This window comes from Komagataeibacter saccharivorans (genome assembly GCF_003207825.1).
Taxonomy (GTDB): Bacteria; Pseudomonadota; Alphaproteobacteria; order Acetobacterales; family Acetobacteraceae; genus Komagataeibacter; species Komagataeibacter saccharivorans.
Genome location: NZ_NKTY01000002.1, coordinates 1 through 115,343 on the forward strand (window position 1 = coordinate 1; position 115,343 = coordinate 115,343).

Annotated in this window: 106 protein-coding genes, 2 tRNA genes and 1 pseudogene; 36 read left to right on the forward strand and 73 right to left on the reverse strand. The window is 63.3% G+C overall.

What is annotated here, in order from left to right; genetic code table 11:
- Positions 1–295, forward strand: a 295-nt coding sequence (locus tag CFR79_RS01800) for an EAL domain-containing protein (protein ID WP_146220111.1), incomplete at its 5' end; no start/stop codon positions are given.
- A 48-nt stretch (positions 296–343) separates the two neighbouring features.
- Positions 344–2,071 carry a putative bifunctional diguanylate cyclase/phosphodiesterase gene (locus CFR79_RS01805; RefSeq protein WP_110546762.1) on the forward strand — a complete coding sequence of 576 codons (1,728 nt, stop codon included), beginning with the start codon at positions 344–346 and terminating at the stop codon, positions 2,069–2,071.
- A gap of 76 nt (positions 2,072–2,147) precedes the next feature.
- On the opposite strand, the gene lpdA is transcribed toward CFR79_RS01805, so the two are convergent.
- The 4 genes from lpdA to zapE all read right to left on the reverse strand — a co-directional run bounded on the left by lpdA (position 2,148) and on the right by zapE (position 9,749).
- Complete coding sequence (gene lpdA, locus CFR79_RS01810; protein WP_110546763.1) at positions 2,148–3,884, reverse strand: dihydrolipoyl dehydrogenase; 1,737 nt, start codon at positions 3,882–3,884, stop codon at positions 2,148–2,150.
- A 71-nt stretch (positions 3,885–3,955) separates the two neighbouring features.
- Entirely contained in the window at positions 3,956–5,206 is a 1,251-nt protein-coding gene (gene odhB, locus CFR79_RS01815; RefSeq protein WP_102325080.1) for a 2-oxoglutarate dehydrogenase complex dihydrolipoyllysine-residue succinyltransferase, read from the reverse strand.
- 120 nt (positions 5,207–5,326) lie between these two features.
- The gene (locus CFR79_RS01820) at positions 5,327–8,200 is read right to left on the reverse strand and encodes a 2-oxoglutarate dehydrogenase E1 component (RefSeq protein ID WP_110546764.1); all 2,874 of its coding nucleotides are present in this window, start codon (positions 8,198–8,200) and stop codon (positions 5,327–5,329) included.
- A gap of 346 nt (positions 8,201–8,546) precedes the next feature.
- Positions 8,547–9,749 (reverse strand): cell division protein ZapE, encoded by a 1,203-nt coding sequence (gene zapE / locus CFR79_RS01825; protein ID WP_110546765.1) that lies wholly within the window; start codon positions 9,747–9,749, stop codon positions 8,547–8,549.
- 120 nt (positions 9,750–9,869) lie between these two features.
- On the opposite strand from zapE, the gene CFR79_RS01830 reads away from it, so the two are divergent.
- The 4 genes from CFR79_RS01830 to CFR79_RS01845 all read left to right on the forward strand — a co-directional run bounded on the left by CFR79_RS01830 (position 9,870) and on the right by CFR79_RS01845 (position 12,019).
- Positions 9,870–10,208 (forward strand): carboxymuconolactone decarboxylase family protein, encoded by a 339-nt coding sequence (locus tag CFR79_RS01830; RefSeq protein WP_102325077.1) that lies wholly within the window; start codon positions 9,870–9,872, stop codon positions 10,206–10,208.
- An 81-nt stretch (positions 10,209–10,289) separates the two neighbouring features.
- Positions 10,290–10,934, forward strand: coding sequence for a 2OG-Fe(II) oxygenase family protein (locus tag CFR79_RS01835; protein ID WP_110546863.1), 645 nt, complete (start codon positions 10,290–10,292; stop codon positions 10,932–10,934).
- 113 nt (positions 10,935–11,047) lie between these two features.
- Positions 11,048–11,395, forward strand: a complete 348-nt coding sequence (locus CFR79_RS01840; RefSeq protein ID WP_102325076.1) for a hypothetical protein — start codon at positions 11,048–11,050, stop codon at positions 11,393–11,395.
- A gap of 63 nt (positions 11,396–11,458) precedes the next feature.
- Positions 11,459–12,019 (forward strand): Spy/CpxP family protein refolding chaperone, encoded by a 561-nt coding sequence (locus tag CFR79_RS01845; RefSeq protein ID WP_110546766.1) that lies wholly within the window; start codon positions 11,459–11,461, stop codon positions 12,017–12,019.
- Between the two features lie 121 nt (positions 12,020–12,140).
- Here CFR79_RS01845 and zwf read toward each other — a convergent pair whose 3' ends face one another.
- A complete protein-coding gene (zwf, locus tag CFR79_RS01850) occupies positions 12,141–13,691 on the reverse strand; it encodes a glucose-6-phosphate dehydrogenase (protein WP_258373363.1) in 1,551 nt (516 codons plus the stop codon).
- A 281-nt stretch (positions 13,692–13,972) separates the two neighbouring features.
- Between zwf and CFR79_RS01855 the strand changes: the two genes are divergently transcribed.
- From CFR79_RS01855 to CFR79_RS01880, 6 genes are all read left to right on the forward strand, one after another.
- Positions 13,973–14,992 (forward strand): aspartate-semialdehyde dehydrogenase, encoded by a 1,020-nt coding sequence (locus CFR79_RS01855; protein ID WP_110546767.1) that lies wholly within the window; start codon positions 13,973–13,975, stop codon positions 14,990–14,992.
- 253 nt (positions 14,993–15,245) lie between these two features.
- On the forward strand, positions 15,246–15,638 hold the full coding sequence (gene sdhC, locus CFR79_RS01860; protein ID WP_102325073.1) for a succinate dehydrogenase, cytochrome b556 subunit: 393 nt from the start codon (positions 15,246–15,248) through the stop codon (positions 15,636–15,638).
- Positions 15,639–15,640: 2 nt separating this feature from the next.
- Positions 15,641–16,072 carry a succinate dehydrogenase, hydrophobic membrane anchor protein gene (gene sdhD, locus CFR79_RS01865; protein ID WP_102325072.1) on the forward strand — a complete coding sequence of 144 codons (432 nt, stop codon included), beginning with the start codon at positions 15,641–15,643 and terminating at the stop codon, positions 16,070–16,072.
- A 99-nt stretch (positions 16,073–16,171) separates the two neighbouring features.
- Positions 16,172–17,983, forward strand: coding sequence for a succinate dehydrogenase flavoprotein subunit (sdhA, locus tag CFR79_RS01870; RefSeq protein ID WP_102325288.1), 1,812 nt, complete (start codon positions 16,172–16,174; stop codon positions 17,981–17,983).
- 26 nt (positions 17,984–18,009) lie between these two features.
- On the forward strand, positions 18,010–18,792 hold the full coding sequence (locus CFR79_RS01875) for a succinate dehydrogenase iron-sulfur subunit (protein WP_102325071.1): 783 nt from the start codon (positions 18,010–18,012) through the stop codon (positions 18,790–18,792).
- Between the two features lie 97 nt (positions 18,793–18,889).
- On the forward strand, positions 18,890–19,552 hold the full coding sequence (locus CFR79_RS01880; protein WP_110546768.1) for a tyrosine-protein phosphatase: 663 nt from the start codon (positions 18,890–18,892) through the stop codon (positions 19,550–19,552).
- Positions 19,553–19,561: 9 nt separating this feature from the next.
- On the opposite strand, the gene CFR79_RS01885 is transcribed toward CFR79_RS01880, so the two are convergent.
- From CFR79_RS01885 to CFR79_RS01905, 5 genes are all read right to left on the reverse strand, one after another.
- Positions 19,562–20,026, reverse strand: coding sequence for a helix-turn-helix domain-containing protein (locus tag CFR79_RS01885; protein WP_110546769.1), 465 nt, complete (start codon positions 20,024–20,026; stop codon positions 19,562–19,564).
- A gap of 272 nt (positions 20,027–20,298) precedes the next feature.
- Entirely contained in the window at positions 20,299–21,837 is a 1,539-nt protein-coding gene (gene lnt, locus CFR79_RS01890; RefSeq protein WP_110546770.1) for an apolipoprotein N-acyltransferase, read from the reverse strand.
- 39 nt (positions 21,838–21,876) lie between these two features.
- Positions 21,877–22,722 (reverse strand): GNAT family N-acetyltransferase, encoded by an 846-nt coding sequence (locus CFR79_RS01895; RefSeq protein ID WP_102325067.1) that lies wholly within the window; start codon positions 22,720–22,722, stop codon positions 21,877–21,879.
- The gene (locus CFR79_RS01900) at positions 22,719–23,210 is read right to left on the reverse strand and encodes a Fur family transcriptional regulator (protein WP_102325066.1); all 492 of its coding nucleotides are present in this window, start codon (positions 23,208–23,210) and stop codon (positions 22,719–22,721) included. Before CFR79_RS01900 ends, CFR79_RS01895 begins: the two co-directional genes overlap by 4 nt.
- Positions 23,211–23,268: 58 nt before the next feature.
- Complete coding sequence (locus CFR79_RS01905) at positions 23,269–23,673, reverse strand: MucR family transcriptional regulator (RefSeq protein ID WP_102325065.1); 405 nt, start codon at positions 23,671–23,673, stop codon at positions 23,269–23,271.
- A 93-nt stretch (positions 23,674–23,766) separates the two neighbouring features.
- On the opposite strand from CFR79_RS01905, the gene CFR79_RS01910 reads away from it, so the two are divergent.
- Positions 23,767–24,015: a sulfurtransferase TusA family protein gene (locus CFR79_RS01910; protein WP_102325064.1), complete on the forward strand. Its 249-nt coding sequence runs from the start codon at positions 23,767–23,769 to the stop codon at positions 24,013–24,015.
- Here the strand turns inward: CFR79_RS01910 and rimI are convergent.
- The 13 genes from rimI to hrcA all read right to left on the reverse strand — a co-directional run bounded on the left by rimI (position 23,996) and on the right by hrcA (position 37,620).
- Positions 23,996–24,454 (reverse strand): ribosomal protein S18-alanine N-acetyltransferase, encoded by a 459-nt coding sequence (gene rimI, locus CFR79_RS01915; RefSeq protein ID WP_258373367.1) that lies wholly within the window; start codon positions 24,452–24,454, stop codon positions 23,996–23,998. The two genes, CFR79_RS01910 and rimI, sit on opposite strands and share 20 nt — an antisense overlap.
- Positions 24,451–25,164 carry a tRNA (adenosine(37)-N6)-threonylcarbamoyltransferase complex dimerization subunit type 1 TsaB gene (gene tsaB / locus CFR79_RS01920; RefSeq protein ID WP_110546771.1) on the reverse strand — a complete coding sequence of 238 codons (714 nt, stop codon included), beginning with the start codon at positions 25,162–25,164 and terminating at the stop codon, positions 24,451–24,453. Before tsaB ends, rimI begins: the two co-directional genes overlap by 4 nt.
- A 3-nt stretch (positions 25,165–25,167) precedes the next feature.
- Positions 25,168–25,752 carry a malonic semialdehyde reductase gene (locus CFR79_RS01925; RefSeq protein WP_110546772.1) on the reverse strand — a complete coding sequence of 195 codons (585 nt, stop codon included), beginning with the start codon at positions 25,750–25,752 and terminating at the stop codon, positions 25,168–25,170.
- A 33-nt stretch (positions 25,753–25,785) separates the two neighbouring features.
- Positions 25,786–26,349 carry a NifU family protein gene (locus tag CFR79_RS01930; protein ID WP_102325061.1) on the reverse strand — a complete coding sequence of 188 codons (564 nt, stop codon included), beginning with the start codon at positions 26,347–26,349 and terminating at the stop codon, positions 25,786–25,788.
- A gap of 114 nt (positions 26,350–26,463) precedes the next feature.
- Positions 26,464–27,843, reverse strand: coding sequence for an ATP-binding protein (locus tag CFR79_RS01935; protein WP_110546773.1), 1,380 nt, complete (start codon positions 27,841–27,843; stop codon positions 26,464–26,466).
- A gap of 8 nt (positions 27,844–27,851) precedes the next feature.
- On the reverse strand, positions 27,852–28,625 hold the full coding sequence (locus tag CFR79_RS01940; protein ID WP_102325059.1) for a response regulator transcription factor: 774 nt from the start codon (positions 28,623–28,625) through the stop codon (positions 27,852–27,854).
- A 183-nt stretch (positions 28,626–28,808) separates the two neighbouring features.
- Positions 28,809–30,119, reverse strand: a complete 1,311-nt coding sequence (locus CFR79_RS01945) for a tetratricopeptide repeat protein (protein ID WP_110546866.1) — start codon at positions 30,117–30,119, stop codon at positions 28,809–28,811.
- Between the two features lie 112 nt (positions 30,120–30,231).
- The gene (locus CFR79_RS01950) at positions 30,232–30,999 is read right to left on the reverse strand and encodes a MotA/TolQ/ExbB proton channel family protein (protein WP_102325057.1); all 768 of its coding nucleotides are present in this window, start codon (positions 30,997–30,999) and stop codon (positions 30,232–30,234) included.
- Positions 31,000–31,087: 88 nt separating this feature from the next.
- Positions 31,088–31,438: a hypothetical protein gene (locus CFR79_RS01955; protein WP_258373370.1), complete on the reverse strand. Its 351-nt coding sequence runs from the start codon at positions 31,436–31,438 to the stop codon at positions 31,088–31,090.
- A 222-nt stretch (positions 31,439–31,660) separates the two neighbouring features.
- Positions 31,661–32,792 (reverse strand): peptide chain release factor 2 gene (prfB, locus tag CFR79_RS01960; RefSeq protein ID WP_102325056.1). Its coding sequence is split into 2 segments (ribosomal slippage): positions 31,661–32,722 and positions 32,724–32,792, totalling 1,131 coding nucleotides; the frame shifts between segments, so codons are not numbered across the junction.
- Positions 32,793–32,860: 68 nt separating this feature from the next.
- Positions 32,861–35,425: a penicillin-binding protein 1A gene (locus CFR79_RS01965; RefSeq protein ID WP_110546774.1), complete on the reverse strand. Its 2,565-nt coding sequence runs from the start codon at positions 35,423–35,425 to the stop codon at positions 32,861–32,863.
- Positions 35,426–35,534: 109 nt separating this feature from the next.
- Positions 35,535–36,422, reverse strand: a complete 888-nt coding sequence (locus CFR79_RS01970) for an aldo/keto reductase (protein ID WP_110546775.1) — start codon at positions 36,420–36,422, stop codon at positions 35,535–35,537.
- Between the two features lie 118 nt (positions 36,423–36,540).
- Positions 36,541–37,620: a heat-inducible transcriptional repressor HrcA gene (gene hrcA / locus CFR79_RS01975; RefSeq protein WP_371207395.1), complete on the reverse strand. Its 1,080-nt coding sequence runs from the start codon at positions 37,618–37,620 to the stop codon at positions 36,541–36,543.
- A gap of 145 nt (positions 37,621–37,765) precedes the next feature.
- Here hrcA and rph point away from each other — a divergent pair, with 145 nt between their 5' ends.
- Together rph and rdgB are read left to right on the forward strand one after the other, a co-directional pair.
- On the forward strand, positions 37,766–38,494 hold the full coding sequence (gene rph / locus CFR79_RS01980; RefSeq protein WP_102325286.1) for a ribonuclease PH: 729 nt from the start codon (positions 37,766–37,768) through the stop codon (positions 38,492–38,494).
- The gene (rdgB, locus tag CFR79_RS01985) at positions 38,491–39,108 is read left to right on the forward strand and encodes an RdgB/HAM1 family non-canonical purine NTP pyrophosphatase (RefSeq protein ID WP_110546777.1); all 618 of its coding nucleotides are present in this window, start codon (positions 38,491–38,493) and stop codon (positions 39,106–39,108) included. The genes rph and rdgB overlap by 4 nt, the downstream gene beginning before the upstream one ends.
- 71 nt (positions 39,109–39,179) lie before the next feature.
- On the opposite strand, the gene CFR79_RS01990 is transcribed toward rdgB, so the two are convergent.
- From CFR79_RS01990 to truB, 4 genes are all read right to left on the reverse strand, one after another.
- Positions 39,180–40,598, reverse strand: coding sequence for an NAD(P)H-dependent flavin oxidoreductase (locus tag CFR79_RS01990; protein ID WP_102325285.1), 1,419 nt, complete (start codon positions 40,596–40,598; stop codon positions 39,180–39,182).
- A gap of 82 nt (positions 40,599–40,680) precedes the next feature.
- On the reverse strand, positions 40,681–42,819 hold the full coding sequence (gene pnp, locus CFR79_RS01995) for a polyribonucleotide nucleotidyltransferase (protein ID WP_102325051.1): 2,139 nt from the start codon (positions 42,817–42,819) through the stop codon (positions 40,681–40,683).
- Between the two features lie 298 nt (positions 42,820–43,117).
- Positions 43,118–43,387: a 30S ribosomal protein S15 gene (gene rpsO, locus CFR79_RS02000; RefSeq protein ID WP_034927253.1), complete on the reverse strand. Its 270-nt coding sequence runs from the start codon at positions 43,385–43,387 to the stop codon at positions 43,118–43,120.
- 31 nt (positions 43,388–43,418) lie between these two features.
- On the reverse strand, positions 43,419–44,339 hold the full coding sequence (gene truB, locus CFR79_RS02005) for a tRNA pseudouridine(55) synthase TruB (RefSeq protein ID WP_102325050.1): 921 nt from the start codon (positions 44,337–44,339) through the stop codon (positions 43,419–43,421).
- Positions 44,340–44,596: 257 nt separating this feature from the next.
- On the opposite strand from truB, the gene CFR79_RS02010 reads away from it, so the two are divergent.
- Positions 44,597–45,568, forward strand: coding sequence for an MlaD family protein (locus tag CFR79_RS02010; protein WP_102325049.1), 972 nt, complete (start codon positions 44,597–44,599; stop codon positions 45,566–45,568).
- An 84-nt stretch (positions 45,569–45,652) separates the two neighbouring features.
- Here CFR79_RS02010 and rbfA read toward each other — a convergent pair whose 3' ends face one another.
- Genes rbfA through rimP form a run of 5 tightly spaced genes read right to left on the reverse strand, consistent with a single transcriptional unit; the run spans position 45,653 to position 51,620 of the window.
- Positions 45,653–46,066 carry a 30S ribosome-binding factor RbfA gene (gene rbfA, locus CFR79_RS02015; protein WP_102325048.1) on the reverse strand — a complete coding sequence of 138 codons (414 nt, stop codon included), beginning with the start codon at positions 46,064–46,066 and terminating at the stop codon, positions 45,653–45,655.
- Between the two features lie 23 nt (positions 46,067–46,089).
- Complete coding sequence (infB, locus tag CFR79_RS02020) at positions 46,090–48,795, reverse strand: translation initiation factor IF-2 (protein ID WP_110546778.1); 2,706 nt, start codon at positions 48,793–48,795, stop codon at positions 46,090–46,092.
- On the reverse strand, positions 48,792–49,424 hold the full coding sequence (locus CFR79_RS02025) for an RNA-binding protein (RefSeq protein ID WP_243705370.1): 633 nt from the start codon (positions 49,422–49,424) through the stop codon (positions 48,792–48,794). Before CFR79_RS02025 ends, infB begins: the two co-directional genes overlap by 4 nt.
- Positions 49,425–49,458: 34 nt before the next feature.
- Positions 49,459–50,994, reverse strand: a complete 1,536-nt coding sequence (gene nusA, locus CFR79_RS02030) for a transcription termination factor NusA (protein ID WP_102325046.1) — start codon at positions 50,992–50,994, stop codon at positions 49,459–49,461.
- A 20-nt stretch (positions 50,995–51,014) separates the two neighbouring features.
- Positions 51,015–51,620, reverse strand: a complete 606-nt coding sequence (gene rimP, locus CFR79_RS02035) for a ribosome maturation factor RimP (protein WP_110546779.1) — start codon at positions 51,618–51,620, stop codon at positions 51,015–51,017.
- Between the two features lie 180 nt (positions 51,621–51,800).
- On the opposite strand from rimP, the gene CFR79_RS02040 reads away from it, so the two are divergent.
- The 3 genes from CFR79_RS02040 (at position 51,801) to CFR79_RS02050 (ending at position 54,784) form a co-directional block, all read left to right on the forward strand.
- Positions 51,801–52,436, forward strand: coding sequence for a hypothetical protein (locus CFR79_RS02040; protein WP_258373391.1), 636 nt, complete (start codon positions 51,801–51,803; stop codon positions 52,434–52,436).
- Positions 52,433–53,704 carry an AAA family ATPase gene (locus CFR79_RS02045; RefSeq protein WP_102325044.1) on the forward strand — a complete coding sequence of 424 codons (1,272 nt, stop codon included), beginning with the start codon at positions 52,433–52,435 and terminating at the stop codon, positions 53,702–53,704. Before CFR79_RS02040 ends, CFR79_RS02045 begins: the two co-directional genes overlap by 4 nt.
- Before the next feature lie 120 nt (positions 53,705–53,824).
- Positions 53,825–54,784, forward strand: coding sequence for a hypothetical protein (locus tag CFR79_RS02050; protein WP_102325043.1), 960 nt, complete (start codon positions 53,825–53,827; stop codon positions 54,782–54,784).
- Positions 54,785–54,840: 56 nt separating this feature from the next.
- Here CFR79_RS02050 and CFR79_RS02055 read toward each other — a convergent pair whose 3' ends face one another.
- Positions 54,841–55,737, reverse strand: coding sequence for a LysR family transcriptional regulator (locus tag CFR79_RS02055; protein ID WP_110546781.1), 897 nt, complete (start codon positions 55,735–55,737; stop codon positions 54,841–54,843).
- A gap of 221 nt (positions 55,738–55,958) precedes the next feature.
- Positions 55,959–58,652, reverse strand: a complete 2,694-nt coding sequence (acnA, locus tag CFR79_RS02060) for an aconitate hydratase AcnA (protein ID WP_110546782.1) — start codon at positions 58,650–58,652, stop codon at positions 55,959–55,961.
- A 277-nt stretch (positions 58,653–58,929) separates the two neighbouring features.
- Here acnA and ccmA point away from each other — a divergent pair, with 277 nt between their 5' ends.
- Together ccmA and ccmB are read left to right on the forward strand one after the other, a co-directional pair.
- Positions 58,930–59,574, forward strand: a complete 645-nt coding sequence (gene ccmA, locus CFR79_RS02065; RefSeq protein ID WP_174234138.1) for a heme ABC exporter ATP-binding protein CcmA — start codon at positions 58,930–58,932, stop codon at positions 59,572–59,574.
- 23 nt (positions 59,575–59,597) lie between these two features.
- Positions 59,598–60,251, forward strand: coding sequence for a heme exporter protein CcmB (gene ccmB / locus CFR79_RS02070; protein WP_180967551.1), 654 nt, complete (start codon positions 59,598–59,600; stop codon positions 60,249–60,251).
- Between the two features lie 19 nt (positions 60,252–60,270).
- Here ccmB and CFR79_RS02075 read toward each other — a convergent pair whose 3' ends face one another.
- Both CFR79_RS02075 and CFR79_RS02080 read right to left on the reverse strand, forming a co-directional pair.
- Positions 60,271–60,669 carry a copper resistance CopC family protein gene (locus CFR79_RS02075; protein ID WP_258373371.1) on the reverse strand — a complete coding sequence of 133 codons (399 nt, stop codon included), beginning with the start codon at positions 60,667–60,669 and terminating at the stop codon, positions 60,271–60,273.
- 121 nt (positions 60,670–60,790) lie between these two features.
- Positions 60,791–61,921: a type III PLP-dependent enzyme gene (locus tag CFR79_RS02080; protein WP_102325037.1), complete on the reverse strand. Its 1,131-nt coding sequence runs from the start codon at positions 61,919–61,921 to the stop codon at positions 60,791–60,793.
- A gap of 394 nt (positions 61,922–62,315) precedes the next feature.
- On the opposite strand from CFR79_RS02080, the gene CFR79_RS02085 reads away from it, so the two are divergent.
- On the forward strand, positions 62,316–63,257 hold the full coding sequence (locus CFR79_RS02085; protein WP_102325282.1) for a YihY/virulence factor BrkB family protein: 942 nt from the start codon (positions 62,316–62,318) through the stop codon (positions 63,255–63,257).
- A gap of 217 nt (positions 63,258–63,474) precedes the next feature.
- On the opposite strand, the gene CFR79_RS02090 is transcribed toward CFR79_RS02085, so the two are convergent.
- Positions 63,475–63,990 (reverse strand): septal ring lytic transglycosylase RlpA family protein, encoded by a 516-nt coding sequence (locus CFR79_RS02090; RefSeq protein WP_110546784.1) that lies wholly within the window; start codon positions 63,988–63,990, stop codon positions 63,475–63,477.
- 162 nt (positions 63,991–64,152) lie between these two features.
- Here CFR79_RS02090 and aroQ point away from each other — a divergent pair, with 162 nt between their 5' ends.
- Genes aroQ through accC form a run of 3 tightly spaced genes read left to right on the forward strand, consistent with a single transcriptional unit; the run spans position 64,153 to position 66,406 of the window.
- Positions 64,153–64,608 carry a type II 3-dehydroquinate dehydratase gene (gene aroQ / locus CFR79_RS02095; RefSeq protein ID WP_102325035.1) on the forward strand — a complete coding sequence of 152 codons (456 nt, stop codon included), beginning with the start codon at positions 64,153–64,155 and terminating at the stop codon, positions 64,606–64,608.
- Positions 64,605–65,060: an acetyl-CoA carboxylase biotin carboxyl carrier protein gene (locus CFR79_RS02100; protein ID WP_102325034.1), complete on the forward strand. Its 456-nt coding sequence runs from the start codon at positions 64,605–64,607 to the stop codon at positions 65,058–65,060. The genes aroQ and CFR79_RS02100 overlap by 4 nt, the downstream gene beginning before the upstream one ends.
- Complete coding sequence (gene accC / locus CFR79_RS02105) at positions 65,060–66,406, forward strand: acetyl-CoA carboxylase biotin carboxylase subunit (protein WP_102325033.1); 1,347 nt, start codon at positions 65,060–65,062, stop codon at positions 66,404–66,406. The genes CFR79_RS02100 and accC overlap by 1 nt, the downstream gene beginning before the upstream one ends.
- Before the next feature lie 145 nt (positions 66,407–66,551).
- Here accC and CFR79_RS02110 read toward each other — a convergent pair whose 3' ends face one another.
- The 4 genes from CFR79_RS02110 to CFR79_RS02125 all read right to left on the reverse strand — a co-directional run bounded on the left by CFR79_RS02110 (position 66,552) and on the right by CFR79_RS02125 (position 71,695).
- Positions 66,552–68,786, reverse strand: coding sequence for an FUSC family protein (locus CFR79_RS02110; RefSeq protein WP_102325032.1), 2,235 nt, complete (start codon positions 68,784–68,786; stop codon positions 66,552–66,554).
- A gap of 124 nt (positions 68,787–68,910) precedes the next feature.
- A complete protein-coding gene (locus CFR79_RS02115) occupies positions 68,911–69,441 on the reverse strand; it encodes an adenine phosphoribosyltransferase (RefSeq protein WP_102325031.1) in 531 nt (176 codons plus the stop codon).
- 184 nt (positions 69,442–69,625) lie between these two features.
- Positions 69,626–70,915 (reverse strand): multidrug effflux MFS transporter, encoded by a 1,290-nt coding sequence (locus CFR79_RS02120; protein WP_102325030.1) that lies wholly within the window; start codon positions 70,913–70,915, stop codon positions 69,626–69,628.
- A gap of 96 nt (positions 70,916–71,011) precedes the next feature.
- Positions 71,012–71,695: a TVP38/TMEM64 family protein gene (locus tag CFR79_RS02125; protein ID WP_110546785.1), complete on the reverse strand. Its 684-nt coding sequence runs from the start codon at positions 71,693–71,695 to the stop codon at positions 71,012–71,014.
- Between the two features lie 144 nt (positions 71,696–71,839).
- Between CFR79_RS02125 and CFR79_RS02130 the strand changes: the two genes are divergently transcribed.
- The gene (locus CFR79_RS02130; protein ID WP_174234140.1) at positions 71,840–72,880 is read left to right on the forward strand and encodes a COX15/CtaA family protein; all 1,041 of its coding nucleotides are present in this window, start codon (positions 71,840–71,842) and stop codon (positions 72,878–72,880) included.
- Between the two features lie 56 nt (positions 72,881–72,936).
- Here CFR79_RS02130 and CFR79_RS02135 read toward each other — a convergent pair whose 3' ends face one another.
- On the reverse strand, positions 72,937–74,325 hold the full coding sequence (locus tag CFR79_RS02135) for a hypothetical protein (RefSeq protein WP_258373374.1): 1,389 nt from the start codon (positions 74,323–74,325) through the stop codon (positions 72,937–72,939).
- Between the two features lie 332 nt (positions 74,326–74,657).
- Here CFR79_RS02135 and CFR79_RS16320 point away from each other — a divergent pair, with 332 nt between their 5' ends.
- Entirely contained in the window at positions 74,658–75,449 is a 792-nt protein-coding gene (locus CFR79_RS16320) for a hypothetical protein (protein WP_265001169.1), read from the forward strand.
- A 97-nt stretch (positions 75,450–75,546) separates the two neighbouring features.
- Here CFR79_RS16320 and hemH read toward each other — a convergent pair whose 3' ends face one another.
- The 3 genes from hemH to CFR79_RS02150 all read right to left on the reverse strand — a co-directional run bounded on the left by hemH (position 75,547) and on the right by CFR79_RS02150 (position 77,948).
- On the reverse strand, positions 75,547–76,611 hold the full coding sequence (hemH, locus tag CFR79_RS02145; protein WP_110546787.1) for a ferrochelatase: 1,065 nt from the start codon (positions 76,609–76,611) through the stop codon (positions 75,547–75,549).
- 78 nt (positions 76,612–76,689) lie between these two features.
- Complete coding sequence (locus tag CFR79_RS16090) at positions 76,690–76,812, reverse strand: hypothetical protein (RefSeq protein ID WP_258373377.1); 123 nt, start codon at positions 76,810–76,812, stop codon at positions 76,690–76,692.
- A 56-nt stretch (positions 76,813–76,868) separates the two neighbouring features.
- The gene (locus tag CFR79_RS02150; RefSeq protein ID WP_110546869.1) at positions 76,869–77,948 is read right to left on the reverse strand and encodes an A/G-specific adenine glycosylase; all 1,080 of its coding nucleotides are present in this window, start codon (positions 77,946–77,948) and stop codon (positions 76,869–76,871) included.
- 10 nt (positions 77,949–77,958) lie between these two features.
- Here CFR79_RS02150 and CFR79_RS02155 point away from each other — a divergent pair, with 10 nt between their 5' ends.
- On the forward strand, positions 77,959–78,465 hold the full coding sequence (locus CFR79_RS02155) for a DUF721 domain-containing protein (protein WP_110546788.1): 507 nt from the start codon (positions 77,959–77,961) through the stop codon (positions 78,463–78,465).
- A 194-nt stretch (positions 78,466–78,659) separates the two neighbouring features.
- Positions 78,660–78,995 (forward strand): hypothetical protein, encoded by a 336-nt coding sequence (locus CFR79_RS02160; RefSeq protein WP_102325024.1) that lies wholly within the window; start codon positions 78,660–78,662, stop codon positions 78,993–78,995.
- On the opposite strand, the gene CFR79_RS02165 is transcribed toward CFR79_RS02160, so the two are convergent.
- Genes CFR79_RS02165 through CFR79_RS02175 form a run of 3 tightly spaced genes read right to left on the reverse strand, consistent with a single transcriptional unit; the run spans position 78,992 to position 80,821 of the window.
- Complete coding sequence (locus tag CFR79_RS02165) at positions 78,992–79,621, reverse strand: phosphoribosylanthranilate isomerase (RefSeq protein ID WP_110546789.1); 630 nt, start codon at positions 79,619–79,621, stop codon at positions 78,992–78,994. The genes CFR79_RS02160 and CFR79_RS02165 overlap by 4 nt on opposite strands.
- Before the next feature lie 23 nt (positions 79,622–79,644).
- Entirely contained in the window at positions 79,645–80,352 is a 708-nt protein-coding gene (gene pyrF, locus CFR79_RS02170; RefSeq protein ID WP_110546790.1) for an orotidine-5'-phosphate decarboxylase, read from the reverse strand.
- A gap of 43 nt (positions 80,353–80,395) precedes the next feature.
- Positions 80,396–80,821: a LapA family protein gene (locus CFR79_RS02175; protein ID WP_110546791.1), complete on the reverse strand. Its 426-nt coding sequence runs from the start codon at positions 80,819–80,821 to the stop codon at positions 80,396–80,398.
- Between the two features lie 143 nt (positions 80,822–80,964).
- On the opposite strand from CFR79_RS02175, the gene CFR79_RS02180 reads away from it, so the two are divergent.
- From CFR79_RS02180 to CFR79_RS02195, 4 genes are all read left to right on the forward strand, one after another.
- A complete protein-coding gene (locus CFR79_RS02180) occupies positions 80,965–81,249 on the forward strand; it encodes a hypothetical protein (protein WP_102325020.1) in 285 nt (94 codons plus the stop codon).
- 84 nt (positions 81,250–81,333) lie between these two features.
- A complete protein-coding gene (locus CFR79_RS02185) occupies positions 81,334–82,740 on the forward strand; it encodes a M20/M25/M40 family metallo-hydrolase (RefSeq protein ID WP_110546792.1) in 1,407 nt (468 codons plus the stop codon).
- Positions 82,733–83,722, forward strand: a complete 990-nt coding sequence (gene pdxA, locus CFR79_RS02190; protein WP_102325018.1) for a 4-hydroxythreonine-4-phosphate dehydrogenase PdxA — start codon at positions 82,733–82,735, stop codon at positions 83,720–83,722. Before CFR79_RS02185 ends, pdxA begins: the two co-directional genes overlap by 8 nt.
- On the forward strand, positions 83,719–84,465 hold the full coding sequence (locus tag CFR79_RS02195) for a pyridoxine 5'-phosphate synthase (RefSeq protein ID WP_110546793.1): 747 nt from the start codon (positions 83,719–83,721) through the stop codon (positions 84,463–84,465). Before pdxA ends, CFR79_RS02195 begins: the two co-directional genes overlap by 4 nt.
- Before the next feature lie 103 nt (positions 84,466–84,568).
- Here CFR79_RS02195 and tldD read toward each other — a convergent pair whose 3' ends face one another.
- The gene (tldD, locus tag CFR79_RS02200; RefSeq protein ID WP_110546794.1) at positions 84,569–86,029 is read right to left on the reverse strand and encodes a metalloprotease TldD; all 1,461 of its coding nucleotides are present in this window, start codon (positions 86,027–86,029) and stop codon (positions 84,569–84,571) included.
- Positions 86,030–86,897: 868 nt separating this feature from the next.
- On the opposite strand from tldD, the gene treF reads away from it, so the two are divergent.
- Entirely contained in the window at positions 86,898–89,240 is a 2,343-nt protein-coding gene (gene treF, locus CFR79_RS02205; protein ID WP_258373395.1) for an alpha,alpha-trehalase TreF, read from the forward strand.
- Between the two features lie 68 nt (positions 89,241–89,308).
- On the opposite strand, the gene CFR79_RS02210 is transcribed toward treF, so the two are convergent.
- From CFR79_RS02210 to CFR79_RS02245, 7 genes are all read right to left on the reverse strand, one after another.
- A complete protein-coding gene (locus tag CFR79_RS02210; protein WP_110546795.1) occupies positions 89,309–89,530 on the reverse strand; it encodes a hypothetical protein in 222 nt (73 codons plus the stop codon).
- Positions 89,531–89,536: 6 nt separating this feature from the next.
- Positions 89,537–90,640, reverse strand: coding sequence for a hypothetical protein (locus tag CFR79_RS02215; RefSeq protein WP_110546796.1), 1,104 nt, complete (start codon positions 90,638–90,640; stop codon positions 89,537–89,539).
- A 298-nt stretch (positions 90,641–90,938) separates the two neighbouring features.
- Positions 90,939–92,450: a glycosyltransferase family protein gene (locus tag CFR79_RS02225; RefSeq protein WP_110546798.1), complete on the reverse strand. Its 1,512-nt coding sequence runs from the start codon at positions 92,448–92,450 to the stop codon at positions 90,939–90,941.
- A 244-nt stretch (positions 92,451–92,694) separates the two neighbouring features.
- On the reverse strand, positions 92,695–93,486 hold the full coding sequence (locus CFR79_RS02230; protein WP_110546799.1) for a polyprenol monophosphomannose synthase: 792 nt from the start codon (positions 93,484–93,486) through the stop codon (positions 92,695–92,697).
- A 176-nt stretch (positions 93,487–93,662) separates the two neighbouring features.
- Positions 93,663–93,739: transfer RNA gene (locus CFR79_RS02235), tRNA-Pro, on the reverse strand.
- 55 nt (positions 93,740–93,794) lie between these two features.
- Positions 93,795–94,379 (reverse strand): LOG family protein, encoded by a 585-nt coding sequence (locus CFR79_RS02240; protein WP_102325009.1) that lies wholly within the window; start codon positions 94,377–94,379, stop codon positions 93,795–93,797.
- A 48-nt stretch (positions 94,380–94,427) separates the two neighbouring features.
- On the reverse strand, positions 94,428–95,630 hold the full coding sequence (locus CFR79_RS02245) for an MFS transporter (protein WP_102325008.1): 1,203 nt from the start codon (positions 95,628–95,630) through the stop codon (positions 94,428–94,430).
- A gap of 209 nt (positions 95,631–95,839) precedes the next feature.
- Between CFR79_RS02245 and CFR79_RS02250 the strand changes: the two genes are divergently transcribed.
- Positions 95,840–96,415, forward strand: a complete 576-nt coding sequence (locus CFR79_RS02250; protein ID WP_110546800.1) for an NUDIX domain-containing protein — start codon at positions 95,840–95,842, stop codon at positions 96,413–96,415.
- 17 nt (positions 96,416–96,432) lie between these two features.
- Here CFR79_RS02250 and CFR79_RS02255 read toward each other — a convergent pair whose 3' ends face one another.
- From CFR79_RS02255 to CFR79_RS02270, 4 genes are all read right to left on the reverse strand, one after another.
- Positions 96,433–97,167, reverse strand: coding sequence for a methylenetetrahydrofolate reductase (locus CFR79_RS02255; RefSeq protein ID WP_110546801.1), 735 nt, complete (start codon positions 97,165–97,167; stop codon positions 96,433–96,435).
- Position 97,168: 1 nt separating this feature from the next.
- On the reverse strand, positions 97,169–98,083 hold the full coding sequence (gene folD / locus CFR79_RS02260) for a bifunctional methylenetetrahydrofolate dehydrogenase/methenyltetrahydrofolate cyclohydrolase FolD (protein WP_102325279.1): 915 nt from the start codon (positions 98,081–98,083) through the stop codon (positions 97,169–97,171).
- Between the two features lie 186 nt (positions 98,084–98,269).
- Entirely contained in the window at positions 98,270–99,844 is a 1,575-nt protein-coding gene (locus tag CFR79_RS02265; RefSeq protein WP_102325005.1) for a Do family serine endopeptidase, read from the reverse strand.
- A 120-nt stretch (positions 99,845–99,964) separates the two neighbouring features.
- Entirely contained in the window at positions 99,965–100,399 is a 435-nt protein-coding gene (locus CFR79_RS02270) for a nucleoside deaminase (RefSeq protein WP_371207379.1), read from the reverse strand.
- A 237-nt stretch (positions 100,400–100,636) separates the two neighbouring features.
- Here CFR79_RS02270 and CFR79_RS15765 point away from each other — a divergent pair, with 237 nt between their 5' ends.
- The gene (locus CFR79_RS15765) at positions 100,637–100,777 is read left to right on the forward strand and encodes a hypothetical protein (protein ID WP_162900411.1); all 141 of its coding nucleotides are present in this window, start codon (positions 100,637–100,639) and stop codon (positions 100,775–100,777) included.
- Positions 100,778–100,804: 27 nt separating this feature from the next.
- On the opposite strand, the gene CFR79_RS02275 is transcribed toward CFR79_RS15765, so the two are convergent.
- From CFR79_RS02275 to mnmE, 13 genes and pseudogenes are all read right to left on the reverse strand, one after another.
- Positions 100,805–101,476: a histidine phosphatase family protein gene (locus tag CFR79_RS02275; protein WP_110546802.1), complete on the reverse strand. Its 672-nt coding sequence runs from the start codon at positions 101,474–101,476 to the stop codon at positions 100,805–100,807.
- Positions 101,477–101,511: 35 nt separating this feature from the next.
- Positions 101,512–103,620 (reverse strand): hypothetical protein, encoded by a 2,109-nt coding sequence (locus CFR79_RS02280; protein WP_110546803.1) that lies wholly within the window; start codon positions 103,618–103,620, stop codon positions 101,512–101,514.
- A pseudogene (locus CFR79_RS02285) lies at positions 103,602–104,361 on the reverse strand (RluA family pseudouridine synthase). The gene CFR79_RS02280 and the pseudogene CFR79_RS02285 overlap by 19 nt, the downstream one beginning before the upstream one ends.
- The gene (locus CFR79_RS02290) at positions 104,358–107,204 is read right to left on the reverse strand and encodes a DNA translocase FtsK (protein ID WP_110546805.1); all 2,847 of its coding nucleotides are present in this window, start codon (positions 107,202–107,204) and stop codon (positions 104,358–104,360) included. The pseudogene CFR79_RS02285 and the gene CFR79_RS02290 overlap by 4 nt, the downstream one beginning before the upstream one ends.
- Positions 107,205–107,370: 166 nt before the next feature.
- Positions 107,371–107,946 carry a 16S rRNA (guanine(966)-N(2))-methyltransferase RsmD gene (gene rsmD, locus CFR79_RS02295; protein ID WP_110546806.1) on the reverse strand — a complete coding sequence of 192 codons (576 nt, stop codon included), beginning with the start codon at positions 107,944–107,946 and terminating at the stop codon, positions 107,371–107,373.
- Positions 107,946–108,722, reverse strand: coding sequence for a pseudouridine synthase (locus tag CFR79_RS02300; RefSeq protein ID WP_102324998.1), 777 nt, complete (start codon positions 108,720–108,722; stop codon positions 107,946–107,948). Before CFR79_RS02300 ends, rsmD begins: the two co-directional genes overlap by 1 nt.
- Positions 108,719–109,459 (reverse strand): gamma-glutamyl-gamma-aminobutyrate hydrolase family protein, encoded by a 741-nt coding sequence (locus CFR79_RS02305; protein WP_110546807.1) that lies wholly within the window; start codon positions 109,457–109,459, stop codon positions 108,719–108,721. The genes CFR79_RS02300 and CFR79_RS02305 overlap by 4 nt, the downstream gene beginning before the upstream one ends.
- A gap of 170 nt (positions 109,460–109,629) precedes the next feature.
- Positions 109,630–109,705: transfer RNA gene (locus CFR79_RS02310), tRNA-Lys, on the reverse strand.
- Positions 109,706–109,788: 83 nt separating this feature from the next.
- Positions 109,789–110,691 carry a ParB/RepB/Spo0J family partition protein gene (locus tag CFR79_RS02315; protein WP_102324996.1) on the reverse strand — a complete coding sequence of 301 codons (903 nt, stop codon included), beginning with the start codon at positions 110,689–110,691 and terminating at the stop codon, positions 109,789–109,791.
- Positions 110,691–111,515 (reverse strand): ParA family protein, encoded by an 825-nt coding sequence (locus CFR79_RS02320; protein WP_110546808.1) that lies wholly within the window; start codon positions 111,513–111,515, stop codon positions 110,691–110,693. The genes CFR79_RS02315 and CFR79_RS02320 overlap by 1 nt, the downstream gene beginning before the upstream one ends.
- On the reverse strand, positions 111,508–112,107 hold the full coding sequence (gene rsmG, locus CFR79_RS02325) for a 16S rRNA (guanine(527)-N(7))-methyltransferase RsmG (RefSeq protein ID WP_110546809.1): 600 nt from the start codon (positions 112,105–112,107) through the stop codon (positions 111,508–111,510). The genes CFR79_RS02320 and rsmG overlap by 8 nt, the downstream gene beginning before the upstream one ends.
- 26 nt (positions 112,108–112,133) lie before the next feature.
- The gene (mnmG, locus tag CFR79_RS02330; RefSeq protein ID WP_110546810.1) at positions 112,134–114,005 is read right to left on the reverse strand and encodes a tRNA uridine-5-carboxymethylaminomethyl(34) synthesis enzyme MnmG; all 1,872 of its coding nucleotides are present in this window, start codon (positions 114,003–114,005) and stop codon (positions 112,134–112,136) included.
- Between the two features lie 12 nt (positions 114,006–114,017).
- A complete protein-coding gene (gene mnmE, locus CFR79_RS02335; RefSeq protein ID WP_110546870.1) occupies positions 114,018–115,325 on the reverse strand; it encodes a tRNA uridine-5-carboxymethylaminomethyl(34) synthesis GTPase MnmE in 1,308 nt (435 codons plus the stop codon).
- Positions 115,326–115,343 lie beyond the last annotated feature (18 nt).

A 115,343-nucleotide genomic window follows, 5' to 3' on the forward strand; every position in this document is an offset into this window, starting at 1 on the left:
CCGCAGCTTCATCCATAATTTTGAACACGATACCAACGTGCAGGCCGTGACCATGGCGGTCATCGGCATCGGGCGGCGGCTGGGCATGACCGTGGTTGGCGAAGGGGTCGAGACGGCGGAACAGCGCGCGCTGCTGGAAGAACTGGACTGTGACGTGATGCAGGGTTACCTGTTTGCACGTCCGCAGGCCCCAGGGGAACTGGCGCAGTGGGTACGCCAGCACAGGACAGTGGGGGATGCGGTAACAACATTGCAGACCGCCAGAGATGTTCCACCAAGCGGGAAGCCGTCCTAAATCAATTTACGCCACACCCCCGGTTCAGCCCGTATTCGAGGTACCAGCATGGCCGCACAACATGATAACAGGCTCCGCGCCCTTACGCATGACGATGCCGACTTCTGGGCTGATGTTGTCGATAATGTCCTGATTGTAGCCGTAACGGACCGAAACGGGACGATTACGTACGTAAACGACAAATTTTGCGAAATCAGCCAGTATTCCCGCGAGGAACTTCTGGGCCGGACCCACAGCATGCTGAATTCCGGCCAGCATGACCGGGCATTCTTCCGCAGCATGTACAGAACGCTTTTTACCGGTCGTACATGGCATGGCAACCTGTGTAACCGTGCCAAGGATGGCAGTCATTACTGGGTCGCAACCACCATCATTCCCCACCGTAACAACGATGGGAAAATCAACGGTTTCGTCGCCGCGCGCTTTGAAATTACCGAGCTTATGAACGCCAAGATGCGGCTGAGAAAGCAGGCGGCGACCGACATACTGACCGGCCTGCTCAATCGCGGGGGCTTCAATACCCACCTTATCGCCGCACTGGAAGCCAGCAAGCGCCGCAATGCCGAACCCAGGGTTCTGGTCATGTTCGACCTTGACGGATTCAAACCCGTCAATGACATCCACGGGCACCATGCGGGGGATGAAGTTCTCAGGACCATTGCCACGCGCCTGATCGAACTGGTGGGTGGCGAAGATCCCGTCAGCCGTCTGGGCGGGGATGAATTCGCCCTGATCCTGCATAAAAGCCTGAAAACGTCCCCGCTTGAGACGATCCTGAAGAAACTGCAGAACCTGCTGGAAGAACCCATCATGCTGGACAGCGCGACAGTGCGCATTTCCGGCAGTATCGGCACCACCCGCATCACCGGCGACGAAACGCTGGAAGGGTTGCAGAAAAACGCCGATGTCGCAGTTTATGCCGCCAAGCAGGCAGGCGGGAAACAGGTGCGCATGTTCACACCGGGCCTGCACAAGAGCACGATAAAGCGCGCAAAGCTTCTGGCCGAAGCCCGACTGGGCGTACAGGAAAACCAGTTCGAGGTTTACTACCAGCCCATCGTGAACACGCGCACGGGCCGTATCGAACAGGCGGAAGCCCTGATGCGCTGGCATCACCCGGTGCGTGGGCTGCTGTCCGCAGGTGTGTTCGCGGATGTCTTTACGGATTCAGCACTGGCGCAGATCATGGAAGCGCATCTGGTCCAGTCCTTTCACAACGATATCCGCAAATGGCACGCAGCGGGCCTGTCCAGCCTGCGGCTGGCGGTCAACCTGTCCCATCTGGACCTGCTGAACCTTGAACAGCAGACCAACCTGTTCAGCGAAATCCAGCGGCATAGCCTTGATCCGCGCAGTTTCATTCTGGAAGTGACCGAGCAGATGCTGCAGGGCCGCCGCGCGGAAAAAAGCGCCCTGCGCCTGCGGGAACTGGCACAGGAAGGATTCGGGCTGGCCGTGGACAATTTCGGTTATGGCACGGTGCGCCTGTCCACGCTGGGAGAACTGCCGTGGCAGTCACTCAAGATCGACCGCTGTGTCGTGCGCAACATGGCAACCGATGAGAAAGCCCGCAGCCTGCTCGCCTCCCTCATCAATATCGGTCATGGCTATGGCCTGACCGTAACGGTGGAAGGGGTGGAAACGCACGAGGAGTTCGATGCCGTGCGTGATCTGGGCGTGGATTACGTGCAGGGCTTCTACATCGCACCGGCTGTCTCCGCCGCGGAACTGATCCACCTTACGCACCAGAAGGTATGGAACCCGCTGCCCGCCTGATCTCACACCCGGCAGAAGGATACGAAAAACCCACACGACAGGGATACTGCCGTGTGGGTTTTTTCATTCCGGCGTGTCAGATGTGGATGGCGCGCTTGTCCACATCAAGTGCGGCTTCCTTCACCGCTTCGCTCAGCGTGGGATGGGCATGGCAGGTGCGGGCGATGTCTTCGGACGATGCCCCGAACTCGATCGCCATGGTGCATTCGGCAATCAGTTCGCCCGCCATCGGGCCAATGATGTGAACGCCCAGCACCTGATCGGTGGAGGCATCCGCCAGAACCTTGACGAACCCGTCGGTCATGCCGATGGCGCGCGCGCGACCGTTGGCGGTGAAGGGGAATTTGCCAACCTTGTAGCTGACACCTTCTTCCTTCAGGTTTTCCTCGGTCTTGCCGACTGTCGCGACCTCCGGCCATGTATAGACCACGGCGGGGATCGCGCCGTAATTCACATGACCCGCCTGCCCTGCCAGAAGTTCGGCTACGGCAACGCCTTCTTCCTCGGCCTTGTGGGCCAGCATCGGGCCTGCGATCACATCGCCAATGGCGTAGATGCCCGGCACGCTGGTCGCGTAATGCGCATCGGTCACGATGCGGCCGCGCTTGTCCAGTTCAATGCCCGCTTCTTCCAGCCCGAAGCCCTTGCTCGCCGCCGTACGGCCAATGGCCAGCAGCACCACATCGGCTTCCAGCGTCTCCGCAGCACCGCCTTTCGCGGGTTCCACGGTCAGGGTGACACCCTTGGCGTTCTTTTCCGCCCTGGTCACCTTGTGGCCCAGCTTCATCTTCAGGCCCTGCTTGGTCAGGATGCGCTGGAAGGTCTTGGCGACCTCGTTATCCGTGCCCGGAACCAGACGGTCGAGATATTCGATCACCGTCACATCCGCGCCCAGCCGGTGCCATACGCTACCCAGTTCCAGCCCGATCACGCCACCGCCGATCACGACCAGCTTCCTGGGCACGGCAGACAGTTCCAGCGCGCCGGTGGAGGTGACGATCTGCTTCTCGTCCACTTCAACGCCCGGCAGGCCCGCGCTGTCACTGCCACTGGCAATGACGATATGCTTTGCCGTGACCGGCTTGCCATCGACCGTGATGCGGCCCGTGCCTTCGACCTTGCCGGTGCCCTTGAGCCAGGTGACCTTGTTCTTCTTGAACAGGAACTCCACGCCCTTCACGTTGGCTTCGACAACGGACTGCTTGCGCGCCATCATCTTCGCCAGGTCCAGCTTCACGCTGTCGATGATGATGCCCATATCGGCATATTCATCCTTGGCGGCATGAAAGTTTTCGGACTGCTGCAACAGCGCCTTGGACGGGATACAGCCCACATTGAGGCAGGTGCCGCCAAGGGTCGCGCGCTTTTCCACGCACGCCACCTTGAAACCAAGCTGGGCGGCGCGAATGGCGCAGACATAACCACCTGGTCCCGCACCGATCACGATCACATCGTAATCCGTCTCGACCGGGGCTTCAGCGGCAGCCTTGGGTGCGGGTGCGGCGGCAGGGGCCGCGGCGGCCGGTGCGGGCTTTGCCGGGCTGGTGGCAGCCGGGGCCGCCTTCTGGCCACCCGCGCCGGGGGTAAGCGTGGTCAGAACGGTGCCGACCTCAACTTCGTCGCCTTCCTTTACGGCATGCGCGCCCAGCACGCCCGCCTGCGGCGCGGGCACTTCCACGCTGACCTTGTCGGTTTCCAGTTCGGCTATCGGGTCATCCGCGTTTACGGCATCCCCCGGCTGTTTCAGCCATTTGCTGACCGTAGCCGTGGTCACACTTTCGCCCAGCGTGGGCACCTTGATGTCGATTGTCATGTCTCTTCAGTCCTGCTTGCGATACAGCGGTTGCGCGTACGGGCCGCGCCTGCACGCGGCCCCGGCAGGCGTCAGACCTGCAGCAGCAGACGGCGCGGATCTTCCACGTTCTGCTTGACCCGCACAAGGAAGCTGACCGCTTCCTTGCCATCCACGATACGGTGGTCATAGGTCAGCGCGATATACATCATGGGACGGATCACGACCTGACCGTTCACCGCGACCGGACGGTCCTGAATGGCATGCATGCCCAGAATGGCCGACTGCGGCGCATTGATGATGGGCGTGGACATGAGCGAACCATAGATGCCGCCATTGGTGATGGAGAACGTGCCACCCGACAGTTCATCAATCTTCAGCGTGCCTTCGCGCGCCTTCTTGCCAAAGCCCGCGATCGCCCCTTCGATCTGGGCGAAGTTCATCTTGTCCGCATCGCGGATCACCGGCACGACCAGACCGTTCGGACCGCCCACGGCAATGCCGAGATTGACGAATTCGCGGTAGATCACGTCATCGCCGTCGATTTCGGCATTGATGGCGGGGAATTCCTGCAGCGCCGCAATGACCGCGCGACTGAAGATGGACATGAAGCCCAGCTTCACGCCGTTATGCTTCTTGATGAACAGGTCCTTGTATTCCGTGCGCATCTGCATCACGGCCGACATGTCCACCTCGTTGAAGGTGGTCAGCAGGGCGGCGGTGTTCTGCGCATCCTTCAGGCGGCGCGCGATGGTGCGGCGCAGGCGGGTCATCTTCACGCGTTCTTCACGCGGATCATCCTGACGGGGCGGGCGGGGCGCCGCCGCGGGCTGGGCCACGCGCGGCTGGGACAGGAATGTCTGCACGTCACCCTTGGTGATCCGGCCATCCTTGCCCGTGCCGGTGCCGACCTGCGCGGCCGATACGCCCTGTTCCGCCATGATCTTGCGCGCGGCGGGGAACGCCACCGCTGCCGCACCCTGCGCCACCACATCGGACGGCGGGGTAGCGGGACGGGCAACCGGGCCGCTGGCCACGGGCTGGGCCTGCACGCCAGCGGGCGCGGTCACCGGGGCGGGTGCCGCAGGCTTGGGGGCGGCGCCGCTGCCGGCTTCGACCGTGGACAGCACGGTGCCGACTTCCACTTCAGAACCTTCGGGCACCAGAAGCGGGCCAAGCACGCCTGCCTGCGGGGCGGGGACTTCCACGCTGACCTTGTCGGTTTCCAGTTCGGCCACCGGGTCATCCGCGTTCACGGCATCGCCCGGCTGTTTCAGCCATTTTGCAACGGTTGCGGTGGTAACACTTTCACCCAGAGTCGGTACCTTGATCTCGGCAGACATTTTTTATTTCCCAATCCCTTGCCCGTCCGGCGCGTCAGCGCGACACCGGTCGGGCCTTATCATTATTTATGGGGGCGACCAGCCTGCCGCCCCCGATTACGCGTATTCCAACCCGCTCCGTCAGGCCCCGACACCCAGCGCCTTGTTCACCAGCGCGGTCTGTTCGGCAATATGGACCTTGGCCAGACCGGTCGCGGGGCTGGCGGCAGCGATGCGCCCGACATATTCCGGGCGGGTGCTCTTGTGGCTAACGGAAGCCAGCACGCCTTCGATCAGGCGATCGACAAAGTTCCAGCCACCCATGTTTTCGGGTTCTTCCTGGCACCAGATGACCTTGGCCTGCGGGTAACGGGCCAGTTCCTCGGCCAGCATCTTGTCCGGGAAGGGATAGAACTGCTCAAGGCGCAGGATGGCGACATTGTCCAGCTTGCGCTCGCGCCGTTCGGCCAGCAGGTCGTAATAGACCTTGCCCGAGCAGATCACCACGCGTTCGACTTTCCCCGGATCGACGATCGGGTCGATTTCACCAATCACCGGCAGGAAGCGGGTGCCCGGCCCGAAATCCTTCACTTCCGACACCGCCAGCTTGTGACGCAGCAGGGATTTCGGCGTCATGATGATGAGCGGCTTGCGGTAATCAAGGAAAAGCTGGCGACGCAGCGCGTGGAAGTAGTTCGCCGGCGTGGTCAGGTTGCACACGCGCATGTTGTTTTCGGCGCAGAGCTGGAGATAGCGTTCCAGACGGGCAGAAGAATGTTCCGGCCCCTGCCCCTCATACCCGTGTGGCAGCAGCATCACGAGACCGGACATACGCAGCCACTTGGTCTCACCCGATGCGATGAACTGATCGATGATGACCTGCGCGCCGTTGGCGAAGTCACCGAACTGCGCTTCCCACAGCACCAGCGCGTTGGGGTCCGCCAGCGAGTAGCCGTATTCAAAGCCCAGCACGCCGAATTCGGACAGGAGCGAGTTGTAGATCTCGATCGCCGCCTGTTCGGGAGCAATATTGTTCAGCGGGATATAGGTGTTCTGGTTCACCTGATCGATCAGCACCGCATGACGCTGGCTGAACGTCCCACGCTGGCAGTCCTCACCCGACAGGCGGACCTTGTGCTTGTCCAGCAGCAGCGTGCCGAAACCAAGGGCTTCACCCGTGGCCCAGTCGATCCCCTCGCCACTTTCAAACATCGCGGCCTTGGCCTTGAGCTGGCGGGCGATCTTGGAATTGACGTTGAAATCGTCAGGCACACGCGCAAGCGCCGTGCCCACTTCCTTGAGCCGTTCGATGGAAACGCCGGTTTCCGGCGCGGGGCGGGTCGTATCCACCGGCGGCGGCTTGAGGCCCTTCCACGCGCCTTCCAGCCAGTCGGCCTTGTTGGGCTTGTAGCCCTGCGCCGCCTGATAGGCCTGTTCCAGCCTGTTGTGGAAGCCGTCCCATTCACTGGTGACCTGATCTTCGGTCACGACGCCTTCGCGCACCAGACGGTCGGAATACAGCTTGCGCACCGTCGGGCGGGCCGCGATCGCCTTGTACATGATCGGCTGGGTGAAGGACGGCTCATCGGACTCGTTATGTCCGTGGCGACGGTAGCCCACGATGTCCAGCACCACATCCGCCGCGAATTTCTGGCGGAACTCGGCAGCCAGACGCGAACAGTAGATCACCGCTTCCGGCTCGTCGCCATTCACATGCAGGATCGGGGCCTGCACCGCCTTGGCCACGTCCGTGCAGTACAGCCCGGAGAAGGAATGGACGGATACGGTGGTAAAGCCGATCTGGTTATTGACGACCACATGGATCGTGCCGCCCGTGCGGTAGCCGATGAGCTGCGACATCGCCAGCGTTTCATACACGATGCCCTGACCGGCAAAGGCCGCGTCACCATGCAGCAGGACGCCCATATGGCGGCCCCGCTGGGTGGGATCGTCGTCATCCTGCGTCGCGCGGACCTTGCCGATCACGACCGGATCAACCGCTTCCAGATGCGAGGGGTTGGGCTGGAGCGAGATATGGACCGGCGTGCCGCCGATCTCCACATCGGTGGAGGTGCCCAGATGGTATTTCACATCGCCCGAACCCTGCACGTCGTCCGGCTTGAAGGACGCGCCCGCGAATTCGCTGAAGATCGCGGTGTAGGGCTTGCGCACGATGTTGACGAGCGTGTTCAGACGCCCGCGATGCGGCATGCCGATCGCCACCGAGCGCACACCACCCAGCGCCGCCTGATCGATGATCGCATGCAGGGCCGGGATGGTGACATCCTCGCCCTCAAGGCCGAAGCGCTTGGTGCCGACATAGCGCTTCTGACAGAAGGATTCGAAGCCTTCCGCCTCGGTCAACTGCTGCAGGATGACCTTCTTCTGCTCGGGACTTGCACCCTTGCGCCAGTTGTCGCCTTCCAGCCGCGCCTGCACCCACATGCGCTGCTCGGGGTCCTGAATATGCATGAATTCAGCACCGATCGGCCCGCAATAAACCGAACGTAGCGCATCGAGCACCTGGTTGATCGTGCCGGTATCGGACCCGATCAGGCGGGCGACCACGCGACCCAGATAGATCGGACGGTCCAGATCCTTCGGGCCGAAACCGTAGGTGGCCGGGTCCAGATCCGCATGCGGCTTGGGCACCTGCAGGCCCAGCGGGTCCAGCCGGGCCTCAAGATGGCCACGAACGCGGAACGCCCGGATAAGCTGGGTCGCCCGCAGGCTGTCATCCGCCGCCGCGCGCAGGCTTTCGGCCGTGACGCCAGCCGCCTTGCCGTTGGGCAGGGGAGCGGGTTCGTCGCCCGTGATCATGGGCGGGCGCGGGGCCCATGATGCGCCTTCCGCATCCTGAACGATTTCCGCGTCCTGTTCATGCATCTCCGCGAACAGGGAGGCAAAGGAAGGATCGACGCTGTTGGGATCGGCCGCCCAGCGTGCATACAATTCAGCCAGATAGGCCGTATTGGCACCGCTGAATGCGGTCGAAAGAATATCTACGCCCGCCATATTGAAGACATCTCCTCGCTGGCGGCCTTTGTGGCCGCGCTATTTTCAGGTCCGGCGCTTGGTGTGTCACCGGCCCGATTTGTATCGCTACCCTAGCCGCACCCTTGCCCGGATGCCGCCATCAATCATCAGGATCAGGTCTGCTTGCCGCGCATACTGACATTTTCGTGCCCGCCCCTGCTTCCGGGGACTGAGGGGCAGGAAAACATCCCGTTTCACGGCCGCGTTCCTGCTGATGCGATCTGGTCCATACCCAAGCAAAGACGGTGCCGCTTGCCTACCGCCCCATCAGTCACACCACCGCCATAACCGTCACGATGGCGTGACCCTGCGGCCATTCCGCTCCTTATGCGTTGAGATGCGGCAGCAGCATGTACGCTGCACTCTGCATCTCCTCCAGACGGGAAGCGGTGCGCTCGAACGCGGTCGCCCCCTGCCCTTTCGCATACAGGGCGTCCGGCCCCACCGCAGCGGAGGCGAACAGCTTGACGTTCTGTTCGTACAATGTGTCGATCAGCACGATAAAACGCCGCGCTTCGTCAAAATTGTCCGGTCCCATGCAGGGCACGTCATCCAGCACAAGGTTTGGAAAGCGCGTGGCCAGCGCCAGATAGTCACCCGCCCCCAGCGGCCTGCCGCACAGATCGGCAAAGCTGAAGCGTGCGACGGGGCCTGCCGCCTGTTCCACCTTCAGGCTGCGGCCCATGACATCCAGCGTGACCGCCCGCACCGGCGCGCCATCGGCCAGCCGTGTAAAGATCGAGTCGAGCGCGCAGCGCGCGGCATGATCCGCAGGCGTGATCCATGTCTGCATGCCCGGCGCGTTGCCACGGCGGTAATCGCGCGGGGAATCGAGGATGACGGTATCGACCTCCTTCAGCATCACGGCGATGAAGGGACGGAAGGCATCCGCGCCGGGACGGTCCTGAAACAGGTCCTCGGGCCGGGTATTGGACGTGGCGACCACCACCACCCCATCGGCGAACAGGTAGTCGAACAGGCGGCCGAGGATCATCGCATCGGCAATGTCATTGACCTGGAATTCATCGAAACAGAGCAGCCACGCTTCCTGCGCGATCTGGCGCGCCAGTGGGGGAATGGGGTCGGTCAGGTCGGGATCGGCGGCCTTCATATCATGCAGGCGCTGATGCACGTCCTGCATGAAACGGTGGAAATGCACCCGGCGCTTGTGTTCCACCGGGGCCAGACTGAAGAACAGGTCCATGAGCATGGTCTTCCCACGCCCTACCTGTCCCACCATGTACACGCCGCGCGGGCGGTCCGGGGTCTGGGCGGCGCGGCCCGACAGGCCAAGGCGCGCCTTGAGCCCCCCGAGCCAGCCGCCGGACGACGGCGTGGAAGACGGAATGACCGGATGGTAGTCGCGCAGTTCCCGCCACAGGCGGTCAAGCCTGCGGGCAGCCTTTTCCTGCTCGGGGTCGCGATCAAGACAGCCTGAAGCCACGCGGGCCTCATAGGCGGCGAAGGGGCCTGTGCCTGCGGGCAGCGCCGCAGCGGACGGGCGGGCGGGGGCGATGTCTGTGTCCATGATATTCCGCCGATAGTCCGTAAAAATACGGCCTTCAAGGGCACAATCTCGCCAAACTGTGTCATGACAGGCGTTCTCTCCATCTGGTGAACTGAAACCCGGCCAAATGGAGAACTTGTGATGACCGACTGGAACGCCTACCGCGCCCATCTGGGCCAGTCCGTAACGGCATTCGCCACCCTTGCTCCCGACACGATGAAGGGAATCCAGACACTGGACCACGCCGCCGCACGCACCGGCAGGCTGGATGCCAAGACGCGCGAACTGATCGCGCTGGCCGTGGCGGTGACCACACGGTGCGACGGCTGCATATCCGTCCATTCCGAAGCCGCGGTGAAAGCGGGTGCAACGAAGGAGGAAATAGCCGAAGCCCTGGGCGTCGCCATCGCGCTGAACGCGGGTGCGGCGCTGGTCTATTCCAGCCGCGTGCTGGATGCGGTGGATACCGTGAAGACGTAAGCCCGCCGGGGTCGCTGCTTGCGACGGGAGGAAACCGGGCCTAATCTTGGCCCGGTTCACCCAGACAACATGCAGGATGGCATGATCCAACCCGTTATTCCCGACTATGCCGCGCTGGAGGCCGCAACGGTCTCGACCGAACCGTTCGCGCATGCGGTGGTGCCGGACTTCATCCGGGCCGACGACCTGCGCGCCCTTGCGGCAAGCCTGCCCGTCATCCGCTCCGGCGGGTCCTTCCCGCCGCAGGCGCTGGGCCTCACGCCGCTTATGGCGCAACTGGTCGATGAACTGCAGCAGCCCCGCCTGCGCGGCATCATCGCCACGAAATTCGGGCTGGATCTGGATGACGCGCCCACCATGCTGACCCTGCGCGGGCGCACGCGCGCAAAGGATGGCCGCATCCACCGCGACTCCGCATGCAAGCGGGTGACGGTCCTGCTCTATCTCAACGCCGCCGATAACGTGGCATGGTCACGGCACGAAGGATGCCTGCGGCTGCTGCGCAACGGGCATGATCTGGAGGATTTCGCCGCCGAGATCGCCCCGGTCAACGGCACGCTGGTCATCTTTCCCAACGGGCCGGACACATGGCACGGCCACCGTCAGTATGTGGGTCCGCGCCATACCATCCAGCTTAATTACATGGCCAATGACGCCAGCGCGCGCAACGAATTGCGCCGCCATCGGTTATCTGCCCTGACAAAGCGTCTGCCATGGGTTGCCTGAGATGTGTCCCCCGAACCGGGACCATGGCAATTTCCGGCCATTGTTTCGACACGAGTGGGGGTCATAAAACCTCAGTCTTCCGACTTCATGATATGTCGAGGTTTTCCAAGTCCATGTATCTGCGTAAATTTGCTACATCCCTGCTGTCCGGCAGCCTTGCACTGGGAATCCTGATATCGGCCGTACCGGCTGCGCAGGCCCAGCCCTGGCGCGGGCCGGGTGGACCAGGGGGACCAGGCTGGCACCGTGGTCCGCCGCCGGGGCGCGGCTGGCATGGTGGTGGCCGTGGTGGGGGTGCGGGGCTGGCCGTAGGTAGCGGCATTGCCGGACTGGCGGTCGGCGCCATGCTTGGCAGCGCCCTTGCGGAACGGAACGCCGCCCCGCCGCCACCGGCCTATTATCCCGCCCAGCCGCCGTCACCGCCCCCTCCGGCCTATTATCCGTACGGCGGTGGTTACTGAGCGCATAGCGCCTGACACATCCCACGCATCTGACAAGCACCATTGCGAAGGAAAAGAGACAACATGATGTTCCGCCGCTTACTGCCCGCCGCCGCGTTCGTGCTGCTTCCGGGCATGGCCATGGCCGCCGACCAGCAGCCCGCCGCCGCACCCGCCGCGCAGTCGACCACCCAGCGCAGCCCCACCGCATCGCTGGCCCATACGCCCCATGCGCCGGCACCCGAACAGGTGGAAGCCCATATCAAGGCGCTGCACGACCAGTTGGCCATCACCAAGAAGCAGGAAGCCCTGTGGACACCCTTCGCGCAGGACATGCGCGATAATGCGCAGCGCCTGCACGACTCCATCGAAAACCGGCGCGAGAAGCTGCCGGGCATGAATGCGCTGGAGAACATGCAGTCCTATGCCGAACTGACGGTCGAACGCGCGCAGGATATGCAGACGCTGAATTCCGCCTTCGCGCCGCTGTATGAAAGCTTCTCCAAAAAGCAGCGCAAGCATGCCGATGCCCTGTTCCAGCAGGGTGACAGCGAACACGCTGAAAAGGGGCAGGCCCCTGAAGCCGCCGAACAGGCGACATCCACCACCTCCGCCCCGGCTACGGGTGGCGCTGCCGCCCAGTAACGCAGCGGCATCTGCCAGACGCGATGAAAAAACCCGCACCGGGCAATCCGGTGCGGGTTTTTGTTTGCGTATTGCCATGCGGGGGCGAGCGGCTGCCTGCCCCCTGACTGTCAGCGGGCCTTCAGGCCCCGTTGAGCGGGTACCAGGTCCGCCCGTCACGCCGGAGCAGTTCTTCTGCCCCCTTCGGCCCCGATGAACCGGCTTCGTAGATTTCCGGCCCGGTTTCATCCTTCGCCCATGCCTGAAGCACCGGATCGACCGCCTTCCATGCCGCTTCGATGTTATCAGCACGCTGGAACAGGGTCTGATCCCCCATCAGGCAGTCATAGAGCAGGGTTTCGTAGCCGACATTGGGGGATCTGGTGAACACATCCTCGTAGCGGAAACGGGCCTGCACGTCGGTCAGGTCCATTTCCGGCCCCGGCTTCTTGGCACCCAGTTCCACCGTCAGCCCCTGGGCGGGCTGGATGTTGAGGATGATGCGGTTGGGCGGCAGGTCTTCCGTTTCGGTCCCGCTGAACATGAGCATCGGCGGCTTGCGGAACTGGACGACAACCTCCGTCCGCCGGCCCCCAAGCCCCTTGCCGGTACGCAGGTAGAACGGCACGCCAGCCCAGCGCCAGTTATCCACATGCAGTTTCAGCGCCACATAGGTTTCCGTATTGCTATGGGGGGAAACACCCGGACTTTCACGGTAACCGACCATCGGTTTGCCATCGACGGTACCGGCCGCGTACTGACCCCGCACCGCATCGGACGGGCTGATGGGGGTTACGGCCTCGAAAAGCTGTTCCTTGGCGTTGCGCACGCTTTCGGCGCAGAACGTGTTGGGCGGTTCCATCGCCACCATGGCGAAAAGCTGGAACAGGTGATTGGGCACCATGTCACGCAGCGCGCCGGTGGGTTCGTAAAACGCGCCCCGCTGTTCGACACCGATGGTCTCGGCGGCCGTGATCTCGATATGATCGACATATTCGTTGCGCCACAGCGGTTCGAATATCAGGTTGCCAAACCGCATGGCGAGGATGTTCTGCACCGTTTCCTTGCCAAGGAAATGGTCGATGCGGAAAACCTGCGACTCATCCAGAACAGAAAGCACCTGCCGGTTGAGCGTCTGCGCACTGGCAAGGTCCGAACCAAACGGCTTTTCAATCACCACCCGGCGGAAGACGCCTTCCTTCTGCGTCACCACGCCCGCCTTGCCCAGCGTTTCCACCACGGGGGCGAAAAAGCGCGAGGGAATGGCAAGGTAGAAGATGGCGTTGCCCGGTATCTTCGCACCCAGCGCGCGGATGGCGTCGACATCGGTAAAGTCGGCCTGCACGTAATCCAGCCGCCCGGCCAGCCAGTCCCACTGATCGGCGTTGATGGTGGCGGGATGGAATTCGGCGTTCGGATCGTGCGTGAAGGACTCCATCATGGCGCGCAGCCCGTCGCGCCACTGCGCCGCGGTGCTGTCCACCCGGTCCACCCCGATGATGCGGAAGCCATCGTCCAGAAGATGACTCCCCACAAGATTATACAGCGCCGGCATGAGCAGCCGCTTGGTCAGGTCCCCGTGCGCGCCGAAGATGACCAGCGTGCACGGTGGGGCCGTACGGGTGCCTGCGGGGGAAACCGGCCGCGGGGCTGCGGCGACTGGCGTTGCGGGAATATCAGCTGATAAGGCCATGATCTCTCTAACCGTTCTTGCCTGCGCGCGGCACCGGGGCAGGAACGTGGACGCCCCTGCCTGATCGCGCGCCGGAGGGAGCGTGCACCCGGCACATGGCAGCGACAAGGGCTATCACCGCATGGGACGTGCCACACAAAGGCCCGTACCCGATTCGATTCGCGGTTTTGCGCGGTCCGTGCTGCTTGCACCTTTCGGGCGCAGGCTCTAGGTGTCGCTACAGTTACGCAAGCAGAACCGAGCGTTCCACTGAACGGTCGGGCAGGACAGGAAAGAAGATTATGGGTTACCGCGTTGCGGTGGTGGGTGCCACCGGCGCTGTGGGGCGCGAAATCCTCAAGACTCTGGCCGAACGCCAGTTCCCTGTGGATGAAATCGTGGCTCTGGCGTCCGCCCGCTCGGCGGGCAAGGAAGTCTCCTTCGGCGATAAAAAGGTGCTGAAGGTGCAGAACCTTGAGACTTTCGACTTCACTGGCTGGGATGTCGCCCTCTTTTCGCCCGGCGGGGCGGTTTCGGCCGTGCATGCGCCGCGCGCGGCGAAGGCGGGCTGCATCGTGATCGACAACACCTCCCACTTCCGCATGGAGCCGGACGTGCCGCTGGTGGTGCCCGAGGTCAATCCCAATGATGTGAAGAAAGCCAGACGCGGCATCATCGCCAACCCCAACTGCTCCACCATCCAGATGGTCGTGGCGCTGAAGCCGCTGCATGACCTGTTCACAATCAAGCGCGTTGTGGTGGCCACCTATCAGGCCGTGGCCGGTGCCGGAAAAAGCGGCATGGACGAACTGTTCAACCAGTCGCGCGGCAGCCTGGTTGGCGACCCGCTGAAGGCGGAACAGTTCACCAAGCAGATCGCGTTCAACTGCATTCCCCATATCGACCGTTTCATGGATGACGGCGCGACCAAGGAAGAGTGGAAGATGACGGTCGAGACCCGCAAGATCCTCGATCCCGACATCGCCGTCTTCGCCACCTGCGTGCGCGTTCCCGTGTTCATCGGCCATGCCGAGGCGGTCACCGTGGAATTCGAGGAACCTGTTGATATTGAACGCGCCCGCGCGGCCCTGCGTGAGGCACCGGGCGTGGTGCTGCACGACAAGCGCGAGGATGGCGGCTACGTCACCCCGCTGGAAGTGGTGGGGGAGGACGCGACCTATGTCTCGCGCCTGCGCATCGACCCGACTGTACCCAACGGACTCGGCTTCTGGTGCGTTGCCGACAACCTGCGCAAGGGCGCCGCGCTGAACGCGGTCCAGATTGCCGAAACCATGGTGGCGCTCGACCTGCTGGGTCACTGACGGCCACCGGGGCATAAGGCCCCCCACGGCATGGCGGAGCCCCTGCTCCGCCATCCGGGTGGCGCGGGGTCTCTCAACCTCGTGTTCCGGGCCTGCGTTGACCCGGCCTCCCACGCGGCGTAGGACCGAATTCAGACAAGGCGACGGAACAAACCGAAGCCATAACAGGGAAATTGACGAGACGACCATGCAGGATGTCCGTGAAGCGCTCTATGTAGGGCAGCGAAGCGACGGAACTCTGACCAGGCGGCCTATGTCCCCGCATCTCCAGGTCTACCGCTTCCGTCTTTCCATGTTCCTTTCAATCGCGAACCGCGCCGCCGGCGTTGCAGCCGCTGGCGGCTCAGCACTCGGCCTATGCTGGATCAACGCGGCTGCCAAGGGACCCAAATCTTTCAGCAAGGTCCAGAAGGTGACCGGCAACCCGCTGGGGCAGCTTCTGCTGGCCGGGTGGGCGCTTGCGCTGGTCTACCATTTCGTGGCGGGACTCCGTCACCTTGCGTGGGATAGCGGCTACCGCTTCGACAAGAAGGAAATAAACGAGGATGGCCCCGTGGCCGTAGGCGTGACGGTGGGAACCACGCTGGCGCTCGTGGCCGGTATCCTTGGCGTTGCGATCTGTCGTTCCCGCAGGAAGGCGTCCTGATCATGAGCAATCCAAACAAGCCCCATGTCACGGTCATGCGGTCCCAGCTTTCGCGCGCACGCGGGCTGGGATCGGGACAGACCGGCGTCGCCCACTGGTGGGCGGAACGCGCTTCGGCCGTGGCCCTTGTGCCGCTGTCGGGCTGGTTCGTGATCCAGGTCTTCCGCCTTGCTGGCGCATCGCAGCCGGAAGTCGCGAAATGGGGCGCACGCCCCCTGAACACGACCCTGATGCTGTCACTGGTGATCCTGACCTTCTATCACACCCAGCTTGGGCTGCAGGTCATCATCGATGACTACGTGCATGGCAAGGCGCACCTGCCTGCCGGGCTGCTGATGAAGGGCATTGTCTTCCTTCTGGGGCTGTTCGGCACGGTTTCCGTGCTGAAGCTGGCGCTGGCCGGCAGCAGCCGTGGCCGGATCGCTGCCGGCTGAGCCTTCGCGCCCAGCCCGCACAGAACATGACATTCGCGGACCGGCCGGGCCGCAATGCTGCCCGGCCGCTCCGAACGAGCATCGGGACACGTCCAAGAAATGAACGCGACCACTTCACCACTCACCGGCTCCTACCGGGTTGTCGACCACGCATATGACGTGGTTGTTGTCGGCGCCGGTGGCTCCGGCCTCCGGGCCACGCTGGGCATGGGGGCCGCCGGCCTCAAGACCGCCTGCGTGACCAAGGTTTTCCCCACCCGCAGCCATACTGTCGCAGCCCAGGGCGGCATCGGCGCCTCGCTTGGCAACATGGCCGAGGATAACTGGCGGTGGCACATGTACGATACCGTCAAGGGATCGGACTGGCTGGGCGATCAGGACGCCATCGAATACATGTGCCGCGAAGCGGTGCCCGCCGTGCAGGAACTGGAGCACATGGGTGTGCCCTTCTCCCGCACGGAAGAGGGCAAGATCTACCAGCGCCCCTTCGGCGGCCACATGCGCAACTATGGCGAAGCCCCGGTGCCCCGCGCCTGCGCTGCTGCCGACCGTACGGGCCATGCCATCCTGCACACGCTGTACCAGCAGTGCCTGAAGCATAACGTCGAATTCTTTGTCGAATACTTCGCCATCGACCTGATCATGGATGAAGACGGCGCCTGCCGTGGTGTCATGGCATGGTGTCTGGAAGACGGCACGCTGCATCGTTTCCGCGCCCAGAAGGTGGTGCTGGCGACGGGCGGGTATGGCCGCGCCTATCATTCGTGCACGTCCGCCCATACCTGCACGGGCGATGGTGGCGGCATGGCGATCCGTGCCGGCATTCCCATGCAGGACATGGAATTCGTGCAGTTCCATCCCACCGGCATTTTCCCCGCAGGCTGCCTGCTGACGGAAGGCTGCCGCGGTGAAGGTGGCTACCTGACCAATTCCGAGGGCGAGCGCTTCATGGAACGCTATGCCCCCACGGCCAAGGATCTGGCATCGCGTGACGTGGTTTCGCGCGCCATGACCATCGAGATCAACGAAGGTCGCGGCTGTGGCCCCGAAAAGAACTACATCATGCTCCATCTGGAGCATCTGGGCGCGGAAATCCTGCATGAACGCCTGCCCGGCATTCTGGAAACGGCGCGTATCTTCGCGGGTATCGACGTGACCAAGGAACCCGTGCCGGTCCTGCCGACGGTGCATTACAACATGGGTGGCATCCCCACCAACTACCATGGCGAGGTCATCCGCCCCACGGCTGATGATGTCGATGCGGTGGTGCCCGGCCTGATGGCGGTGGGTGAAGCGGCCTGCGTGTCCGTGCATGGCGCGAACCGTCTTGGCACCAACTCCCTGCTTGACCTTGTGGTGTTCGGCCGTGCCGCAGCCCAGCGCGCTGCCGCCACCATCAAGAGCGAGGAGACGATCCCGCCGCTGCCCGCCGGCGCCGGTGAAGCCGCGATCGCGCGTTTCGACCGCCTGCGTTACGCCAAGGGCAAGACCCATGTGGCCGACATGCGCAGCAAGCTGCAGCGCACCATGCAGAAGCATGCCGCCGTGTTCCGCAACACCGAAAGCCTGGCCCAGGGTGTGGAGAAGATCAAGGAAATCTGGGGCGAACTGCCTGATATCTCGATCAATGACCGCTCACTGATCTGGAACAGCGACCTTATGGAAGCGCTGGAGTTCGAGAACCTGCTGGCCAATGCCACCGTCACCATGGCAGGCGCGGATGCCCGCCACGAAAGCCGGGGTGCCCAGGCACATGACGACTATCCCGACCGTGACGACAAGAACTGGATGAAGCACACCGTCGCCCACATGACCGATGCGGGCGATGTCACGCTAAGCTACCGCCCCGTGCACATGAAAACGCTTACCGACGATGTGCAGGTCTTCCCCCCCAAGAAGCGCGTCTACTGACGTAACGGCGGAAAAGGAACGAGACGATGGTCGAATTCAGACTGCCAAAGAACAGCACGGTGGGCAAAGGCCGCATTTTCACGGCCCCCACCGGCGCCACCAATGTCAAGAACTTCCGGATCTATCGCTGGAGCCCGGATGATGACAAAAACCCCGTGGTCGACACGTATGAAATCGATCTGGACAAGATCGGGCCGATGGTGCTCGACGCCCTGATCCATATCAAGAACGATGTCGATTCCACCCTGACATTCCGGCGTTCGTGCCGCGAGGGGATCTGCGGGTCCTGCGCCATGAACATCGCGGGCGAGAATACGCTGGCCTGCCTCAAGCCCATCCGGGATATTCAGGGCGATGTCGCGATCTATCCGCTGCCGCACATGCCGGTCATCAAGGATCTGGTACCCGATCTGGACGGGGCGTATGCCCAGCTCCGTTCCATCGAGCCGTGGCTGAAATCCGACACGCTGCCGCCGCCGGACGCCGAACGCCGCCAGAGCATTGAGGAACGTGCCGAACTGGATGGCATGTGGGAGTGCATCCTGTGCTTCTGCTGCTCCACCTCGTGCCCGTCCTACTGGTGGAATGGTGATCGCTACCTCGGACCGGCAACGCTGCTGGCCGCCTATCGCTGGATCGCGGACAGCCGTGACGAACATGCGGGCGACCGGCTGGATGCACTGGAAGATCCGCTCAAGCTCTATGCCTGCCGCACGATCATGAACTGCACCCAGACCTGCCCCAAGGGTCTGAACCCGGCCCGCGCCATTGGCCGGATCAAGGAACTGCAGCTTGAACGCAAGGCATAAAGCCCTGCCGTAAGCTTTCATGATTGACGGATAAGGCGCCGGATGTGAAAAATCCGGCGCCTTTTTCATATCCGCTCCATCTGAAAGGACATGGCTGGTGTTTGAGGGAAACCTGTCTACCCCCGCTAGCCGAAGCCGGGCATGGATTGATAGCCTGTTTGTGGACCATGCCATCCTGCGGCAGACATGGACCAATTTCCGCACTGTCATTCCCGGCCGCGTCTATCGCTGCAACCATCCCACGCCATGGCGCCTGCGTCTGGCCGCGCGTCGCTACGGGCTTCAGACGCTGGTCAACCTGCGCGGCCACCGCAAATGCGGGTCCGATGCCCTGTCGCGTGAAGCCGCGCACCGGATCGGCCTGACCCATATCGACATGGCGTTCGAAAGCCGTAATGCCCCGCACAGGGACCGCATCGAACGCTTCGAGCGGATTTACCGCGATATCCGTTTTCCCATGCTCATGCACTGCAAGTCCGGCGCCGACCGTACGGGACTGGCTGCGGGTCTTGTCATCCTGTTCGAGGGGGGCACGGCACGGCAGGCGTTACGCCAGCTTTCGTGGAAGAACGGGCATTTCAATACCTCGCGCACCGGCGTGCTGGACGCTTTCTTCCTGCGCTATCAGGCGGAAGCGGAAGGACGCATGCCCTTCATGGACTGGGTGCGCGACGAATATGATGAAGACCGCCTGCGTGCCGACTTCCGCGCGGGCAGGATTGCCGCGTTCATGACCGACAAGGTCCTGCGGCGGGAATGATGGTCTGGCTCAGTCCGCCGCCATGGAGCGGACAAGGTCCAGCACCCGGCGGCGCGTACCGCTATCCTCGATACCGTAATAGGCGCGCACCAGATCAATGGTTTCGCGCCGCGACAGCAGGGACATGTCATCGGGCTGCGCTGCGGGCAGGACGCTTTTTTCCATATCCCCGGCATCCAGCGGGTCATCCGGCGCAGCCATGCCCGCGACATTTCCCGTTTCGGGTTGCGGGGGGATGGTGTCGTGGCCGGTCAGACCTTCGAAAAAGAAAGCCACCGGCACGTCCAGTACGCGCGCGAGATCGTACAGCCGCGATGCCCCGACACGATTGCGTCCCCGCTCATATTTCTGGACCTGTTGAAATGTCAGGCCCAGGGCGTTGCCCAACCGTTCCTGGGACATACCCAGCAATGTGCGACGCAGGCGGATGCGATTGCCCACATGCACATCTATCGGATTGGACGTAACAGACATTTTCCCGGTCACAGTGATGGCCTTACCTTTCTGGATGGATATTCCCAGACCAACTTAAAAAATGGAAGCAAGAGGCGGTAGCTGCCGCGGATGTTAATCCTTTTTAAAGGAATGTCTGCTACGATACACCTGTAATTATCTGCCCTTCGCTTTCCACGGGATGTGGACGGCAAGAAAGACCCCCGCACCCGTTCGGGCGCGAGGAGATTAGGAAAAGATTCATGCATTTTAAATACATGAATTAAAGTCCATGTCGATAAAATAGCAGGTTTCTAGACGAAACGGCTGCGTTTATGGCCGCACCACAATCCGGCCAGCCCCGTCAATACCGCCAGAAGCAGCGGAATCGTACGCCCGTAACGCCCGAAAAGCGTGGGCGGCAACGCATCGGGCAGCGCATGGACGATCACCCCCTGCCGATCCCAGCCAAGCCGGGTCACTTCATGCCCACGCCCGTCAAAAATGGCCGATATGCCCGTATTGGCGGCGCGGGCGACGGGAAGCCCTTCCTCCACCGCGCGGATCCGCACGGCAGCCAGATGCTGACGCGGGCCTGCGCTGTTTCCGTACCAGGCATCGTTGGTGCTGTTCATGAGCCAGTCAGGCCGGTCATGCGGATCGGTCACCTGCCCGGAAAAAATCACCTCGTAGCAGATCAGCGGCCCCACCGGGGCAATACCGGGCAGATGCCATGTCTGCACCCGGGGGCCGGGCGTCATGCCCTCACCCGGCACGACATGAAACGGCAGGAAAGCAGGCTGGTATTCACCAAAGGGCACCAGATGCGCCTTGTCATAAATGGCAGCCGCCTGCCCGTCTGGCGGCAGTAAGGCGGCCATGCTGTTACGCCAGTGCTGGTCTTCCATCCAGCGCAGGGTACCAATGATGCCAGCAGCCGCCCCCTGCCCGGCCTGCATGATCATGGGGCGGGCGATATCATCTTCCAGCAGCAGCCCCGGAAAGGCGGATTCAGGCCATGCAAACACAACGGGCCGTCCATCCGCCTGCCGCAGTCCCTGCGTGACGCCCTGCCGGGTCAGGGCAAGATAGCGGCGGAAGACCGCGATATCCGCATTACGCGAAATCTTTTCCGTTTCCGGCACATTGCCCTGCACCAGAACAATCTCGGGATTATGCCCATAGGTATCATGCGTGCCAGTCAGACGCAGCGCCCCGCCTGTCACCCATGCCACCAGCAGTGCTGCGCAGGCCAGCCTGCCCCTGCGGCCATATAATGGCGCAAGGGAGAGAATACAGGTCAGCAGGGTCAGGCCATCCACGCCGATCCATGCGGCGGGCTGAATCATGACATCCCCGGCCAGACCGGGAAACTCCCATACGCTCCCGGGCGGATTCCATGGAAAACCGCTGAATACGAATACACGCGCCATGTCCGTAATGGTCCACAGGGCACAGAATGCCAGCAGCCTTCCCATGCCTGCGGGCACAAGTCGGCTCAGGGCCGCCGTCAGCGCACTCAGGGGGGCAAGGATCAGTGCGCAGCCCGGTGATGCCAGCGGCACCAGCCACCAGAAATCATCGGCGCGAAGCAGGATGGCATACATCAGCCAGTAAAGGCCGACGGTATGGAGCCCCATCGCGAACATGAATCCGCGTCGCGCGGCTTCCCGCCAGCTCCGGGCACTGTCAATCGCCAGCGCCAGCAGGCAGAAAGCGACGGGCAGCACGATGACCGCATGCACGGGCGGAAAGCCCAGCGCATACACGCCACCTGCCAGCACCATGGCCAGATCCGCCCGCCACCCGTGCAGGCGGGACAGGCTGATATACTTGTCGTACAGAAACATCATGGAGCGCCGAAATCCGCTCCCCTGCGGTCTGTTGCGGGATCAGTCCAGCGCGTCACGCAGGCGGCGTTCGTAATGGCGATAATATTTATCGGCCAGCAGTTCGCTTTTGACCAGCACCGCAACATCCGTGGTGTTGAACTGCTCATCAATCACCGCGCCATCACCCACATATCCACCCAGCCGCAGATACCCCTTTATCAGCGGGGGCAGGCGGGCCAGCGAACGCCGGTGATCCAGCAGTTGCGGATCGGAACGCAGCATTTCCACCCGCCGCTCCGGCACGGCCCGCACGCGCAGCGCGGGCGGGGCCAGATGGTTATGGTACAGATAGGTCAGTTCATCGGACACCGCATCGGGATCGGTACCGGGCAGGCTGGCGCAGCCGAACAGCACATCGATCCGGTGCAGGAAAATATAGGAGGCAATGCCGCGCCACAGAAGCTGCATGGCCGACCGGCCCCGATAACGCTGGTCCACGCAGGAACGGCCGACTTCCAGCAGTCGCCCCGGAAAATCCGTCAGCGGAGAGATATCGTATTCACTGGAGGTATAGAAGCGGCCCAGCTTTTTCGCCGCATCCCCCTGCATGAGGCGGTACGTGCCCACCACGCCTTTCGCACCCGATGAAATGGCATGATCGATCACCAGAAGGTGATCGGCATAGTCATCGAATTCGTCCACATCGCGCCGCAGGCGGGCGGTGCGGGAATCGGGGCGGGCACCCATTTCCTCATAAAAAACGCGATAACGCAGGGCCTGGGCGGCCTCACGCTCTTCCTCGGTCGCGGCGATCCTGACACCAAGATTGCCCCCCCGCAGTTCAGGAAAACCGTTGCGTTCCAGGTCCAGAGTAGAAAGGGACTGTATGGTTTTCTCGATACTCAAGGCCGTGATCTGCCTTTCCGCTCTGTTTGTGCCTGCTGGTCAGTCTGCTCTTGTGACACGTCAGGCAACCTGCGCGCAAACAGTTCCAGCCGGTGCGACACCAGTTCAAACCCCAGTTCCGCCGTGATCCGGCGCAGCAGTTCCGCATGGTCGGCATGGGTGAATTCAACCACCTGCCCGCTTTCCACATCGATCAGGTGGTAGTGGTCGCCTTCATCGGCTGTTTCGTAACGGGCCCGTCCCCCACCGAAATCGCGCCGCTCAAGGATGCCGTTTTCTTCCAGCAGCCGCACGGTACGGTACACCGTGGCAACGGAAATGCGGTCATCCAGCACCGAAGCGCGACGGTAGAGTTCCTCCACATCCGGATGATCGTGGGATTCAGACAGGACGCGCGCGATGACGCGCCGCTGCCCCGTCATCTTCAGGCCACGTTCCATACACATGCGCTCGATGCGCGATTGCAGTCCGTTACTGTCTGTTGCCATGTTTACGGGCGTAGCCGATCATGCAGATGCCTGTCCACGTTACCATACGCCAGAGGCGTCAGTCCTCACGTTTTGTGCCAAGCCCGATCTTGCGGGCCAGGGTGGACCGATGGCTGGCGTAATTGGGGGCGACCATGGGGTAGTCATGCGGCAGGCCCCAGCGCTCCCGATATTCTTCCGGCGTCATGTTGTACGCGGTCTTGAGATGGCGCTTGAGCATCTTGAGCTTCTTACCATCTTCCAGACAGACGATATAATCGGGGAAGACGGACTTCTTGAGCGGGACGGCCGGGACCGGCTTTTCCGGCACGGGTTCCACACGCCCGACGGAGGCAAAGGCCTCGTATACCCGGTGAATCAGGTCGGGAAGGGTATCCGCATTAATCTCATTACGGGATACGTATGCCGAAACGACTTCGGCAGTCAGTTCCCGCAATTCAACTTCTGCCGCTGCATCCGCCATCAAACTGATCCTGTCACTCTGGAATAAAGACCCATCCTATATAAATAATTCCAGACAGATCGCAACCGGCTACAACAAAGGTTCCATGGTAATATGTCTGATATTGATATGACAGAAATAGATATCACCAATGAAGTATGCCCGATGACTTTCGTACGCACCCGTCTGGCGCTGGACAGACTTTCGGCGGGTGCAAGACTGTGTGTACGTCTGCGTGGTTCCACCCCGCTGGAGAATGTTTCACGTAGCCTGAAGTTGCTTGGTCATACCGTGGAAGAAATGCACACGGAACCGGATGGCGTGACACACCGGCTGACGGTGCTTAAAGCTTCCGCTGCATGACACACGCATCCGCGCCATCGGGATAATAGTTGCGACGCAGGCCCACCTGCGTAAATCCTGCCGCGTGATATAACGTCATGGCAGGCCGGTTATCGTCCGCCACTTCCAGAAACAGCGTTGTCGCACCGGTCCCGGCCACCTGTCGCACGCAGCGTTCCAACAGGTCGCGCCCCAACCCCTGCCGCCGGGCGGCTGGCACAACCGCGAATGTCAGGATCTCGGCTTCGTCAAACAGGGTCCGGGCCATGATGAACCCGGCGCTGTCCTGCCCCTCCGCCGCGTCAGCAACCAGCACCGACACACCCGCCATGCCCAGCAAGGTCGTCATTGCCGCCACGTCCCACCGATGGGCAGGCGGAAAGGACAGGGCATGGATACGCGCCAGCATGGCCGCCAGCCCTGCATGTGCGGGCGACACGTCCATGCCAGCCTGCGTCATGGGGTGGCCATGACCGGGGGCGGTCGCAGTCCTGCCGCTGGCAGTTTGGCTTCCGGTGCATCGACATAAAGCGGCTGGGCCGCACGCGGTGGCAGTTCACCGCGCAGGCGACGCAGGGCAACCGTAGCAATGGCCAGCGGATCGGATGCAGGCAGGTCGGCCTGATGGATATCGTGCCGCTGCGGCAGTACGCCCGCCACCCATCGCGCACCGTTGCCCGCCAGCATCAGCGGACCATCGGGCAGGTCAAGCGTATCGCGCATATGGGCCGATACCGTGCCCGATGCGCCACTGGCCTCCAGCGTCTCGATAAACACGCGTTCGCGCCGGGCAATGGTGCAGCACAAGGGGGAAGCCCCGAGCGGACGGGCCGCTTCCTGCAGCGCCGCCGCCATCGCCTCTCCCGCCGTTACACCCACCACGGCGCAGCCAGAACCGGCGGCAAGTCCATGCGCGAACGCCAGCGAAGCCCGCAGCCCGGTAAATGATCCCGGCCCGACGATAACACCCACCAGTTCGGGCATGCCGTGTGTCCAGCCACATTCGGCAAAGAGTTCGGTCGCCAGAAGCGGAAACTGCTCCGCGGCACCACGCCCTTCCGCCACGCGGGTAGCCAGAACGGACAGGCTGTCCCCGTGCAGCACGATGCAGGCGATGACAGCCTGCGCCTGCGCGCCGGTCGCCGCGCCATCCATTACCAGAATCCGCATGGCCTATATGACCACGCAGGCATCATCGAAAGCGGGACGGGACGCGCGCGGCGTGGGAGGCGGCCCATCCGTATAGCCAAGACTGACCAGGAAATTGGCCTGCCATCCCTGCTGCGCAAGGAAGGCATCCTCCACTATGGCCGCGTCAAAACCCGACAGGGGCAGCGCGGACAGGCCAAGCGCCCGCGCTGCCATTATCAGGTACCCGCCCTCAAGCGTGCCGTTGCGAAAGGCCGTTTCTTCCGCCAGCCCCACATCAGCGGCGAACCACTGGCGTATGTCGGGAATGGGGCTGAGCGTTTCCATATGATCGAAGAACAGCGGATCATGCGCCACGATCACGGTAACGGGCGCTGTCATAACACGCTGCACGTTCCCCGCCGACAGGGCGGGACGCAGCCGCTCACGACAGCTTTCCGTGGTGATGAACACGAACCGCCCCGGACAGCAGTTGCCTGAAGTCGGCCCCAGACTGACCAGTTCGTACAACTGCCGCAGCGTATCGGCCCCTACGGGCCGGTCATTCCATGCAACCGGCGTGCGCGCCTTGCGAAACAGAAGATCAAGCCCAGCGTCATCAAGCGCCATGAAACATTCCCGAATTACACACCGGCCTGCCGATCAGGCCTCCACCTGCTCCACCGATACCACTTCCGGCACGTAATGGCGCAGCATGTTCTCCACCCCGTGCTTCAGCGTCGCCCCCGATGACGGGCAGCCCGAGCATGCGCCCTGCATGGTCAGCCGCACCACCCCGTCCCGATAGCCACGGAACACGATGTCGCCCCCGTCCCCCGCCACGGCCGGACGCACGCGGGTATCGAGCAGTTCCTTGATCTGCTGCACGATTTCCTCATCCCCCGGCGCGACCGTATCCTCGACCACCTGGGCATCGGTTTCCACCACGGCCTGACCGGTGGCCAGATAATCCGCCAGAACGGACAGGACCTGCGGGCGCAGTTCATCCCAGCCGGTTGCATCGCTACGGGTCACGGCGACAAAATCGTTGCCAAAAAAGACGCGCGCCACCCCTTCCAGATCGAACAGCAGTTCCGCCAGACGCGAACGTCCCGCTACCGAATCGGGGTTGATGAAATCGGCCGTGGCCCCATCGGCCATGATTTCACGTCCCGGCAGGAATTTCAGCGTGGCGGGATTGGGTGTGTCTTCTGTTTCAATGAACATTGCTCGGTCTTCCAGACATGACGGGAAAGGGAGAGATGCAAAAGTACTTCCCAAGTCCTGTTATATGATCGACCTGAGCGCGAATCCAACCCCATGCGGGCGCAAAGCCCGCTTTTAGCCAGCCTGCCGTATCACGGCCCTGCGGGGCAGGACAATCTCGGCACACAGGCCGCCCTCGGGGCGATTGAACAGATTGAACGCGCCGCCATCACGCGCCACCTCGCGGCTGACGATCGCAAGGCCCAGCCCCAGCCCGCCCGTACTGCGCGAACGCGAGCTTTCCACCCGGTAAAACGGGGTGGTCACACGGCTGATTTCGGCCTCCGGCAGGCCGGGACCATTATCCTCCACGCGGATGCACAGCGTCTGGTCACTGACCTTCAGGCTGACATGCGCATTGCCCCCGTAGTTCAGGGCATTGTCGATCAGATTGCCCACCACACGCTTCATGGCCAGCGGACGCACGACCGCCTGCACCTGGTCCGGCCCGTCATAGGTGACATCGCGGCCCTGATCCGCCTCATCATCCACCCTTGTCGCCAGAATGGAGGCGAGGTTGACCGACCGCGCCGGTTCAGGGTCTTTCTCTCCCGACAGGTAGGCCAGCACGCCTGCGATCATGGCCTCCATTTCACTTACGTCGGCCTCGATTTCCTTCTGCGCGTCCGGATCATCCAGAAAGCCCGCGCGTAACCGCAACCGGGCCAGCGGCGTGCGCAGGTCATGCGATACGGCGGCCAGCGCCTCGGTCCGGTCCGCGATCAGGCGGTTGATGCGGTCCTGCATCTTGTTGATGGCCTGGGCAAGGTAGCGCACTTCCCTTGGTCCCTTGTCCGCCAGCGGCACCCAGCGGCCCGAACCGACCGTATCCGCCACATCGGCCAGGGCGCGCAGCGGCATGCTCAGCGCACGCACCAGCATGCCAGCGGCCAGCAGCACCGCACCCGCCAGTATCGCCGCCGAGACGATGCCGCGCCGCATGTGGTGGGGCTGAAGGATGTCCGGGGCCAGAAACCCCATATAGCTGCCATCGGGCAGGCGCAGCGTGCCACGCACATCCGTCGTTTCCGCGATTGTGCCCGACAGGTTCAGCGCATCGCCCTGCAGCGCACTCAGCGTGCCTGCCATCCGGTCGTGCAGCTTCCGCAGGGATGCAGGCTGCACCTTCATCACGCCCATCTGTGCCGGTGTGCGCCAGTCCACCGTCAGATCGCCCGTGGACAGCATGGCCGCCAGCACCATGCGCTGGGAGGTGGGGGTGGCGGCCAGCACGCGGGCGTCGATCACCAGTCGCTCGCCCACCTGCTCCAGTTGGGCGTCATCTATGGTGTAGGTCTCGGCTTCCTCATAAAAGGCGGAACTGCCGACAAAAACGAGCGCGACCGCCACCAGCAGCACGAACATGACGCGCCCGACCAGACCGCGCGGCCACAGCGTAATGCGGCGCGTGACCGGTGCCGGCTGGCGTGCGGGCTGGGCTGGCCCCGGCGTCATGGTCGGGTTCAGACCCGTTCGACCTCTGATGTGAAGATATATCCCATGCCGCGCACGGTACGGATCAGCCCGTCCGAATCCGGCCCCAGCTTGCGGCGCAGGCGACTGACCAGCACATCCACGCTACGGTCCGACACATCGCCCAGACGGGTGCGCGACAGTTCCAGCAGGCGGTCGCGCCCGATCACGCGCTGGGGATTATCCAGAAAACTGGTGAGCAGATCGTGTTCCGCGCCCGAAATCTCGACCGCCATGCCGGACGGATCACTCAGTTCCCGCCGCCGCAGATCCAGCGTCCAGCCCGAAAAGCGCACGGTTTCCTTACGTGGCCGTCCGGCAATGGGGGTGGTGACCCCGCCGCCACGCCGCCGCAGCACCGCGCGCACGCGGGCCAGCAGTTCCTTCTGGCCAAAGGGTTTGGGCACGTAATCATCCGCGCCCAGTTCAAGCCCCTGCACGCGATCAAGCTCCTCCCCCCGGGCGGAAACGATAATGACCGGAACCTCACGCAGCGGCTGTTCGTCCGGCGCAAGGGGTTCCGCATGCGCGCGCAGGCCGCGACACAGATCCAGCCCGTTGGTTCCGGGCAGCATGACATCAAGGATGATGAGATCGGCGGACTGCACCTTCAGCGCGTCCCACATTTCTGGTCCGCCCTGCACGCCGCGCACCCGATAACCGTCACCCTGAAGGGCGCGGACGATCAGGGTGCGCATGCCAGGGTCATCTTCCACCACAAGGATGCGGGCGGGCAGATCAGCAGTGGCAGGTATCTGTGTCATTCTCTCGGCCATGTCTCGGTTGAGGGCAGTTACGATGCCATTTCGACAATCCGTACCATATCCAACGCACCGGGGCGGGATAAGACTCTCATTCTTATCATAAAGTGTCTGCACGACAGGGACCGCAAACAGAAACGGGGCGCTGGATACCCAGCGCCCCGCATGCCCGGAAGAACAGCCCGGTCAGTGCGCGGCAGGCGCCGCGTTCAGCTTGAGCACCCAGAACTGCGCGATATCACGCGCGCCATTGGTCCCCTCCACGCTGTTCAGCGTGGCGATGGCGGCATCCTTCTGGCCCGCAGCAGCCTGTGCCAGACCCAGATGCAGGCGGGCGATGTTGATGTCCGTCGGCCCCTTGGCAATGCCCTGCTTCATCACGGCCAGCCCCTTGTCGGCCTGACCGAACAGCACGTAGTTGTAACCCGCCGTCAGCAGCGCGTTACCCGTGGTGGCCTGCGCCGTCGCGGCATCAAGACCCGCCTTGCGTTCGGCCACGCCCTGCGTCACCAGCGCCTTCAGCTTCTCCGTGCGCGGCGCGGTGGCGTCATGCCCCAGCACGCCACTGGAATAACCCTGGTTGATTATATCCAGCGCAAGCTGCGGCAGGCCCGCCTGCATGGCCAGTTCGGTGATGTCCATGTATTCAGCCGAAGTCTTGACCAGCCCGGCTTCCAGCCGCACGCGGTCGATATCCAGCCGCAGTCCCGGCGCCATGTTGGGATTGCTCAGCACGGAATGGACCACCTGCGCCCAGTAATCGGGCTTGGGATAATAGGTGGCGAGTTGGACATAGGTCCTGGTCAGACCCGTCGTGTCATGAAGCTGCGACTGGCAGGCGGCCAGAAGCTGAAGCTGGTTTTCGGTCGGCCTGGCGCCCGCCTTGATCGTGGCGTCGATCTGACCCTGCTGCACGCGCGCCGCATTGGCGTAGTCATGCTGCAGGTAGTACGCCTGAATCAGGATCGTGAGCATCTGCGGGTTCTTGCCACCCGCCTTGATGTATTTTTCCGTTACGGCAATCGCCTGCGGGTAGTCCTTGGCGGTGAAGGCCATGCTGCCTTCGGCCAGCGCCATCTGTTCCTTCGTCGCCGCAGGTGTGCGGGACGATGCGATCAGCTTGTCATAGGCGGAAATCGCCGCGGGCACATTGCCCGACTGCGCGGCAACGGCGGCGCGCATCTGTTCGATGGTATAGGATTCGTATTCGGTCTTGCCCGTAACCGCATCCGCCGCATCAATCGCCGCCATGGCCTGCGGGTATTTATGGGCAGCCAGCGCCGTCTGCGCCTGCTGGAGGGACGTGCCCACCTTCTGCCCCAGCACATCAGCCGCATGGACGCCGTGCAGCGGCACGACCGTCATGGCGACAGGCAGCACCATCATGGCACCGGCCAGCAGGCGGCCGCGCAACCGGAACAGCGATTTGGATGTGATGTTTTTCAACTGGATGTCCTTCCATGAACGGGTCATGGCCCGAATGATCGGCCAGGGCATCACGATGGACCCACACGGTCCATCAATCAATCGGCTCTGACCGGAGGCACGGCAGGCTCCCGACAGGCGCCTGCCGTGCCTGACTTGAAATCAGGTCACGTGTGGATGGTTTTTATTCGGCGGGGGTATGCGACTCATGGCGGTAGCCGCCGATCAGGATGGACTGCACGTCAGCCGCGAAATCGCGCACTTCGTCCAGCGCGCCCTTGTTGCGGCGGACCAGCATGTTGTAGCCCAGAACCGCAGGTACTGCGGTGCCAAGGCCGATGGCCGTCATGATCAGCGATTCACCAACCGGGCCCGCGACCTTGTCAATCGAAGCCTGACCCGCGATGCCGATGGCGGTCAGCGCGTGGTAGATACCCCACACGGTACCGAACAGACCCACGAACGGGGAAGTCGAACCCACCGTGCCGAGGAAGGCCAGGCCACCCTGCAGGCGGTTCTGGATGAAATCGACGGAACGCTGGATGGACATGGTCGTCCAGGAATACAGGTCGATGGATTCCTGCATCGTGCCTTCATGGTGCTCGGCGGCCTTGATGCCGGTATCGGCGATATAGCGGAACGGGGACGCCGTATCGAGCAGGGCCGCGCCCTGACGGAGATCGGAGGCCTGCCAGAACTTTGCCTTCACTTCCTTGGCGGCCTTCATCATGCGGGCCTGTTCCACGAACTTGGACAGCATGATGTACCATGTCCCGACAGACATCACGACCATGATCAGCAGCACGGTGCGGGCGATGAAGTCACCGTTCGTCCACAATGCTTCCAGCCCGTACGGGTTGGCTTCAGCCGCAGCGCCCTTTGCGTACGCAAACGCCGGCAGTGCGGTCAGCAGCGCGGCTGCGACGGCTATATTACGATGGTGTCGGGTCATTTACCTGAAATCCTCTGACGAATAGGGCCATGGTTCTGGCCTGCAACACATTTCACGACTGTTATCTGACCAGTCCGGGCACTGAAAATCAATCCACCTGTAACGTTTTCGGAACAATTTCCGGCTGACGCACCCGCCTGTCCCGCCCGATGACGGGGGCCGGAATGACCGGAACCGCCGGCTGGACCATGACCGGCAGCGGCATGGGGGGTGGCGCCGCAAGGAAGGGCGGCGGCTCACAGATGATCTTTATCGTAAGGGGGGGAAGCGGGCGGTATGGCTCGGGGAACATGGGTTTGGCCTTGGGCCGCAGCCCGTAGGCCAGCACGCCCACGACAACGACATGCACAAGCACGATCACGCCGATGATGCGCAGGTACGGCGTGCGTCGCCGCTGCCGCGCAGCGTAATCCAGTCCCATGACTTCGTCAGACCACATGCCATTCCTGTCCAGAGGCCACCGCGCGCATACCCCGCGCGGCCCTTACCGCCATTTGTTGCCAGATCATGAATTGGGCGTGGTCGGGGCGTGTGTGTCAAGCAGGATATGCAGCAGGGGCGAAACAAATTTATTATTACGTAACAAGGCTCCAGCCCCGAATACGCAAAAACCCCGCGACCGGGGGCCGCGGGGCTGGAACACGACGGCCGTGCCGGATCGTTACTGCGCCTGCGCGCTTGCTTCCGATCGGGTGGCCCCCACGCGGGCGGCAAGGGCTGCGGCCATGAAGTCATCCAGATCGCCATCGAGAATGGCACCCGGATTGGTTTTCTCGACGTTGGTGCGCAGATCCTTGACCAGCTGGTAGGGCGCCAGCACGTAGGAACGGATCTGGTGCCCCCAGCCGATATCGGTCTTGCTCGCCTCGGTCTGGGCGGCGGCGGCTTCACGCCGTTGCAGTTCCTGCTCGTACATGCGCGCCTTCAGCATGGTCATGGCCGTGGCACGGTTACGGTGCTGGGAACGGTCGGTCTGGCACGCCACCACGATCCCGGTGGGGATGTGGGTGATACGGATGGCCGATTCCGTCTTGTTGACGTGCTGCCCGCCAGCGCCGGACGCGCGGAACGTATCCACACGCAGGTCGGCTTCATTGATCTCGATCTCGATCGAATCATCCACCACGGGATAGACCCAGACGGACGCAAAGGAGGTCTGCCGCCGTGCCGCCGCATCGAAGGGGGAGATACGGACAAGGCGATGGACACCGGCCTCGGTCTTGAGCCAGCCATAGGCGTTGGGTCCGCTGACCTGGATGGTCGCGGATTTCAGCCCGGCCTGTTCCCCTTCCGAGCTTTCCATCATCGTGACCTTGTAGCCATGCTGCTCGGCCCAGCGGGTGTACATGCGCAGCAGCATTTCCGCCCAGTCCTGCGCCTCCGTCCCGCCTGCGCCGGCATTGACTTCAAGGTAGCAGTCATTGCTGTCAGCCTCGCCCGAAAGCAGGCTTTCGGTCTCGCGCCGCTTGGCTTCATCGGCCAGTGCGCGCAGCACGCCCAGCGCTTCGCCCACAACGGCCGAATCGCCTTCCATTTCGGCAAGCTCGGCCAGTTCGATCGTATCGCGCACATCGGCCTCAAGCCGCTGCACACCCTCGATCTGGTTGGCCAGCAGCGTGCGTTCACGCATGAGCTTCTGGGCGGCGTCGGAGTCGTTCCACAACTCCGGGTCTTCCGCCCGGTTGTTCAGTTCCGCGAGGCGGTCAATTGCGACATCCCAGTCAAAGATGCCTCCTCAGCAGTGCCACCGACTGCTTGATCTGGTCGTTCAGGGCCTCTGTCTCGGCAGACATGGGCTTGCTCCTTGGTCAACAGTAAACTGTGCGGGCATGCGCGCCGCCATGCCCGGCGATAAGGGGCGTCAATACAGGCCGCCCATGCCAATGTCACCCCCGGAAGACGGGGCCGGACCGGTATCGGCAGGGGCCGCCGGGTGCGCGACCGGGGCCGTGCCCTCCGCCGGGGTGGGGGGGGTGCCCGGGGTTGCGGCCATATCGTTTTCGGAATCAGGCATGTTCTCGGCCCCCGTATCCGCAGCCGTCAGGCCCGTACCGGACCCGGCGCCCAGATCCACGCTCATACCCGGTTCCTGACCGGGCTTGAAGGCGTCGATCGCCATGCCCATGCCCGTATCGTAGCGGGCCAGCCTTACGCCATCAGGCACCGGGAAATCCAGACGCGGGCGGCTGGCGAGCGCCGTCTTCATCACCTGATTCCAGATCGGCCCCGCGATGACGCCGCCCGTCTCGTTCTTGCCCAGTGACTGCGGGGTGTCGAAGCCGATCCAGACTACGGTCACCAGATCAGGGGAGAAGCCCGCGAACCAGGCATCGTTGAAATCCTGGCTGGTGCCGGTCTTGCCCGCGATGGGCCGGTCGATACCGGCACCCGCACGCACGCCGGTGCCACGGCGTATGACATCCTGCATCATCGCCACGATCTGGCTGGCGCTGGCGGCGGAAACGACCTGCGGGCGGGTATCGGCCATCTGCGGGCCGGTTGCGGGCGTTGCGTTGGGCTGCCACGCGATCCCGTCGGGCCGCCACATGACATTGCCGTTGCGGTCCTTGATGTCGTCAATCAGGGTGGGCGTAACCAGCCTGCCGCCATTGGCGATGGTGGCGTAGGCCCCGGCCTCCCGCATCACGGTGGTTTCCACGGCCCCGAGTGCCGCAGGCAGCACCAGCGGCATGGAATGGGCAAGGCCCAGCGTCTGGGCAAGCTGGGCGACAGGCTTCATGCCGATCTGGGCGGCAAGGCGGATCGTGACAAGATTGCGGGATTCGCGCAGGGCGTCATGCAGCGTGGTGGGGCCCCAGAAATCTTTTTCATAATTGCTGGGATGCCATTCGCCGTAGCTGACCGGGGAATCGTCGAATTTCTGCGATGGCGAGATACCGTTTTCCATCGCCGCGAGATAGACGAAGGGCTTGAATGACGAACCCGGCTGGCGCGCCGCCTGTGTCGCGCGGTTGAACTGCGATTCCTTGAACGACCAGCCCCCGACCATGGCCATGACGCGCCCGGTATGCACGTCAATGGTGGCCAGCGCGCCTTCCACATGCGGTATCTGCCGCACGGCGACGCCGCCGCCATCCGCCTGTGGCTCGATCAGTATCACATCGCCGGTCTGCACGCCCTTTCCGGTGCGCATCCATGCCCGGTCACGCGCCAGCAGGTCGCCGGTATGGGGCATGACAGGGTCCCGCCCTTCCAGCCAGCCCACACGCCCCGTCGCCGCCGACAGGACAACGGCCATGCGCCACTGTTCCAGTATGCCGGCAGGTGGCGTGACATGGGCCAGTTCACTGGCCCACTCCCCGCCCACGTTCCGGGCATCGACATGTCCCACGGCCCCGCGCCAGCCGCCATGGGCGCGGTCGTACCGCTCCAGCCCGTCGCGCAGGGCCGAAGTCGCGACCTGCTGCAGATGCGAATCGAGTGACGTATGGACCGAAAGGCCACCTTCCATCGTGGTGCCGATGCCGTATCGTTCGATCAGTTCACGGCGCACCTCTTCGGCAAACCATTCGGAACCGGGCACCGGACCGGGACGGGTGAAGTTGGCGGGGACCAGCGGTTCAAGCTGGGCGGCATGCGCCTCCTCGGGCGTGATGACATGCAGGTCCGCCATACGGTCCAGCACCCAGTTGCGCCGGGTGGTCGCCGCCTGCACATAACGGTGCGGATTGTAGTTGGTGGGCGATTTGGGCAGCGCGCCAAGGAAGGCGGCCTCCGCATTGTCCAACTGATCCAGCGGTTTGTTGAAATAGGTCTGGGCCGCAGCGGCAATGCCGTACGCACCTTCGCCCAGATAGATCTCGTTGAGATAGATTTCGAGGATCTGCTCCTTGCTCAGCGTCTGTTCCAGACGCATGGCAAGCAGGGCTTCCTTGATCTTGCGGTCGATCGAGACGGCATTCGATCCCAGCAGCATGATCCGCGCGACCTGCTGCGTAATGGTCGAAGCCCCGATGGGACGATGCTTGGTGCCATGCATCATCATGTCGGTCAGCCCGGCGCGCAGGATCGCCAGCGGGTCGACACCGCCATGGGTAAAGAATTTCTGGTCCTCTGCGGCAAGGAAGGCGCTGCGCACGCGTTCGGGTATGGCGCTGTAAGGCACGAATATGCGCCGTTCCGCCGCCAGTTCGGCCATGACCTGATCATCGCCGGAATACAGGCGGCTCATGACCGGCGGCTGATAGGTGCGCAGGCCGTCTACGGTGGGCAGCCCCTCGCTCAGGCGCGCATATTCGCGCCATACGACCAGCCCGCCCACGCTGCCACCCAGCAGGGCCATGGCCAGCGTCGTGCCCGCAAGCCAGCGCACCATCCGGTATCGTGGCCGACGGGGGCTGGCGGTTTCCGGTCGGGAAGGTCCATCACTCCGGCCATCGCGGCCTGATCCGTCAGCAAGCGTCATCCGGTATCCAATAGGGAAAGAAAAGGGCCGTTCTGTGTCGAAGCCCCCTGTCTAGCATTGTCCGGCGGCGCCGTCGCCCCCGATCCATCTACCGGGATGCCGCCGGTCCCTATACGGCGTTACGGCTGCCCCATTCGGCGCGGCCTTCGTTATCAAGCTGATGGAATTCCTCATCACTCAGCACAATCGCTGCTGCGGCGGCGTTATCGGCCACATGTTCGGGGCTGCCGGTGCCGGGAATGGGCAGCATGACCGGCGCGCGGCGCAGCAGCCATGCCAGCGCGATCTGGCCGGGCTGGACCCCTTTTTCCGTCGCAAGGCGGGTCAGGAACGTCTCGCCGCGCGTAAGCCCGCCCGCAGCGAGCGGTGCCCACGGGATGAAGCCGATATTTTCACGCGTGCAGTAATCCAGCACATCTTCCGAATAGCGGTTGACCAGATTGAAGCGGTTCTGGACCGTGGCGACAGGAAAATACAGCCGCGCGCGCTCGATCATCTCGACCGTCACTTCCGACAGGCCGACATGACGGATCAGCCCCTGCGCGCGCATGGTGGCGATCGCCTCGAACTGCTGTTCGGGCGTGCAGTCCGCGCCGACACGGTGCAACTGCCACAGGTCGATGCGTTCCACGCCCAGCCGGCGCATGCTCATCAACACGCACTGACGCAGGTAATCGGGGTTGCCCACCGGCTTCCAGATATTCGGCCCATGCCGCGTATGGCCGCCCTTGGTGGCGATGACCGTGTCGGGATAGGGATGCAGCGCCTCGCGGATCAGGTCCTCGCTGACATAGGGACCATAGGCATCCGCCGTATCGACGAAATTGATCCCCAGTTCGGGCAGGCGGCGCAATGTCGCAAGGGCCGCCGCCCTGTCGGCGGGTTCGCCCCATATGCCCGGACCGGTAATGCGCATGGCCCCGAAGCCCAGCCGCGTGACCTCAAGGTCACCGCCAATCATGAACGAACCGGACCGCCTTGCATCGGGAGTGAACATCCCATCCTCCTTGCGCTTTCGGGCACGCCGTGGAGACGGCGCGCGGTTACTGTCGTGTAATCATAATGGGGGGCCGCGAGTCCGGTTGCATGTATGGGCTGCATCACACCCCTGCCCTTCAGCCCAGCATGCGGCCGATCACGCGTGCGGTGTAATCGACCACGGGAATGATACGGGCGTAATTGATGCGCGTCGGCCCGATCACGCCAATCGCACCCACGATCCGGTTGCTGTCCGTGCGCGCGGGGGCGACGACGACCGACATGCCCGCCATCCCGAACAGCCCGCTTTCGGCACCGATGAAAATGCGCACCCCTTCCGATTCGCGCGCCAGATCAAGCAGACGCAGCATGGTTTCCTGCGTTTCCAGCCGCTCGAACAGCATCTGGATGGTGGTCAGGCGTTCGATTTCGGTCACATCGGCCAGCAGCCGCCCCTGCCCGCGAATGAACAGGGTGCCGCCGCGTTCGTCAGCGCCACTCCACGTTGCAAGGCCACTGGCAACCACTTCCGCCGTCAGATGATCGAGTTCGGTACGGTTGGCGGTCATGTCGGTGCTGACCGTCTCGCGCAGGCGGTCCAGCGTCTGGCCCGACAGATGGGCATTGAGGTAATTCCCCGCCTCCACCAGTGCGGAAGGCGGCAGGCCAGACGGTGTCTCGATCACGCGGTTTTCGACCTGACCGTCCGCGCTGACCAGAATGACCAACGCCCTGCCCGGACCAAGGGCCACGAATTCGATATGCTTGATGACGGTGCCATCGCTTTTCGGGGCCATGACCACGCCTGCGGCACAGGACAGGCCCGACAGCATGGATGACGCCTGCGCCAGCATATCCTCCAGCGACCGGCCCTTCACATCCAGCATGCCCGCGATGCTTTCGCGTTCCTCATCACTCAGGCTGCCGAACTGGAGCAGGCCATCCACAAACAGCCGCACGCCCTTTTCCGTGGGCAGCCGTCCCGCCGACGCATGGGGGGAAAACAGCAGCCCCGCATCCGTCAGTTCCGCCATGACGTTACGAATCGTGGCGGGTGACAGCGACAGCGGCAGGCGCTGCGACAGCGTGCGCGAACCCATCGGCTCGCCCGTTTCGACATACTGTTCCACGATTTCGCGCAGGATCGCGGCGGAGCGGGCATCCAGCCCCGATAACAGGGGCGGCGGCACTACGTGGGATCGGGTTTCCATAGCCATGCCTCCTGCCTTTCATGCCTCAGTTCATGCGGGCGTCCCGCATGGCCTTCATTATAGCAGATCAATCACATCCCTGCCCACGCGGGACTGGAAAAGGGAGCGGATTGCAGGCTATGCCGCCCCATCACTTTGCGGAGTTATGCCCATGCGTCCATCCGGCCGTGCCCCTGACGCCCTGCGTCCCGTCTCCATCCAGACCGGCTTCGCCCGCCATGCGGAAGGTTCCGCCCTGATCCGCATGGGGGGAACCGAAGTCCTGTGTGCCGCCAGTGTCGAAACCCGCGTACCACCCTTCCTGCGCGGCAAGGGACAGGGCTGGGTCACGGCGGAATACGGCATGCTGCCGCGCGCCACCCACAGCCGCGGCCACCGCGAAGCCGCCAAGGGCAAGCAGAGCGGCCGCACGCAGGAAATCCAGCGCCTGATCGCACGTTCCCTGCGCGCGGTGACGGATTTGAAGGCGCTGGGAGAAATCTCGATCACCGTGGACTGCGACGTGCTGAATGCCGATGGCGGCACGCGCTGCGCCGCCATTACCGGCGCATGGGTCGCCCTGCGTCTGGCGCTGGAAAAGCTGGTACGTGACGGCACGCTGGCCGCCCTGCCGCTCAAGGGACAGGTGGCGGCCGTATCCTGTGGCCTGACCGCGGAAGGTGCGGTGCTCGACCTCGATTACGATGAGGACAGCACCGCCGCCGCCGACGCCAATTTCGTCCTGACCGCCGAAGGGGGCATTGTTGAAATTCAGGGCACGGCGGAAAAGGACCCCTTTACCGAAGACCAGTTCAACGCCCTCATGCGTCTGGCGCGCACGGGCACGGCGGAACTGTTCCGCATACAGGCCGCAACCATCGAGCAGGTGACCAGGGCATGAATACGCACACCAATCGCCTGCACCGGGGGGATACGCTGGTCCTCGCCACCCATAACCGGGGCAAGGTTGCGGAATTCGCCGCCCTGCTGGCCGGGTATGACATCCGCGTTGTCTCGGCTGGTGAACTGTCGCTACCTGAACCGGAGGAGACGGCCGACAGCTTTGACGGCAACGCCATCCTCAAGGCGCAGGCTGCGGCGAAAGCTGCCAACCTGCCCGCTCTGGCCGATGATTCCGGCTTCTGCGTCGCAGCACTGGACGGTGCTCCGGGCATTTTCTCGGCCCGCTGGGCCGGGCCGGAAAAGGACTATCCCGATGCCATGCGCCGCATCCACGAACAGATGGGCGACAACCCCGATCGCAGCGCATGGTTCATTTCCGTGCTGTGCCTGGCATGGCCGGATGGAAACACCGAAACCTTCGAGGGACGGATCGATGGCCATGTCGTCTGGCCGCCGCGTGGCACGAACGGGCATGGTTACGATCCTGTTTTTGCCCCCGGCAAGGGCACCCGCAGCTTTGCCGAAATGACGGAAGCGGAAAAGAACGACATAAGCCATCGCGCACTGGCTTTCGCCCTGTTCCGCGATGCCTGCCTGCCCATGACGGACTGAGCGGTCCCGTCTCAGTAAAAAAGGCTGGCTCCCGGGGGATGCCAGCCTTTTTCATGTCCGCATGAACGGGCTTAACGCCCGGTCAGTATCCGTTCCATCAGTTCCGCCACCGTCGGCACATGGCCGTTGGCGTAAAGCGGGTCGGTGGCGAAGCGCCAGGCATTGGTGCCGCCGAACATCAGGTTGTGATCCATCACCTCATCCTGATCCGGCCCATGGGCATGGGCGACGGCCTGAAGGGTCTTCTGGATACAGTAGGAACGCGGGTCCGCCTTGTGCCCGTTGGAATAGGCGGGCGGGCGCTGCGACCAGTTGGAAAAGCGGCATTCCGACAGGCAGCCCATGCAGGCCCCCTGATCGGCAAGGATTTCGCGTGCCTTTTCCGGGGTCACGAACACCAGCGTATTGTCCGGCGTGCGCATGGCCTCGGTATAGCCTTCTTCCATCCACAGCTTTGCACGCTGCCCGTCTTCGGGCGTGACGAAGACCTGCCGGCCGCGCGCGCCAATGGCCAGCGCCATGGTATGCGCGCCCAGTTCCTCGGGCGAGAAGGCAATCTGCCGCTCACTACGTGCCCGCAGTTCATGCAGGAAGCTGTTGTTGACGGCGGATGAATAGAAACCCGTGGGCGAGAAGCGGTTGAGGAACACGTCCCCTTTCTTCAGCGTCAGCAGGCGGCGCTTCCACGAATCGGGAATCGGGCTTTCACGCGTCAGCAGCGGTCGCGTGCCGAACTGAAAGGCGATCGGACCCAGTTCGGGATTGTCGATCCAGTCCTGCCATTCCTCCAGCCACCAGACGCCACCGGCCATGATGATGGGGGTATCATCCAGTCCGAAGCTGCGCATCTGCTTGCGCAGCGCCAGCACGCGGGGGAACGGATCTTCCGGTTCCAGCGGGTTTTCGGTGTTGGACAGGCCATTATGACCACCTGCGCGCCACGGGTCTTCATAGACGACCGCGCCGAGCAGGTCGCCCGTCTTGTGATAGGCCCGACGCCACAGCGCGTTGAACGCGCGTGCGGATGACACGATGGGATAGTAATGGATACCGAACCGCGCGGCGATTTCCGACAGGCGATACGGCATGCCCGCACCACAGGTCAGACCCTGGATCAGTCCCGGCGCGCCTTCCAGCACCCCGTTGATGACCCGTTCCGCCCCGCCCATTTCCCACAGGATATTGGCATGGATCCGTCCCTTGCCGCCTGCGATCTCATGCGCGATGCGCGCCTGCGCGATACCGCCACGAATGGCGTAATCGACCAGTTCCTCGTGCCGTTCGCGCCGCGTCCTGCCGTGATAGTCCTGCGGGATGACATTGCCATCCCCGTCATAGGAATCGGCGTTCACGATCGAGACCGTGCCCACCCCACCGGCCGCGGCCCAGTGCCCCGCGGAAACGCCGGTTGAGATCGAGACGCCCTTCCCCCCTTCGACCAGGGGCAGAATATCCGTCCCGCCCATACGGATCGCATTGATCGGCTTCATCACCATTCCATCGTCATGTATCTGCCCCCGCAGGCGGCCACGCCTGATGCGTGGCCGACCGCCGGGGTGTCATTTCCGCGTCTTAGCGCGCGGCAGGCGCCCGACCGGGCTTCGCGCCCACGGTCTCGGTGATGTCGGCACCAGTTTCCTGATCGACCACGCGCATGGACAACTTGACCTTGCCGCGATCGTCGAAGCCCAGAACCTTCACCTTCACCTCGTCTCCCTGCTTGACGACATCCGTCGTCTTGGAGACACGGCCCTGCGCCAGTTCGGAGATGTGGACAAGTCCGTCACGCGGGCCAAGGAAGTTCACGAACGCACCGAAATCGGCGGTCTTCACAACCTTGCCGTTGTAGATCTGGCCCACTTCGGGCTCGGCCACGATACCGCGGATCCGCTCGATGGCCTTTTCGGCCTGATCGTCGGAAGTGGCGGCAATCATGATCGTGCCGTCATCGTTGATGTCGATCTTCGCACCCGAATATTCAACGATCTCACGAATGACTTTACCGCCCTGACCGATCACATCGCGGATTTTTTCCTTCGGCACGGAGATCGTGGTGATCTTCGGCGCGGAGGAAGAAACATCCGAACGGCCTTCGGTCAGCGCCTTGGCCATTTCGCCCAGGATGTGCAGACGGCCATTACGGGCCTGACCCAGCGCGATCTTCATGATTTCCGGCGTGATGGACGTGATCTTGATGTCCATCTGCAGCGCGGTCACGCCCTTTTCGGTGCCCGCCACCTTGAAGTCCATGTCACCCAGATGATCTTCGTCACCCAGAATGTCGGACAGCACGGCGAATTCGTCGTCTTCCTTGATCAGGCCCATGGCGATGCCCGCCACCGGGCGCTTCAGCGGAACACCGGCATCCATCAGCGCAAGCGACGTGCCGCATACCGTGGCCATGGAAGAAGAGCCGTTGCTTTCCGTGATCTCGGACACGACGCGCATCGTGTACGGGAAGGTATCCTTGCCCGGCAGCAGCGGGTGGATGGCGCGCCATGCCAGCTTGCCATGACCGATTTCACGACGGCCCGGCGAACCCATGCGCCCGCATTCACCAACCGAGAACGGCGGGAAGTTGTAGTGCAGCATGAAGTTGGTGCGATATTCGCCTTCCAGCGCGTCCACGATCTGCTCGTCCTGCGCGGTGCCCAGGGTGGCCACAACCAGCGCCTGCGTCTCGCCACGGGTAAACAGGGCGGAACCATGCGCGCGCGGCAGGATGCCGACCTCGGACACGATCGGACGGATCGTTTCCAGATCGCGGCCATCGATACGGTAACCGGTGTCGAGCACTTCCGTGCGGACCACGTCGGCTTCCAGATCCTTGATCATCGGCTTGGCCGCATCGGCGTCGGCCTCACCGATCTTGGCAAGGATCGCTTCACGGGCGGCGGCAACCTTCTTGTAACGGACCTGCTTGGCCCGTTCCTTGTAGGCTTCGGCGATCAGGGCACGACCGACCTTGTCCACCTTCTTGCGCAGCTTGATTTCCTCAGCCGTCGGCTCGGCCAGGTCCCACGGGGCCTTGGCTGCGTTTTCGGCAAGGTCGATGATCGCGTCGATCACCTGCTGGAAGGCTTCGTGACCGAACGTCACGGCGCCCAGCATCACGTCCTCGGACAGTTCCCCGGCCTCGGACTCGACCATCAGCACGCCTTCGGACGTGCCGGCCACGACCAGATCCAGCTCGCTGTCACGCACCTGCGAGATTGTCGGGTTGAGGATGTACTTGCCATCGCTGTAACCCACGCGCGCCGCGCCCACCGGACCGAAGAACGGGATGCCGGACAGCGTCAGCGCCGCCGAGCAGCCGATCAGCGCCACAACGGCGGGATCGTTTTCCATGTCGTGGCTCAGCACGGTCGCGATGACCTGAACCTCGTTACGGAAGTTTTCGGGGAAGAGCGGGCGGATCGGACGGTCGATCAGGCGCGAGTTCAGAACCTCGGCCTCGGTCGGACGACCTTCACGCTTGAAGAAGCCACCGGGGATCTTGCCCGCGGCGTAGGCTTTTTCCTGATAATTGACCGTAAGCGGGAAGAAATCCTGCCCCGGCTTCACATTCTTGGCGCCAACAGCCGTGCAGAGCACGACCGTATCGCCATAGGTTACGACAACCGCGCCATCGGCCTGACGGGCGACCTTGCCCGTTTCCAGCACCAGCGGGCGACCGCCCCATTCGATTTCCTTGCGAAAATAATTGAACATCCAGACAACCCTGTCCGTTGACTGCCGCAATGCAGGCGGGCCGGACATTGGAACATTGATGGCAGCGCCTCGGACGGCATGGAGTGATGACGGCACTGCCGTCAGAACACCATGTGGCCTGAAACGCTGCGATCCGGTCCGGACATCTCCGCCGTGGCGTCGGCAGCGTGTTGATGGCACCCGTTATGGGTACCTGAAAATATCCGGCGCCGCCGGGCGCGGCCATGCACATGCATGCGCCGCACCCAGACGGGCCGAACGGGAACGCATTATGACCGCGATCCCGTCATGTCGCAAATCAGCGACGCAGGCCGAGGCGCTTGATCAGTGTTTCGTAGCGGGCCTGGTCCTTGCGCTTGACATAATCAAGCAGGCGGCGGCGGCGGCCGACCAGCATCAGCAGACCACGGCGGGAATGGAAATCCTTCGCGTGGGTCTTGAGGTGATCGGTCAGGTTCACGATCCGCTCGGTCAGCAGGGCAACCTGCACTTCCGGTGAGCCCGTGTCTGTGGCGGCGTTCTGGTATTCGCCAATCAGCGCCGTGCGGCGTTCAGCAGTAATCGACATCGTCTTTCTCCATTACAGACAGATATTCAGTTCACAGCATGCGTACTGATCGCAGCCAGCCGTCCACGGGACGACACAGCCCGACCACACGCGCCCCGTCCATCGCACGCACGACCCCGCTGCGGGGATCGGTGTGGTCCGGCATCCGGTCCGCCAACTGGTTAAGGTCCAGGGCCTGACCGTATGACAGGGCATCCGCTTCCTCACGGGTCAGGGCCAGCGCCGGGATGTCGGCCAGCGCGGTCGCGACCGGAAGCAGCAGATCCGGGGGAGCAGGCGCGTTGTCGGCGCTTGCGACAATTTTGTCCAGTGGAATCGCATGGGATTCATCAAAAGGCCCCACGTTCAGCCGCCGCAGCGCCACCACATGGCCCACAGTGCCACAGGCCAGCGCGATATCGCGTGCGAGCGAACGCATGTACACCCCCTTGCCCGACACCACCTCGAACACCGCCGTATCGGCATCGGGGCGGGCGATCAGTTCAAAACGGTCAATATGCGCGGGCCGTGACTGCAGTTCGGGTGCGTTCCCCGCGCGCGCAAGGTCATAAGAACGCTTGCCGCCCACCTTGAGGGCGGAAAACACCGGCGGCACCTGCATGATATCGCCACGGAACGCCCCAAGCGCCGCCGCAAAGGCCGCGTTATCGGGGCGCACGTCGGATACTGCCGTCACGTTGCCATCGGCATCGTCACTGTCGCGTGCTTCCCCTATGCGCAGGGTGAAGTGATAACGCTTGGTGCCATCCATGATATAGGGCACGGTCTTGGTCGCCTTGCCGAAGGCTATCGGCAGCAGACCGGTCGCCAGCGGGTCCAGCGTGCCGCCATGGCCAGCCTTGGCCGCATCGAACAGGTAGCGCGCACGGCCCACGACCTGCGTGGATGTCATGCCCGACGGCTTGTCGATTATCAGCCAGCCATCAAGCGGGCGTCCACGTTTGCGTCGCATTGCACGGCACCTTGCATCCAGTCAGGGGGAAGGCGTGCGTTTAGACGAGGCACGCAGGCACGGCAATGCCCCATTCCATCAGGGGGGCTGGCCGTAAGGGACACACATGATAGTAAGGGCGAAGGTGGCACATGCCTGCCATCACCCTATCCCGCTTTGCCAGGCGTGGATGTGGTGCCATCTTGCGGCAAACAGGCGCATGGGTATCGTGTTCCTGGAATATTTTTTCATTCCGCGTGTAGGGAGACCTGAACACCATGGCTGAACGGCAGACCACGGTCGGTGCATTTGTGTTGGGTGGCGCCCTTCTTGGTGTGACGGCCATCGCGCTGTTCGGGAAATTCCATCCCTTCTCCCCCACCAGCCACGCCGTGGTCGTATTCGACAGCCCCATCAACGGTCTGGGTGTAGGTGCGCCCGTCACGTTCGACGGCGTGCAGGTCGGGCATGTGGAACGTATTTCCGTCCAGTTCGATCCCGACACGCATCAGGCCTATATTCCCGTAACGCTGGAACTTGAGGCCAATGGCGCGCACATGGCGACCAGCCATGGCAGGGCGCTCGATACACATGAACTGCCCAAGCTGGTCGAACGCGGCCTGCGCGCCGAACTGCATATGCAGAGCTTCGTGACCGGGCAGGAAGAAATCGACCTGACATTCGATCCCGCCACACCGGCGCACCTGCATCCCGGCTTCAGCGGATATACGGAAATCCCGGCGCGGGAATCGGAAATGCAGCGCCTGACCGATGCGCTGACGACGCTGCCGCTCAAGAACATCGCCAATAATGCCGACACCATGCTGGTCAGCATCCGCACGCTGGCCGACCGGCTGGACAAGGACCTGCCGCCGCTGGTGGACAGCGTACGTGCCACCTCGGACCACACACGGGTAACGGTTGATACGGCAACCGACGCCATCCGTGATCTGGACCACCGGATGGATACGACGCTGGCCTCCATCGACCATCTGGCCAATACGGGCACGGCCCAGCTTGATGCGCGGGGCAGCGAACTGCACACGCTTCTGGTCAATTCCAATGATACGGTCACCGAGGCCAGAGGCGCGCTGGCCGGGCTGCACGACATTACGGCCCCCAGTTCCGCTGACCGTTCCAATATCGATTCGTCCCTGCGCGACCTTGCCGCAGCGGCAGCGGCCCTGCGCGGTTTCGCAACCGATGTGGAACGCAACCCGCAACTGCTGCTTATGGGACGTCGTAACTGACCTGCCCGTGCATCCGACATTTACAGAAAAGGCCGGTCTGGCATTTCGCCAGACCGGCCTTTTTCAGTCAGTCCGCATTACGGATCAGTCTTCCAGATCGCGCCTTACTTCCGGCTGACGGAGCATGCTGTCGACCTCCATCGCATAATCCAGCGCCGTATCGGGCTGGAAATGCAGGTCCGGCACCCCGCGCAACCTGAGCGCATGGGACAGACGTGTCCGCAGGAACGGGCTTACACGCTTGAGGGCAGGCAGAAGTTCCGCCACGTCACTACGCCCCAGCCGCGCTACGAATACCGTCGCGTGCTTCAGGTCGGGTGAGATGCGGACTTCGGTAACGGTGATATGGACATCGGCCAGATCCGGGTCGCGGAATTCGGTACGGGCAAATATTTCCGCCAGTACGCGACGCACTTCTTCCGCCACGCGCAACTGGCGCTGCGAGGGACCTGATGCGGAATGGCCGGCAAGTTTCCCTGCCGGCCCGCTCTCGCTCATCCCTTTTCTGGATGAATTACGGCTCATGCCGGGACGAGTTCCATTTCATAACATTCGACAACGTCGCCCTCACGCAGGTCATTATACCCTGCGAAGGACAGGCCGCATTCGTAACCGCGCGCCACTTCCTTCACGTCGTCCTTGAAGCGCTTGAGCTGGCTCAGATCGCCTTCATGGATCACGACGTTGTCACGCAGCAGACGAACACCACAGCCGCGCTTGACCACGCCTTCGGTGACGTAGCAACCGGCGACCTTGCCGACCTTGGTAATTTCGAAAACCTTGCGGATTTCGGCATAGCCGAGGAACTTCTCGCGGTGCTTCGGCGCTATCTTGCCGCGCACAAGCTGTTCCACATCGTCCGCCACCTGATAGATGATGGAGTAGTAGCGGATATCCACACCTTCGCGCTGGGCCAGTTCACGGGCCTGCGTCGTGGCACGGACATTGAAGGCGATCACGACCGCACCCGATGCCTTGGCAAGCTGCACATCACTTTCCGTGATCTGGCCGACCGTGGCATTCAGCACGCGGATCTTGACTTCCTCATGCTCCAGCTTCTGCACCGTCGCCTCAAGGGCTTCAGCCGAACCCTGCACGTCCGCCTTGATAAGGACCGCGACTTCCTTCTGCGCACCTGCCTGGATACGGGCAAGCATCTGATCCAGCGTGCCGCGTGCGGCAGTCTGGCCCGCAGCCATGCGATCCTTGATCACGCGCTGGCGGAACTCGGAGATTTCGCGGGCGCGATTCTCGTTTTCCACCACCACGAACGGCTCACCCGCACCCGGAACCCCGGTAATGCCCAGGATTTCAACCGGCATGGATGGACCCGCTTCCGCCAGCTGGCGGTTACGGTCGTCGATCATGGCGCGCACACGGCCCCATTCGGCCCCGGCCACCACGATGTCGGAACGACGCAGGGTGCCTTTCTGGACCAGAACGGTTGCAACCGGACCACGTCCACGATCCAGACGGCTTTCGATCACGGAACCTTCCGCCACCCGGTCCGGGTTGGCTTTCAGGTCAAGGATTTCAGCCTGCAGCAGGATCGCTTCTTCAAGCTTGTCCAGCCCGGTGCGCTTCAGCGCCGAGACTTCGACATCCTGCGTGTCGCCACCCATGCTTTCCACCACGATTTCGTGGTTCAGCAGTTCCTGACGCACCCGGTCGGGATTGGCGTCGGGCTTGTCGCACTTGTTGATGGCCACGATGATCGGGGCATCAGCCGCCTTGGCGTGCTTGATCGCTTCGATCGTCTGCGGCATCACGCCGTCATCCGCCGCAACCACCAGCACCACCACGTCGGTGACGGAGGCGCCACGGGCACGCATGGCGGTGAAGGCTTCATGACCCGGCGTATCGATGAAGGTGATCTTCGCGCCAGAGGCCAGCGACACCTGATACGCACCGATATGCTGGGTGATGCCCCCGGCTTCGGCATTGGCGACATCGGTCGTGCGCAGCGCATCCAGCAGCGAGGTCTTGCCGTGATCGACGTGACCCATGACGGTCACGACCGGCGGACGCGGCTTAAGATCTTCAGCCTGATCCTCGATACCCTCGATCCCGATCTCGACATCGCTATCGGCGACACGCCGCACACGATGGCCGAATTCCTGCACGACCAGTTCCGCCGTGTCGGCATCAAGCGACTGGGTGACGGTCGCCATGACGCCCATCTTCATCAGCGCCTTGATGACCTCGCCCTGACGGGCGGCCATACGGTTAGCCAGTTCCTGCACCGTAATGGTCTCGGGCAGGATCACGTCACGCACCACACGGACCTGATCGGAACGCAGGCGCTCCAGTTCGGCCTGACGGCGCTCACGTTCACGCTGGCGGCGGACCGAGGCGAGCGAGCGGGTCTTGTCGTCATCCCCCTCGATCGCGGCCTGCACGTCAATACGTCCGGCGCGACGGCTGTCATTGCTTTTCTTTGCGCCGCCCGAGGGGCGGCGGTTCGGCACGGCATTCCCACCGGGACGACGGCTGGGACGACGTTCTTCCTCGCCCCCTTCCGCACGGCCGGTGCGCAGGCGCAGTGTCTCACCCGCACCGGCGCCGGCTCCGGCACCCGGAGCGCGGGCGGTCGAAGCGCCACCACCAGCCGGACGCGACGGACGCACCGGCTGTGCGGGCATGATCGCCCGTTCAGCCAGAGGACGCAGGCGCTGCATCGGCGGGGCCAGCGTGACCTCACCGGGAATCGGCACGGAAGAAACGACCGGGCCAGCAGGCTCGACTGCTTCAGGTGCGGAGACCTTAGCCGCGCTCTGGGCTTCCCGCTTGCGGGCTTCCTCCTGCGCTGCGGCATCTGCCTGTGCCTGTGCCTCTTCTTCGGCACGGCGGGCATTTTCCTCTTCCTGCCTGCGGGCTTCTTCCGCAGCGGAGAGAATCGTGATCTTTTCCTGCTCGCGCAGATCTTTCTCGCGCTGGACAGCTTCGCGACGCTGTTCTTCCAGCACACGCTGGCGGGTCGCCAGTTCGGCCGCCGTCAGGGCGCGACCGCCCCGTCCACCGGCGCGACCGCCAGCGGGCCCCGATCCATTACCCGCAGCCCCGGCCCCGCGCTTCTTGCGCACCTCGACCTGGACTACCTTTGATCGACCATGGCTGAAGCTCTGCCGCACGGAACCGGCATCCACCGTCCGTCCGACTTCCCTCCGGCCCGCCGGCCGCAGGGACAAGCGTCCCTTACCCTGATCCTGATCGTTGCCTTCGCTCATGTACCCGCCTGTTCACACCGTCCGGCGGACCGCTCCGCCGAATTCGGGCCAGTCCTGCCGGACAAACCCGCAAAACGTTCACTCTCGATACGGAAACGGCGTGCCAGTTCACCATGCAGCATCGCTGCATGAACAACATGGTCACGGCCAAATGCCGCACCCAGACCCGATGCCGTAGGAACAACCGTAACCGGAAGGTCCCGTGCACCGGACAAAACTCTCTTCCTCTCGTCGGGACTGCCATCGGCCGCCTGGATGACCAGACCGGCGCGACCGCCCACAACCCACTCACGCACCTTGGCGAAACCGCAGACAATCTGCCCGGCCCGCCGTGCCAGCCCCGCGACATCCATCATCCGCCGCAGCAACCCGTCTACTACAAGATGGGTCAGGTCAGGGGGAATAACAACCCTTCCCCGTGCCGCGCGGGCGAATACGCCACGTGTGCGTGCTGTTTCTAACACATCCGCGCGTGCGCTCAACCAAATTCCCCGTCCGGGCAGACGTGCGGAAAGATCAGGGATCACGACTCCATCGGGGGAAATGACGAATCTGATCATTTCCTCCTTGGGCAACCGGACACGGGTGACGACACAGCGGCGCAGCGGACCGCGCTCTTCCTGTGTGATGTCATCCGCGTCCTGCGCGTGCGTGTTATCCTGCTCAGACGTCGGACGTCTCCTGCGGGGCCGCGTTTTCATCACCATCGAACCAGTGCGCGCGTGCCGCCATGATGATTTCGTTGGCCGCATCTTCATCAATGGCATCGCTGCCAAGGATTTCAACCAGTTCGTCACCGGCAAGGTCGGCCAGGTCATCAAGCGTCTTCACGCCCTTTTCACCCAGCGTCACCAGCATCTGGTTGGTGAACACGCCCAGCACGGCGATGTCGTCCGTGACGCCAAGTTCACGGCGCTTGTTGTCCAGTTCCTCTTCCTGCCCCGCAAGGTAGCCTTCGGCGCGACGGACCAGTTCACCGGCCACGTCTTCGTCAAAGCCTTCGATGTTGGCCAGTTCATCGGGATCGGCGAATGCCAGTTCCTCGATGGAATGGAAGCCTTCGGTCACCAGCAGCCCGGCGATGACATCGTCAACGTCCAGCGCTTCGACAAACAGGTTACTGCGGCGACGGAATTCTTCCTGCCTGCGCTCCGATTCCTCGGCCTCGGTCAGGATGTCGATATCCCAGCGCGTCAACTGGCTGGCAAGGCGGACGTTCTGCCCGCGCCGCCCGATGGCGAGGCTGAGCTGATCGTCGGGCACCACAACCTCGACACGACCGGCTTCCTCATCCATCACCACCTTGCTGACTTCAGCCGGGGCAAGGGCGTTGACAACGAAGGTCGCGGCCTGCGGGCTCCAGGGGATGATATCGATCTTCTCGCCCTGAAGTTCCTTCACCACTTCCTGCACGCGGCGGCCACGCACACCCACGCACGCGCCGACCGGATCGATCGAGGCATCGCGTGAAATGACAGCCATTTTCGCGCGCGAACCGGGATCGCGGGCCACGGCCTTGATCTCGATGATGCCATCATAGATCTCGGGCACTTCCTGCGCGAACAGCTTGGCAAGAAATGCCGGATGCGTGCGGGACAGGAAGATCTGCGGGCCACGGGGTTCGTCGCGCACATCGTAGATATAGGCGCGGACGCGATCGGAATTGCGGAAGCTTTCGCGCGGGATCAGCTCATCACGGCGCAGCAGGGCTTCGGCATCACCGATTTCGACCAGCAGGTTGCCGTATTCCGTGCGCTTGATGGTCCCGTTGACGATTTCGCCCACGCGGTCCTTGAAGTCATTGAACTGGCGGCGACGCTCGTATTCGCGCACGCGCTGGACAATCACCTGCTTTGCCGTCTGGGCGGCGATACGCCCGAAATCGATGGGCGGCAGCGGATCGATCAGGTATTCGCCAAGCTGGATTTCCGGCTTGAACTTGCGCGCGATGTACAGCGGAATCTGCGTTTCTTCATTTTCCACCGCCTCGACCGCTTCGGTCCAGCGCGAAAGACGCACATCCCCGGTCTTGCGGTCGATCGTGGCGCGGATATCCTTTTCGTGACCGTATTTGGCGCGACCGGCCTTCTGGATGGCCTGCTCCATCGCTTCCAGCACTTCCTCGCGGTCGATCGACTTTTCCCGCGCTACGGCATCGGCCACCAGCAGCAGTTCGGGACGGGCAACGGACGTATCCATCAGTGTCTCCACAACATCGTTCAGTTGGCGCGGCGGCCCGGCTTGCCACTGGCCTTATGCGTTTCAGCCGGGGAATCCTCCGCCGGCCCGTTTTCGTCAGCAGCAGCGCCCGGCTGCATCATCCGGGCGCTCGCCTCGATCAGTTCGTCCGTCAGGACCAGGCGCGCCTTGCGCATTTCGGCAAAAGGCAGCGCAACCTCGGTCCCGTCGTCAAGCCGCATCAGGCCATGACCGTCCCGTGCGCCCAGCACGATACCGGCAAAGCGCTTGCGGCCATCAATCGGCATGTTCATTTCGGCGCGGGCGAGATGCCCGGCGAAACGGTCCCAGTCCTTGGCGCGGGTCAGCGGCCGGTCGATACCGGCCGACGAGACTTCCAGCGTCCATGCACCCGGCAGCGGGTCTTCCACGTCCAGGATCGCGCCCACCGCATGGCTGATCTGTTCGCAGTCCTCAATGGCGATAAGCGAGCCATCGGCCCGGTCCGCCATGATCTGCACCGTGGGCGATTCACGCCCCAGCACCGCCACCCGTACGAGTTCAAACCCCATATCGGCCAGCGCGGGCGCGATCATGGCGGCTATGCGGGCATCGAGGCCCGTCAGGAAAGGCAGATCAGCGTCCAATGCAAAAAAGGCAGCCCTGCGGCCACCCCCCAAAGAAAAAAACCGGAAATGAAGGAATTGTCCGTAACATAGGTCACGCCACCCCTGACCGCAAGGACTATATGCAGGCGGCGGGGTTACATTTCCTCTCTACTTATCATCTTGCCATATCCTTCACATCGCCCACATTATGCGCGCATGATGCCCTTGCCCACACCGCCGGAAGCGACACGGGAACGCAGCGCACGCCCAGGCAGCCGCAGGCTGGTCGTGGTGGGCCTGATCGCGGCCGTAGTGGCGGCGGGCGGCCTTGGTTCCGGTGGTTTTCTTACGCCACGCGAAGGGGGGAACGGCAGCGCCACGCCCCCGGTGGCGGCGGAAGCGGGTGGACGTGGCACGGACAATGGCGGCCATCTCCAGCTTAATGCACCGGTCCAGAACAGGCCGGACATGATGGGCCAGATGCCCATGATCGCCGCCGACAGGGCGGAAGAAATGCTGAGCCAGACATCCTACACACCCGAACAGAAGGGTGAGATCATGGCGGCGCTGAAGCGGCGTGAAATCGTTCTGGCGGATATGCCCATGTATGACATGTCGGGAACCGGCGCGGTGGTGAACGTTCAGTCACTGGGGCTGGTCCAGACGGTGCATCTTGGCCCTCAGCCCAAAAGCGTGATCCTGCCGATCCGCATTGCGGGAAACGTGACGGTGGCCCCGGCCACCGATCCGGGTCCCACGGGCATACGGACGGGGGCGGTATTCGTGCCCGGCCCCACGCCACTGCCGGTGCTGCTGCGGGATACTGAGATCGTGATCGGGGTTGTGGTACAATGAAACCGCTCTATCCGGCCCTGATGGAACGGCTGGTGCCGTTCATCATGGTCATCTTTCTGGTGCTGGGCAGCCTGCAGGCGGCGATGGCGCTGCATCTTTCACTCGCCAGCCTGCGGCATTTCATGGAATGGTGTGCCCCGGCATATCCGGTCGTGGCTGCGGGCAGCGCCTTGCTGGCGCTGGCCGGGCTGTTGTTCGAGAGCCGGGCCGAAAAACTGGCCCGCAAGGGAATTCGACGCAGACGGGGATGGATGATGGACGTACTGGCCAGGCTGACCAATCGCAACGCGCTGGAGGAAATGCTCGCGCGTGAGCAGAAGGAAACCGTGATCGACGCGGAGGAGCTGGCGGCAAGCCTGCGCGCGCGCGTGATCGGGCAGGATCAGGTATGCGAGGACGTGGCGACCCAGCTACGCCGCCGCCTGGCGTTGCAGGTGCGCGGCAAACCGGTGGGGATCTTCCTGCTGGCGGGGCCGCCCGGCACGGGCAAGACCTATCTGGCCAAGCAGCTTGCCCGCCAGCTTGACCGTCCGCTGCTCAATTTCGACATGACGCAGATGAGTTCGCCCCATGCCGCGACCCAGCTTTTCGGATCGCCCAAGGGATACGTCGGCTCGGACACCTACGGCAAGCTGACGGGCGGGCTGAAGGAAAAGCCCGATGCGGTGGTGCTTCTGGATGAAATCGAGAAGGCGCATCCCGACGTTTTCAAGAAATTCCTGACCGCATGGAATGATGGCCACGTAACCGAGGCATCGACGGGCCAGCAGATCTCGACCGTGCGATGCATCTTCATCCTGACATCCAACATCGCCACCGATGCCCTGTCCGAGATCGCGGACCGGCTGGCGGATGAGCCGGACAAGATGCGTGCCGAATCGGTGGAGGCCCTGCGTCAGGCCGGGTTCGCGCCCGAAGTTCTGAACCGTCTGGACCGCATTTTCGTATTCCGCCCGCTGGAGGGACTCGATATCGCGCGCGTATCGGCCCTCGAGATCGAAGCGATGATCGACAGCTACGGGCTGAAAGTGGAAACAGGCGGCATCGACCCGGCCCTGCTGTTCGAGGTCATGCGCCGGCAGGACCGCATGGGACCGGCCGCCAGTGCGCGTGATCTGGCCCGCTCCATCGAGGACATGATAAGCGACTCGCTCATCACCGCCCGCCAGCAGGGTGCGAAGCTGGTGCGCGTGGTGAAGAACGAGGACGGGATCACGGCCGAAATCGCCGATGAAGCCAATGGCCAGCGCGCGCGGGTCAGTTCCTGATCCATGCCCGCGCCGTCCAGCCCGTTGCCTTTACCCGACGATGGGGCTGGTCGGCTTTTTACAACATTTTCCTGCCCCGACCGGATGACGGGCATGGCTACCTGCGGCATGGACTGCTGAATGTCTGCTTTTTCGCGTTTATGGCATCGCGCGCCCCTGTGGCGGATGAGCCTTTACACCATCTTCCCTTTCCTGCTGCTGGCGGTCATTTTTCCGCCTGCCTATCTGATCCGCCTGCTGCCCGCGCTGAAGCCGATTACCGCCAGCATCCATAACCATCTGGGCATGGTGGATGAGCCACCGGCAACCGATAATGCCGCAGCCGATGGCGGCGGCGGAAACGGCGGTGGTGGCGACGGCGCGGTCACCATGCTGCCCATTACCGATCGCCTGACAAACTCCATCCCGTTTGCCGGGCGCGTTCTGCCGTTACCGGCGGGTGTGTGGCATCCGGTCATGAGCGTGGTTAACGGCCCGCATGGCGAGGTTCTGGAAAATATTCTGGTCCGGGTCGAAGGCCATGTCGTGACCGGACTGATCGGCGCGGAAGGCAATATCCAGCCCGTGCCCGAATCCGCGATCACCAACATCGATTCAACGTGTCATGACGACCGCAATTTCATGTCCCGCGTGATCTCGGCCCATCCCCCGGCCATGGAATGCTGGTTCACCGCTGCGGTCTATCCCTCTTCCATCAACCGCACGGCTGTCATCGCCAACCGCCTGAAGGAAGAAGGGTTCATCCTGCCGCCGGTCTTCCTGAAAACCGGGTGGAGTTACAGCCAGCCCGCCGGGGACCATAACGTCAATGTCGAGACGGTGACGATGTTCCTCAACCCCGTCAACACGGACGCCACCAAGGCACTGCGATCACCGGAAAGCTGGACGAAGGAAAACCTTGCCCAGCAACCGGCGGCCAGTGATTTCGTAAAGCGTACGGACACATGGATCGCGGCCTGGGCACCGGTGCTGCATGATGGCTTCAATGGCGACATGCTGGCCACCAACGAGGCGCAGCGCGCCCGCCTGTCGCGCGATCCGGCCGCCCCGTTACCCGGACAGGGCAGCCCGCTGGACTGATCGCCTGAACCCGCCCGGCGCGACGTTACGACGGAAGCCGGGTGGGAATAACCGCCTCAGCCCTGTCGCAATACGTCCGATATCTCGATCAGGAAATCCAGAACGGTGCGGGTGCGCAGCGGCAGCGTACGCGGCCCGGTATGCACCGCATAAAAGGGCAGTTCGGGAATCGTCCATTCCGGCAGCAGGCATTTCAGCCGCCCCGCCGCAATATCTTCTTCCACCTGGAAGGCAGGCAACATGCCGATGCCAAGACCCGCCCGGACGGCCTGCAGAACCGCTTCGCTGCTATTGGCGCGGAAGGGACCGCTGGCCGCAACCGTGGTCTCGCTTTCCCCCTTGCGCGCAAACTGCCAGTCATGGCGCGTGCCGCCATAGCTGTAGGCAATACAGGGATGGTTGAGCAGGTCGCGCGGATGTTCGGGCGTACCACGGCGGGCCAGATAATCGGTGGAAGCGATCACGCAACGATGCACGGACCCCAGACGACGGGCGATCAGTGATCCTTCCGCGATGGAGCCGATGCGGACAGCAAGATCGAGTCCCTCCTCCACCAGATCACCGAATCCGTCACGCATGACCAGTTCGACCGACAGGTCGGGATGTTCTTCCAGCAATCTGCCAAGCCGACTGGTCAGGTACAGGCCAAATGCCGTTGTAACACCCAGCCGCACCAGCCCCGAAACCGAAGCCCGGCGGCGGCCCAGCGCCGTTTCCGCCGTTTCAAGGATTTCCAGCACTTCATAGGCGTGGGGCAGCAGGCTGCGCCCGTCTTCCGTCATCATCAGGCTGCGCGTGGTGCGGGCGAACAGCGTTGCGCCGTAATGGGCCTCAAGCAGGGCGATATGACGCGAAATGGTCGGCTGACTGGCCCCAGTTTCCCGCGAAACAGCAGAGAACGATCCCGTCGCCGCTACACGGACAAAGCTGTGCAAAGCAGAAAGCAGATCCATGAGGCCCCATCACATCCGGATATGTTATTACATAAACATAGCTTTAAACGGCATCTGATTTATACACAATACAGAGAAAAGACACCGCGGATATGTGCGTAACGCAACGGTACCTATGCTTTCCGCGCATAGATGGTTTCTGACAAAAAAACGGCGGCCCGCATGATACGGGCCGCCGTTCTGTTACTTCATTCCGGCAGGGACCGGAATGGGCCGGATGGTCAGGCCGCCTGCGTCATGCCACGCAGCACGGTCTGGAGAATGCCGCCATTGCGGAAATACTCCACCTCGTCCAGCGTATCGACACGGCACAGCAGGGGAACGTCCTGCCTGGAGCCATCGGCGCGGGTGATGGTCATCGTCATCGTCATGCGCGGCGTGATCTTGTCCAGACCGCGGATTTCGAAGGTTTCATCGCCCTTCAGGCCCAGCGTCTTGCGCGTCGTGCCTTCCTGGAACAGCAGCGGCAGCACGCCCATGCCCACCAGGTTGGAACGGTGGATACGCTCGAAGCTTTCCGCAACCACGGCGCGCACGCCCAGCAGCAGGGTGCCCTTGGCCGCCCAGTCACGCGAGGAACCCATGCCGTATTCCTTGCCGCCGATCACGACCAGGGGCACGCCCTCTTTCTTGTATTCCATCGCCACATCATAGATGGAGGCTTCCTTCCCGTCCGGGAAGTGCTTGGACACGCCCCCTTCGGTTCCGGGCACCATCTCGTTCTTGATGCGGATGTTGGCGAAGGTGCCACGCACCATCACGCGGTCATTGCCGCGACGCGAACCGTAGGAGTTGAAGTCCTTCTTGGCCACGCCATGGGCTTCAAGATACTTGCCCGCGGGCGAGCTTTCCTTGATCGCGCCGGCAGGCGAGATGTGGTCGGTCGTGATGTTGTCACCCAGCAGGGCCAGCAGGCGCGCACCGACAATGTCACCACGTGGCTTGGGCTCGGGGGTGATGTCCTGGAAATACGGCGGGTCCTGCACATAGGTGGAGGACGCATCCCACTTGTAGGTCTCGGAACCGGTGGCGACTTTCAGCGCCTGCCATTCCTTCGTACCCTGGCTTACGTGCTTGTAGCGGTTGATGAACTCTTCGCGCGTGATCGCGGAACCCATCAGGGCGGCGATCTCGTGGTTGGTCGGCCAGATGTCCTTCAGGTACACCGGCTTGCCATCCTTGGAAGTGCCCAGCGGCGCGGTGGTGATGTCCTCACGCATCGTGCCCAGCAGGGAGTAGGCGACAACCAGCGGCGGGCTGGCCAGATAGTTGGCCCGCACGTTGGGCGAGATACGCCCTTCGAAGTTACGGTTGCCGGACAGAACCGAAACCGCGACCAGCTTGTTGTTCTCGATCGCATCGACGATGTGATCTTCCAGCGGGCCGGAGTTACCGATACAGGTCGTGCAGCCATAACCGACGGTGTTGAAGCCCATCGCGTCCAGCTCATCCTGCAGGCCGGCACGGTTCAGGTAATCCGTCACCACCTGCGATCCGGGTGCAAGCGAGGTCTTGACCCACGGCTTGGGCTTCAGGCCCAGCGCACGCGCCTTTTTCGCCACCAGACCAGCCGCGATCAGCACGGCGGGGTTGGAGGTGTTGGTGCACGACGTAATGGCCGCGATCACCACGTCGCCATGGCCGATCTCGTAATTCGTGCCAGCAACCTTCGCCTTCTTGTCCTTCTCGGCCGCGGGCACGCCAAGGCTGCCGGTCAGCTCGGTCTCGAACGCCTTGTCCGCACCCTTCAGCACGACGCGGTCCTGCGGGCGCTTGGGGCCTGCGATGGACGGCACGATGGTGGACAGGTCCAGTTCCAGCGTATCGGTAAAGACGGGGTGTTCCGAATGGGCGTGGCGGAACATTTCCTGCGCCTTCAGGTATTCTTCCGTCAGCTTGATGCGGTGTTCTTCACGACCGGTCTGGCGCAGGTAATCCAGCGTCAGGTCATCAACAGGGAAGAAGCCGCAGGTCGCGCCATATTCCGGGGCCATGTTGGCGATGGTCGCGCGGTCGGCCACCGGCAGGTGGTCAAGGGCGGGGCCGAAGAACTCGACGAACTTGCCGACAACGCCCTTCTTGCGCAGCATCTGGGTCACGGTCAGCACCAGATCGGTCGCCGTCGCCCCTTCGGGCAGCTTGCCCGTCATCTTGAAGCCGATCACGTCGGGGATCAGCATGGCGATGGGCTGGCCCAGCATCGCGGCTTCCGCCTCGATCCCGCCAACGCCCCAGCCCAGCACGCCCATGCCGTTCACCATGGTGGTGTGGCTGTCGGTGCCGAACAGGGTGTCGGGATAGGCATAATCCTTGCCGCCCACGTTCGCCGTCCATACCGCCTGCGCGATATATTCAAGGTTCACCTGGTGGCAGATACCCGTGCCCGGCGGGACGACGGAGAAGTTTTCGAACGCTTCCTGACCCCAGCGCAGGAAGGCGTAACGTTCGCCGTTGCGCTCGAACTCGATGGTCACGTTGTCCTGCAGCGCTTCGGGCGAGCCCGCCACGTCCACCATGACCGAGTGATCGATCACAAGATTGACGGGAACCAGCGGGTTCACCTTCTGCGGGTCGCCCTTGAGCTTGAGGATACCGTCACGCATCGCGGCCAGATCGACCACGGCGGGAACGCCGGTGAAATCCTGCATGAGGATACGCGCGGGCTTGAAGGGAACTTCCTTCGTGCTGCGCCCTTCCTTCAGCCATTCGGCGATGGCCTTGGCGTCCTCTACCGAGTAGGAATGCCCGTCCTCGAACCGCAGCACGTTCTCCAGCAGCACTTTCAGGCTGACCGGCAGGCGGCTTACGGAGCCGATGGTCTTTTCAGCTTCCGGGATTGAGAAATAATGATAGGTCTTGCCGTCCACATTCAGTGTACGGCCCGTTTTCAGTGAGTCGTGCCCAACCGTCTTCATTGGCTTTGTTTCCTCCGAGGCATCAGCAACGGATCATCCCGTATGATCGTGTCCCCGCAATCCGGTTCTGCGGTACGGGGTTTGCGACCTTGTCAGGGACAACCGGCTTGATCTCCCAACGGGGGTAGAACATACCCGGACGCGGTTGCGACACAAGCTGGACCCGGTAACAAGAAAGCGGGAGCAGACGTTTTTTTCGCCCCCGCGCCCTGTCACCCCTGATCGGAGGATTTCCGTCATTCCTGCCTTTACTCCCCCCGGCCGCCCCTTGCTGGAAGTGGAAAATATCTCGGTTTTCCGCGGTGAACGGCTGGTTCTCGATCGGGTCGGATTCACGCTTGACGCAGGCGACGCCCTGCTTCTGACCGGTCCGAACGGGGCGGGCAAATCGACGCTGCTGCGGGTGCTTGCGGGTTTGCGCAAACCTGAAGGCGGCCATGTCCTGTGGTCAGGCGTGGATACCCTGGCCGACCGCAGCCAGCATGCGGGACGGGTTGCCTATCTTGGCCATCAGGACGCGCTGAAGCTGGGCCTGACATTGCGCGAAAACCTGACACTGGCCGCGCGATCCGGGGGCGGAGATCCTGATTCGTGTATGAAATCACTCAATATTCTCGGGCTGGCCGACCTGCCCGCGCGCATGCTGTCGGCGGGGCAGAAACGCCGCGCGGCACTGGCGCGCGTCCTGCTGGCGCAGGCCCCCTTATGGCTGCTGGATGAACCCAGCCTGGGGCTGGATACCAGCACGATGGGCCTGCTTGGCACCCTGTTTGCCGCCCACCGGCAGGCTGGCGGAATTGTGATTGCAACCACCCACGTTCCGCTGCCCCTGCCCAACCCCCGGACGCTGGCGCTGCCGGGCCTGAACGAATCCGACATCCCACAGCCGATGGAGGATTTCCCCGAGGACGACCTGCTGTGAAATTCCAGATTCCCTCCCTCATCATGGCCATACTGGAACGTGACCTGCGCCTGGCGTTGCGCCATGGGGCGGACACGCTGGGGGCCGTGCTGTTCTTTATTCTTGCCGGGGCGCTGTTCCCGCTGGCGCTGGGACCATCGCCCGAACTGCTGCGCCGCATGGCGCCGGGTATCGTGTGGGTCTGCGCCCTGCTGGCGGCCCTGCTGCCGCTGGACCGGCTGTTCGGGTCGGAGCTGGAGGACGGGTCGCTTGACCAGCTCCTCATGACCGGGCTGCCGTCCCCCCTCATCGCGCTGGCCAAGATGATCGCGCACTGGCTGACCACCGGCGTGCCGCTCCTGCTGGCGGCGGGACCGCTGGCGATCATGCTGGGCATGCCCGCAGGCAGCATGGTGGTGCTGCTGACGGGACTGCTCCTTGGCACGCTCATCCTGTCGCTGATCGGGGGGATGGCGGCATCCGTCGTGCTGGGCGCGCGGCGCGGCGGGGTGCTGCTGCCGCTACTGGTGCTGCCGCTGACCACGCCTGCGCTTATTTTTGGCGCCGCCGCGCTGGATGCGGCGCAGACGGGCCTGTCATGGGGGCCGGATCTGGAACTGCTGGGCGCCTTCCTTGCCGCGGCGATCCCGCTATGCCCGCTGGCGGCCGGGGCCGGGCTGCGTGCGGCGGTGGAATAAGCCCGCCGCGCAATCCTTTTTACGGGTGTCTGGCGGGGGAAGAATCAACCCCGCCGACATCGAAGGGCAGCGTCCCCTGCCCCGCGCTGCCGCCGCGCGTGGCCATGCGCCATTGCAGCACGTAATGCCCCGGCGTCAGCGCCACGGTCGTGGTGATGGCATGCTGTTCATCATCAATGGGTGACGCGGGCAGCAGCCGCGGCGCACCATCCGGCCCCAGCAGCAGCAGTCGGGCACGGAACGGGTCGATCACGCCATCGAAGGACAGCCTGACCGCCACATTGCCCGCCGCCACTTTCTGTCCCGCCGCCGGTTGCGCCTGTACCAGCACGGGTGCTGCGATAGCCTGCACCACTCCCGTACCGCACAGAATCACGGCGGACAGGCCCAGTACACGCGATATTATGGAAAAAGACATGGGCAGGCACCTCCGGCACGGATTGAACTGCCGTGTGTATCCCCCCGATACAGGCAGGGCGGCAAGACCTTCGTCCTGCCGCCCTGATGGTCGCGGGTTCTTAAGACGGGTCGCAACCCTGTCAGATATAGTGTTCCTGAATCGGCTTCAGGCCATTGAAACCGGTCGAGCAGTAGGTGGAGACATACGCCCCGGTGGACAGCAGTTCGATCCGGTCCCCCGACTCCAGCGCCAGCGGCAGGGCGTAGGGGGTCTTTTCATACATGATGTCCGCACCGTCACAGGTCGGGCCTGCAATAGCGACGGGACCGGTTTCCATACCGTCATGCGACGTGCGGATACCGTAGCGGATGGCTTCGCCCTCGGTCTCGGCCAGGCCACCGAAACGACCGATATCGAGATAGACCCAGCGCACGCCGTCATTCATGCCGCGACGGCTGACCAGCACCACTTCCGAGGAAACGACGCCCGCGTCACCCACCATGAAACGGCCCGGCTCCACGATCATTTCCGGCAGGTCATTGCCGAAATGCTCGGTCATGGCGTGGCTGATCGCCAGCGCGAAACGGTCGATGCCCGGCACGTCATCACGATAGCGGATGGGGAATCCACCGCCCAGATTGACCATGCGCAGGTCCAGCCCGGCTGCCTTCAGGTCGGTAAACAGCATGCCCACGCGGGCGATCGCCGCTTCATAGGCACCGGTTTCCGTCTGCTGGCTACCGACATGGAAGGACAGGCCATACGGGTCCAGACCAAGGTCACGGGCACGCAGCATGAGGTCACGCGCATTGTCCAGCGTGGTGCCGAACTTGCGTGACAGCGGCCAGTCCGCACCCTCGTTTTCCACGATCAGGCGGCAGTAGACGCGGGACCCCGGCGCGTGGCGGGCCAGCTTGTCCAGTTCTTCCGCGCAGTCAAAGGCGAACATGTCCACCCCTGCCTGATAGGCGCGGGCGATGTTGCTGGCCTTCTTGACCGTGTTGCCGAACGAGATGTCGGCCGCGCGGGCACCGGCTTCGAGGCACATGGAAATCTCTTCCCACGAGGCGGCGTCGAATGCCGACCCCAGCCCCACGAGGCGGCGCAGGATGGCGTTGGCGGGATTGGCCTTGACGGCGTAGTAGATCCGGGCCAGCGGCAGCGCTTCGCGCAGCGCGCGATAGCGTTCTTCCACCCGGTCAACGTCAACGACAAGGCATGGCGTTGCAGGAGCCTGCTCAGCCAGATAACGAGCGATTTTGGGAGTCATCGCACCCAAATCCCTTCTGTTCTGCCGCCCGGATGAATACAATTCTGGAATTGCACAAACGGACAGATGTTGCGAAACGGTCTAACGGACCAGCGACCAATAAGGACCCCCACCTGCGTGGCAGCCCGATTGCCAGAACGCTTGACGTCGTTGCGTAACCTCAGAGGGCCAGTGGCACGTGCGTTGTTGCGTAGGGAGCGCATATGCGGACAATACGCGCGTGACGCAATAGAAAAATTATTCCTATGGAAGGTTTTTCATTTAGGGTCGGGGGATCGTGGCACAATCTCCACAGCCGCCACCCACCCGATCGCCTGCACGGCCTGACGGGTCAATTACCAGCATACAGGACACGAAGCCCGCATTGATTGGTTCCTCCTCTACCCAGATTGATATGACGGACATGCCCCCGCCCGCCCCATCGCTGCCCAATTTCTCCATGCAGCAGGTCAGGAAGGTGCTGCGGCAGGTGCTGCGCAACATCATATCCGACCAGATCACGCTGGCAGCGGCGGGGTGCGCCTTCTACGCCACGCTTTCGCTGTTTCCTGCCATGAGTACGCTGATCTCGCTGTACGGGCTGCTGTTCGATCCGCAGACGGTGGAACCGCAGCTTGTGGTGCTGCGCAACCTGCTGCCGCCTTCCGCCTATGACATGATCGGCGCGCGCATCCACCTTCTGGTGGCCGAATCGCATTCCTCGCTCACGCTCAACCTGATCGTATCGACCACCATCGCCACATGGTCGGCATCGGCTGCCACGCGCTCGCTCATCATGGCGATGAATGTTGCCTACAACACCCCGGAAACCCGAAGCTTCCTGCGGTTCCAGGCCATGGGCATGGCGCTGACGTTCTGCTCCATCTGTGGCGGCATCCTGACACTGGCGCTGATGGTGGCGCTGCCGTTCCTTCTGGATTACCTGCCGCAGCGGCTGAATCTGGCGGCCCCGCCGGGTTCGGTGGAACTGCTGGTGCGGATGGGTGGCCCCATCCTCATGCTGCTGTTCGTGCTGTCGCTGTGTTCGGTCCTGTACCGATTCGGACCCAACCGGCCCCATACCTACTGGCGCTGCATCCTGCCCGGTTCGGTCGGGGCGACGGTGCTGTGGCTGCTGTCATCGGTGGGTTTTTCCTATTACGTCAGCCACATCGCGGGCTACAGCGTGACCTATGGGCCGCTGGGGGCGTTCATCGCCATCATGATGTGGTTTTACGTATCGGCCTATGTCGTGCTGCTGGGCGCGGAACTGAACGCGGGGCTGGAAATCGAACTGAAGCTGCGCTGCTCACCTGAAAAGACGATGGAAGGCTGGACAAAGCACCAGCGCCTGTAACAGCCGGGCGGCTTCACGGCACCCGCCGGGGGCAGGCCGGTCCGGTCCGGGCAGGACCGGAATATCTGCCTGCGCAGTCCATCCACGGCTCTTTGCAGCCAACTTACCCACCGGCCACCTGAAATCGGTGATGTACGGAGCGGAACAGGACAGCCCTGAAAACCGGCTGCCATTCAGGAAACGTGAAAAATCCCGCTACCAGCACACCACGGACGCTTCAGCGCGGTGCGCTGGCGACTTCATCCTCAGGTCGTGCGGGTTCTATGGCGACGGGCGATGTGCCAGCGCCCAGCATGCCAAGCTGGCGCGCAGCCTCCGGTGAGAGATCAATGATGCGGTGGCCATGAAACGGCCCGCGATCATTCACCCGGACCACCACCGAACGCCCCGTCCGCATGGAACGCACGCGCAGACGGGTGCCGAGTGGCAGCAGGGGGTGCGCCGCCGTCAGCGCATCAGGATCGAATGTTTCACCCGATGCCGTGGCACGGGACATTTTTCCACCCGTACTATACCAGCTTGCCATGCCATGCTGGTGCCAGTTTTCGGGAACGGATGTCATCACAGGCGACCGGACCACGCCCCGCGCATGTTCATGCGTCGTTGCACAGGCAGCATGCTCGGTGCCCGACGCAACGAACAGAAGACATGTAACCACAACCGAACACACAAACCGCGCCGCGCCGTGACTCGCCTCCTCATCACCACGTCGGTGATCGGGATACCCTGTCATTCGTGCCGTATAGCACAGTGAGCACCGATATCCTACCATCTTCGCCTCCCCCCTGCGGGACGGATTCCCGCGTGGCGCGGAAGCCCGCCGGCATGGACCCTGCGGGCGCGCAGGCACGAACGGACTTGGAACCGGAGTGCGGGCGTGCTAGGCGCGTGCATCATGGAGCGCCCTCTCATTGCCGTGCTGAACGGCCCCAACCTGAACATGCTCGGACTGCGACAGCCCGAGGTCTATGGTCACGCCACGCTTGATGACGTGGAACAGGTCTGCGTCCAGGCTGCCGAACGCCTGGATGTCGCCATTGATTTCCGCCAGACCAATGGCGAGGGGGAACTCGTATCCTGGATACAGGAATGCCGGGGCCGCGCGCGCGGCATCATCATCAACCCGGCTGCCTACTCCCACACTTCCGTTGCCCTGCTCGACGCGCTGCTTGCCGTTGATCTGCCGGTGATCGAGGTGCACATTTCCAATATTCACCGCCGTGAAGCCTTCCGTCATCACTCCTACGTTTCCCGCGCCGCCATTGGCGTTATCTGCGGGCTTGGCGTACGGGGCTATGCGCTTGCGCTTCAGGCCATGACAGACATGATTCTGGACGAGGACGATCAATGAGCCGACTGCTCGTGGATGCGGATGCCATTCGGGCATTGGCCGAAATTCTGACCGATACCGGCCTGACCGAAATCGAAATCGCGGAAAAGGACAACCGCATCCGCGTTGTCCGCGCAGCCGCCCCGGTGGCGCATGCCGTGCCCGCCCCGGCCCCTGTCGCCGCACCGGTCGCGGTTGCGACCCCGGCGCCAGCGCCCGTCACCGACCCGTCCAAGCATCCCGGCGCCGTGACCAGCCCGATGGTGGGCGTGGCCTATCTTGCGCCCGACCCGTCCTCCCCGCCGTTCGTGACGGAAGGCCAGCAGGTCAGCGCGGGCCAGACGCTGCTGCTGATCGAGGCGATGAAAACCTTCAATCAGATCAAGGCCCCGCGCGCGGGCACGCTGAGCCGGATTCTGGTCCAGTCGGGTGACCCGGTCGAGTTCGGCGAAGCGCTGGTCATCATAGAGTAATGTTTTCCAAGATCCTGATCGCCAATCGCGGCGAGATCGCCCTGCGCATCCTGCGGGCCTGCCGCGAACTGGGCATTCCGACCGTAGCCGTCCATTCCACGGCTGATGCGGACGCCATGCATGTCCGTCTGGCGGATGAAGCCGTGTGCATCGGGCCGCCAGCCAGCCGCGACTCGTATCTGAATGTCGCGGCCATCCTGTCGGCAGCCACCATTACCGGCGCGGATGCCATCCATCCGGGTTACGGCTTCCTGTCGGAAAATGCCGACTTCGCGGAAACGGTGGAAGCCCACGGCATCACCTTCATCGGCCCGACGGCCGAGCATATCCGCATGATGGGCGACAAGATCACCGCCAAGACCACCATGATGGCGCTGGGCGTGCCGCTGGTCCCCGGATCGGATGGCGCGCTGGAAAACCTTGAGCAGGCGCGCGAAGTCGCCGCCCGCGTGGGGTATCCCGTGCTGATCAAGGCGGCGGCAGGCGGCGGTGGACGTGGCATGAAGGTCGCCCCCACCGAAGCCGATCTGGAAGAGGCATGGAGCGTTGCGCGCACCGAAGCCCGCGCAGCCTTCGGCAATGACGAGGTCTATCTCGAAAAATACCTCGACAAGCCGCGCCATATCGAACTCCAGATCATGGCCGACACGCATGGCAACGTGGTGCATTTTGGCGAGCGTGACTGTTCGCTCCAGCGCCGCCACCAGAAGCTGCTCGAAGAGGCGGGTTCTCCCGCCCTGACCGCGCAGCAGCGTGACGAGATCGGGGAAATCGCGACATCCGCCCTGACCAGGCTGGGTTACCGCAACGCCGGAACGCTGGAATTCCTGTATCAGGATGGACAGTTCTGCTTCATCGAGATGAATACCCGCCTGCAGGTGGAACATCCGGTGACGGAAATGGTGTGCGACGTGGATCTGGTGCGGGAACAGATCCGCATCGCGGCGGGCGAACCCATGGGTTACAGCCAGTCGGACATCCACTTCTCCGGCCATGCGATCGAATGCCGCATCAACGCGGAAGATCCGCAGAGCTTCATGCCCACTCCGGGCACGATCACCGTCTATCATCCGCCGGGTGGGCTGGGCGTACGAATCGACAGCGCGCTTTACGCGGGCTATCGCGTTCCCCCCTATTACGACAGCATGATCGCCAAGCTGATCGTGCGTGCGCCGACACGGCTGGAAGCCATCGAACGCATGCGTCGGGCTCTGGATGAATTCGTGATCGAAGGGGTCAAGACCGTCATCCCGCTACACCGCAGGATTCTGGATGACCCCCAGTTCCGCAAGGGTGACTACACCATCCACTGGCTGGAAAATTTCGTGGCCCGGCAGCAGGGCTAGGAACGCTTTCACGGCCACAGGTCATAGGAAAGGGGGCATGTCCAATGCGGATATGCCCCCTTTTCTGTATCGCCACATCATACGCGGCACGCAGGACGGATACCCCACCGACCCGCCCGGTTACGGATTTTCCGCGCCTGCCCGTTCAGGCCATGACCGGGTCAAGATAGGGGCTGGAAGCATCGAAGAACTTCTGGTTGTGATCCAGTTCATACGAAATCACGTACATGCAGCTCAATGCCCGGTCGATTTCCAGACGCACGCCCAGATTGTCCGCCTTCCCCGCCATTTCCTGCAAATGGACGATGGCGAATTTGGCGGAACGCGCGGTCCGGCCATAATGGCCACCGTAACGTCCACTGAACTGCGCCATGCGTCCCATCATGTCACTGACCACGCGCTGGGCCTCTGGCGGTAGCTGGTGGCGTTCCAGAATGGTGCGCAGGCGGATCACATTCAGCCCGATGGTCATGGCGGACAGGATGCCCTGCAGATAGGCGTCGATGATCGTATCGGGCGTATCCTCCGCATTGGTCAGCAGCCGCACGAAGCGGTCCACATTATGCTCGACCACATACAGGGTAGTCGGCAGCACGCGCGCCCGCGCGACATAGCGCAGGCCACGCAGGATGCCGGTACGCATCTGCCAGCGCATGTCATTGGTATCGAACGGCAGGATCAGCCGGAAGGCCCACATGGCGTACCACAGACCAAGGATCAGCGGCATGGCGGTGTTGAAAAACGCCACTTCATCCAGCCGGGACTGATTGCCCGGCCCCAGCAGGATCGGCAGGAACAGGTTATAGGAGACCGCCCCCAGCACCAGCGCCGGATAGGCAAAGGCCAGCCCGCCCGCCAGCATGGGCAGGAACAGGCATGCGGCCATGATTTCGTACGTAGTGGGCGACGCCAGCCGCCACAGCACCAGTACACCCGCCATGAGGGAGGCAATGATGGCCCCGCCCAGAAAGGCGCGGGTGGCCAGCGCTGGCTTTTCCAGCGTGGAAAACAGGCTGCATACGATCGAGACGAACATCATGAAGGTCAGCCCCGCCGACCATGACGTGGTGATCCAGATGACGCCTGACCCGAAAACGGTGACGGAGGCCCGCAGGCTGTTGGTGAAAGCCTGCTGCCAGTCCCGGAAGGTCTTGAGCCGGTAATGAAAATGATCATGCAGCAACGGATGGCGGCTGGCATCGAACTGAAGCAGCGCCTGTTCCAGTTCGTCCAGCATGACGCCCAGCGCATGATTGAGCATGCGCTGCTGCGACAGCATCTCCACCAGTTGCGGATCGGGTGGCAGGCTGCCGGGGGTACCCATTTCCTCATCAAGGGAATCGGTCACGCTCTGCCTGCAGGCGGCCTGCAGGTCGGCCAGACGGGCCAGCACGGGCGATATGTCATCGCTGGCGTCCAGTTGCGGGGCCATGTCCTTCAGAAAGGCCTGCACCTTGCTCGATGTCGCCCGGAAAGCGGCTCCCGGCGTGCCCCCCGGCCCGTTCATGAGGGCAGCAAGATCCAGCCCGCGTGACAGCAGCATCGCCACCCGCGCAAGGGCCGCACGCGCATGGTCGCCTTCATGCCCGCGATGGGAGCCCATCTCGACTTCGGCAAACTCGATCTGGTCGCTCAGCGTGGTGATATTGGTAAAGACGCCGCGCGCCTTGCGCAGGATCTGGGCATCGCCCGACAGCAGGGCGGCCAGCGTCTGGCCCGCACCGTCGATGGCTGTCAGGAAATTATGGGCCAGACGGTCCTGCGCGCGCTCCTCCAGCCGGAACTGGAACAGGGAGGACACGGTCGTCTCCAGCACGATGCCCAGCACGATATAGGTCGCGCGTGCCATTGCCGTCATGAAGATGTGCTGGGGGTCGGCTATCCCGTCAAGCGAGATGATGGCGTAGGTGAACCCGCTCGCCCGCATGCCGTGGATACGGTAATTGGTCATGGTGGCGGGGCCGGGCAGCAGCGTGCCGATGAAACAGAACAGTCCGATCCCGGCGGCAAGCATCAGGATGAACATGACCGGGGCCTGTGGAAAGGCCGCAACCAGCATGACGGCGCATATCGTGCCCACCACCATGCCGAACAGATGCCATCGCGCCTTGGCCACGCTCTTGCCGCGCGTGCCCTGCGCCACCATCCATACCGTCAGTGCCGCCCATTGCGGGCTGCCCAGTTCCCACCACAGGGCAATGCCCAGCGCGATGAGCGAGGTGATGGTCGTGCGCAGCGCATAACCGAATGTGAAGATACCGGGTGCGTACAGCCAGCGCAGATGATCCTGCCGCGGGGTCATGCCCGGCGGCCACAGGCGCCTGAAAAAATCGCGGACCTGATCCTGGAAGCGGATCAGGGAAAGCTCAAGACCTTTCATCCTGGCGTTCAGCCTCCCCTGTCAAACACGATCCACGCATACTGTTACATCATACGGCCCGAACGAACAGGGCCACAGCCGGGTGGCAGCGTGTACGCCATGCCACGCGCACCCGGCGCAGTTCCTATTCCTCGTAGGAGACGAGGGTCTTGACCGGAATATCCAGACGGTTGCGGCCACCAAGCCCCGTCAGTTCGATCATGGTCGCAGCCCCCACCACATTGGCCCCGACCTTGCGCAGCAGGGAAATGGAGGCGACCAGCGTGCCACCCGTGGCCAGCAGGTCATCCATCACCACCACACGCTGGCCGGGCTGGATCGCATCGGACTGGATGTGCAGCGAATCGGACCCGTATTCCAGATCGTAGCTGTAGGACACCGTCTCACCCGGCAGCTTGCCCGGCTTGCGCAGCATCACCAGCCCGCAGCCCAGACGGCTGGCCAGGGGGGCCGCGGTCAGGAACCCGCGCGATTCGATGGCGGCAAGCATGTCCGGCGCCCAGGGTGCGACGGCGGCGGCCAGACGGCCCATGGCGATCTGCCACGCATCGGCGTCGCGCATCAGGGTGGAAATGTCGTAAAACAGGATACCGGGCTTGGGGAAATCCGGAATGTTACGGATGTATTGTTTCAGATCGATCTTGGCGGTCGTCATGATCGGTGCGCAGTCCCCGTTGCGTGGTCATATAAATCCGGGACAGGCGTGCCCCGTTCACGAAAATGTCGCCCTTGCAGACGGCTCCCCGCTGTAGCCGCCACGCGGCGGGGGGACAAGCCCATCGGCTCATGTTGCACATGCTTTGATATGCGCCCCGTGCGTTTTGTCATAACGGGAGATTTTATTCCTCCGTCTCCGCCGTGGCGGGCGGACGGGCCGGGCGCAGCACCACCATGACCATCATGATCGCGGCCCCCATCAGCATGACACCGGCCATCGGTATGGGGGAATTGGCGGGCAGCATGCCCACGAACGCACCCGCCACGGCACCCAGCACATATTGCAGCGTGCCCACGAAGGCCGAGGCGCTGCCCGCGAAGCGCGGATGATCCGCCAGCGCGCCAACGGTGGCGTTGGGGCCGACAATGCCCGTAGTGCCCAGTGAAACCATCATCGACAGGATCAGGCAGCCCAGCATCCACAGGGGGGGATGACCGCCATGCTGCATGGCGAAGGCGATGACGATGGCCATCGCCGTCATGGCGATGGTGCCCGCAACCGCGACACCCACCGCCACGCCAAGGATGCGGCCCGCATCGATCCGCCCCACCAGCAGGCCGTTAAGCTGCGACGCCCCGATCATGCACACCGCGAAGACCCCGAACATCATGCCGAAATGCGCAGGCGACAGCCCGAACTGGTTGATGAACACCGAAGGGGCGGCGGACAGGTAGGTAAAGGACATGAAACAGGCGAACCCCGCGATCATCGCATGCGTGATGAAACCGCGATCGCGCGCCAGCATCACATAACGGCTGAACAGGGTTACGGGCGAAAACTCGCTGCGGTTCGCAGGCCGCAGCGTCTCGGGCAGGACACGCCAGATCAGCACGATGCAGATCAGGCCATACACGGCAGAAGCCCAGAAGATGGACCGCCACGATGCGATCGACAGCACCATGCCACCCAGCGTGGGTGCCAGAATGGGCACGACCCCCATCACCAGCACCAGCCGCGACATGAGACGCGCGGATTCATTGCCATGCGACATGTCGCGCACGCAGGCGCTGGGAATGATGAGACTGGCCGATGCCCCCAGCGAGGCAATGAGGCGAAACGCGGAAAAGGTGAAGATATCCTGCGCCACCGCACACCCGACCGATGCCAGCGTATACACGAACGTGCCCACCAGCATGGGCACACGCCGCCCGAAACGGTCCGAAAGCGGCCCCATGGTGATCTGGCCGATCGCCAGCCCGACGAACCACACGGCCAGCGTCATCTGCGCCGACCCGGCGCGTCCGTGCAGCGTGTGTTCCAGCTCGGGGAAGGCAGGCAGGTATATGTCGGTCGATACGGGACCGACCGCCGTCAGGAAACCAAGCAGGATGGCGATCCAGCCCATGGGGCGGACAGCCGTTTCCGGCGCGGGGGTTTCTGCTGAACGGCCCGCCATTGCGGATGAGCCCATGAGGCGCTCCAGTATTAAAAGACTTGTCGGGACTAGTAGACCAGCACGGCCCTGCTTTTCACCACCTAATTGCGGCATTTCTGCAATTCGTTATTCCTATACCGCCCGGTTTCGCATACGCCGCATAAGCCACAGTCCCACCAGCGCGGACAGGCCGAACAGGACGGTGGCGATACCGATGCGCAGCGCCCCATCCAGCCGCGTGCCCGCACCAACCAGCACGAATACGACCGTCTGCGGCAGGCTGCCCAGCAACGTGGCGAACATGAAGGGCGCGACCCGCACGCCCAGCATGCCGGACGCCAGACTGAGCAGCAGTGCCGAGCCCACCGGCATGAGGCGCAGCATCAGCACGGCGGCAAAGGGTTCGCGCCCCACCAACGCATCCAGCCGCGCCATGACTGCATCCAGTCGCGCGGGCATGCGTGCCCCGCCAGCCCACCGCCCCCAGCCGTAACCGCACAGGGCGCCGGCAACGGTCGCCAGTGTCGCAAGCACGCAGCCCGCACCGATTCCGTAGGCGGCGCCAGCAGCAAAACACACCATCTGCCGCGGCAGCCCGACCGCGCAGGACAGGCTGGCCACCGCAACGAACAGCACGACACCCCGCACCCCGGAATGAAGTGCCGGTCCCGCCGCAAGCATATGCCGCAGTCCCGGCATACGGCTGACCGCCACCGCCAGAACGGCAAAAACCGCCAGCAGCAGCACCGGCCGCACCAGCATGCGCAGCGAAGCCGCAGGAGATGACGGGGGCGGTACGGCGTGCGGTAATGTCATGCGTGCGTCCCGTCCGGCAGTAATTATATACACCGCGCCTAGCATCGCCTTGCGGCGGACTGCAAGGGCGGTCTAAATCCGATTATGTCCGCATATTCTCCCCATGGCTCCCTGCTGGGCCGCACGCCGCCTTCCGCGCAGGAAATGCGCAACAGGAAGCGTATTTCCACGTGGCTGTTCGCAATCTGCTTCATGCTGATCGGCATGATCGCGCTTGGCGGCTATACGCGCCTGACCGGGTCGGGCCTGTCCATCATGGACTGGCGGCCCATTACCGGCATGATCCCGCCGCTAAGCCATGCGGAATGGGAACGGCAGTTCGAACTGTACAAAACCATTCCCCAGTACAAGATCCTGCATGACGGCTTCGGCCTTTCGGGTTTCCAGCAGATTTTCTGGGCAGAGTGGACGCACCGTTTCTGGGGTCGGCTCATGGGCCTCGTGCTGCTGGTGCCGCTGGTGTGGTTTTCCATCACCGGTGCGCTGGACCGGCGGCTCATGCTGCGGCTGATCCTGTTTTTCGTACTGGGCGGGCTTCAGGGGGCTATCGGGTGGTTCATGGTGGCATCGGGGTTCAATCCGGACAGCACCGCCGTCGCCCCGGTGCGGCTGGTACTGCACCTGTGCTGCGCCTTTGCGCTGTATATCGCCATTCTGTGGACAGCCCTTTCGGTACGCACGCCGCGCCCAGCCTTCATCCCGGCCACGACCGCAGTGGTGCGCATCCACCGGCTGGTATGGACCATATGCTGTCTGGTGGGCATCACCGTCATTGCGGGCGGCTTTACCGCAGGCACGCATGCCGGATTTGCCTATAATACCTTCCCGCTCATGGATGGCCACCTGATCCCCCGTGGCTACGCACGGCTGCATCCCTTCTGGCTGAACTGGTTCCAGAACATTCCGGCGGTCCAGTTCGACCACCGCCTGCTGGCGACCGGCACGGCGCTGCTGATCGGCCTTACCATCGTGCTGGGACTGCGCACGGCCAATCTGGGCAAGGACGTGCATGATGCGCTGATGGTTCTGGGCTGGCTGGTGCTGCTGCAATACGCGTTGGGCATCACCACGCTGCTGCTGGTCGTGCCGGTCTGGGCAGGCACCGTGCACCAGACCTGCGCCGCCCTTGTGCTGACGGCGGCCATTGTGACGCTGCACCGCCTGCGTGGGGTCGGACGCCCCTGAACCACGTTCCATCCGCTCCCGGCACATCGGCCACCGGGGGCGGATGGCCTCCCCATTCAGGGGGTTACGATATAGGCCACACCCCGCGGTTGCACATGTGTGTAGCGGTCGCGGATGATGGCCCACAGGCTGGAATATTCCCAGACATAACGCGGCGGCAGGAAGCGTGAACTGCTGACAAAGGCCACGATACCATGACTGTCCAGGGCCTGGCGCAGGGCCGTGGCGTCATGCGTGACGGCCACATGCTGGGAATAATTGAAAAAATCCATGACCACGGGCTTGCCCGCCCAGTAGCAGATGGCCAGCGTCTCGCACCCTACATTGCCATCCATATGCCGGACCGTCCCGATCGTTTCGCGCCATGCGGGTTCGTGGGCCATGACCTCCGCCGTGCTGCGATACAGAAAGGGCACGTAAACCGGCGCACAGGCCACGATGGGCAGCAGGTCCAGCCCCGCCAGCATGACAACACCCATCCACGCAGGCACCCGGCCGGGCGGGATCATACCCCTTTCCATCCCCGATACGGCCAGCCCGGCACATAGCGCGGCTGCGATCAGGGCTTCAAAACACGCATTATGTGTAACACCAGCACCCGTGCGCTGGATCACCACCGACAGGACGGACCAGAACAGGTAAGTCCCCAGCAGCAGACCCATCCGGTTGCGCAGGCCCAGCCGGGGCAGAAGCAGCGCGGAGACCATCATGCCCCCCAGCCCCAGCACGTTGCCCACCCCCTTCACGGCCCCATGTATCTGGAAAATGCGCTTGTGCCCGAAAACGCCATGGATGAAATCCGGGCCGAAACAGGCATAAAACAGGCCGCCCAGAACGGACACACCCACGACCCCGCCCAGCATCCATGCCAGCGCGCCACGCCGGTCGGTCACAAGCAGCCACAGGGTGATCGCAAGCGGCAGGGCAAGGATATTGTGCTTGAAGGTCAGTCCCGCCACCATGACAAGACCGGCACAGAACGCCCGCCACGCAGGCATGCCGTCGCGTGCATTGCCCCGGTTCCCCAGCAGCAGCACGAAACCGGCCATGATAATGGCTTCCGCCAGCCATTGCGGATCATTCATGACCACGTAATCGCTATAGAAAACCGCCGCGTAGAATATGACCAGCAGACCCGCGAACCATGCGGCGGCGCGCGTGCCCCCCATGATGATGACGATCCGGCCGGTTGCAAAAGCGCAGAAAAGCATGGCGAATAACGAGACGATACGCCCCGCGAGGATCATGTCCCCCAGCAGCCAACCGAGCGCACCCACCACGTAAAAGGAACTGGGCGGATAGTTGTTGAACACCATGCCGCCCGGTGGCGGGTACAGGCTGGCGCCCCCCATCCCCATGGCATGCCGGGCCTGATAGGCATTCCATCCCTCGTTACTGGACAGGGAGACATGATACCCGATAATCGCAATATGCGGGGCAAGCATACAGGTCGCCAGAAATATCCCGGCACAGATCCATAACCTGCCAATCGTTCCTGATACTCTTGGTATGGTATTCATATATGAAAAGCGGCTTCTTCCGTTCCGAATACTTAATTATTCGGGGTCTGCACGGCTGCCTGCCCCGGATCAGATATGCGGATGGTCCTGCATTTCATATCAGACGCCCATCCGGCCCCGGTCAATGCCTCCGTCCGGGCGGGGCATCCTAGCGTGCCCCACGGGCGGGGAATAACACCGGAATGTGGCTTTATAATTCAGAATGTTACACAGGCCGTTTTCCGGGGATCTTTCGCGCCCTTCCCGCTTGTGCATTCGTGCGGACCGGGCAGAAATACCCCTATGATCCACAGGCAGCCCCTCAACGGGATACCGCGCACGATCCGGCGGCGATGGGTGCGCCGGGGCATCCGATCCGGCAGGCCATGCGTTATCGCGCCATCGGGCGGCATGATGCGCGCCACGCCTTTCCCGAACGGACTATTTTCTGCGATAAACCCTCTTCAGACATGCAGGAATGGAAGATGCACAAGCTGAAACATGTGGCGACCGGAATGATGCTGGCACTGATCGCATGCGGGCCGGTGGTGCCGCACGCCCATGCCGAACCACATGGCGGCGGCGATGGCGGTCGGGGTGGTCCGGGCGGCGGTGGCTATGGCGGAGGCCATGGTGGAGGCTGGAACAATGCAGGCCGCAGTGGCGGATGGGACGGCGGGCGTTCGGGCCGCTGGCGCGGCAACTGGGGCTGGGGCGGATGGGGCTGGAATGGTGGCTGGGGCGGCGGCTACTACCCTGCCTATGTCGGCTGGGATGGCTGGGGATACCCGTGGGGCGGCTGGGGCTGGGGATGGCCCGGCATGGCCATGGGGGGTGCGATGGGTGCCGCCGCAGCCGGGGCCAGCTATCAGGCCGCACCGGAAGTCTATAGCGGCACGGGCAATACCACGCCGGAAGACGACACCATCTATGACAAGGATCTGTCCACGCTGGTCAATCCCCAGCCTGCGCCAGTCCAGACGCAGGCCCCCGCGCAGCCGAAACCGTCCCGTTCCTGTCCGGCGGGACAGGTCTATAATGACCTGACTGAAAGCTGCGACCGGCCATAAGCGGCGACCGGGATCGGGCAACCGGCATGGGGGGATGTATGTTTCCCCCCCCCACCGGAAGCGGGCTGGCATTACGCCCGCCCTTCATCCGGGCCGGTCAGGATGCGTCGATGGCTTTTTCCTGCCCCGGCTGTGGCACCCAGCCCTGCAGTTCCTCCCGCACAAGGGTTTCAAGCAGGTCGATGGCATCGGGCGAATCGTTCAGACACGGGATCAGCGCCAGTTCCTCGCCACCCGCCTTGACGAAGGCGGCACCGGCTTCATTGCCGATTTCATCCAGCGTTTCGATGCAGTCAGCGATGAAGCCCGGCGTGATCACGGCAATCCGGGTAATCCCGCGCGCGGGCAGGGATTCGATAAAGGGCGCGGTATAGGGTTCAAGCCATTTGGCCGGGCCAAAACGTGACTGGAAGGTCAGCGGCATCATCTGCCCGTCATATCCCATCGCCTGACGCAGGGCGGCGATGGTGCGTTCGCATTCCGCCTGATAGCTGTCACCCTTTTCCACATAGACCTTCGGCAGCCCGTGAAAGGACGCCACGATCATCTGCGGCCTGAAATCCAGTGTCTGGAGTCGCGCGGTAATGGAACGGGCCAGCGCGGCGATATAGGCCGGATGATCGGCAAAGGGCGGCAGGGTGCGGATGGCAGGCTGGTTGCGCATGCGCATAAGCGCGCGAAAGGCCTGATCGTTGGCAGTGGCCGTCGTGGTAGCGCTGTACTGCGGATAAAGCGGGGCCAGCAGGATACGGTCGCATCCCTGCTGCACCAGATCATGCACGCCCTGCCTGATGGAGGGCCTGCCATAACGCATGCCCCATGCCACGGGCACGCCATCTGCCGCCAGACGTTCGGCCAGCCCGGCAGCCTGATTGCGGGTATAGGTGCGAAGGGGGCTTTCATCGCGATCATGATGCCAGATGCGATGATAGGCTTCCCCCGACCGGCGGGGGCGAAATGTCAGCACCGGGCCGTACAGGATGGGCTTCCAGATCAGGGGACTGGCTTCGATGATACGCCGGTCCGAAAGGAATTCCGCCAGATAACGCCGGACAGCGGCGTAACCGGTTCCATCCGGGGTGCCCAGATTGCTCAGAAGCACCCCGGCGCGCGCGGACGCAACTTCCTGCCGCGCCGCGCGATGTACGGTAATGAATGTCATGACACGGCTGCTACATGAAGCCGCGTATGGATGCAAAGGAACAGGAGATGGGGTCCTGCCTTCAGGTCAGAAGTTCAGTCAGCGTCGGGTGCGTACCCGGACCGGCTGCATGGCCCGGACCGGGGCGTTGAGACAACGCGCCATACCGACAAGCCCCAGCAGGGCGACAACAGGGGAAAGCATCTGGACAAAGGTGAGCATCACGGTCCCTTTCCTGATCGGACTTCCGTCAGTCAACAGCGCGTATCATGCCCACGTCAATCAAAAACGTGACTGGCGCGCGCCAGCGCGACACATTTGCGCATGAGCGATGGCAGGGCCACGGCTTCCTCCCCCGCGTAATTCACTTCCCCGCCCTGTCCCGCGATACTGTTGGGAAAGGCGGAAATTTGCGCCGCATACACGTCCACCAGCAATGTAAAATGCGTGAAGACATGCTTCACCTGCCCCGTTCCATGCCATTTCGCGCGCAGCCGGGGTGCGTCGGGCGCATGCTCCATCGCCTCCCCCTCCGTCCAGGGGGTATCGCGCCATACCGGGCCGGGCAGGCCCATCATGCCGCCCAGCAGGCCTTTTTCCGGCCGCCGGACCAGCAGCATGCCGCCTGCCGCATCCATCATGCAGAAATGCACGCCATAGCGCACGGGACGGGCCACCTTCGCCGCGCGACGCGGCAGGGTGGCGGCGATTCCCTGCCGGTTACCCGCACAGGCGTCACGCCATGGACACAGCGCGCAGGCCGGCGCGCGCGGGGTGCAGATACCGGCCCCCAGATCAAACAGCGCCTGCGCGAAATCGGATGGTCGGCCCTGCGCCGGGGCATCCGCGTTAAGGATCATGGCCTGACGGGCGATAGCCTTGCGCGCGCCGGGCAGCGGGTCCGTCAGGGCGAACAGGCGCGCCGTCACGCGTTCCACATTCCCGTCCACCGGCACGACCGGACGACCAAAGGCAATGGCGGCTATGGCCGCAGCGGTATAGGCCCCGATTCCCGGCAGTTCCAGCAGCCCAGCCACGGTATCGGGAAACACGCCGCCCCGCGCCGCCACTGCACGGGCGCAGGCATGCAGGTTGCGTGCCCGTGCGTAATAGCCAAGTCCGGCCCACATGGTCATGACCTGATCCTGCGGGGCGCGGGCCAGCGCGTTCACATCGGGGAACGCGTCCACAAACCGTTCAAAATAGGGAATGACCGCCGTAACGGTGGTCTGCTGCAGCATGATCTCGCTCAGCCAGACCCGATAGGGATCTGCGCTCTGGCCGGGCAGCGCGCGCCATGGCAGAGTGCGACGGTGCCGGTCATACCAGCGTAACAGATCAGCGGCAGAAGGTAACACGGACCCGTTTATGACGAACCCGCCCCCCGACAGCAAGCGAAAGAACGCCACCACCCCCACGGAACCGCCGCCCCGGTCGTTCCGCACGCGCAGCATGGCGGCCCTTCTGCCCCATATCAGCAGGCCGGTTTTTCGCAAGCAGTCCCCCGCCGCCGTGCAGGTCATGTCGGACTGGCCTGATATAGTCGGCCCCCATCTGGCCGCCACGACCGTACCGCGCAGACTGGCCGCCGGGACGCTGACCGTGGCCTGTTCAGGGCCGGTGGCGATGGAACTGCAGCATCTTGCGCCCGCCGTCATCGCCCGCATCAACACCACATGCGGACAGGGCGTGGTCAAACGCCTGAGAATGGTTCAGGACCTGACCATGACGCCCCGCCCCGTCGCCCGGCCCGCCCCACGCACGGCACCTGCGCCCGTTCAGATCGACGACATGCCCGATGGCCCGCTGAAGGAAGCACTTGGCCGTCTGGGCGGCTGGCTGAACGCATCCCGCGACCCGAAAACCCGGCGATAGGTGCCCTGACCACTCCCCTTCCGCCAGACGGAAGGAAACGGCCCCGGTTACAGACCGGGCGACGCCTGCCATGAAAACGCCTTACGCATGATCGTGAATGATCTGTCACATAATGACAGGTGCCCAAGGCTGGATATCTGGCCGGAAGGCACCAATATCCGATGGCAGGATGTCAGATAAAGGAAACTGACCACATGCGTAAATTGGCCCTGTTGCTGGCCGTGTCCGTGGGACTGGTCGGCGCGTTGCCCGCACCTTCCGCCTATGCATGGCGTGGGGGCGGATGGGGTGGCCCCGGCTGGCACGGCGGCGGCTGGCGTGGTGGCTGGGGCTGGGGTGGCTTCGGCATGGGCATCGCCGCCGGGACCGCACTGGGTGTCGCCATGTCCCCTTACCGTTACGGACCTTATGGTTACGGCTATCGCTACCCGGTCTATGGCTACGGTTATCCGCCGCCCTATCCGGTTTATGCCTATCCGCCGCCGCCTCCACCGCCGCCACCGGCCTATTACGGCGGATATTACCGTTAAGGCGCGCCCCGCGCGGCCTGTACGAAGGCGTGGATCAGTGCTGCGGATTTGACGCCGGGGGCGGACTCCACCCCGGATGACACATCTACGGCACGCGTGCCGCTCTGATCTATGGCGCGCCGTACATTGTCAGGCGTCAGGCCCCCGGCCAGCAGCCACGGGACGGGGGCCTGCCAGCCTTTGGTCAGGGTCCAGTCAAAGGCATGGGCATTGCCACCGGGCCGGTCGGAACCGGCAGGCGCACGGGATTCGATGACCAGCCCATCCACCGCACAGTTTTGGGGCAGGTCAGCAGCAGCGGCAATCCCGGCCGCCTGCCATACCGGCAGGCCGAACCGCGCGCGGATTGCGGCGGCGCGGGGACCATCATCATAGATCTGCAATCCATCAAGCGGCACATGATCCAGCACGGTGCGGATCTCGTCATCCGTGGGCCGGACAAACAGCCCGATGCGCTGCGGGCCAGCGGACATCATGCCACGCGCCAGTTCTCCGGCCACATCCGGCGTTACATGGCGTGGAGAACGGCCGAAAAACACGAATCCGATCCAGTCCGCCCCTGCGGCACAGGCTGCATCCAGCCCGATCCGATCACGGATACCGCATATCTTGACCCTGACCGCCATATGACCCGTGCCCTCGACCCGGTTCAGGCAGACAGTTCCGCCGCAATCGCGGCGGCGGCGGCGGCGGGATCGGATGCACGGGTAATAGGGCGACCCACCACAATCCAGTCCGCCCCGGCATCGCGTGCCTGGGCGGGGGTCATGACCCGTTTCTGGTCCCCCGGCGCACTGCCTGCCGGACGGATACCGGGCACGACCAGCACCGGCTTGTCGCCCAGCGCCTGCCGCAGGGGCGCGATCTCATGCGAAGAACAGACAAGCCCGTCCGCGCCGGATTCAATGGCCAGACGACCCAGCCGCACGACCTGTGCTTCCACGCTGCCCTCAACCCCGGTTTCATGCAGGGCACCGGCATCCATGCTGGTCAGGACGGTGACGGCCAGCAGCAGGGGACGTGCATTTTCGGGGAAGGTCTCATTCACCGCAACGCGAGCCGCCGCGATCATGGCCCGGCCACCTGACGCATGGATGGTCAGCATGGCGGGACGCAGTGCGGCAAGGCTGCCAATGGCGGATGCGACGGTGTTGGGGATATCGTGCAGTTTCAGGTCAAGGAACAGCGGACTGCCCCCCGCCGCCTCACGCACGGCGTCCAGCCCGCAGGCATAGGTAAACTCAAGCCCCAGCTTGACCGCCCCGGCATGTCCGGCGGTTTCGTGCCGCCAGCGCACGGCCTGCGCCGTGTCCTTGGTATCGAGGGCAACAATCAGGCGGGTGGACCGTCCACGCATTGGCGGTAACTCCGGTGCAGGCTATGGGGCGTAAGGAAAAGGTTCAGGAACCGGGACGTTCCGTGCCGCCGGGGGCATCCGGCACGGGGGCCGGGGGCGTTTCCGTTACGGCGGGCGGCGTGACGGGGGCCGCAGGCTGCGCCGCATAGGCCCGCAGCATGGGCGAGTCGGCAGGCGCCGACGTCAGGCCGGGAGCACGCGGAGCGGTTTCATCCGTGCTGTCCAGACGGGCGCGCAGGGTGCGCACTTCCTGTTCGGCGCGGCGGGCGCGCCGCATCTGGCGCAGCACCACGATCCATACGCTGGCCGATCCCGTGGCATAGAGCAGGGCCGCGACCAGCAGCGCCAGCACGCCGGGCGATGACGTCCATTTCCACTGCAGCCATGACAGTTCCACCGGCGCCTGATTACAGGCGGCGAAAATGATCAGCGCCACGATCACGGGCAGGGTGATGAAAAGACGTATCATGATCCTGTTTCCCTACCGCCAACCACGGGGACCTGCAAGAAAATCAATTCATCCGGCGCACTGCTTGATCGCGCGCGGCAGCCGTGGTTGCCTGTAGGTACAGGCCGCGACAGCGCCGTTGCGACCGGCACGGGGGCGAAACAATGGGCAAGGTCGTCATTTTTCGTACTACGGCGCGGCGTGATGAATCCTGGGCCGTGATCGCACGCACCGGGCGCGACACGCGGGTCGCCAGCATCTATCCCACGCGGAATGCGGCCGAAGCCGACTGCGAATGGCGCAGCAGGCAGGTTGCGGCCTATCGTGGCTTTCTGGAACGCAACAACGTGGCCGTGCCCCATTACAGCATCCGGCCCTACCGCAGGGCGGACCTGCCGCGCGCATGGCGGCCCCTGCCCGCGCTGGGGTTCCTGCACGGGCAATGCTGAGGCATGGATTAAGTTGCTTTTGATCCGCTGGCGGGCAAAATCACGATCCGGCCCGCGCGGCTGCCGACTGCAAACGGAGACCCCATGACCGATACCCCTTCCGTCCTTTCTCCCGTTCTGGAGCAGGCGGACCGCACGCTTGATGCCGCTGTCGATCGGCTGTTCGCCTTCCTGCGCATACCCAGCATTTCCACCCAGCCCGAACACGCGGCGGACTGCGCGCGCGCGGCGAAGTGGCTGCATGACGAACTCGACAGTCTCGGCTTTGACGCGCGGATATGCGAAACCGCTGGCCATCCCATCCTGATCGCCCATGACCGCACCCCGCCAGAAGGGCCGCATGTGCTGTTCTATGGCCATTACGACGTACAGCCCGTCGATCCGCTGGAACTGTGGAACAGTGGCCCGTTCGAGCCGGTCATGGATACGGCGGAAGACGGCACGCAGCGTATCGTCGCCCGTGGCGCATCGGATGATAAGGGGCAGGTCATGACCTTTATCGAAGCCATACGCGCCATCCGCGCGACACAGGGCACGATGCCGGTGCGCATCTCCCTGCTGATCGAAGGGGAGGAAGAATGCGGCGGCCCCAACCTCGTTCCCTTCATGGAAGCCCATCGCGAGGAACTGCGCGCCGATGTGGGGCTGATCTGCGATACCGCCATGCTGCCCGGCGTGCCCGCCATCACCACCGCCCTGCGCGGCATGGTGGGCGAGGAAGTCCACCTGCGCTGTGCCCGGCGCGACCTGCATTCCGGTGTTTATGGCAATGCCGCGCGCAACCCGGCGGAACTGCTGTGCCAGATCCTGTCCTCCATCCGCGATCCCGAAACGGGGCGCGTGACGCTGCCGGGATTCTACGCGGGCGTGCAGGCCCCGCCGCAGGCGCTGCGTGAGCGGTGGCGTGAAATCGCGCCGGATGACGCCACATTCCTTGGCGAGGTCGGACTTTCGGTTCCCGCCGGGGAGAAGGGCTATACCGCCATCGAACAGACATGGTGCCGCCCCAGCTTCGAGATCAACGGCATTTCCAGCGGTTACACCGGTGAAGGGTTCAAGACCGTGCTGCCCGGTGAGGCGGTGGCCAAGGTTTCGTTCCGGCTGGTGGCGGGGCAGGACCCTGTCCGCATCCGTCAGGCTTTCTGCAGCCATGTCCGCAGCATGCTGCCCGAAGACTGCACCGTTACCTTTGCCCAGGCCGGCGGCTCGCCTGCCTGCACCGTGCCGGAGCAGGCGTTCGGCCTGCAGCCAGCCCTTGCCGCGCTGGGGGATGAATGGGGCACGCCTGCGGTGACCATCGGCTGTGGCGGCTCGATTCCCGTGGCGGGGGATATGCAGCGCATACTGGGCATGTCGGCGCTGCTGGTGGGTTTCGCACTGGATGACGACCGCGCCCATTCCCCCAACGAGAAGTATGAACTGACATCCTTCCACAGGGGCATCCGGTCGTGGGTCCGTATCCTGCACGCCATGGCCACCCCCGATGCATGAAGGTGAACTGCCGCTGGCCCTGACCATGGGCGACCCGGCGGGCATCGGGCCGGAGATCACGGCAGGTGCGTGGCGGGCCATGCGCCATGGGGCGGGGCATTTCGCCGTTATCGGGGATGCGCAGGCGATCGGGCAGTACGACGTGCCGGTGCGTGAGATCGACACCATCGCACAGGCCGCCGGTGTGTTTGCCAACGCCGTGCCGGTGCTGCCGGTCAGCCTGCCTGTGCCCCCCACGCCCGGTCAGCCGGACAGTCGCAATGCCGGGGCGATCACCGCCAGCATCGCGCGGGCGGTGGAACTGGCCCGCACGGGACAGGCGGCGGCGGTCGTCACCTGCCCCATCAGCAAGATCGTGCTGAAAAACGCAGGCTTCCCCTATCCGGGCCATACGGAATACCTTGCAGCCCTGTGCGATGTCTCCGGCGCGGAGGTCATGATGCTGGCCTGCCCCGAACTGCGTGTGGTGCCGGTGACCATCCATGTCAGCCTGCGCCGCGCGCTGGATGAACTGGATACGGCAGGCATCATCGCCGCGACACGCACCACCCATGCGGCGCTGCGCCGGGATTTTGGCATTGCTTCCCCGCGCATCGCCATCGCCGGGCTGAACCCCCACGCGGGCGAAAGCGGCAGCATGGGCACGGAGGAGCAGACGGTCATCGCCCCCGCGCTGGAGGCCCTGCGTGCCGATGGCATGGATATAAGCGGCCCGTGGCCCCCCGATACCATGTTCACCCCCGCGGCACGGGCGCGATACGATGTAGCGATGTGCATGTATCACGATCAGGCGCTGATCCCGCTTAAGACCATCGACATGACGCAGGGGGTCAATATCACGCTGGGCCTGCCCATCATCCGCACATCGCCCGATCACGGCACCGCCTTCGACATTGCGGGGCGCGGCGTGGCCGATCCGTCCAGCCTTGTCGCCGCCTTGCGCATGGCCATGCAGATGGCCGAACACAGGAACAGGTCATGAATACATCCCGTCCCGCCACGATCCGGCTGGGGGTCAACATCGATCACGTCGCAACCGTGCGCAACGCGCGCGGCGGCCATCACCCCGACCCGGTCCGCGCCGCCCTGCTGGCACAGGACACGGGCGCGGACGGCATCACCGCCCATCTGCGTGAAGACCGCCGCCATATCCGTGATGCCGACCTTGAGCGCCTGCGCGGTGAACTGCGCATTCCGCTGAACATGGAAATGGCCGCGACGGAGGAAATGACCGCTATCGCCACCCGCCTGCGCCCCCATGCGTGCTGCCTCGTGCCCGAGCGCAGACAGGAGGTCACGACCGAAGGCGGGCTGGATGTACGCGGGCAGGCCACCATGCTTGCCCCGCGCATTGCGCGCATGCGGGACGCGGGCATCCGGGTCTCGCTGTTCATCGACCCGGACGCAGCCCAGATCGAAACGGCGGCGCAACTGGGCGCGGCGGTCGTGGAACTGCATACCGGCGCCTATGCCGACGCCACGGATGAAGCGGCGAGGGCCGTGGAACTGGGCCGCCTGACCACGGGCGCCGCCCATGCCGCGCGATGCGGGCTGGAAGTCCATGCGGGCCACGGGCTGACCTATGACAACGTGACGCCCGTTGCAGCACTGCCGCAGGTGACTGAACTCAATATCGGTCACTTCCTGATCGGTCAGGCCATTTTTGACGGCCTGCCCGCCGTCATCCGCCACATGAAGGAGCTGATGGCGGCGGCGCGTAGCTGAACACCGCCCTCCGCCCCCACCGGTTACGGCGGGGCGGAAGGGTAAGGCATTACACGACGCCGATCACCACGACGCGGCCTGTTCCATGGTTTTGACGGGGGCCTCAGCCCCCCGTGCCACCTACCGTCAGGCCGGTCATTTTAAGGGTCGGCTGGCCCACGCCCACCGGCACGCCCTGACCGGCCTTGCCGCAGGTGCCGATGCCGGGGTCCAGCGCGGGTTCGCCACCGATCATGGTCACCTTGGTCATGGCATCCGCACCGTTACCGATCAGGGTTGCCCCCCGCACGGGGGCGGTGATGCGGCCGTCTTCGATCAGATAGGCTTCGGATGCGGCGAACACGAATTTGCCCGAAGTGATGTCCACCTGTCCCCCACCGAAATTGACGGCGTAGAGGCCGCGCTTCGTGGTGCGGATCATGTCTTCCGTCGTGGCGTCACCGCCAAGCATGATGGTGTTGGTCATGCGCGGCATGGGCGCATGGGCGTAGGACTGCCGCCGCCCGTTACCCGTGGGGGCCACGCCCATGAGGCGGGCATTGAGACGATCCTGCAGATAGCCGGTCAGGATTCCGTCCTCGATCATTACGGTGCGACCCGTGGGGGTGCCTTCATCGTCAATGGTCAGGCTGCCGCGCCGTTCGGGCAGGGTGCCGTCATCCACCACCGTCACACCGGGGGCCGCGACACGCTTGCCCATAAGCCCCGCGAAGGCGGAGGTACCCTTGCGGTTGAAATCGCCTTCCAGCCCGTGGCCCACGGCTTCATGCAGCAGGATGCCGGGCCACCCGGCCCCCAGCACCACTTCCATCTCCCCCGCCGGGGCGGGGCGGGCATCGAGATTGACCAGCGCCATGCGCAGCGCCTCATCCACCGCGTTCTTCCACACCTGCGGCGCGAGAAGCCGGGAATAGGAGTAGCGGCCACCCAGTCCGTGACCGCCGCTCTCACGCCGTCCGTCCTGTTCCACCACGACCGATACATTCATGCGGACCAACGGGCGGATGTCAGCCATGCGCTGCCCGTCGGGGCGCAGGATCTGGATTGCCTGCCATTCCGCCGAAATGGACGCCATCACCTGCACCACGCGCGCATCCCGCCCCCGGGCATAGGTATCAAGTTCCGACAGCATGGCCGCACGGGTGGCGAACGCACCTTCCCCCAGCGGGTTGATGTCCGGATACAGGCGGTGATTGGTCGAACGCGGCCCCGTCGCCAGCGTGCCCGTGCGGCCAGCGCGTATCTGGGTTACGGTTTCAGCCGCGCGCCGGATGGCGCTTTCGCTTATTTCATCGGAATGGGCAAAACCGGTTTCCTCCTCCAGCACGGCACGCAGGCCAAAGCCGGAAGATGTGTCGAAGGTGGCGGAACGGATCACGCCCTCATCAAGGGAGATGGCCTCACTTTCACGATATTCCAGAAAGAGTTCCCCATCGTCCATGCCCTCCAGCGCCTGCTGGACAAGGCGTTCGGCATCGGGGCGGCCCAGGCGGGCGCTCGCGCGCTCGAAAAACAGGGCATCGGTTGCAGCCAGCGGGGAAAGACCCTGAAGGGATGCGGGCATGAATGGCAACTCCGGTTGGCGGAACAGGTAAGGGACACGAAACGCTCAGGCCGCTCAGCCCGGCAGGGGGCGGGCAGCATAGCCCGCTTTGCCCCCATGGGAAAGTTGGGGAGCCTTCGTGACCGGTGCCATACGTGAAAATGAACTTCCCTCCATCTGGAAGGTTTCCCTTTGTGATAGGCAGGAAAGGCAGGGCATTGTGCAAGAATTGGGTATCCATTGTTCGAAGAAACGGCGTCTCGTGAAAATTTCCCTTCTGTGTGGTTCAAGTCTCTCCCGGTCCCTTCCCCGTCATGCCGGGCTTCTTCTGGCCGGTCTGCTTTACGCAGGGACCCCGGCCCTGGCCCAGACAGAACCTGCCGCCCAACAGGCCACGTCCCCCGCGCAGCCCTCCGCTGCCGTCCCGTCCGCGCCCCCCGCCGGTGCGGAACGGACAGCAGCGGCACCTTCCGCCACCGTTCCCGCCCCGACTGACAGTACAGCGGCCACACCCGCGAAACAGGGGGAACAGACGCCTTCGGTGCCAACGCCTGAACCGCTGTCTGGGAGCGGAACCATGCCGTCTGCATCACCCGTCACGACTCCGGCGGCTGGCCCCGCCAGCACCGATACGCCGCCCGTTGCCCCGTCACCCGCCACAGCGGACGGGTCCGGTACGGGCAACACCACGACAACAGCCCCCCCCCCCGCTGCCGCGCCCACACCAGCCCCGACGGCGGTGGAGCCACCCGCGCGCCCTGATGCGTCCGCGCCCACTCCCTCCACGGCGGCAGGCGGCCCTACGGCCAACAGCGATACGAATGTAACGGCTACTCCGGCTGCCCCCACAGCAGCGGCCCGGCCTACCGCCCCTGCTCCCGCCACGCCCATGCCGGCAAGCGGACCCACGGCCAATAGCGTTCCGGCAGCCCCGGGCAATGCGTCCGCCCCTGCCGCCGCGCAACCGGCTGCCGCACCGCCAGCAGGTCAGGCACAGGCAGGCAGCACCAGCCCTGCGCCGAAGGATGCGGCACAGGCCGCAACCACGCAGCCCCACGCGGCAGGCGTGCCACTGGCACCCGTCGAGGACCTGCGCCCACCGTCCATTGCACTGGACGGTCTGTTCCAGGCCATTGGTGAGGCCCATATCTACACCGACGCCAAGACCGCCGCCGACGCCATACCCGATGAAGCCCCGGCAGACCTGCTGGCCGAGTACAAGATCGCCCGGCTGCGTCCTGATTTCTCGCTCAAGGATTTCGTGGCGCAGCACTTCACCCTGCCCGAACGCAAGACCGTGTCGTACCAGCGCAGCCCGGATGAAAACGTGCGCGATTACATCAACGGCATGTGGGAAGTGCTGAGCCGCCCGCCGGACATGGCGGTTGCCTATTCATCCCAGCTCCCGCTGCCCTACACCTATGTCGTGCCCGGTGGCCGTTTCAGTGAACTTTATTACTGGGACAGCTACTTCACGATGATCGGGCTGTATGAAAACCAGAAAATCGATCTCATGCGCGACATGGTGCGCGACATGGCGGCGATGATCGACCGGTATGGCCATATTCCCAACGGTAGCCGGACCTATTACCTCAGCCGGTCGGAACCGCCGTTCTTCTCGCTCATGGTCGATCTTCTGGCCATGCATGACGGGCAACTAGCCTACACCACCTTCCTGCCCGAACTGCAGGCTGAATACGATTACTGGATGGACGGGCAGGATTCCGTGCCCCCCGGCGGAGCCTACCGCCGCGTGGTGCGCCTGCCGGACGGGACGGTCATGAACCGCCACTGGGATGACCGCGACACCCCGCGCGACGAAAGCTACCCGCAGGACGTGGCCACCGCCGCCCATTCCGACCGACCGAAGGAAGAGGTCTACCGTGACCTGCGGGCGGGATCGGAAACGGGGTGGGATTTCTCCTCCCGCTGGCTGGCGGACGGGCATACCCTGTCCACCATCCACACCACGGACCTGCTTACGGTCGAACTGAACTGCCTGATCCCGCACCTGCAGCAGACACTGGCCCATGCCTATGAGCTGAAAGGCGACAAGGAAGCGGCAGCGCGCTATGCGCGTCTGGCGGAAGAACGCATTGAAGCGGTCCGCCGCGTCCTGTGGGACGAGCGCAGGGCCGCCTACATTGATTATGACTGGAAGAAGGGCGAGTCGACCTCCATCCTGTCCGGGGCGACCGTCATGCCGCTGTTCCTGCAGATGGCGACACCGGAACAGGCAAAGGCGGTATCGGAAACCGTAAGAAAGAACCTGCTTCAGGTCGGCGGCCTGATCGCCACCGAACGCACCAGCGGACAGCAGTGGGATGCCCCCAATGGCTGGGCCCCGCTACAGTGGATGGCGGTAAAGGGCTTCAACGAATACGGTTATGATACGCTCGCCAGCGACATTGCAGCGCGCTGGATGGGGCGCGTGATCGGCACCTACGAAAAATCCGGCGTGCTTCTGGAAAAATATGATGTGGTCAATCCCTACATCAATCCCAAAGGCGGCAAGGGCGGCGGCGAATACCCGATGCAGATCGGCTTTGGCTGGACCAACGGCACGCTGCTGGGCTTCATGAACCGTTACCCGCAGAACACCCGCGTAGTGCTTGACCGCAACCCGGCGGCTGACCAGCCTTCACCCCAGCCGCTTCCGCCCATGAACGCCTATGGCGTCCAGACCGATGCGGATACGCTGAGCCGCTACAGCCTGCCCACACTGGACCTGACGCCACGTCCGGTGGCACCGACCCCGGCGCTGCCGCAGATGTCCACCGTGGGGGCCAGCGCCCCGACATCGGCAACGCAGATCCCTGCCCCCGCCCCTGTATCGCCGCCTGCCCAGTCCGAAGCGGCACCGGCAGCCACATCGACCACGCCAGCACAACAGCAGCAGGACGCAGGCAGCACTGCCGCGCAGGCCACCCCGGCAACTCCGCAACAGGCACCTGCATCTGCATCCACGCCGACGACGGATACCGCCGCAACAGCGCCTGCGGCGACCCAGAACACGGCGGCCACACCGCAAGCCGCGCCACCGAAGGTGGAAACACCGGCGCAGCCTGCCGACAACGCATCGGGCACCACCACGCCATCTGCGCCGTCCACACCTGCGCCCGCGCAGGTGGAGCAGCCCGCAGCCCGACCGGTCCCGCCTGATGCCGGTTCAGGCCAGACGGAACAGAAGGCCGCCCCCGCCACAGGCGAAAACGTATCCCAGCCCAAATAAGAAAAGGGGGAGACCATGGTCTCCCCCTTTTTTCAATCCGGCATGGACAGGCACCAGCATACGCTCAGCTACCGGCTCCAGCGATCCTCATGGCTGGTGTAGACGCCACGGATCTCATTGGCCTCATACTCCCCCAGGTCGATCGAATGCCGGATATAGAAATTGCGATAATTCTCGCTGACATGCGGGTGCCAGCGCAGACTGAAGGCAAAGAGGTTGATCCCGCCCAGCAGGATGATCGGCACGATACGCAGCAGGTACCACCGGGCTGACTGTGAAAAAGGGCGCATCTTGTCCTAGTAAAGCAGATGGGTGTGATGAAACCAGATGACCGTAAACACCAGCAGCGTAACACAGAAAAACGCCACTACCGTCCTGCGGGTCGCAGGACGCCTGTCCATCAGCCACGCATATACGATCATGAAAAAGAAAGGGTTCGCCATAACGATGCGATGGATGGACACAAGGCCGGATGAAGAGGCCACCAGAAACGTGACCAGCAGCACCGTTGCCTCCAGATAGAGTTTCTTCCGGAACCCTTCGTAAATCACCAGCACGTCCACCAGCGCCGCAATCACCAGATTGAGGTGGGTTTTATGGGTAATATTGTACCATGCCCAGTAGCCGGGAAAATGAAAGACCCGGTGCCACGCAATCTGCACATGCGAAAACGCCAGGCTGTCACCCATAAAATAATAGAGGTAGATCATGAACAGTGAGATGCCGGTCCCACCAGCCGTGACCAGCAGGGCCGCATTCGTGACAGGCGCCGCAAGTAAGGCCAGACGCTGCCCGCCCCTGTTCCCCGATGTCTGCCGCCATGCGTTGAACAGGTAGAATACGGCAAATGTCAGCACGCATAATATGCCAGTCGGCCGGGTCAGGCACAGAAGCAGGGCACAGAGCGACGCCACGAAAAAGCGGTTATTCAGGACCGACCATGCCATTCCCATAAGGAACAGCCCGAACATGCATTCGCTATACTGTATCCTGAACCATAGTGTGGCCGGGAAGGTAAAGAAGAACACGAAGTAGAAGCGGTAATCAACCGGCCCCCATTTCCTGTTCTGGTACAGGTAGCACAGACAGGCCACAACAGGCAGCAGCATGGCGTTCAGGATCATACCTGCGGCTTCCACCGACACGCCAGTCAGATGCGCCATCCCCCGGATGGAAAGGGGAAAAGCAGGAAAGAACGCCCAGTTCGCCTCCCCCAGCCAACGCGCAGCGAGGGAGGGAGCATGTTCGTATCCCTGCCGGGCAATACGCATGTAGGCGTCGAAACAGTCCCACTGGCACGATGCCGCGACAACCCCGCCAGAAGGCAGGGCCAATACCGCAACGCAGGCAAGCACCACAACATGCACAAGAAGAAGGTAAGCCCAGATTCTGGTTTTCATATAGGTTCCGATTACTGCCCTGCAGACCCGCTTCAGATAACTGACACCTGATGAAAGGCACAGAGATTGCCTACGCCGCCCGTGAAGGGAGCACGGAAGAATCCGGTTTTATGCCCGGCCTGAAATGCACCGACGGTCATGCGCCTCCCGAGTGGCAGAACCCAGCCACCGGGGCGCAAAGGAAAAACAGCTTTACCGCCATAATAGACACACAGGCCCATAAGGCGTTTTGCATCCCCGATACCCACAACAATACCGCGGCGCACCCGGCTCCTGATCCCCGCAGCAGCTACGTATCTCACAGCTTCCCGATCCCCTGATGTATCCTGCTTTCATAAATGGTCATGCCCTGACTGAACTGGTCATAATCAGGCGGCGCAGTACAGGCTGGCGCGACGCGGAAAAGGCAGAATTCCCGTCGACAGGCAATGGCGGAATCCTCGGGTGGGGATGACCAGGCCCGGCCATAAGTTATGATGTAGTTATAACCACCCGACAGGGCGGCAAGGGATGGCCCGTCACCGGCGAAGTAGATCGGGACATCCCGGCGGCTGAAATAGGAATACCCCCCCGTATGGGCCCATTCGCCCCGCACGGGAAACGCCAGCCCACAGAGGTCCTTCTGCCGTGCCGCCACCTGCTGCAAATGGATCAGGGCATTACTGTTGCGGATACGGGCAAGGTAATTTTGCTGTACAAAGCCGGACAGCGACACGATGGCCAGCCCCATCATGGCCCAATGCCCCGGACGCAGGACGGAAACATGATCCATCCACTCACCAAACCGCATGGCCGCCACCGCAAGCAGAAGCGGAATGGCGCCATAAATGAACGAGGGTTCCTTATGCCCGATCACTGAATGGGAAAGGATGATTATCCCCGCCACTGCGGAAGGCATGGGGAACTGACGGCATCCGCGCAGGAAAAAGAACGCGACAATGGCAAAACCGACCTGCCATCGGCCCAACAGATCGACAATATAGAAATAGAATGGGGCCGTTCCATAAGTGGCGGCGATGTTCTGCCCGATATTGGCATGTACATTACGGAAAACAGATCCAAAGAACGTACCGGACGTATGCAGGTCCACCAGACCGTAACCGGCTACAGGCAAGGCAGAAGCGACAGCCATAAGCGCCACGACAGCGGGGCGACGCCGGAGCCACCAGGCCATCCACGCCAGCGCGAGAAGGCCAGCGGGCATAAGCTGGAACCGCAGTCCTGCGCCACAGCCGATAAAGAACGCAGCCGCCCCATACAGGGCGACATCATAGGATCGACGCCATGAAACCGTAAACGCACCGGCGGACGGCAATGCGTGGGCTACCACCCCCAGAAGCGTGCCCAGCGCCAGCAGATTGCCGCCCAGCACCTCCGTCGTCGTACGCGAAGCGCCCAGCACAAGATCCGGCCACAGGGCACCGACAAGGCCGCAGGCCACCAGCCCTGTCCGCCCCGCCACAATTGCCCCCAGCGCCATGAAGACCGCAACAAGCCCCAGCGACAGGACACACAGGATACCCTGTATCCACAAAGGGGAATGACCAAGTCCGAGCGCGTCGGTTACACGCCACACCCCGGCGATCATATCCGGAAAGAGCCAGTTCCGGATACCGGCCTGCCATTCCCATGTCGTCACGCCATGACCGGTCAGTAAACGATGGGCAGGTTCAAGGGTCTGGAAGACTTCATCAGCCCGCAGGGCGGCAGGATAGAAATACGGTATCGAAAACCGATACAAAAAAGAAATAACAAATATGAATATTATGAAGGATACATTTATCCCGTTATTCTTTTTCATATCCCACATTCATTTTTCATTATGAATTGAGCCGGTCCGTAGAAAAAATATGGTCCCTTCTCATCGGGTCCGGGAACGTTCCTGAACTGACGGATTGCTCTGCCCCGGTTCTTCTGGGTCGCCGACAGGCTGGCGGTCCGTAAAATACCCCCTTCCGGTCACTACTCTGTTGCATAAGGAAGGAGACCAGTTCTCAGGTGGAACAGGAAATCTTATGCGGTATATGAAAAAACACCCCTGCCGGGTCTTATCGTCACGATGACGGCTGGCGTGAGACGCGGCTGTTTTTCCTGAGCATGTGGTGCACAATCATATGCGCGAACTGGAACAGGACTTTCTGGTCCATCTTGCTTTCCCCCACGTTACGGGTACGGAAGACAAATGGCAGTTCGATGACCTTGGGGGAGGTTTTCTGGACCATCAGCATATCCAGCAGGATCTTGAACCCGGTGCCCGACAGGTCGCTGACGGACTGGACAAACAGATCGCGGCGGGCTGCGAAAAAGCCGCTCATCGGGTCCTTGACACGCACCGGCAGGCAGAACTGCGCAAGCCGGATTCCGGCATTGGACAGGAACAGCCGCCAGCTATTGGCAAGGCCGCTGTTATCACCACCTTCGACATGACGGCTGCCGATGGCCACGTCATATCCATTGCGGGTTATGGCATCAGCCATCTGTTCCAGCAGGGTTTCGTCATGCTGCAGGTCCCCGTCCATCACCGCCACCACGGGGGCAGAGGATGACAGTATCCCTTCAATCACGGCCGATGAAAGCCCGCGCCGCCCAACCCGCAGGATGCCGCGTACCCGGCTGTCCATCTGCGCCAGACGCCACACCTCGTCTATGGTGCCATCAGGGGAACTGTCATCGACAAAGATCTGTTCCCAGTCATAACGGGTCACCGCACGCGCAACGCCATTGAACAGGGGTTCTATATTGCCCCGTTCATTATAGCAGGGAATGATGATGCTGAGGGCTGGCCCCGGGCGGGCTGTTTTCACTTCATGCGCTGACTGCGGCACGGGTTCAGGAGAAACTTGCATAATTCAGCGATGTCCCGGGGATTAACATACGGATACAGGCACGCTGCAATGGCAACGCGCCCCCTTATCACTCGGCGTGGGAAGGTAAAACATTTCCCCCCTTGCCGCAACATGAGCAGGGCCACCGGTACAAACAGAAACAGGCCGGTTACCTTACGGTAACCGGCCTGCAAAACTGGTCGGAGTGAGAGGATTCGAACCTCCGGCCCCTGCGTCCCGAACACAGTGCTCTACCAGGCTGAGCTACACTCCGTTGCAGGCGGCTATACAAGCCCATGCCCCTTTACGCAAGGGGAAGATGAAAAGATTTACAATGTCGTGACCCTGTCACGCGCGTCACTACGGGCCGGCAGTTCAGCCAGCGTCGCCATAAGTGCCGCCACATCGGGCACCACTTCGAACAGCGCGCGGGCCGTAGGGGCTGCGAAACCATCAGCGATGCTGGCATCGACCAGCGCCAGCAGCGGGTCCGCCCAGCCGGAGATATTGACGATGTAGATGGGCTTGTCATGCTGGCGAAGCTGCCGCCAGGTCATGATCTCGATCGTCTCGTCAAACGTGCCAAGGCCACCGGGCATCACCACAAAGGCATCGGATGCCTCGAACATCAGCGCCTTGCGCTCATGCATGCTTTCCGTCACGGTCAGGTCCGTCACCCCTTCATGCATGATCTCGCGCGTGTGCAGGAAGGAAGGGATAACCCCGGTAACGGCCCCGCCAGCCGCCAGCGTTGCATCCGCCACGGTGCCCATAAGCCCGACATGGCCCCCACCATAAACCAGCCGCAAACCGGCCTGCCCCAGTGCCGTGCCCAGTTCGCGGGCTTGCGCCGCGTATTCCGCCCGCGCCCCGAAACGCGATCCACAAAAAACGGCAACAGATGAAATCTGCATTTATCCAGCTCAGCTCCCGCAGCTATGTCACTTTGCCCGCACCACCCTTCAGCGGGGCAGAAATTTCAGCGCAATGGTCGCACCCACACCGGCGAACGTAAACAGGGCGGAGACAAGAAACAGCGCGCCATATCCCATTGTCTGGATCACCAAGCCCAGCAGCGGCCCCGACAGGCCCACGGCTATATCAAGGAAAACGGAAAACGCACCCAGCGCCGAACCCCTGTTTTCCGGCCCGACCCGGGCCACCGCCAGCACCCCCATGGCAGGAAAGACCAGTGAGAAACCGGCCCCCGTCAGCGCGGCCCCCAGTGCTGCCCCGGGCACGCTGTCACACTGCCACAGAACGACCAGTCCCAGCGTTTCCACCACAAGCGATACAAGGGCGACCACCAGCCCGCCGCGCCGGTCGATCTGGCGGGCGAACAGGAAGCGCATGAGGCTGAACATGACCCCGAACCCGGTCAGCGCCACGGCAGCCCCCTGCCAGTGATTATGGGCATAGAACAGGGCCAGACAGGCGGAAATCGTGCCAAACCCCACCGAACCGCAGGCCAGCACGATTCCATGCGGCAGGACGCGCATGAACACGGCCTTGAATGGCATGGGCGGCCCCTTGCCGGGCACCGGGGGCACCGGTTCATACCGGCGGGCCAGCACGAACCCGAACAGGGTAAGGGCGGCGGATAACAGCCCCACCATGGTCAGGCCGCCAAATGGCAGGGGCAGGCCGGACAGGACCTGACCAATGGGCGCGCCCAGCGCGATCCCGCCATAGGATGTAACCCCATTCCAGGAGATGACCTGCGCGGTCCGCGCCGCGCCTACGCGGCCGATATTCCACATGATGGCGCCCGTGGCGGTCCAGCTTTCCCCGATCCCGAGCAGGATGCGGCTCAGGATCAGCAATCCCATGGACAGCGCGGCAAAATGCATGAGGGCGCCGGACAGAAGCAGCATGACCCCCGACAGCGTGCAGATGGCCAGCCCCCGGACAACGGTGGGCTTGGCCCCCAGGCGGTCCGTCTGCCGCCCCGCACTGGCGCGCGAAGCGAATGTCGCCAGATACTGCACGGATACGGCCAGCCCCGCCAGAACGGTATTGTAGCCCAGCACCTGATTTACAAAAACCGGAATGACCGCCATCGGCAGGCCGATATCGATATAGCACAGGAGGTTGAACAGCACGACGGCCAGTATCCGCCGTGTATGGGACACCGATGATGCCTGCGAGCCGGACATGATACGCATACACTCCACGAACTGAGAAACAGGCGCCCCGGCCGGCGCGCGCGTGACGGCAATCCTGACCTGCCTGAGAAAATGGCTTTGTAACGAAAGCACAATACGGATTAAGGAAAAATCTTAAAAACCCGGGCGATCACCTTTAGCCCTACACAATCTCCTGTGCGGGACGCAAACGGGCGGCACGGGGCATGATGACACAGGATGCACGCCACATGACGCAATCCCCAACACCCGATGCGGGTGGATACATCACCGTCTCCAGCCGCGTGGCCTATGAAAACCCATGGACGCGCGTGAGGGAGGACATCATCATCCGCCCCGATGGCAGGCAGGGCCTGTACGGCGTGGTGGAACGGGGCGATTTTGTCGTGATCCTGCCGTTATGGAACGATACCGACGGCCCGCGCGTGACCCTTATCCGCCAGTACCGCTATCCTGTGCGGAAACGGATGTGGGAACTGCCCATGGGCATGTGGGAACACCGCCCCGATGCCGCCCCCGATGAGGTCGCACGCGGCGAACTGCGCGAGGAAACCGGCCTTGTCGCTGATACGATGCGCGATGCCGGCCTGCTGTACCAGGGTGCGGGCATCACCACCCAGAAGGGCCGTGTTTACCTTGCCACCGGCCTGCGGCAGGGTCCGCACCAGCGCGAGGAAACGGAAGCCGACATTACCTGCCATACCGTAACCCTGCCGGAAATGGAGGCGATGATTACGGATGGACGCATTACCTGCATGGTCACAATTGCCGCATTCGGGCTGATCCGGGCACGCGGCTGGATCTAGCCGCGCGACGGGATGCTCTACCTGCACAAGGGCGCGAGGTAACGCTCCAGATTAACGCGCAGCGGCATAAGATAGGTGTTGCCGCCCGCCTGCGCGACTGCCGCCATCATCTGGCGGGCGAAGGCAATGTTCGCCTCCAGCGTCGGCTCAAAGTCCGGAGGGAAAATGACGTGGTTCGTCGTTTCCCAGTACGAGCGCGATTTTGGGCCGACTACCGGGGAAATGCCCCAGAACACGTTTTCCCCATGCAGCCAGTTCATACACAGATCCAGCATGCGCATGTCGAATACGGGCTGGGTAAACAATCCCGCCGCCCCGGCATCCTTCTTGCGCGCAACGGCTTCCATTTCCTGATACGGCGCACGGCGGTAAGGATCGAAGGCGGCATAGACCGTCAGGTGCGGTGCCTCACGGCGATAACGGGCGATCACGCTTTCGCTGGTATTGGGATAGGTACGGTGCTTCAGGTCCGATGGCGGATCGCCCTGCACCACCAGCACTTCGGTCAGGCCCTCATCATCCGCGCCGGGCAGCGGCGCATTGGGGGCAATGTCGATTGCGCGTATATGCGGGATCACGCGGGGAAAGACCGGCCGGATCAGGGTCGCGGCTTCCCAGCTTCGCAGCGGAAAGCGCAGCAGATCGGGGATATTGATCATCTGCGCATCGGGAAAACACTGACGGACCTCATGGGCGTCACGCAGCAGCGTTTCGGAATCGCGCGGGATCAGTTCAACAGACGTCAGGGTCATTTCACGCCGTCCGCTTTTCAACAATCACCCGTGCCGCATCAAGCGTGTTGCGCAGCAGGCAGGCAATCGTCATGGGACCGACCCCACCGGGCACAGGCGTAATGAGGCCCGCATGCTGCACGGCTTCGTCAAATTTCACGTCGCCCACCAACCGTGTCTTGCCTGACGGCAGGGTGACACGCGATATGCCCACGTCAATCACGGTGGCACCGGGCTTGATCCAGTCACCGCGCACCAGTTCACGCACCCCCGTCGCCACGACAAGGATGTCCGCCTGCCGTGCAAGGGCCGCCGTATCGCGGGTATCGATATGGGCAACGGTTACGGTGCAGCCTTCATGCAGCAGCAGTTCCGCCATGGGACGGCCCACAAGATTGGACGCACCGATCACCAGCGCGTCCTTGCCACGCATGTCCCCCACGTAATGACGCAGCAGCAGCAGGCAGCCCAGCGGCGTGCAGGGCACGATACCGGGCAGGCCCAGCGCAAGCCGCCCCGCATTGACCACCCCCAGCCCGTCCACATCCTTTTCGGGCAGGATGGCGTTGGTCACCGCAACCGGGTCCAGCCCGGCTGGCAGCGGCAACTGCACCAGAATACCATGGATTTCCGGATCGGCATTCAGTCGGGCAATCAGGCCCAGCAGTTCTTCCTGTGATGTGGTCGCGGGCAGCATATGCATGAACGAACGCATGCCTGCCCGATGGGTCTGCAGCGCCTTGTTGCGCACATAGACCTCACTGGCCGGATCATTTCCCACCAGCACGACCGCAAGACCGGGTGTGACATGGTGACGGTCATAGAAGGCGCGGACTTCGGTGGCGATATCCTGCGTCAGGCGGGCGGCAAATCCCTTTCCATCAATCAGGCGCGCGCCAGATGGTTCCTGCGCATCGGATACTGCTGGGCCGGTCATCATCCCTCCGGAAAGAAACATGGCAATGCGAGCAGATAAGGCAAGAAGCTACCGGGCGACAATCATTGCCTGCGGGTTTTCTGGCGCAAACGTTAAAAAAAATTTCCCTGTACCGTCACCGCACATAAAAAATGGCCGGGACGTCGCCGCCCCGGCCACCACGCGAACCGACTGATCGGGGATGACTTACTGGTCGTCGTCCTCACCCGTCGGGGCATCGTTGTCATCCGCATTGGGGCTGACCGCCACGAAAACGCTCTGCCCGTTACGTACCACCCGCAACAGCACGGAATGGTTGGCCTGCAGGGCCTGCCTTATGGCGGAAACCGTCGCGCGGGGGTTTTCAACCGGCACCTCGCCCACGGCCTGAATGACATCACCGGCATGGATACCGGCCTGTTCCGCAGGCGAACCGGGCTGCACGTCACTTACGACCACACCGCGCACCCCTTCTTCCAGCCCGAGCTGCTGGCGCATGTCAGGCGTAAGCGGGGCGAGGGTCACGCCAAGGCGGGGTCCCTTCTCCGCATCGTGCGAGGTATCACCCACCGTGCTGTCGGCTGTCCCACCCTTGCCAAGGCTGGCGATCGTAACGCTTGCCGTCTGCGGCCTGTTGTTGCGCAGGTAGGAAATGGAAGCCTTCGTGCCGGGGGTGATGGATGCCACCTCCACCGCCAGGGTGTGCGGTGTATCGACGGCGCGGCCATTGAGTTCGGTTACGACATCACCGGCCTTCAGTCCGGCCTTTTCGGCGGGGCTGCCGGAGCTTACACTGGCAACCAGCGCGCCGGTGGCGGGCGCACCGGATGCCGAAGGCTTCAGACCAAGCGCGCTGGCCATGGATGGCGTGATGACCTGCGCTGTCACCCCAAGGTAACCGCGTGTGACGTGGCCGGTCTTTTCAAGCTGGTCGACAACATTCTTGACGGTATCGGAAGGAATGGCGAAGCCGATCCCGATCGAACCACCCGATGGCGACAGGATGGCGGTATTCACGCCCACCACCTTGCCATCCTGCGTGAAAAGCGGACCGCCGGAATTGCCCCGGTTGATGGGGGCATCCACCTGAATGAAGGAATCATACGGGCCATCGCCAATGTCGCGGCCCCGGGCCGATACGATACCGGCCGTGACCGTCCCGCCCAGACCATAGGGATTGCCCACGGCAACCACCCATTCACCCGGTTCGACCCGATCGGAATCGCCCAGTTCGATAAAGCGCAGCTTGCTTGTGGGCGAGACCTTCAGCAGGGCGATATCGGTCTTGGAATCGCGTCCCACGATCTTGGCGGGCAGCGCCGTGCCATCATCCAGCGTGACCGTAACCTTGGTCGCACCCTTCACCACATGGTTGTTGGTCACCACATACCCGTCGGGCGAGATGATGAAGCCCGATCCGCGCGCCTCCACCGTCTGGTGGGACTGCTGCGGCATCATCTGGAACGGAAAGGGGAACGGGAAGCCGCCGCCGGGCATGCCACCCGCGCCCTGCTCCTCGCTCATGTCCGGGTCCTTGATGCGCGCGGTGATGGATACGACCGCGGGTTTGACCTGTTTGACGAGATGGACGAAATTCGGCAGCTGCTGAATCTGCGTATCAGGGCGGATAACCCCGCTGTCATCGGCCCGGGCCGGAGGGGCGGCGAGCAGACCGCCCCCAACTACCGTGCTGGCCACCAGAGAAGCCAGCAGCGAGCCACGAAACCGGCGCAAGGAAATGGTGTTCGACCGTAATACGTCTGACATGATACCCCTGAACATGATGGTCCTGCTGCAAACTCGAAACAACGGACGGGACTGATCGCCGATGCCTACAATCCCATTCCCTGCACTGTGCCACAAGGGAGCCGACCCCTCCTATACCGTTGCATGACAAATAGGTTAGGCACGCAGGTGGCGGAAAAAATCCTGTAGCATCCGTCCCGTTTCGCGCTCGCGCACGCCCCCCACGATTTCGGGGCGATGCAGGCAGCCGGGATGGGAAAACACGCGCGGACCATGCTCCACGCCGCCGCCCTTGGGGTCATAGGCGCCGAATACGATCCGCCCCACCCGGAAATGCGTGGCCGCCGCCGCACACATGGGACAAGGCTCCAGTGTGACGTACAGCACGCAGTCCGCAAGCCGACGCCCGCTGCGCTGCGCGGTTGCCGCACGCATCACCTGCATTTCCGCATGGGCGGAGGGATCATGCCATTCTTCCACCCGGTTGCCCGCGCGGGCCAGCAACTGCCCGTCCGGTCCGGACAGGGCAGCGCCCACCGGCACTTCCCCGCGCAGGGCGGCGGCCTGCGCCTCCTCCATCGCGATATCCATGAAATGGGCCGGTAACGGGCGTGAGCGTATCATGGCACCACGATAGCAAGCCCGCACGCCCCGGCAAGGCCGGGCCCTGCACCGCCATTGATCAGCGCCCCAGCGGTCGCACGTTCTGGACTGGATTCAGGCAACCCGGACCTGACAGTATCGTTACGTACTCAGGGGCAGGCCGGTCTTTTCCGGGCCGCGCCATCGCCCGGATCATAACCGGCCCATTTATTGGGGGGTAAGGTCATGCATACACTGACACTGGTTCTTGCCACCGCCGCCATCGTAGCGGGAATGGCCACGGCGGATGACACCACCCGCTACCGCCCCGTAAGGACGGGCCAGACCTGCGCCCTTACCTGCCTGCTCTATTCCGGTCCGCAATAGGGCAGGATACGGGGCAATCCGACACGGTCAGGGCATGGGCAGTTCGTTGACGGTCACGATACGCCACCCTTCCGTCAGGCGTTCAATCACGCTGAGCGCCAGATTCTGGATGGAAAAATGCAATGCGGTTTCGGCATGCACGCGCAGCGCATGCGCCAGCGCGGCCCGGATGGCACCCCCATGGCTGACCACCACCATGTCCTGACCCGCGTTCTGGTCAGCCAGCCGGTCCAGGCAGGCCCCGACGCGCGAACAGACCTGCACCATGCTTTCGCCCTGCGGCGGCAGTTCGGTCGCACTGACGGACCAGAAGGGATGGGCGGGCTGGCTCAGCCTGTTGGGCAGCGTATCGTGCGTAATGCCGTGCCAGTCGCCCATGGACTGTTCGGTAAAGTCAGGTTCCACCTGCCACGCATGCTCGCCATAACCGGCCTGCTGAATGGCGCGGGCCGTCTGCTGCGTACGTGACAGGGGGGACGTGAACCACAGGGCGCCACGCGGCAACCGGTGGGCCAGCGATTCGTACATGCGCCGCTGGGCCACCAGACTGTCGGGGCAGAGCGGCACGTCCATCGCGCCATACAACCGCATGCGGGCATTCTGTTCGACCAGCGCGTGGCGGATGAGCCAGAAACGGGTGACACCCTTCTGAAGCTGGGGTGTATCGAGAAAATTGCCGTGATTGTTCTGCGTCGTCACACTCAAAATCCGTCGGGAAGGAAAATCAGGAAAATTCAGGCGGGCAGGATTGCCCTGACCTGCCAGCCATGTGGCAGGTAGGTCTGCGCCGGATTGGCGGCGCTGAGCCGCGACCAGTGCCGCACGATCAGTCCGACCTTGTCGAGAACCCGGCTCACATTGCGTGCCTCGCGCTGGAGGCGGCCAGTGGGGTCCATCCCTTCATGGGAAGGTTCGCCCGAAACCAGTCGCGCCCCGGCCGAAATCCGCAGCGCACCCGCAAGAACGCCAGGCAGGTCGGGATGGGCCAGCGGCACGGGCTGGCCGATATGACACAGGACGGACGCGACAGCCGCATCCGGATCATTGGCCGGAACAAGGTCCGACAGGTCGGTATTGAGCCACGCATAAAGCTGGCGCGCCTGTGGCAGCGCCAGCGGACGGAAGGTTCCGGCCTTACTGTCCGGCGCACGGACAAAAAAGCTCATGATCGTTGGCAGGCAGTCCCATGCGTTATCCAGATCGGCCCGCTGCGGCGGTACCGGGGGCAGCAGTTCCAGATGGGGGTCGCGCGTGATCCGTACCTCCACCGCGACAAGGAAATGCTTCAGCCGGTCATGGACCACCGCGCGGGGGATGGCGCTAAGTGCCGCCATTTCCGACAGCGCGGCCCGCCAGCGCAGGATCAGGCCGATATTATGCCCCACCGGCAGCACATCCACCGCCCGGCCAGCAGGCCAGGCATGGCGATGGCTATACGCCCCCAGACCCGCAGGAAGGGGATCACCCCCATCCAGCCTGCGCCGCACCGCAGCCGGTAACAGCAGCGCCCCGCAGAAAGGCGGCCCCGTAAAGAATTTGGAGCCGGTGATCATGACCATCCAGCCCCGGTCCAGATAGGCACGTACCCTGAGCGGGTCGAGCCGGGCCTGACAGGCATCCACCACCACATCGGGACACTCACCATCATGCCCATCAGGAGCGCATGCCTGTTCCAGTGCGTCCAGTCCCGGTGCCAGCAGGCCGGTCTTGGACAGGTCGAGGCGATGCAGCAGCACATGGCGACCCGCACGGCGCAGTTCATGCGTCAGGCGACACGTCTCCGCATCCACATCCGCCGGAGCGCGGACATGTCCATCCGCATCCCGCATGGGAACATTCACCACCAGCGTATCGGCGCGAAACCCGTCGATCCGCGCGCCGCGCGTGACCGCAAGGCCACGTGCCGTATCATTGGCGAAGTGACACCCCATGGCGGCAAGCGGCACGCCGCTGCCGGTTTCTTCCGGCGCAATCAGGATATTGCCGACGGGACGCCCGCCGGGCGCCCGCGCGGCAAGGGCCAGCGCATACAGTTCGCAATCGGTGCCAGAGGGAGCCAGTACGACCCCTTCCTCCGCCGTCAGGCCGAAATGGGCGGCGATCTGGGCCTGTATGCCGGCATCGAGACTGCACGCAGCCGCGTCCGTCCTGTCATGCAATGCGCCTGCCAGCAGGGACAGCCGCGCCGTCTCGGCCCCTGCAAAACCCCGTTCGGACAGGGAAGACGCGGTGGAGGAAGCAAAGGTAATGGCCCACGGACGCGGCCGGTGCGAACAGCCATAGTGATTCAGTCCGGTTGCCGGATCGACCGCCAGCCGCGCATCGCCCCCCGTAGCCATAAGGCTTTCGGTCGGCCCCAGCAGCGGCCACAGGGCCTGCAGCCTGTCATGCAGTTGTGGAAAGGAACATCGCCCGCCCCGTTGGGAAAGGGCGGGTTGCAGAGGAGCCAGCGCGGGCCAGATTTCCTGCAGGACGGAAACACCCGGCAGGTCATCCCCCGCCATGATCGGCACCCATGCGGCAGGTGCGTCAGCATCCTGCCGACCGGTATCGAGATACCAGAACAGCGCCGCCGTACGTGCCGCACAGAAAGCCGCGCACATGGGCCGCTCCGGCGCGATTTCCCGCAGGACGGCCAGTTCCAGCGCATGACGCAGGTAAAAGGCCGTGACCTCCTGCTGTCCCTGCACCGGCAGTCCCAGTACGACGCCCCCATCGGGCTGGATACGGAATGGAAGGTCCAGCGCGGGGTCCAGCGCGATCCGCCGTTCCCCCGCAATCACGCGCAGGTCTGGCCGTTCCAGAACGCGCATCAGTTCCTGCGTCAATGTGTGGGCGAACACCGTGCTGCTTCCTTATTCCACGTTGTCGGACGGCAGGGTCCAGCCTGCCTGGGCCATAAGCAGGCGCATATGCTCCGGGGGCATGGCCGTGGCATGCACGGGAACGTCCAGCGGGAGGGAAATGCTCCGGCTCATGAGGTATAACGCCCCCGTCCCTGCTGCGCCATATCGCCCGTCGCCCAGTATGGGGCATCCGATGGCAGCACAATGCGCCCGCGCCTGATGAGTTCGCCCGGTATCGAGTACCAGTTCCAGCCAGCTTACCGGCGCACCCTGCGCATCGCGCCCCTGCCCCAGCACGCGCCAGCGCGTACGGGCCGACTGGCCCCCTTCTTTTACGACCTGCATATGCCACTGCCGCCCGTGCTCCACCCGCGCCAGCGCCGCATTCACCACGCCTGATGACGCAGCCGGTGTTCCCTGCACCATGGCCCAGTAAACCTTGCGCGCCTGTCCCGCCGCAAAACACGCCTGCGCCGCAACAAGGGCCTGCTTGCGCAACGCCACGACAAGACAGCCCGCCGTGTCCTGATCCAGCCTGTGGGCCAGCCATGGGCCATTACGGTGGCGCGACAGCAGGGGGAAGCAGTCTTCCACACTCGGGCCGCCATCCCGGCCGGGATGGACGGGCAGACCGGGTGGCTTGTCCAGAATCACAAAACGGTTATCGCGGTACAGGACCGTAAAAGGTAGCGGAGATGAAGGGTGCGCAGGCAGGGGCGGAATGGTCCTGCCCCTCATTCGTCATCCGATGGGCGACGCATCAGGACTTCACGCCGGCCCACGTGATTGGCCTCACTGACCAGCCCTTCCTTTTCCATCTGTTCGATGATCTTGGCCGCACGGTTATAGCCAATCGACAGGTGCCGCTGGATAAATGACGTGGACGCCTTACCTTCCCGCGCGACGACCTCGACCGCCTGCGCGAACAGGCCGTCATCCTCGCTCCCGCCTGCCGGGGCGGAGAAAGGCTTGTTCGTGCTTTCTTCTTCCTGCGGGGAAATGACATCGTCGTCATAGATCGGTTCGCCCTGCGTACGCAGGAAGGCCACGACCGCCTCGACCTCGTTATCATCCACGAAGGGACCATGCACACGCGTGATCCGGCCACCAGCCTGCATGAACAGCATGTCACCACGGCCCAGAAGCTGCTCGGCCCCCTGCTCGCCCAGAATGGTACGGCTATCGAACTTGCTGATGACCTGAAAGGAAATACGGGTCGGGAAATTGGCCTTGATGGTGCCGGTAATCACATCGACCGACGGACGCTGGGTGGCAAGGATCAGGTGAATGCCCGCCGCGCGCGCCTTCTGTGCCAGACGTTGCAGCAGGGCTTCGATTTCCTTGCCCGCCACGATCATGAGATCGGCCATCTCGTCCACAACAATGACGAGATAAGGGAGGGAGTCGAGGGCAAGCTGCTGCTCCTCGAACGTGGGCTTGCCGGTTTCAGGGTCATAACCGGTCTGCACGCGACGGGTCACGATCTCGCCGCGTTCACGCGCTTCGGCCACGCGTTCATTGTAGCTGGCGATATTACGCACCTGCAGATGCGCCATGGCGCGATAGCGGCGGTCCATTTCGCGCACCGCCCATTTCAGGGCGGCGACCGCCTTGGCCGGTTCCGTCACCACCGGGGTCATGAGATGGGGAATGCCCTCGTAAATCGAGAGTTCCAGAATCTTGGGGTCAATCAGGATCAGGCGGCACTGCTCGGGCGAAAGACGGTAGAGCAGTGACAGGATCATGGCGTTCACGCCAACGGACTTGCCCGACCCGGTGGTGCCCGCGATCAGCAGATGCGGCATGGAGCCAAGGTCGCTGTATACGGATTCGCCCGCGATATCCTTGCCCAGCGCCAGATTGAGGCGTGCGCGGGAATGCGACCACTGCGGGTCCATGAGCAGTTCGGAAAAATAGACGGTCTCACGCCGCGTATTGGGTACCTCGATCCCGATCACGTTACGTCCGGGCACCGTGGCGATCCGCACGCTCAGCACCGACAGGGAGCGTGCGACATCGTCAGCCAGCCCTATGACACGCGCGGCGCGGATGCCGGGTGCAGGCTGAAGTTCGTACAGCGTGACAACCGGCCCCGCATGATAGGCCACGATTTCACCCTGCACGCCATATTCCGACAGGACCGTGACAAGATGGGCCGCGTTGGCCTGAAGCAGTTCCTCGGTGGGTTTTGTCGTCTCGTCCGATGCCGGGGGCTTGAGAAGCGACAGGGATGGAAACTGCCATTCCGGCTGCGGCGGGGTGGTGTAGGTCGTCTCCTCCGCGCCGGTCATGGGGGACGGATCATAGGCATCCGGCATGGAAGCGGGTTCTTCCGCCGCCGTCCTGCCGCCGCCGGAGAAGAAGCGCGACAGGAGCGTCGGCCGGGCGGGTTCCGCAATACCGGGCGGCAGTTCATCATGCGCAGGGGTAAGGACCGCACCCGTTTCCTCGGGCGCGGGATCCTCATGCCAGGGCAGGCGATCGGATGATGGAGCACCCATCAGCAGGGGCTGGGTGATTTCCTCATCCATGCCGGGCGGATGCATCCAGCTTGTCTGAAGGGATACCTGTGGCGCGCGAGGCCCGTCCGCCTTACGTGCGGCGACAGCCGGGCGGGGTTGGTCTTCCGCCACCCGGACAGGCGCGGATACGGTCTTCGCCGCGGGGGAAGGCACGGCCTTTGCCGCCGCCGGGTCCGCCACGGGCATGATGGCCGTACCTGCCGCCATGCGGGGCGTGGGCATGTCCTCAAGACTAGGTTCCATACCATGCGCGGTCTTGAGGAAAGGTGACGCCTCCAGCCCCGCTTCCCCCATTCCGGATGAAGGCGGGGCGTAGGCGGCAGCGCGGCCGGGCGCGGGCTGGTGCGTCTCCTCTTCCTCCCTCGCCTTCCGGGCTTCGGCGGCATGATGGGTTACACGACGCAGCCAGCGGGTCAGCACTACGGGCTGACGCAGCAGGAACCTGATACCGCGCCCGATCCCTTTCCATTCAGCAAAGGAAAGCGCGAAGGCAAGCAGCAGCAGCAGCAGCCCCAGCGTCAGGCCCAGCACCCAGACAAGGGCGGGGCCACCGCGCCCCACGAACACGGTCGCCGCCTGAATGGACATATGGGCGATGGACAGGCCAACCGCACCGCCCAGCCCCGCACCGGTCGGCCACAAGGCAGCGGGGAAACCCGGCACCAGCAGCGGCACGGCCGCGATATCGGCGGCCACCACAGGCAGGCTGCACAGCAGGGCGACGATACGCAGTATGACAGCGGCCAGCCCACGATGGCGGATCAGGCGCCAGCCCCATGCCAGCAGACACAGAATGGCCAGCCCCCCCACGATGCCGAAATCCTGCAGCATGATATCGGCCATATACGCACCGGGACGGCCCAGCAGATTGGCGGGTGGCTGCGAGCTGGAGGTATTGGCGGATGGATCGCGCGGATCATAGCTCCATAACGCGATGGCAAGACACAGGGCCAGACTCCACAACCCCAGCCCCCCGGCTTCGGCCAAACGTTCGCGCACGCGCGAACGCATCGAGTCCGAAGAGAACGATTCAGGGATAAAACGGCTGAAGATCGCCAAAAATCCATATCCTGATCAGATAGTCCCGCGCACATGGACGCCGGGAACCAGAGGCACTGGAGAAATGACCGTCGCGCATCATGCCATCATTTCCGCTAAACGGTGTAACTATAACCCTGTCCGCCCCGTGGACAGAAGGCCGCTTTACATAAAATACGGCAATGAATTACGCGGCAGCACCTGATTCATGCCGCCACACGGACAGCCGCGCAGCCCCGTGCCGCCGTTCAAGCAACAGCCGCTCGGCCGCAACCGGAAGGGACTCGGTCGCCGCAGTCTCCACGACAATAAGCGTCGAGGGCCGCAGCCATCCGCCGCGCTCCAGCACGGCCAGCGCGCGTGCGGGCAGGTCACGGTTATAGGGGGGATCAAGGAAAACCAGATCCACAGGTCCCACCTGATCGCAGGGCGGCAGGCGCAGCATGTCCATCGCGCGGATCACGGCCCGCCCGGACATACCACATGCCGTGACGTTCTCGCGCAGCGCGCGAAGCGCAGCCCGGTCCTGTTCCACAAAAATCGCGGCACCGGCTCCGCGTGACAGGGCTTCCAGCCCCAGCGCGCCCGTTCCGGCGAATCCGTCCAGCACGCGCGCACCCCGGATCATGTCCGCTCCCGCCCACGGCGCGTGGGACAGACTGTCGAACAGGGCCTGCCTGACCCGATCAGCCGTGGGGCGTGTTGTCTGTCCCGGCGGCGCGTGCAGGCTGCGGCCCCGGCATTCTCCCGCGATGATCCGCATTACGCCCGGCGCGACGTCTTGCCGCCCACAAGGCCGGGAACCTGTTCACGGATTACCTTGCCGGTCACTTCCTCCAGTTCGCCACGCGACAGCGTGCCAAGCTGGAAAGGCCCGTAAGAGGTACGGATCAGGCGGCTGACATGCAGGTTCAGCCCACGCATGACCTTACGGATTTCGCGGTTCTTGCCTTCACGCAGGGAGACGGTCAGCCACGCATTGTCACCCCTGCTGGAATCCAGATGCGCTTCGATCGGGCCATAGCGTACGCCCTCGAACTCACTCCCCTTTGCAAGGGAGGCCAGCATGCGTTCGTCCACCACGCCAAAAACACGCACACGGTAATGCCGTATCCAGCCATTGCTGGGCAGTTCCAGCCTGCGGGCCAGTTCACCGTCATTGGTCAGCAGCAGCAGTCCCTCGCTGTTCAGGTCGAGACGCCCGACACTGATGACGCGCGGCAGACCCGGCGGCAGGGAATCGAACACGGTGGGACGGTCTTCCGGGTCGCGATGCGTGGTGACCAGCCCGTCGGGCTTGTGATAGCGCCACAGCCGAGTACGGTCGGGAGCGCTGACCACGTTCTGGTCCACCTGCACGATATCGGCGGCATCGACAAAGGTGGCGGGGTGGGTCACGACCGCACCGTTCAGGCGCACCCTGCCCTCGGCAATCATGCGTTCCGCATCACGCCGGCTGGCCACGCCGGAACGGGCCAGCCACTTGGCGATACGGTCGCCGCGCGCGGTTGCGGATGGCGTGGAATTATCCTGTGTCATGTTCCTGTCTGCCTCGCAGCGTCGATCAACCCTTCGAACAGGAGACGGTCCCCTGTCGATATGCCAAATTCAGGATGCCACTGCACCCCGATACAGAATGGATGGTCGGGCAGTTCAATCGCCTCCACCACTCCATCGGGGGCCGTAGCACAAATAACCCCCCGCCCCGCATCCGCCACGGCCTGATGATGCGCGGAATTGACCGGCAGCCTGTCCTGACCCACCAGCCGGGCTAGACGTGTGCCTGCCACGATGGCGACATCATGCCCCGGCTGATTGCGGGGATTAGGCTGCTCATGCGGCAGTGCAGCGGGATAGGTATCGGGAATATGCTGCACCAGCGTGCCGCCCAGCAGCACGCCAAGCAACTGCATGCCACCACATATGCCCAGCACCGGTATGCCACGCGCCAGTGCGGCATGGACCAGCGCCGTTTCCGCCAGAGTGCGCCGTGGCTTTGTCTGGACCGTAGCATGCTGGTCCGCCGCCCCGTACAGATCGGGAGGCACATCAAAGGCGCCACCGGTTACGACCAGCCCGTCCAGCCGTGCGACCAGCGCCGTCGCCAGATCAGGATCATGCGCGAGGGCAACCGGCAATCCGCCGCATTCGGCAATCATATCCATATAATTCTGGCGGATGGCGTACCATGGAAAGCGCGAATAGCCGGGCTGTCCATCAACGGATGGCTGTTCGCTGTCCAGTGTGACACCAATCAGGGGACGGTGGGCGTTCATCCCGTCTGCCTAGATGAATATGGGGCCGAAGGGAATGGGTATGCCATGCTGCCCTTCCCCTGCCGCCTGACCAGAACCGTGCCGCAAAGCGGACGACCGCGCGGACATGACACAAAAAATCCCCACCGGCGGAGCCTTGATGGGGACTTCTGTAACCTTATTAAACCCTATGGTGGGCGCACAAGGGCTCGAACCTTGGACCCGCTGATTAAGAGTCAGCTGCTCTACCAACTGAGCTATGCGCCCACAGGGTTACCGCTTGGGTGAGAGGGCTTCTAGCAGCCTATCTTACTGCCTGACAAGGGGGTTTTTGAATTTTTTTGAATTTTCTACTGTTGCAGGAGACGCAGCAGGCCATCGAACTGTTCCAGCGAACGGTAATCGATTTTTATGCTGCCCCCCTTGCCATCAAACGTGATCTGGACCTTTACCCCAAGCCGGGCCGTAAGCTCGCGCTCCAGCGACGTGATTTCGGGATTACGGGCGCTTTTTTCCGCCTTCTCCCGCGTGGCGGCTGCCTTGCGTTCATGCTGTTTGGCCAGAGCTTCCGTCTGGCGGACATTCAGCCCCTGCCCCAGCACAACCTTCAGGGCGGCAACCGGATCGGCATGCGCCAGAAGGGCACGGGCATGCCCCGCCGACAGCCCCCGATGCCGCACCGCGTCGCGCACGGGTGGCGGCAACTGGAGCAGACGCACCATATTCGCCACATGTGGACGCGACTTGCCAATGGCGCTGGCCAGTTCATCCTGCGTCAGCTCGTAATCATCCAGCAGCCGCTGAAGGCCCTCCGCTTCCTCGATGGCATTGAGGTCCGCGCGCTGAAGATTTTCCACCAGCGCCGCGGCCATCGCATCGCCATCGTCCAGTGCGCGGATATGAACCGGCACGTCATGCAGTCCCGCAATCTGGGAGGCACGCCAGCGACGTTCACCCGCGATGATCTGGTAGACACCATTACGCTGCGGATGGGGGCGTACCAGAATGGGTTGCAGCACACCACGCACGCGGATGGAACTGGCCAGTTCATCCAGTGCGCCGGGTTCCATCTGCTGACGCGGCTGGAAGGGGCTGGGTTCCAGCACGTCCACCGGCAGGCTGGAAATGATCTCACCACCGCTCCTGCGCCCTTCGACCGCAGGGGCGGCAGGAAGCATGTTGACCTGTTCGCCCAGCAGCGCCGCCAGCCCCCGCCCAAGACGGGGACGGGCCGCATCCTTCCTGGTTTTCATCAGCGTGCCTTCCCTTTTCGTGTCCCGCGCAGGGCCAGACGGTCCGATACTTCGGCCGCCAGAGCCTGATAGGCCTGACTGCCCGACGAACGGCTGTCATAATTCATGACCGGCTGGCCGTGGCTCTGTGCCTCGGAGATGCGGATATTGCGGGGGATCAGCGTGTCCATCACCTTATCACCGAAAAAGCTGCGCGCATCATCGGCCACCAGTTCGGACAGGTTGTTGCGCCGGTCATACATGGTCAGCACGATACCATCGAGCTTCAGCGCCGGGTTGAGCGACTGCCGCACGCTGTTGACGGTGCGTACCAACTGGCTGATCCCTTCCAGCGCAAAGAATTCGCATTGCAGCGGCACGATCACGGACTGCGCCGCTACAAGGGCATTCAGTGTAAGCAGGCCAAGGCTGGGCGGGCAATCAATCAGGATGGCATCATAATCCGCGCCGATCTGGGCCAGTGCATCGCGCAGGCGATATTCGCGCCGGTCGGCCATGACCAGTTCCAGTTCGGCCGCAGCCAGTTCCGTATCCGCCGCGATGAGGGACAGGCCGGGCAGTTCGCTGGCCTGCACCACAGCCGTGGCGCGTGCGCCATCTTCCAGCATGGCATAGGTGCCACTGCGCCGGGCATCATACCCCACCCCAAGACCGGTGGAGGCATTGCCCTGCGGGTCCATGTCAACCAGCAGAACCTTCAGCCCGGAAGTTGCCAGGGCCGCAGCCAGGTTGATGGCTGTCGTTGTCTTGCCAACGCCGCCCTTCTGGTTGGCCAGCGCGATAATGCGGGGGGAAGATGCTGTCTGACTTCCCGTCTCATTCATTGTTATGGTCTCTGACACGCCTGATATCGCTCAATTTTAGAATCACACCATCCGTATCTGTACGGCTTGGAATCCGGGTTGTCGCCATGTGCCAACCGGCACGGGCTGTCGTCAATTCCGCTTCGGCATTCCGTCCTTTCAAAAACAGGCAGAACCCATCGGGCTGAAGGAAGCGCGCGCCCCATTCCAGCAGGCGCGACAGCGGGGCAAGGGCGCGGGCTGTCACCACCTGCGCGGGGGGCACATCCGCCACTTCCAGACGCCGGGCGCAGACACTCACCTGCACGCCCACCACCCGCGCGGCTTCGCGCAGGAAGGCGGCCTTGCGCTGGTCCGACTCAATAAGGGTAACCTGCGCATCCGTAGCACATGCGATCACCAGCCCCGGAAAACCGCCGCCCGATCCCATATCCACAAGCCTTGTACCGCCGGGCGGTATCTGTCCGGCAAGCTGCAGACTATCGGCTATATGCCGCGACCACAAATGCGGCAGGTCGTGCGGGGAAACCAGATTGATACGCTGGTTCCAGCGCAGCAGGATATCCGCATATTTTTCCAGCCGGTCGCGTGTTTCACGTGAAACATCGGCCATATCGGGCGCGAGGGTAGCCGGGCCGCTCATGCCGTCACCTGCTTCTGACGGATATGTGCGAGCAACGCGACAAGGGCGGAAGGCGTGATTCCCGGAATACGCTGCGCCGCCCCAAATGTTACGGGCCGCACCCGTGCAAGCCGTTCCTGCATTTCCGTACTCAGGCCACCAACCCGACCATAATCGAGATCAGTCGGCAGGGTGATTTTTCCTTCGGTAGCCAACTGGCGGATCTCGCGGTCCTGACGGGAGATATAACCGCTATAGCGGGCTTCCGTCGTCAGATGCTGGGCTACGCGGGGGGAGAGTTCAGCAAACCACGGCGCAATCCCCACAATCGTTTCAGGTGACGCATCCGTCGCCAGCACATCCAGAAGCGAACGTGCCCGCCCGTCTGCCGAGACATTCACACCTGCCTTGCGCAGGACATCGGTGCCGTAAGTTTCATTGCGGGCCCGGGTGGTCGCCACATCAATCGCGGTACAATCGGATTGAAAACGGACAGCACGCGCCGTCCCGACGCATCCCCATTCCAGCCCGCGCGGCGTCAGGCGCAGGTCCGCATTATCCGCGCGCAGGGTCAGGCGATATTCCGCGCGGGATGTGAACATGCGGTAGGGTTCGGACACGCCCTGCGTTGTCAGGTCGTCAATCATCACACCGATATAGGCATCGCCACGATCGAGGGTAACACCCGCCTGCCCCGCCGCATGCCGGGCGGCGTTCACACCTGCAATCAGGCCCTGCGCGCCAGCTTCCTCATAACCGGTGGTGCCATTGATCTGACCCGCCAGAAACAGGCCGGGCATGTTTTTCAGTTCCAGTGTGGGGGCCAGTTCGCGCGGGTCCACATAATCATATTCCACTGCGTAGCCCGGCCGGACGATGCGGCAGTTTTCCAGCCCCGGAATGCTGCGCAGCATTTCAAGCTGTACATGTTCGGGCAGGCTGGTGGAAATACCGTTGGGATAGACCAGATTTCCCTCCGGATTACCTGGCAGCCCTTCCGGCTCCAGAAAGATCTGATGGGATTCGCGCTGGGCAAAGCGTACGACCTTATCTTCGATCGACGGGCAGTAGCGTGGCCCACGCCCCGATATCGCCCCGCCATACAGAGCCGAAAGCTGAAGGTTTTCGCGTATGATCTCATGCGTAAGCGGCGTAGTGGCCGTGATGCGGCAGGATACCATGGGATTGGCGATACCATCCGTCATGCGGCTGAATGGTTCGGGCACCGCATCCCCACGGTCTTCAGGCAGGCTGTCCCAGTCGATGCTGTCGCGCGCGATGCGCGCAGGCGTTCCCGTCTTGAGCCGCCCCATCCGCAGCCCTAGCGCCTCCAGTCGCGTGCCCAGCGCATTGGCGGGACGATCCCCTACCCGCCCCGCAGGCTGGCTGTCATGCCCGACATGGATGGTGCCCCGCAGGAACGTGCCGGTCGCCAGCACGACGGCACCGGATGAAAAGCTGCGCCCGTCCTCGCAGATGATACCTTCAACCTGTCCCTGCGCATCCGTCAGCAGGTCAGCCGCTGCCCCTTCGACAATATCAAGTCCATCGGTCGCGGCCAGCAGATCCTGTATGGCCTGCCGGTACAGTGTCCGGTCTGCCTGCGCACGGGGGCCATGCACGGCCGCCCCCTTGGACCGGTTGAGAAGTTTGAAATGAATCCCGGCCCGATCGGCGGCAATGCCCATCAGCCCATCCAGCGCATCGATCTCGCGCACCAGATGTCCCTTGCCGATCCCGCCTATGGCCGGATTGCAGGACATGATGCCAATGGTCTCGCGCCGATGCGTCAGCAGCATTGTGCGTGCGCCCGTACGTGCAGCGGCAGCGGCGGCTTCACATCCCGCATGCCCCCCACCGACGACGATCACATCATATGCGCGATTCATCCAGTCTTGCTCCTACTTGCCAATACAGAACTGGCCAAACACCGTATCCAGAAGGGCTTCCACATCCACGGCCCCCGTCAGGCGGCCCAGCGCCCGCATGGCCAGCCGCATTTCTTCCCCACGCATTTCCGGCCAGTTCATATCAAGCGCCCGCCCGATATGATGCACCGTTTCCTCCAGCGCCGCACGATGACGCGCGCGGGTAAAAGGTGCAGCAGCCCGGCCCGATGTCAGCGCGCGCACCCTGTCAGCCAGAACGGTCCTTAACACATCCATGCCGGAATGGGTGAGTACACTGATGCCAATCGTGCCTTCAGGCGCATGATACAGGTCTGTCTTGTTACATACCAGCAGGCTATTCCCTTCTACCGGTTCGGGCACCACATCTCCGGTAAAAACCTGCACCACACAGTCAGCCTGTTTCACGTGAAACAGTGAACGCCGGACCCCTTCAGCCTCGATCTCATCATCCGTTTCACGCAGTCCGGCGGTATCGACCAGCGTTACCGGCACATCACCCAGCACCATGCGCACCTCGATCGCGTCGCGGGTGGTCCCCGCACGGGAGGAAACGATCGCGGCATCCCGCCCCGCCAGCGCATTCAGCAGGCTGGATTTGCCAACATTGGGTTCCCCCACAATCGCAAAGACCAGTCCGCGCCGTAGCCGCTCGGCCCCCGCCCCTTCGGCCAGATAGGTCTGCATGGTGTCATGCAATACACGCATTCCGTCCAGCAGCCCCTGTTCAACTTCCGGTGGCAGTTCTTCATCGGGGAAGTCGATCAGTGCTTCCTGATGCGCCAGGAACGTACGCAGCCTGTCCGCCCATTTCTGGTACAACTGGCTCTGCGCCCCATCAACCTGCGCCAGCGCCTGCTGGCGCTGGGCTTCGGTTTCGGCATCGATCAGGTCGGCTATGCCTTCCGCCTGCATAAGATCCATCCGCCCATGGGCAAAGGCCCGGCGGGTGAACTCCCCCGGTTCCGCCGGGCGGGCGCCGAGAGCCACCAGCGTATCGGCAACGGCATTGATAACCGCAGGCCCCGCATGCAGGTGCAGTTCGGCACTGTCTTCACCCGTATAGCTGTCGGGTCCGGGAAACCAGAGCACCAGCGCCCGGTCCAGCAGGACAGGTTCCGCCCCATCGCGCCGCCACAGCCCCCGCAACGAAGCCCGGCGTGGCGCAGGCAACCGTCCGGTCAGGCTTTCGACAATCCTGCCCGTTCCCGCCCCGCTCAGGCGCATCACCGCAATGGCGGCACGGGACAGCCCGCTGGCCAGCGCAAAAATGACCGGCGGATGTCCATCACGTTCCTGCATAAACATCTCCGTCATCGC

Coding starts and splice junctions, on each gene's coding strand:
- CFR79_RS01805 (WP_110546762.1), top strand. CDS start 344: ATGGCCGCACAACATGATAACAGGCTCCGCGCCCTTACGCATGACGAT.
- lpdA (WP_110546763.1), bottom strand. CDS start 3,884: ATGACAATCGACATCAAGGTGCCCACGCTGGGCGAAAGTGTGACCACG.
- odhB (WP_102325080.1), bottom strand. CDS start 5,206: ATGTCTGCCGAGATCAAGGTACCGACTCTGGGTGAAAGTGTTACCACC.
- CFR79_RS01820 (WP_110546764.1), bottom strand. CDS start 8,200: ATGGCGGGCGTAGATATTCTTTCGACCGCATTCAGCGGTGCCAATACG.
- zapE (WP_110546765.1), bottom strand. CDS start 9,749: ATGGACACAGACATCGCCCCCGCCCGCCCGTCCGCTGCGGCGCTGCCC.
- CFR79_RS01830 (WP_102325077.1), top strand. CDS start 9,870: ATGACCGACTGGAACGCCTACCGCGCCCATCTGGGCCAGTCCGTAACG.
- CFR79_RS01835 (WP_110546863.1), top strand. CDS start 10,290: ATGATCCAACCCGTTATTCCCGACTATGCCGCGCTGGAGGCCGCAACG.
- CFR79_RS01840 (WP_102325076.1), top strand. CDS start 11,048: ATGTATCTGCGTAAATTTGCTACATCCCTGCTGTCCGGCAGCCTTGCA.
- CFR79_RS01845 (WP_110546766.1), top strand. CDS start 11,459: ATGATGTTCCGCCGCTTACTGCCCGCCGCCGCGTTCGTGCTGCTTCCG.
- zwf (WP_258373363.1), bottom strand. CDS start 13,691: ATGGCCTTATCAGCTGATATTCCCGCAACGCCAGTCGCCGCAGCCCCG.
- CFR79_RS01855 (WP_110546767.1), top strand. CDS start 13,973: ATGGGTTACCGCGTTGCGGTGGTGGGTGCCACCGGCGCTGTGGGGCGC.
- sdhC (WP_102325073.1), top strand. CDS start 15,246: ATGTCCCCGCATCTCCAGGTCTACCGCTTCCGTCTTTCCATGTTCCTT.
- sdhD (WP_102325072.1), top strand. CDS start 15,641: ATGAGCAATCCAAACAAGCCCCATGTCACGGTCATGCGGTCCCAGCTT.
- sdhA (WP_102325288.1), top strand. CDS start 16,172: ATGAACGCGACCACTTCACCACTCACCGGCTCCTACCGGGTTGTCGAC.
- CFR79_RS01875 (WP_102325071.1), top strand. CDS start 18,010: ATGGTCGAATTCAGACTGCCAAAGAACAGCACGGTGGGCAAAGGCCGC.
- CFR79_RS01885 (WP_110546769.1), bottom strand. CDS start 20,026: ATGTCTGTTACGTCCAATCCGATAGATGTGCATGTGGGCAATCGCATC.
- lnt (WP_110546770.1), bottom strand. CDS start 21,837: ATGATGTTTCTGTACGACAAGTATATCAGCCTGTCCCGCCTGCACGGG.
- CFR79_RS01900 (WP_102325066.1), bottom strand. CDS start 23,210: ATGGCAACAGACAGTAACGGACTGCAATCGCGCATCGAGCGCATGTGT.
- CFR79_RS01905 (WP_102325065.1), bottom strand. CDS start 23,673: ATGGCGGATGCAGCGGCAGAAGTTGAATTGCGGGAACTGACTGCCGAA.
- CFR79_RS01910 (WP_102325064.1), top strand. CDS start 23,767: ATGTCTGATATTGATATGACAGAAATAGATATCACCAATGAAGTATGC.
- rimI (WP_258373367.1), bottom strand. CDS start 24,454: ATGACGCAGGCTGGCATGGACGTGTCGCCCGCACATGCAGGGCTGGCG.
- tsaB (WP_110546771.1), bottom strand. CDS start 25,164: ATGCGGATTCTGGTAATGGATGGCGCGGCGACCGGCGCGCAGGCGCAG.
- CFR79_RS01925 (WP_110546772.1), bottom strand. CDS start 25,752: ATGGCGCTTGATGACGCTGGGCTTGATCTTCTGTTTCGCAAGGCGCGC.
- CFR79_RS01930 (WP_102325061.1), bottom strand. CDS start 26,349: ATGTTCATTGAAACAGAAGACACACCCAATCCCGCCACGCTGAAATTC.
- CFR79_RS01935 (WP_110546773.1), bottom strand. CDS start 27,843: ATGACGCCGGGGCCAGCCCAGCCCGCACGCCAGCCGGCACCGGTCACG.
- CFR79_RS01940 (WP_102325059.1), bottom strand. CDS start 28,625: ATGACACAGATACCTGCCACTGCTGATCTGCCCGCCCGCATCCTTGTG.
- CFR79_RS01945 (WP_110546866.1), bottom strand. CDS start 30,119: ATGCCCTGGCCGATCATTCGGGCCATGACCCGTTCATGGAAGGACATC.
- CFR79_RS01950 (WP_102325057.1), bottom strand. CDS start 30,999: ATGACCCGACACCATCGTAATATAGCCGTCGCAGCCGCGCTGCTGACC.
- CFR79_RS01955 (WP_258373370.1), bottom strand. CDS start 31,438: ATGTGGTCTGACGAAGTCATGGGACTGGATTACGCTGCGCGGCAGCGG.
- CFR79_RS01965 (WP_110546774.1), bottom strand. CDS start 35,425: ATGACGCTTGCTGACGGATCAGGCCGCGATGGCCGGAGTGATGGACCT.
- CFR79_RS01970 (WP_110546775.1), bottom strand. CDS start 36,422: ATGTTCACTCCCGATGCAAGGCGGTCCGGTTCGTTCATGATTGGCGGT.
- hrcA (WP_371207395.1), bottom strand. CDS start 37,620: ATGGCTATGGAAACCCGATCCCACGTAGTGCCGCCGCCCCTGTTATCG.
- rph (WP_102325286.1), top strand. CDS start 37,766: ATGCGTCCATCCGGCCGTGCCCCTGACGCCCTGCGTCCCGTCTCCATC.
- rdgB (WP_110546777.1), top strand. CDS start 38,491: ATGAATACGCACACCAATCGCCTGCACCGGGGGGATACGCTGGTCCTC.
- CFR79_RS01990 (WP_102325285.1), bottom strand. CDS start 40,598: ATGAAGCCGATCAATGCGATCCGTATGGGCGGGACGGATATTCTGCCC.
- pnp (WP_102325051.1), bottom strand. CDS start 42,819: ATGTTCAATTATTTTCGCAAGGAAATCGAATGGGGCGGTCGCCCGCTG.
- rpsO (WP_034927253.1), bottom strand. CDS start 43,387: ATGTCGATTACTGCTGAACGCCGCACGGCGCTGATTGGCGAATACCAG.
- truB (WP_102325050.1), bottom strand. CDS start 44,339: ATGCGACGCAAACGTGGACGCCCGCTTGATGGCTGGCTGATAATCGAC.
- CFR79_RS02010 (WP_102325049.1), top strand. CDS start 44,597: ATGGCTGAACGGCAGACCACGGTCGGTGCATTTGTGTTGGGTGGCGCC.
- rbfA (WP_102325048.1), bottom strand. CDS start 46,066: ATGAGCGAGAGCGGGCCGGCAGGGAAACTTGCCGGCCATTCCGCATCA.
- infB (WP_110546778.1), bottom strand. CDS start 48,795: ATGAGCGAAGGCAACGATCAGGATCAGGGTAAGGGACGCTTGTCCCTG.
- nusA (WP_102325046.1), bottom strand. CDS start 50,994: ATGGATACGTCCGTTGCCCGTCCCGAACTGCTGCTGGTGGCCGATGCC.
- CFR79_RS02040 (WP_258373391.1), top strand. CDS start 51,801: ATGCCCTTGCCCACACCGCCGGAAGCGACACGGGAACGCAGCGCACGC.
- CFR79_RS02045 (WP_102325044.1), top strand. CDS start 52,433: ATGAAACCGCTCTATCCGGCCCTGATGGAACGGCTGGTGCCGTTCATC.
- CFR79_RS02050 (WP_102325043.1), top strand. CDS start 53,825: ATGTCTGCTTTTTCGCGTTTATGGCATCGCGCGCCCCTGTGGCGGATG.
- CFR79_RS02055 (WP_110546781.1), bottom strand. CDS start 55,737: ATGGATCTGCTTTCTGCTTTGCACAGCTTTGTCCGTGTAGCGGCGACG.
- acnA (WP_110546782.1), bottom strand. CDS start 58,652: ATGAAGACGGTTGGGCACGACTCACTGAAAACGGGCCGTACACTGAAT.
- ccmB (WP_180967551.1), top strand. CDS start 59,598: ATGGCCATACTGGAACGTGACCTGCGCCTGGCGTTGCGCCATGGGGCG.
- CFR79_RS02075 (WP_258373371.1), bottom strand. CDS start 60,669: ATGTCTTTTTCCATAATATCGCGTGTACTGGGCCTGTCCGCCGTGATT.
- CFR79_RS02080 (WP_102325037.1), bottom strand. CDS start 61,921: ATGACTCCCAAAATCGCTCGTTATCTGGCTGAGCAGGCTCCTGCAACG.
- CFR79_RS02085 (WP_102325282.1), top strand. CDS start 62,316: ATGACGGACATGCCCCCGCCCGCCCCATCGCTGCCCAATTTCTCCATG.
- CFR79_RS02090 (WP_110546784.1), bottom strand. CDS start 63,990: ATGACAGGGTATCCCGATCACCGACGTGGTGATGAGGAGGCGAGTCAC.
- aroQ (WP_102325035.1), top strand. CDS start 64,153: ATGGAGCGCCCTCTCATTGCCGTGCTGAACGGCCCCAACCTGAACATG.
- CFR79_RS02100 (WP_102325034.1), top strand. CDS start 64,605: ATGAGCCGACTGCTCGTGGATGCGGATGCCATTCGGGCATTGGCCGAA.
- accC (WP_102325033.1), top strand. CDS start 65,060: ATGTTTTCCAAGATCCTGATCGCCAATCGCGGCGAGATCGCCCTGCGC.
- CFR79_RS02110 (WP_102325032.1), bottom strand. CDS start 68,786: ATGAAAGGTCTTGAGCTTTCCCTGATCCGCTTCCAGGATCAGGTCCGC.
- CFR79_RS02115 (WP_102325031.1), bottom strand. CDS start 69,441: ATGACGACCGCCAAGATCGATCTGAAACAATACATCCGTAACATTCCG.
- CFR79_RS02120 (WP_102325030.1), bottom strand. CDS start 70,915: ATGGGCTCATCCGCAATGGCGGGCCGTTCAGCAGAAACCCCCGCGCCG.
- CFR79_RS02125 (WP_110546785.1), bottom strand. CDS start 71,695: ATGACATTACCGCACGCCGTACCGCCCCCGTCATCTCCTGCGGCTTCG.
- CFR79_RS02130 (WP_174234140.1), top strand. CDS start 71,840: ATGCGCAACAGGAAGCGTATTTCCACGTGGCTGTTCGCAATCTGCTTC.
- CFR79_RS02135 (WP_258373374.1), bottom strand. CDS start 74,325: ATGCTTGCCCCGCATATTGCGATTATCGGGTATCATGTCTCCCTGTCC.
- hemH (WP_110546787.1), bottom strand. CDS start 76,611: ATGACATTCATTACCGTACATCGCGCGGCGCGGCAGGAAGTTGCGTCC.
- CFR79_RS16090 (WP_258373377.1), bottom strand. CDS start 76,812: ATGCTCACCTTTGTCCAGATGCTTTCCCCTGTTGTCGCCCTGCTGGGG.
- CFR79_RS02155 (WP_110546788.1), top strand. CDS start 77,959: ATGACGAACCCGCCCCCCGACAGCAAGCGAAAGAACGCCACCACCCCC.
- CFR79_RS02160 (WP_102325024.1), top strand. CDS start 78,660: ATGCGTAAATTGGCCCTGTTGCTGGCCGTGTCCGTGGGACTGGTCGGC.
- CFR79_RS02165 (WP_110546789.1), bottom strand. CDS start 79,621: ATGGCGGTCAGGGTCAAGATATGCGGTATCCGTGATCGGATCGGGCTG.
- pyrF (WP_110546790.1), bottom strand. CDS start 80,352: ATGCGTGGACGGTCCACCCGCCTGATTGTTGCCCTCGATACCAAGGAC.
- CFR79_RS02175 (WP_110546791.1), bottom strand. CDS start 80,821: ATGATACGTCTTTTCATCACCCTGCCCGTGATCGTGGCGCTGATCATT.
- CFR79_RS02180 (WP_102325020.1), top strand. CDS start 80,965: ATGGGCAAGGTCGTCATTTTTCGTACTACGGCGCGGCGTGATGAATCC.
- CFR79_RS02185 (WP_110546792.1), top strand. CDS start 81,334: ATGACCGATACCCCTTCCGTCCTTTCTCCCGTTCTGGAGCAGGCGGAC.
- pdxA (WP_102325018.1), top strand. CDS start 82,733: ATGCATGAAGGTGAACTGCCGCTGGCCCTGACCATGGGCGACCCGGCG.
- CFR79_RS02195 (WP_110546793.1), top strand. CDS start 83,719: ATGAATACATCCCGTCCCGCCACGATCCGGCTGGGGGTCAACATCGAT.
- tldD (WP_110546794.1), bottom strand. CDS start 86,029: ATGCCCGCATCCCTTCAGGGTCTTTCCCCGCTGGCTGCAACCGATGCC.
- treF (WP_258373395.1), top strand. CDS start 86,898: ATGCCGGCAAGCGGACCCACGGCCAATAGCGTTCCGGCAGCCCCGGGC.
- CFR79_RS02210 (WP_110546795.1), bottom strand. CDS start 89,530: ATGCGCCCTTTTTCACAGTCAGCCCGGTGGTACCTGCTGCGTATCGTG.
- CFR79_RS02215 (WP_110546796.1), bottom strand. CDS start 90,640: ATGAAAACCAGAATCTGGGCTTACCTTCTTCTTGTGCATGTTGTGGTG.
- CFR79_RS02225 (WP_110546798.1), bottom strand. CDS start 92,450: ATGTGGGATATGAAAAAGAATAACGGGATAAATGTATCCTTCATAATA.
- CFR79_RS02230 (WP_110546799.1), bottom strand. CDS start 93,486: ATGCAAGTTTCTCCTGAACCCGTGCCGCAGTCAGCGCATGAAGTGAAA.
- CFR79_RS02240 (WP_102325009.1), bottom strand. CDS start 94,379: ATGCAGATTTCATCTGTTGCCGTTTTTTGTGGATCGCGTTTCGGGGCG.
- CFR79_RS02245 (WP_102325008.1), bottom strand. CDS start 95,630: ATGCGTATCATGTCCGGCTCGCAGGCATCATCGGTGTCCCATACACGG.
- CFR79_RS02250 (WP_110546800.1), top strand. CDS start 95,840: ATGACGCAATCCCCAACACCCGATGCGGGTGGATACATCACCGTCTCC.
- CFR79_RS02255 (WP_110546801.1), bottom strand. CDS start 97,167: ATGACCCTGACGTCTGTTGAACTGATCCCGCGCGATTCCGAAACGCTG.
- folD (WP_102325279.1), bottom strand. CDS start 98,083: ATGACCGGCCCAGCAGTATCCGATGCGCAGGAACCATCTGGCGCGCGC.
- CFR79_RS02265 (WP_102325005.1), bottom strand. CDS start 99,844: ATGTTCAGGGGTATCATGTCAGACGTATTACGGTCGAACACCATTTCC.
- CFR79_RS02270 (WP_371207379.1), bottom strand. CDS start 100,399: ATGGATATCGCGATGGAGGAGGCGCAGGCCGCCGCCCTGCGCGGGGAA.
- CFR79_RS15765 (WP_162900411.1), top strand. CDS start 100,637: ATGCATACACTGACACTGGTTCTTGCCACCGCCGCCATCGTAGCGGGA.
- rsmD (WP_110546806.1), bottom strand. CDS start 107,946: ATGCGGATCATCGCGGGAGAATGCCGGGGCCGCAGCCTGCACGCGCCG.
- CFR79_RS02300 (WP_102324998.1), bottom strand. CDS start 108,722: ATGACACAGGATAATTCCACGCCATCCGCAACCGCGCGCGGCGACCGT.
- CFR79_RS02305 (WP_110546807.1), bottom strand. CDS start 109,459: ATGAACGCCCACCGTCCCCTGATTGGTGTCACACTGGACAGCGAACAG.
- CFR79_RS02315 (WP_102324996.1), bottom strand. CDS start 110,691: ATGAAAACCAGGAAGGATGCGGCCCGTCCCCGTCTTGGGCGGGGGCTG.
- CFR79_RS02320 (WP_110546808.1), bottom strand. CDS start 111,515: ATGAATGAGACGGGAAGTCAGACAGCATCTTCCCCCCGCATTATCGCG.
- rsmG (WP_110546809.1), bottom strand. CDS start 112,107: ATGGCCGATGTTTCACGTGAAACACGCGACCGGCTGGAAAAATATGCG.
- mnmG (WP_110546810.1), bottom strand. CDS start 114,005: ATGAATCGCGCATATGATGTGATCGTCGTCGGTGGGGGGCATGCGGGA.
- mnmE (WP_110546870.1), bottom strand. CDS start 115,325: ATGCAGGAACGTGATGGACATCCGCCGGTCATTTTTGCGCTGGCCAGC.